The organism is Pseudarthrobacter sp. AG30, assembly GCF_003116525.1.
Taxonomy (GTDB): domain Bacteria; phylum Actinomycetota; class Actinomycetes; order Actinomycetales; family Micrococcaceae; genus Arthrobacter.
On sequence record NZ_QEHL01000003.1, the window covers coordinates 341150 to 456492 of the forward strand.

Annotated in this window: 103 protein-coding genes and 1 pseudogene (2 of these 104 running past the window's edge); 40 read left to right on the plus strand and 64 right to left on the minus strand. The window is 66.5% G+C overall.

Going from position 1 to position 115343, the window contains the following annotated elements:
* Nucleotides 1-795 carry the 5' portion of an acetyl-CoA C-acetyltransferase gene (locus tag DC347_RS04810; RefSeq protein ID WP_018761316.1) on the minus strand. Its footprint begins 561 nt before the window's first position, so the window shows 795 of its 1356 coding nt (coding positions 1-795); it begins with the start codon at nt 793-795; its stop codon lies beyond the left edge, outside the window.
* 61 nt (nt 796-856) lie between these two features.
* Between DC347_RS04810 and DC347_RS04815 the strand changes: the two genes are divergently transcribed.
* Together DC347_RS04815 and DC347_RS04820 are read left to right on the plus strand one after the other, a co-directional pair.
* A complete protein-coding gene (locus tag DC347_RS04815; protein WP_109044601.1) occupies nt 857-1585 on the plus strand; it encodes a TetR/AcrR family transcriptional regulator in 729 nt (242 codons plus the stop codon).
* Between the two features lies 1 nt (nt 1586).
* Nucleotides 1587-3701, plus strand: coding sequence for an acyl-CoA dehydrogenase (locus DC347_RS04820; protein ID WP_109044602.1), 2115 nt, complete (start codon nt 1587-1589; stop codon nt 3699-3701).
* A gap of 94 nt (nt 3702-3795) precedes the next feature.
* On the opposite strand, the gene glgA is transcribed toward DC347_RS04820, so the two are convergent.
* Nucleotides 3796-5001: a glycogen synthase gene (gene glgA / locus DC347_RS04825; protein WP_026264462.1), complete on the minus strand. Its 1206-nt coding sequence runs from the start codon at nt 4999-5001 to the stop codon at nt 3796-3798.
* Nucleotides 5002-5102: 101 nt separating this feature from the next.
* Here glgA and glgC point away from each other — a divergent pair, with 101 nt between their 5' ends.
* The 3 genes from glgC to DC347_RS04840 all read left to right on the plus strand — a co-directional run bounded on the left by glgC (nt 5103) and on the right by DC347_RS04840 (nt 8543).
* On the plus strand, nt 5103-6515 hold the full coding sequence (gene glgC / locus DC347_RS04830; protein WP_018761312.1) for a glucose-1-phosphate adenylyltransferase: 1413 nt from the start codon (nt 5103-5105) through the stop codon (nt 6513-6515).
* Between the two features lie 87 nt (nt 6516-6602).
* Nucleotides 6603-8054: an SDR family NAD(P)-dependent oxidoreductase gene (locus tag DC347_RS04835; RefSeq protein WP_109044603.1), complete on the plus strand. Its 1452-nt coding sequence runs from the start codon at nt 6603-6605 to the stop codon at nt 8052-8054.
* An 18-nt stretch (nt 8055-8072) separates the two neighbouring features.
* Complete coding sequence (locus DC347_RS04840) at nt 8073-8543, plus strand: pyridoxamine 5'-phosphate oxidase family protein (protein ID WP_026264461.1); 471 nt, start codon at nt 8073-8075, stop codon at nt 8541-8543.
* A gap of 47 nt (nt 8544-8590) precedes the next feature.
* Here the strand turns inward: DC347_RS04840 and DC347_RS04845 are convergent, their stop codons facing one another.
* The 3 genes from DC347_RS04845 to DC347_RS04855 are packed head-to-tail and all read right to left on the minus strand — an operon-like array spanning nt 8591 to nt 11982.
* Complete coding sequence (locus DC347_RS04845) at nt 8591-9442, minus strand: transglutaminase family protein (protein WP_109044604.1); 852 nt, start codon at nt 9440-9442, stop codon at nt 8591-8593.
* A complete protein-coding gene (locus DC347_RS04850) occupies nt 9439-10365 on the minus strand; it encodes an alpha-E domain-containing protein (RefSeq protein ID WP_018761308.1) in 927 nt (308 codons plus the stop codon). Before DC347_RS04850 ends, DC347_RS04845 begins: the two co-directional genes overlap by 4 nt.
* A 60-nt stretch (nt 10366-10425) precedes the next feature.
* Complete coding sequence (locus tag DC347_RS04855) at nt 10426-11982, minus strand: circularly permuted type 2 ATP-grasp protein (RefSeq protein WP_109044605.1); 1557 nt, start codon at nt 11980-11982, stop codon at nt 10426-10428.
* A gap of 179 nt (nt 11983-12161) precedes the next feature.
* On the opposite strand from DC347_RS04855, the gene DC347_RS04860 reads away from it, so the two are divergent.
* Together DC347_RS04860 and pepN are read left to right on the plus strand one after the other, a co-directional pair.
* Complete coding sequence (locus DC347_RS04860; protein WP_109044606.1) at nt 12162-13154, plus strand: YeiH family protein; 993 nt, start codon at nt 12162-12164, stop codon at nt 13152-13154.
* Nucleotides 13155-13187: 33 nt separating this feature from the next.
* A complete protein-coding gene (gene pepN, locus DC347_RS04865; RefSeq protein WP_109044607.1) occupies nt 13188-15824 on the plus strand; it encodes an aminopeptidase N in 2637 nt (878 codons plus the stop codon).
* An 11-nt stretch (nt 15825-15835) separates the two neighbouring features.
* On the opposite strand, the gene DC347_RS04870 is transcribed toward pepN, so the two are convergent.
* The 5 genes from DC347_RS04870 to DC347_RS04890 all read right to left on the minus strand — a co-directional run bounded on the left by DC347_RS04870 (nt 15836) and on the right by DC347_RS04890 (nt 19858).
* The gene (locus tag DC347_RS04870; protein WP_206073883.1) at nt 15836-16930 is read right to left on the minus strand and encodes a biotin/lipoate A/B protein ligase family protein; all 1095 of its coding nucleotides are present in this window, start codon (nt 16928-16930) and stop codon (nt 15836-15838) included.
* 97 nt (nt 16931-17027) lie between these two features.
* Nucleotides 17028-17285, minus strand: coding sequence for a type B 50S ribosomal protein L31 (locus DC347_RS04875; protein ID WP_018761303.1), 258 nt, complete (start codon nt 17283-17285; stop codon nt 17028-17030).
* Between the two features lie 164 nt (nt 17286-17449).
* Complete coding sequence (locus tag DC347_RS04880) at nt 17450-18259, minus strand: RNA methyltransferase (protein WP_018761302.1); 810 nt, start codon at nt 18257-18259, stop codon at nt 17450-17452.
* 7 nt (nt 18260-18266) lie between these two features.
* Nucleotides 18267-19052: a sulfite exporter TauE/SafE family protein gene (locus DC347_RS04885; RefSeq protein ID WP_109044609.1), complete on the minus strand. Its 786-nt coding sequence runs from the start codon at nt 19050-19052 to the stop codon at nt 18267-18269.
* 20 nt (nt 19053-19072) lie between these two features.
* Nucleotides 19073-19858: an ABC transporter ATP-binding protein gene (locus tag DC347_RS04890; RefSeq protein WP_018761300.1), complete on the minus strand. Its 786-nt coding sequence runs from the start codon at nt 19856-19858 to the stop codon at nt 19073-19075.
* A gap of 124 nt (nt 19859-19982) precedes the next feature.
* Between DC347_RS04890 and serB the strand changes: the two genes are divergently transcribed.
* Complete coding sequence (gene serB, locus DC347_RS04895) at nt 19983-20876, plus strand: phosphoserine phosphatase SerB (protein ID WP_109044702.1); 894 nt, start codon at nt 19983-19985, stop codon at nt 20874-20876.
* A 72-nt stretch (nt 20877-20948) separates the two neighbouring features.
* Here the strand turns inward: serB and DC347_RS04900 are convergent, their stop codons facing one another.
* Together DC347_RS04900 and DC347_RS04905 are read right to left on the minus strand one after the other, a co-directional pair.
* Entirely contained in the window at nt 20949-21701 is a 753-nt protein-coding gene (locus DC347_RS04900) for an SDR family oxidoreductase (protein WP_109044610.1), read from the minus strand.
* Between the two features lie 140 nt (nt 21702-21841).
* Nucleotides 21842-22567, minus strand: a complete 726-nt coding sequence (locus DC347_RS04905; protein WP_109044611.1) for a beta-ketoacyl-ACP reductase — start codon at nt 22565-22567, stop codon at nt 21842-21844.
* Nucleotides 22568-22719: 152 nt separating this feature from the next.
* On the opposite strand from DC347_RS04905, the gene DC347_RS04910 reads away from it, so the two are divergent.
* The 4 genes and pseudogenes from DC347_RS04910 to DC347_RS04925 all read left to right on the plus strand — a co-directional run bounded on the left by DC347_RS04910 (nt 22720) and on the right by DC347_RS04925 (nt 24759).
* Nucleotides 22720-23148, plus strand: coding sequence for a DUF3099 domain-containing protein (locus tag DC347_RS04910; RefSeq protein ID WP_018761296.1), 429 nt, complete (start codon nt 22720-22722; stop codon nt 23146-23148).
* Nucleotides 23145-23405 carry a hypothetical protein gene (locus DC347_RS04915; RefSeq protein ID WP_109044612.1) on the plus strand — a complete coding sequence of 87 codons (261 nt, stop codon included), beginning with the start codon at nt 23145-23147 and terminating at the stop codon, nt 23403-23405. Before DC347_RS04910 ends, DC347_RS04915 begins: the two co-directional genes overlap by 4 nt.
* Nucleotides 23406-24281: an SURF1 family protein gene (locus tag DC347_RS04920; RefSeq protein ID WP_018761294.1), complete on the plus strand. Its 876-nt coding sequence runs from the start codon at nt 23406-23408 to the stop codon at nt 24279-24281.
* A gap of 2 nt (nt 24282-24283) precedes the next feature.
* Nucleotides 24284-24759 (plus strand): annotated as a pseudogene (locus DC347_RS04925) (YbaK/EbsC family protein).
* On the opposite strand, the gene DC347_RS04930 reads toward DC347_RS04925, so the two are convergent.
* Nucleotides 24756-26354, minus strand: a complete 1599-nt coding sequence (locus tag DC347_RS04930; RefSeq protein WP_018761292.1) for an ABC-F family ATP-binding cassette domain-containing protein — start codon at nt 26352-26354, stop codon at nt 24756-24758. The pseudogene DC347_RS04925 and the gene DC347_RS04930 sit on opposite strands and share 4 nt — an antisense overlap.
* A 209-nt stretch (nt 26355-26563) precedes the next feature.
* Between DC347_RS04930 and DC347_RS04935 the strand changes: the two genes are divergently transcribed.
* Nucleotides 26564-27628, plus strand: a complete 1065-nt coding sequence (locus tag DC347_RS04935; RefSeq protein WP_109044613.1) for a spore photoproduct lyase family protein — start codon at nt 26564-26566, stop codon at nt 27626-27628.
* Nucleotides 27629-27654: 26 nt separating this feature from the next.
* Here DC347_RS04935 and DC347_RS04940 read toward each other — a convergent pair whose 3' ends face one another.
* Nucleotides 27655-28659, minus strand: a complete 1005-nt coding sequence (locus DC347_RS04940) for a DUF808 domain-containing protein (protein ID WP_018761290.1) — start codon at nt 28657-28659, stop codon at nt 27655-27657.
* Between the two features lie 97 nt (nt 28660-28756).
* Nucleotides 28757-29194 carry a VOC family protein gene (locus DC347_RS04945; RefSeq protein WP_018761289.1) on the minus strand — a complete coding sequence of 146 codons (438 nt, stop codon included), beginning with the start codon at nt 29192-29194 and terminating at the stop codon, nt 28757-28759.
* Between the two features lie 307 nt (nt 29195-29501).
* On the opposite strand from DC347_RS04945, the gene DC347_RS04950 reads away from it, so the two are divergent.
* Complete coding sequence (locus DC347_RS04950) at nt 29502-29906, plus strand: VOC family protein (protein WP_109044614.1); 405 nt, start codon at nt 29502-29504, stop codon at nt 29904-29906.
* Between the two features lie 110 nt (nt 29907-30016).
* Here the strand turns inward: DC347_RS04950 and DC347_RS04955 are convergent, their stop codons facing one another.
* Both DC347_RS04955 and DC347_RS04960 read right to left on the minus strand, forming a co-directional pair.
* Complete coding sequence (locus tag DC347_RS04955) at nt 30017-30583, minus strand: dihydrofolate reductase family protein (RefSeq protein WP_109044615.1); 567 nt, start codon at nt 30581-30583, stop codon at nt 30017-30019.
* A 148-nt stretch (nt 30584-30731) separates the two neighbouring features.
* The gene (locus tag DC347_RS04960) at nt 30732-31664 is read right to left on the minus strand and encodes an NADP-dependent oxidoreductase (protein WP_109044616.1); all 933 of its coding nucleotides are present in this window, start codon (nt 31662-31664) and stop codon (nt 30732-30734) included.
* Between the two features lie 90 nt (nt 31665-31754).
* Here DC347_RS04960 and DC347_RS04965 point away from each other — a divergent pair, with 90 nt between their 5' ends.
* The 4 genes from DC347_RS04965 (at nt 31755) to DC347_RS04980 (ending at nt 34400) form a co-directional block, all read left to right on the plus strand.
* Nucleotides 31755-32255, plus strand: a complete 501-nt coding sequence (locus DC347_RS04965) for a MarR family winged helix-turn-helix transcriptional regulator (RefSeq protein WP_109044617.1) — start codon at nt 31755-31757, stop codon at nt 32253-32255.
* 131 nt (nt 32256-32386) lie between these two features.
* Nucleotides 32387-33031, plus strand: a complete 645-nt coding sequence (locus DC347_RS04970) for a biotin transporter BioY (protein WP_109044618.1) — start codon at nt 32387-32389, stop codon at nt 33029-33031.
* A gap of 11 nt (nt 33032-33042) precedes the next feature.
* On the plus strand, nt 33043-33780 hold the full coding sequence (locus tag DC347_RS04975) for an energy-coupling factor ABC transporter ATP-binding protein (protein WP_109044619.1): 738 nt from the start codon (nt 33043-33045) through the stop codon (nt 33778-33780).
* Nucleotides 33777-34400, plus strand: a complete 624-nt coding sequence (locus DC347_RS04980; protein ID WP_018761282.1) for an energy-coupling factor transporter transmembrane protein EcfT — start codon at nt 33777-33779, stop codon at nt 34398-34400. Before DC347_RS04975 ends, DC347_RS04980 begins: the two co-directional genes overlap by 4 nt.
* A gap of 21 nt (nt 34401-34421) precedes the next feature.
* Here DC347_RS04980 and DC347_RS04985 read toward each other — a convergent pair whose 3' ends face one another.
* Both DC347_RS04985 and DC347_RS04990 read right to left on the minus strand, forming a co-directional pair.
* Nucleotides 34422-35606: a thiolase family protein gene (locus DC347_RS04985; protein ID WP_109044620.1), complete on the minus strand. Its 1185-nt coding sequence runs from the start codon at nt 35604-35606 to the stop codon at nt 34422-34424.
* On the minus strand, nt 35596-37002 hold the full coding sequence (locus DC347_RS04990; RefSeq protein ID WP_109044621.1) for a class I adenylate-forming enzyme family protein: 1407 nt from the start codon (nt 37000-37002) through the stop codon (nt 35596-35598). The genes DC347_RS04985 and DC347_RS04990 overlap by 11 nt, the downstream gene beginning before the upstream one ends.
* Before the next feature lie 58 nt (nt 37003-37060).
* Here DC347_RS04990 and DC347_RS04995 point away from each other — a divergent pair, with 58 nt between their 5' ends.
* The gene (locus DC347_RS04995) at nt 37061-37942 is read left to right on the plus strand and encodes a neutral zinc metallopeptidase (protein ID WP_109044622.1); all 882 of its coding nucleotides are present in this window, start codon (nt 37061-37063) and stop codon (nt 37940-37942) included.
* Between the two features lie 108 nt (nt 37943-38050).
* On the opposite strand, the gene DC347_RS05000 is transcribed toward DC347_RS04995, so the two are convergent.
* From DC347_RS05000 to DC347_RS05025, 6 genes are read right to left on the minus strand one after another with little or no spacing between them, the layout of a single operon-like run.
* Nucleotides 38051-38383: a metal-sulfur cluster assembly factor gene (locus DC347_RS05000; protein ID WP_018761278.1), complete on the minus strand. Its 333-nt coding sequence runs from the start codon at nt 38381-38383 to the stop codon at nt 38051-38053.
* 12 nt (nt 38384-38395) lie between these two features.
* Nucleotides 38396-39190, minus strand: coding sequence for a Fe-S cluster assembly ATPase SufC (gene sufC / locus DC347_RS05005; protein ID WP_109044623.1), 795 nt, complete (start codon nt 39188-39190; stop codon nt 38396-38398).
* A 43-nt stretch (nt 39191-39233) separates the two neighbouring features.
* Nucleotides 39234-39590: a non-heme iron oxygenase ferredoxin subunit gene (locus DC347_RS05010; protein ID WP_018761276.1), complete on the minus strand. Its 357-nt coding sequence runs from the start codon at nt 39588-39590 to the stop codon at nt 39234-39236.
* Nucleotides 39591-39609: 19 nt separating this feature from the next.
* The gene (gene sufD, locus DC347_RS05015) at nt 39610-40851 is read right to left on the minus strand and encodes a Fe-S cluster assembly protein SufD (RefSeq protein ID WP_109044624.1); all 1242 of its coding nucleotides are present in this window, start codon (nt 40849-40851) and stop codon (nt 39610-39612) included.
* On the minus strand, nt 40851-42314 hold the full coding sequence (gene sufB / locus DC347_RS05020; RefSeq protein ID WP_018761274.1) for a Fe-S cluster assembly protein SufB: 1464 nt from the start codon (nt 42312-42314) through the stop codon (nt 40851-40853). Before sufB ends, sufD begins: the two co-directional genes overlap by 1 nt.
* The gene (locus tag DC347_RS05025; RefSeq protein WP_347876401.1) at nt 42314-43207 is read right to left on the minus strand and encodes a crosslink repair DNA glycosylase YcaQ family protein; all 894 of its coding nucleotides are present in this window, start codon (nt 43205-43207) and stop codon (nt 42314-42316) included. The genes sufB and DC347_RS05025 overlap by 1 nt, the downstream gene beginning before the upstream one ends.
* 78 nt (nt 43208-43285) lie before the next feature.
* On the opposite strand from DC347_RS05025, the gene DC347_RS05030 reads away from it, so the two are divergent.
* The 3 genes from DC347_RS05030 to DC347_RS05040 are packed head-to-tail and all read left to right on the plus strand — an operon-like array spanning nt 43286 to nt 45970.
* Nucleotides 43286-44254 (plus strand): ABC transporter ATP-binding protein, encoded by a 969-nt coding sequence (locus DC347_RS05030; protein ID WP_109044704.1) that lies wholly within the window; start codon nt 43286-43288, stop codon nt 44252-44254.
* Nucleotides 44251-45018: an ABC transporter permease gene (locus DC347_RS05035; RefSeq protein WP_109044625.1), complete on the plus strand. Its 768-nt coding sequence runs from the start codon at nt 44251-44253 to the stop codon at nt 45016-45018. Before DC347_RS05030 ends, DC347_RS05035 begins: the two co-directional genes overlap by 4 nt.
* A 7-nt stretch (nt 45019-45025) precedes the next feature.
* Nucleotides 45026-45970 (plus strand): heme A synthase, encoded by a 945-nt coding sequence (locus DC347_RS05040; RefSeq protein WP_109044626.1) that lies wholly within the window; start codon nt 45026-45028, stop codon nt 45968-45970.
* Between the two features lie 91 nt (nt 45971-46061).
* Here the strand turns inward: DC347_RS05040 and DC347_RS05045 are convergent, their stop codons facing one another.
* Both DC347_RS05045 and DC347_RS05050 read right to left on the minus strand, forming a co-directional pair.
* Nucleotides 46062-48329 carry a bifunctional SulP family inorganic anion transporter/carbonic anhydrase gene (locus tag DC347_RS05045; protein WP_109044627.1) on the minus strand — a complete coding sequence of 756 codons (2268 nt, stop codon included), beginning with the start codon at nt 48327-48329 and terminating at the stop codon, nt 46062-46064.
* 219 nt (nt 48330-48548) lie between these two features.
* A complete protein-coding gene (locus DC347_RS05050; RefSeq protein ID WP_018761268.1) occupies nt 48549-49508 on the minus strand; it encodes a heme o synthase in 960 nt (319 codons plus the stop codon).
* 513 nt (nt 49509-50021) lie between these two features.
* Here DC347_RS05050 and tkt point away from each other — a divergent pair.
* From tkt to pgl, 6 genes are read left to right on the plus strand one after another with little or no spacing between them, the layout of a single operon-like run.
* Nucleotides 50022-52139, plus strand: coding sequence for a transketolase (tkt, locus tag DC347_RS05055; protein ID WP_109044628.1), 2118 nt, complete (start codon nt 50022-50024; stop codon nt 52137-52139).
* Nucleotides 52140-52164: 25 nt separating this feature from the next.
* A complete protein-coding gene (tal, locus tag DC347_RS05060) occupies nt 52165-53280 on the plus strand; it encodes a transaldolase (protein ID WP_018761266.1) in 1116 nt (371 codons plus the stop codon).
* Between the two features lie 6 nt (nt 53281-53286).
* Nucleotides 53287-54918 (plus strand): glucose-6-phosphate isomerase, encoded by a 1632-nt coding sequence (locus DC347_RS05065; RefSeq protein WP_018761265.1) that lies wholly within the window; start codon nt 53287-53289, stop codon nt 54916-54918.
* 15 nt (nt 54919-54933) lie between these two features.
* Nucleotides 54934-56493 carry a glucose-6-phosphate dehydrogenase gene (gene zwf, locus DC347_RS05070; protein ID WP_026264452.1) on the plus strand — a complete coding sequence of 520 codons (1560 nt, stop codon included), beginning with the start codon at nt 54934-54936 and terminating at the stop codon, nt 56491-56493.
* Complete coding sequence (locus DC347_RS05075; protein WP_018761263.1) at nt 56490-57431, plus strand: glucose-6-phosphate dehydrogenase assembly protein OpcA; 942 nt, start codon at nt 56490-56492, stop codon at nt 57429-57431. The genes zwf and DC347_RS05075 overlap by 4 nt, the downstream gene beginning before the upstream one ends.
* Complete coding sequence (gene pgl / locus DC347_RS05080; RefSeq protein WP_109044629.1) at nt 57421-58239, plus strand: 6-phosphogluconolactonase; 819 nt, start codon at nt 57421-57423, stop codon at nt 58237-58239. Before DC347_RS05075 ends, pgl begins: the two co-directional genes overlap by 11 nt.
* Here the strand turns inward: pgl and DC347_RS05085 are convergent.
* From DC347_RS05085 to DC347_RS05165, 17 genes are all read right to left on the minus strand, one after another.
* Entirely contained in the window at nt 58192-58587 is a 396-nt protein-coding gene (locus DC347_RS05085) for an RNA polymerase-binding protein RbpA (RefSeq protein WP_018761261.1), read from the minus strand. The genes pgl and DC347_RS05085 overlap by 48 nt on opposite strands.
* 136 nt (nt 58588-58723) lie before the next feature.
* On the minus strand, nt 58724-58981 hold the full coding sequence (gene secG / locus DC347_RS05090; protein WP_018761260.1) for a preprotein translocase subunit SecG: 258 nt from the start codon (nt 58979-58981) through the stop codon (nt 58724-58726).
* Between the two features lie 48 nt (nt 58982-59029).
* Nucleotides 59030-59845 (minus strand): triose-phosphate isomerase, encoded by an 816-nt coding sequence (tpiA, locus tag DC347_RS05095; protein ID WP_109044630.1) that lies wholly within the window; start codon nt 59843-59845, stop codon nt 59030-59032.
* 102 nt (nt 59846-59947) lie between these two features.
* Nucleotides 59948-61174 (minus strand): phosphoglycerate kinase, encoded by a 1227-nt coding sequence (pgk, locus tag DC347_RS05100; protein ID WP_109044631.1) that lies wholly within the window; start codon nt 61172-61174, stop codon nt 59948-59950.
* A gap of 10 nt (nt 61175-61184) precedes the next feature.
* Nucleotides 61185-62195, minus strand: a complete 1011-nt coding sequence (gene gap, locus DC347_RS05105; RefSeq protein WP_018761257.1) for a type I glyceraldehyde-3-phosphate dehydrogenase — start codon at nt 62193-62195, stop codon at nt 61185-61187.
* 259 nt (nt 62196-62454) lie between these two features.
* Nucleotides 62455-63081 (minus strand): superoxide dismutase, encoded by a 627-nt coding sequence (locus DC347_RS05110; RefSeq protein ID WP_026264449.1) that lies wholly within the window; start codon nt 63079-63081, stop codon nt 62455-62457.
* Between the two features lie 99 nt (nt 63082-63180).
* A complete protein-coding gene (whiA, locus tag DC347_RS05115) occupies nt 63181-64161 on the minus strand; it encodes a DNA-binding protein WhiA (RefSeq protein WP_015937022.1) in 981 nt (326 codons plus the stop codon).
* Between the two features lie 9 nt (nt 64162-64170).
* Nucleotides 64171-65187, minus strand: a complete 1017-nt coding sequence (gene yvcK, locus DC347_RS05120) for a uridine diphosphate-N-acetylglucosamine-binding protein YvcK (protein WP_018761255.1) — start codon at nt 65185-65187, stop codon at nt 64171-64173.
* A complete protein-coding gene (gene rapZ / locus DC347_RS05125; protein WP_018761254.1) occupies nt 65187-66110 on the minus strand; it encodes an RNase adapter RapZ in 924 nt (307 codons plus the stop codon). The genes yvcK and rapZ overlap by 1 nt, the downstream gene beginning before the upstream one ends.
* Before the next feature lie 68 nt (nt 66111-66178).
* Entirely contained in the window at nt 66179-68179 is a 2001-nt protein-coding gene (uvrC, locus tag DC347_RS05130; RefSeq protein ID WP_018761253.1) for an excinuclease ABC subunit UvrC, read from the minus strand.
* Nucleotides 68180-68223: 44 nt separating this feature from the next.
* Complete coding sequence (locus tag DC347_RS05135; RefSeq protein WP_026264445.1) at nt 68224-68892, minus strand: 1-acyl-sn-glycerol-3-phosphate acyltransferase; 669 nt, start codon at nt 68890-68892, stop codon at nt 68224-68226.
* Nucleotides 68879-69595 carry an HAD hydrolase-like protein gene (locus DC347_RS05140; protein WP_026264444.1) on the minus strand — a complete coding sequence of 239 codons (717 nt, stop codon included), beginning with the start codon at nt 69593-69595 and terminating at the stop codon, nt 68879-68881. The genes DC347_RS05135 and DC347_RS05140 overlap by 14 nt, the downstream gene beginning before the upstream one ends.
* Before the next feature lie 82 nt (nt 69596-69677).
* Nucleotides 69678-72602, minus strand: coding sequence for an excinuclease ABC subunit UvrA (uvrA, locus tag DC347_RS05145; protein ID WP_109044632.1), 2925 nt, complete (start codon nt 72600-72602; stop codon nt 69678-69680).
* Nucleotides 72603-72649: 47 nt separating this feature from the next.
* Nucleotides 72650-73030, minus strand: a complete 381-nt coding sequence (locus DC347_RS05150; protein WP_018761249.1) for a GntR family transcriptional regulator — start codon at nt 73028-73030, stop codon at nt 72650-72652.
* Complete coding sequence (locus DC347_RS05155; RefSeq protein ID WP_109044633.1) at nt 73027-74838, minus strand: ABC transporter ATP-binding protein; 1812 nt, start codon at nt 74836-74838, stop codon at nt 73027-73029. The genes DC347_RS05150 and DC347_RS05155 overlap by 4 nt, the downstream gene beginning before the upstream one ends.
* Entirely contained in the window at nt 74835-76622 is a 1788-nt protein-coding gene (locus DC347_RS05160; RefSeq protein ID WP_165837976.1) for an ABC transporter ATP-binding protein, read from the minus strand. The genes DC347_RS05155 and DC347_RS05160 overlap by 4 nt, the downstream gene beginning before the upstream one ends.
* Before the next feature lie 137 nt (nt 76623-76759).
* A complete protein-coding gene (locus tag DC347_RS05165) occupies nt 76760-77539 on the minus strand; it encodes a trans-aconitate 2-methyltransferase (RefSeq protein WP_109044705.1) in 780 nt (259 codons plus the stop codon).
* A 96-nt stretch (nt 77540-77635) separates the two neighbouring features.
* Here DC347_RS05165 and DC347_RS05170 point away from each other — a divergent pair, with 96 nt between their 5' ends.
* From DC347_RS05170 to DC347_RS05180, 3 genes are all read left to right on the plus strand, one after another.
* Nucleotides 77636-80179: an RNA helicase gene (locus DC347_RS05170; protein WP_109044635.1), complete on the plus strand. Its 2544-nt coding sequence runs from the start codon at nt 77636-77638 to the stop codon at nt 80177-80179.
* Between the two features lie 26 nt (nt 80180-80205).
* A complete protein-coding gene (locus tag DC347_RS05175; protein ID WP_018761244.1) occupies nt 80206-80721 on the plus strand; it encodes a GNAT family N-acetyltransferase in 516 nt (171 codons plus the stop codon).
* A gap of 61 nt (nt 80722-80782) precedes the next feature.
* Nucleotides 80783-82066 (plus strand): alpha/beta fold hydrolase, encoded by a 1284-nt coding sequence (locus DC347_RS05180; protein ID WP_109044636.1) that lies wholly within the window; start codon nt 80783-80785, stop codon nt 82064-82066.
* On the opposite strand, the gene DC347_RS05185 is transcribed toward DC347_RS05180, so the two are convergent.
* Both DC347_RS05185 and DC347_RS05190 read right to left on the minus strand, forming a co-directional pair.
* A complete protein-coding gene (locus tag DC347_RS05185) occupies nt 82052-83395 on the minus strand; it encodes an MFS transporter (protein ID WP_109044637.1) in 1344 nt (447 codons plus the stop codon). The genes DC347_RS05180 and DC347_RS05185 overlap by 15 nt on opposite strands.
* A 97-nt stretch (nt 83396-83492) precedes the next feature.
* Nucleotides 83493-84521: a TerC family protein gene (locus DC347_RS05190; RefSeq protein WP_109044638.1), complete on the minus strand. Its 1029-nt coding sequence runs from the start codon at nt 84519-84521 to the stop codon at nt 83493-83495.
* Nucleotides 84522-84815: 294 nt separating this feature from the next.
* Between DC347_RS05190 and DC347_RS05195 the strand changes: the two genes are divergently transcribed.
* Nucleotides 84816-86135 (plus strand): ABC transporter substrate-binding protein, encoded by a 1320-nt coding sequence (locus DC347_RS05195; protein ID WP_240617693.1) that lies wholly within the window; start codon nt 84816-84818, stop codon nt 86133-86135.
* A 107-nt stretch (nt 86136-86242) separates the two neighbouring features.
* Here DC347_RS05195 and uvrB read toward each other — a convergent pair whose 3' ends face one another.
* Nucleotides 86243-88342 carry an excinuclease ABC subunit UvrB gene (gene uvrB / locus DC347_RS05200; protein WP_109044640.1) on the minus strand — a complete coding sequence of 700 codons (2100 nt, stop codon included), beginning with the start codon at nt 88340-88342 and terminating at the stop codon, nt 86243-86245.
* Nucleotides 88343-88422: 80 nt separating this feature from the next.
* Nucleotides 88423-89637: a dephospho-CoA kinase gene (gene coaE / locus DC347_RS05205; protein ID WP_109044641.1), complete on the minus strand. Its 1215-nt coding sequence runs from the start codon at nt 89635-89637 to the stop codon at nt 88423-88425.
* A 104-nt stretch (nt 89638-89741) separates the two neighbouring features.
* On the opposite strand from coaE, the gene DC347_RS05210 reads away from it, so the two are divergent.
* Both DC347_RS05210 and DC347_RS05215 read left to right on the plus strand, forming a co-directional pair.
* The gene (locus DC347_RS05210) at nt 89742-90431 is read left to right on the plus strand and encodes a YigZ family protein (protein WP_026264436.1); all 690 of its coding nucleotides are present in this window, start codon (nt 89742-89744) and stop codon (nt 90429-90431) included.
* Nucleotides 90415-90915: a GNAT family N-acetyltransferase gene (locus tag DC347_RS05215; protein ID WP_018761236.1), complete on the plus strand. Its 501-nt coding sequence runs from the start codon at nt 90415-90417 to the stop codon at nt 90913-90915. The genes DC347_RS05210 and DC347_RS05215 overlap by 17 nt, the downstream gene beginning before the upstream one ends.
* A gap of 120 nt (nt 90916-91035) precedes the next feature.
* Here the strand turns inward: DC347_RS05215 and rpsA are convergent, their stop codons facing one another.
* The 3 genes from rpsA to polA all read right to left on the minus strand — a co-directional run bounded on the left by rpsA (nt 91036) and on the right by polA (nt 96959).
* Nucleotides 91036-92511: a 30S ribosomal protein S1 gene (rpsA, locus tag DC347_RS05220; RefSeq protein ID WP_018761235.1), complete on the minus strand. Its 1476-nt coding sequence runs from the start codon at nt 92509-92511 to the stop codon at nt 91036-91038.
* A 232-nt stretch (nt 92512-92743) separates the two neighbouring features.
* Nucleotides 92744-94042 carry a GNAT family N-acetyltransferase gene (locus tag DC347_RS05225; protein ID WP_109044642.1) on the minus strand — a complete coding sequence of 433 codons (1299 nt, stop codon included), beginning with the start codon at nt 94040-94042 and terminating at the stop codon, nt 92744-92746.
* Between the two features lie 76 nt (nt 94043-94118).
* A complete protein-coding gene (gene polA, locus DC347_RS05230; protein WP_109044643.1) occupies nt 94119-96959 on the minus strand; it encodes a DNA polymerase I in 2841 nt (946 codons plus the stop codon).
* Between the two features lie 19 nt (nt 96960-96978).
* Here polA and DC347_RS05235 point away from each other — a divergent pair, with 19 nt between their 5' ends.
* The gene (locus DC347_RS05235) at nt 96979-97443 is read left to right on the plus strand and encodes a hotdog fold thioesterase (protein ID WP_018761232.1); all 465 of its coding nucleotides are present in this window, start codon (nt 96979-96981) and stop codon (nt 97441-97443) included.
* Nucleotide 97444: 1 nt separating this feature from the next.
* Here DC347_RS05235 and DC347_RS05240 read toward each other — a convergent pair whose 3' ends face one another.
* The 5 genes from DC347_RS05240 to DC347_RS05260 form a co-directional block, all read right to left on the minus strand.
* On the minus strand, nt 97445-98011 hold the full coding sequence (locus tag DC347_RS05240; RefSeq protein ID WP_018761231.1) for a dihydrofolate reductase family protein: 567 nt from the start codon (nt 98009-98011) through the stop codon (nt 97445-97447).
* 61 nt (nt 98012-98072) lie between these two features.
* Complete coding sequence (locus DC347_RS05245; protein ID WP_018761230.1) at nt 98073-98294, minus strand: hypothetical protein; 222 nt, start codon at nt 98292-98294, stop codon at nt 98073-98075.
* Nucleotides 98291-99556, minus strand: coding sequence for an inorganic phosphate transporter (locus DC347_RS05250; RefSeq protein WP_018761229.1), 1266 nt, complete (start codon nt 99554-99556; stop codon nt 98291-98293). Before DC347_RS05250 ends, DC347_RS05245 begins: the two co-directional genes overlap by 4 nt.
* Nucleotides 99557-99812: 256 nt before the next feature.
* Nucleotides 99813-100487 carry a hypothetical protein gene (locus DC347_RS05255; RefSeq protein ID WP_018761228.1) on the minus strand — a complete coding sequence of 225 codons (675 nt, stop codon included), beginning with the start codon at nt 100485-100487 and terminating at the stop codon, nt 99813-99815.
* A 133-nt stretch (nt 100488-100620) separates the two neighbouring features.
* Nucleotides 100621-101052 carry a VOC family protein gene (locus DC347_RS05260; RefSeq protein ID WP_018761227.1) on the minus strand — a complete coding sequence of 144 codons (432 nt, stop codon included), beginning with the start codon at nt 101050-101052 and terminating at the stop codon, nt 100621-100623.
* 174 nt (nt 101053-101226) lie between these two features.
* Between DC347_RS05260 and DC347_RS05265 the strand changes: the two genes are divergently transcribed.
* Nucleotides 101227-101847: an L-threonylcarbamoyladenylate synthase gene (locus DC347_RS05265; RefSeq protein WP_109044644.1), complete on the plus strand. Its 621-nt coding sequence runs from the start codon at nt 101227-101229 to the stop codon at nt 101845-101847.
* Between the two features lie 107 nt (nt 101848-101954).
* Here the strand turns inward: DC347_RS05265 and ligD are convergent, their stop codons facing one another.
* Nucleotides 101955-102992, minus strand: a complete 1038-nt coding sequence (ligD, locus tag DC347_RS05270) for a non-homologous end-joining DNA ligase (protein WP_026264433.1) — start codon at nt 102990-102992, stop codon at nt 101955-101957.
* 68 nt (nt 102993-103060) lie between these two features.
* On the opposite strand from ligD, the gene DC347_RS05275 reads away from it, so the two are divergent.
* Nucleotides 103061-103738, plus strand: coding sequence for an alpha/beta family hydrolase (locus DC347_RS05275; RefSeq protein ID WP_018761224.1), 678 nt, complete (start codon nt 103061-103063; stop codon nt 103736-103738).
* 77 nt (nt 103739-103815) lie between these two features.
* On the opposite strand, the gene hrpB is transcribed toward DC347_RS05275, so the two are convergent.
* From hrpB to ribA, 6 genes are all read right to left on the minus strand, one after another.
* Nucleotides 103816-106419: an ATP-dependent helicase HrpB gene (gene hrpB, locus DC347_RS05280; RefSeq protein WP_109044645.1), complete on the minus strand. Its 2604-nt coding sequence runs from the start codon at nt 106417-106419 to the stop codon at nt 103816-103818.
* A gap of 43 nt (nt 106420-106462) precedes the next feature.
* Nucleotides 106463-107005, minus strand: coding sequence for a hypothetical protein (locus DC347_RS05285; protein ID WP_240617694.1), 543 nt, complete (start codon nt 107003-107005; stop codon nt 106463-106465).
* 28 nt (nt 107006-107033) lie between these two features.
* Nucleotides 107034-107336 carry a hypothetical protein gene (locus DC347_RS05290; protein WP_109044647.1) on the minus strand — a complete coding sequence of 101 codons (303 nt, stop codon included), beginning with the start codon at nt 107334-107336 and terminating at the stop codon, nt 107034-107036.
* Between the two features lie 130 nt (nt 107337-107466).
* A complete protein-coding gene (locus DC347_RS05295; protein ID WP_109044648.1) occupies nt 107467-107982 on the minus strand; it encodes a flavin reductase family protein in 516 nt (171 codons plus the stop codon).
* Nucleotides 107983-108192: 210 nt separating this feature from the next.
* Complete coding sequence (locus tag DC347_RS05300) at nt 108193-109131, minus strand: 5'-3' exonuclease (RefSeq protein WP_206073884.1); 939 nt, start codon at nt 109129-109131, stop codon at nt 108193-108195.
* 60 nt (nt 109132-109191) lie between these two features.
* Nucleotides 109192-111048, minus strand: a complete 1857-nt coding sequence (gene ribA, locus DC347_RS05305) for a GTP cyclohydrolase II RibA (protein ID WP_109044649.1) — start codon at nt 111046-111048, stop codon at nt 109192-109194.
* Between the two features lie 265 nt (nt 111049-111313).
* On the opposite strand from ribA, the gene DC347_RS05310 reads away from it, so the two are divergent.
* Both DC347_RS05310 and DC347_RS05315 read left to right on the plus strand, forming a co-directional pair.
* Nucleotides 111314-112606 carry a BNR-4 repeat-containing protein gene (locus DC347_RS05310; RefSeq protein ID WP_109044650.1) on the plus strand — a complete coding sequence of 431 codons (1293 nt, stop codon included), beginning with the start codon at nt 111314-111316 and terminating at the stop codon, nt 112604-112606.
* 129 nt (nt 112607-112735) lie between these two features.
* Nucleotides 112736-113626: a sugar phosphate isomerase/epimerase gene (locus tag DC347_RS05315; protein WP_109044651.1), complete on the plus strand. Its 891-nt coding sequence runs from the start codon at nt 112736-112738 to the stop codon at nt 113624-113626.
* 118 nt (nt 113627-113744) lie between these two features.
* Here DC347_RS05315 and DC347_RS05320 read toward each other — a convergent pair whose 3' ends face one another.
* Nucleotides 113745-113978, minus strand: a complete 234-nt coding sequence (locus DC347_RS05320) for a hypothetical protein (protein WP_109044652.1) — start codon at nt 113976-113978, stop codon at nt 113745-113747.
* A gap of 164 nt (nt 113979-114142) precedes the next feature.
* On the opposite strand from DC347_RS05320, the gene fdh reads away from it, so the two are divergent.
* Nucleotides 114143-115343: the 5' portion of a formate dehydrogenase gene (gene fdh / locus DC347_RS05325; protein WP_206073885.1), read on the plus strand. The gene runs 2042 nt beyond the window's last position; 1201 of the gene's 3243 nt are visible here — the first part of the coding sequence; its start codon is at nt 114143-114145; its stop codon lies beyond the right edge, outside the window.

Consider the following 115343-nt stretch of genomic DNA (forward strand, 5'->3'; position numbering starts at 1 on the left):
GCCGAACACCGGCTTCAGCGATGCCAGTTTTTCCAAGGAAGTATCAGCGCGGAGGTTGGCGTCCCGCGTCAGTCCCCGGTAGGGAGTCAGCAGGTCGTCGAAGAAGCCTGAATCATAGGCGGCTGCGAGGTTACGGTGGCTGTTCAGTGCCAGTTCGTCCTGCGCTTCGCGGGAAATCTGCCACTGCGCCGTGGTCAGCGCCTGGTGCTCCCCCATGGACAGACCGGTGCGCGGTTCCGCGGTACCGGGCGCCAGCGGCGCCAGGTCCTTTGGCCGGAGGCGGCTCAGGATCTGGAGCCGCTGTGGAAGCGACTTGGCGCGGTTGAGGTCAAGGATGATGTCGCGGAGCCCCTCGCTGACCACCACGGGGGCATCAGAGGCTGAGTCCACGCCGCCGGCGATGGCGGAATCGATCTGTCCAAGCTTGATCTTGTTGGCCAGCCCCACCACGGTTTCGAGACCGGTGGCGCATGCCTGCTGGAGGTCGTACACCGGGGTTTCGGCGGACAGTGCAGACCCCAGGACGGCTTCCCGGGTGAGGTTGAAGTCCCTGGAGTGCTTCAGGACGGCTCCTGCGGCAACCTGTCCGATCCGTTCGTCCTGGAGGCCGAACCGTGCGATCAGGCCGTCAAGGGCTGCGGTCAGCATGTCCTGGTTGGAGGACTTTGCGTAGGCGCCGCCGGCGCGCGCGAAGGGAATCCTGTTGCCGCCAACAATCACCGCCCTGCGCGGCGCAGAAACTGCTGGTCGAACTGATTCGTCAGGTGCTGGCGTGGACTGTCCGTCGATGGACATGGGTGGCTCCTCTGCTCACATGCGGTTACCGATACCCAGCGTACCTGATACGCTGAGTATCGTGAACTTCCACACTTCCATCCTTCCGCTTACCGTCGAGCTCCCGCCTGCCGCCAGTTCAGACGGCCGCTCGGCACGCTGGCAGAGTCACCGCGAGGAACGCCGCCGGGAGCTGATCAAGCAGGCCCGCAGAGCGGTCCATGCCCTCGGAAGCGATGCGTCCATGGAGGAGATCGCCACCGCGGCAGGAACCTCCAAGTCTGTTTTCTACCGCTACTTCGGGGACAAAGCCGGCCTGCAACAGGCGGTGGGGGAAGTGGTCCTGAGCCAGATGCAGAACCGCATCAAGGAAGCCGCGCAGAGTGCCGTGACGCCGCGGGAAGGCTTGCTCGCGATGGTCTCGGCCTACCTGCAGATGGCGGACACCAGCCCCAGCGTCTATGCATTCGTCACCAGCTACACCCCCGCCGAACCCACGGAACCCACATCTCCCGCGACGTCGGCCGGCGCCCTGGGCCACTTCTTCGATGCCATTGCGGACATGATCGCTGCGCCCATGCGCTCCCATCTGGGTGATGTGGGGGAAACGGTCATCGGGTTCTGGCCCCGGGCCGCGATCGGCCTGGTACGGAACGCTGGAGAGCAATGGCTCAACACTCCGGACTCCCCCACCAAGCCCAGCCAGGAAGCCATGGCCCGCCACATTACGGCGTGGCTGTGTGTTGGCATAGCACCCGAACTCACCCCCGCCCCACCGACCACCAAGTTATCCGCCAAAGAAGGACTGTGACATGACTGACGTAGTGGACCGCACCGCCCGAAAAGGGCTCCGCTCCCCGGCAACCCCGGCAGCCAACCCCGTAGCCGACTCCCCTGCACCCGCCGTCGACGTCGCGGCCCTGGGCCGGCAGCTCCTGGGAAAGTGGGCCGATGTCCGGCTCCAAGCCCGGGACCTGGCTGCACGGCCGGAACTGCACAAGGTCGAAGGCCTGACACATACGGACCATCGCCAGCGGGTATTCGGCCAGCTGCAATACCTCGTGGACAACAACGCCGTCCACCGCGCATTCCCGGCGGAACTGGGCGGCTCCGACGACCACGGCGGAAACATCGCCGGGTTCGAGGAACTCGTGGTGGCGGATCCTTCACTGCAGATCAAGGCCGGGGTCCAGTGGGGGCTGTTCGGGTCGGCCGTCATGCACCTGGGCACGGCCGAACACCACGCCAAGTGGCTGCCGGGCATCATGAGCCTGGCCATCCCCGGTTGCTTCGCCATGACGGAAACAGGGCACGGCTCGGATGTTGCCAGCATCGCCACCACGGCCACCTATGACCCGGATACCGAGGAATTCATCATCCACACCCCGTTCCGTGCAGCGTGGAAGGACTATATCGGCAACGCTGCCACGGACGGACTGGGAGCAGTGGTGTTCGCCCAGCTTGTCACCAGGGGAGTCAACCACGGCGTCCACGCACTCTATGTTGACCTCCGGGACCCGGACACCAAGGAGTTCCTGCCCGGCATCGGCGGCGAGGATGATGGCATCAAGGGCGGCCTGAACGGGATCGACAACGGCCGCCTGCACTTCACGAACGTCCGCGTCCCGCGCACCAACCTCCTGAACCGGTACGGCAACGTGGACGCCGATGGCGCCTACACGTCCCCCATTGCGAGTCCCGGCCGCCGCTTCTTCACGATGCTGGGAACGCTGGTCCAAGGCCGCGTGTCCCTGGACGGCGCTGCCGTTGCCGCGTCCAAGCTGGCGTTGAAGGCGGCCATCCAGTACGCCACCGAACGCCGCCAGTTCAACGCTTCGTCCCACACCGACGAGGAAGTCCTGCTGGACTACCAGCGGCACCAGCGGAGGCTTTTCACCCGCCTCGCCACCACCTATGCTGCCGGCTTTGCCCATGAACAGCTGCTGCAGAAGTTCGACGACGTCTTCTCCGGCGCGCACGACACCGACGCGGACCGCCAGGACCTCGAAACCCTGGCGGCGGCGCTCAAGCCGCTGAGCACCTGGCACGCGCTGGATACCCTGCAGGAGTGCCGGGAGGCATGCGGCGGTGCCGGATTCCTGATCGAGAACCGGTTCGCCTCGCTCCGGGCCGACCTTGACGTCTATGCCACGTTCGAGGGCGACAACACCGTGCTGCTGCAGCTTGTGGCCAAGCGCCTGCTCGCCGACTACGCCAAGGAGTTCCGGAACGTGGACTTCGGCGTGCTGGCGCGCTACGTGGTAAACCAGGCGGCCGGCGCCGCGGTCCACCGCACCGGCCTGCGCCAGGTGGCGCAGTTCGTGGCGGACACCGGGTCGGTCCAGAAGGCTGCAATCGCCCTCCGCGACGAGGAAGGCCAGCGCGCGCTCCTGACCGACAGGGTGCAGACCATGGTGGCTGAGGCGGGTGCCGCACTCAAGGGCAGCAAGCGCCTCTCGCTGGACAAGGGCGCAGCCTTGTTCAACAGGCACCAGAACGAGCTTATCGACGCTGCCCAGGCACACGCCGAGCTGCTGCAGTGGGAGGCCTTTACCGAGGCGCTCCAGCAGGTGGCCGACCCGGGCACCAGGAAGGTCCTGACCTGGCTGCGGGACCTCTTTGGCCTGTCCCTGATCGAGAAGAATCTGTCCTGGTACCTCATGAACGGCCGCCTCTCCATGCAGCGGGCACGGACAGTGGGCGGCTACATCAACCGGCTGCTGGAGAAGATCCGTCCCCACGCCGTGGACCTGGTGGACGCTTTCGGCTACGGGGAGGACCATGTCCGCGCCGCCATCGCCACGGGTGCCGAAAAGGTGCGCCAGGACGAGGCCCGTGCGCACTTCCGGAATGAGCGTGCCAGTGGCCAGGCTCCGGTGGACGAGAAGGTCCTGATCGCTAAGACCGCGGCCGGCCGCAACGGCTGAGACACACCGGCCGCCCCCTCGGGTGGCATAACGACGACGGCGCCGCTCCCCTTCCACGGGGGGGCGGCGCCGGCGTCGTTTCTGCGTGGAACGCTCAGCTGGTGGCGGGCAGCACCGAACGGTAGACCTCAAGGGTGGTCTCGGTGATGGATTCCCAGGAGAAGTGTTTTTCGGCACGTTCCCGGCCGGCCTGTCCCATGGCACGGGCACGCTCGGGATCTGACACCACTTCGGTGAGCGCTGCTGCGAACTCCTTGACGAACTTCTCCGGATCCAGCGGCGTTCCGGTACCGTCGGTCACCTGCTCCAGGTCCACCAGGAGCCCGGTCGTGCCGTGCTCCACCACTTCGGGGATGCCGCCGGTGGCGCTGGCGACCACGGCTGCCCCGCAGGCCATCGCCTCGAGGTTGACGATTCCGAGGGGTTCGTAGATGGAGGGGCACGCGAACGCTGTGGCGTGGCTGAGCACCTGGATCAGCTCATGGCGCGGCAGCATCCGCTCGATGAGGACAACGCCCGTGCGCTGCTTCTGCAGGTCCTCGATCAGTGCGGCGGTTTCCGCTGCCAGCTCGGGGGTGTCGGCCGCGCCCAGGCACAGGACCAGCTGAACGTCGGCGGGAAGCTTCGCGGCGGCCCGCAGGAGGTAGGGGACGCCCTTTTGCCGCGTGTTTCTTCCCACAAAAACGACGCTTGGTTTGGCTGGATCGATGCCCAGGGCGCGGACGGCGTCGTCATTCTCGTCACGCTGCCACAGCGCAACATCGATGCCGTTGTGGACCACCCGGACCTTCTCCGGGTCCACGTTGGGGTAGCTGCGCAGGATGTCCTGCCGCATGCCCTCCGAAACGGCGATGATGGCGGCCGCAGCTTCGTACGCCGTCTTCTCCACCCAGGACGAAAGGGCGTAGCCACCGCCGAGCTGCTCAGCCTTCCAAGGACGCAGCGGCTCGAGGCTGTGGGCACTGAGAACGTGCGGAATTCCGTGAAGCAGCGACGCCAGATGCCCCGCCATGTTGGCGTACCAGGTGTGCGAATGGACCACGTCGGCGCCTTGGACATCCGGCACGATGCGGAGGTCCACGCCCAGGGTCTGGACCGCGGCATTGGCCCCGCCGAGGTCCTCCGGCACCTGGTAGGACGTCACCGTCGCCCCGTGGTAGTCAGCGTCCCGCGGCGCCCCGAAAGCACGAACCTGCAGGTCAACATGCTTACTAAGCACCCTGCTCAATTCGGCGACGTGCACCCCGGCGCCACCGTAGATCTCCGGCGGAAACTCTTTAGTCACAATGTCTATACGCACAAGACCCAAGGTAGTCCTTCACGCATAACTGTTCTAGTGTGAAGGAGTCCGGGTGCACCGGACTGTCTTGGGAGTTACGAAGGCGTACAGGAGCGACCACCATGCCGTTAAATAAGAAAGTCCTGGCCATTGTCCTCGCAGGCGGCGAGGGAAACAGGCTGATGCCACTGACGGCAGACCGGGCCAAACCCGCCGTGCCCTTTGCCGGCAGCTACCGCCTTATCGATTTCGCGTTATCCAACCTTGTGAATTCCCGCTACCTGCAGATCGTCGTCCTGACCCAGTACAAGTCGCACAGCCTTGACCGCCACATCTCCGAGACCTGGCGCATGTCCACCCAGTTGGGCAACTACATCGCTTCCGTTCCCGCCCAGCAGCGCGTGGGCAAGAGCTGGTTCCTTGGCAGCGCCAACGCCATCTACCAATCCCTGAACCTCATCCATGACGCCAACCCCGACATCGTCGTCGTGGTCGGCGCGGACCACGTCTACCGCATGGACTTCGCCCAGATGGTGGCCCAGCACGTCCACAGCGGCGCCAAGGCCACGGTCGCGGCCGTACGGCAGCCGCTGCACATGGCCGATCAGTTCGGCGTCATCGAAGTGGACCAGAACGACTCCCAGAAGATCGCCGCGTTCGTCGAAAAGCCGGCCAGCACGCCGGGCCTGGCCGCGGACCCTTCCCAGTTCCTGGCTTCCATGGGCAACTACGTATTCGACGCTGACGCCCTGGTGGCAGCCCTGCATGTAGATGCCGAGCGGCTGGACACCAAACACGACATGGGCGGCGACATCATCCCCTACTTCGTCAACCGTGGTGAAGCCGGTGTCTACGACTTCACGCTCAACGACATTCCCGGCTCCACCGACCGTGACCGCACCTACTGGCGCGACGTGGGCACCATCGACTCCTTCTACGACGCCCATATGGACCTCATCTCCCCGATGCCGGTGTTCAACCTCTACAACTCCGAGTGGCCCATCTACACCCGGCAAAGCATCTCGCCGCCCGCGAAGTTCGTCCGGGGCGACAACAACACGGTGGGAACGGCCCTGGACTCGATCGTGGCCAGCGGCGTGGTCATCTCCGGCGGCATCGTTGAAGGCTCCGTCCTTTCCAACGACGTCTACGTGGCCACGAGCGCCAGGATCACGGACTCGGTCCTGATGGACAAGGTTCAGGTTGGAGCGGGCGCCGTGATCAACCGGGCCATCCTGGACAAGAATGTCAAGGTGCCGGCAGGGGCTGCCATCGGCCTGGACCCGGACCTGGACCGGGCGCGTGGTTTCAAGGTCACCGAATCCGGCATCACCGTCCTGGCCAAAGGCCAGCAGGTACCGGAACCCGGCGACGACGAACGGCAGCTGGCCGCCCAACACCTGGGGCTCATGCCAAACGCCGTCAAGGCTGCGGCTGACCGGTACCCCGAGGTCCGCGAGACCGTGGGCAAGGTGGCCGGAACGCACGCGGCCGCCGCGGCGCAGGCCTCACCGGACGGCGCCAGGGTCTCCTGACCTAGTACTGACGGCAAGAGCATACGGCGCGGCCCGGAGCACCTGGACGGTCCTCCGGCCCGCGCCGTACGCTGTAAAATTTGGCTAATGAGCTCCCCCGATCTGACCCCTGAGGAAATCCAGGCCTGCCTCAAGGTCCTGAATACGATCCACGCGTACGACGAGGAGCACCCCGACTACGTTTCGGTGCGCCGCGCCACCGGCAAGATGTTCAAGGCCGTCAAGCGCCACCGCAGGGTCACCAAGCGCGATTCCATTGCCGAAGCCGACCGGGCAGTCATCGCCCAGACCGCCACCGCTGCCCCGGACCGGATCGACGACGAAACCCGCGGCAACAAACTGGCTCCGTCCGCCACCGGAAACATCGCCGGCCACCTCATCCGGTCACGCCCGTGCTACATCTGCAAGCAGCATTACACCCAGGTGGATGCCTTTTACCATCAGCTCTGCCCCGAATGCGCGGCCTTCAGCCACAGCAAGCGCGACGCACGCGTTGACCTCACCGGCCGGCGTGCGCTGCTCACCGGCGGCCGCGCCAAGATCGGGATGTACATTGCCCTCCGGCTGCTCCGGGACGGTGCCCATACCACCATCACCACCCGCTTCCCCAAGGACGCCGCCCGCCGGTTCGCCGCCATGGAGGACAGCGCCGACTGGCTGCACCGGCTCCGGATCGTCGGCATCGATCTCCGTGATCCGGCCCAGGTGATGGCATTGACCGATTCGCTGGACGAGGCCGGGCCGCTGGACATCATCATTAACAACGCGGCGCAGACCGTCCGCCGGTCAGGCAACGCCTACAAGCCGCTGGTGGATGCCGAGGATGAGCCGTTGCCCCCAGCCCTGGAACACGCCAACGGTGGTCCCGAGTTGCTGACCTTCGGCCACGCCCATGACAAGCACCCCCTGGCCCTGGCCGGCAGCGTGACCGAACACCCGGTCCTGGCCGGCGATGCGATCACGTCGCTCGCCCTGTCCACCGGCTCGGCGTCACTGGAACGGATTGCGTCCGGGACGGCCATCGACGCCGGGGGGCTGGTCCCGGACCTGGCCACCATCAACAGCTGGACCCAGGTGGTGGACGAAGTGGATCCGCTGGAAATGCTCGAAGTCCAGCTCTGCAACGTCACGGCCCCGTTCCTGCTGGTCAGCCGCCTTCGCGGGGCCATGAAACGGTCCACGGCGCGACGAAAGTACATCGTGAACGTCTCCGCCATGGAAGGCCAGTTCTCCCGGGCCTACAAGGGGCCGGGACACCCGCACACCAACATGGCCAAGGCAGCGCTGAACATGATGACCCGCACCAGCGCCCAGGAGATGCTGGACACCGACGGCATCCTGATGACGGCCGTGGACACCGGGTGGATCACCGACGAACGGCCCCACTTCACCAAGGTCCGGCTCATGGAGGAAGGCTTCCACGCTCCCCTGGACCTGGTGGACGGCGCGGCCCGCGTCTATGATCCGATCGTCATGGGCGAAAACGGTGAGGACCAGTACGGTGTCTTCCTCAAGGACTACAAGCCCAGCCCCTGGTGATGGGCGTATGCTCACGGCATGAGCAACGAGTCATCAACCCAAGTGGAGAACCTGGAACACCACGATTGCTGGGCATTGCTGCGGACCGTCTCCGTGGGCAGGCTCGCGGTACTGGTGGACGGGCGGCCGGACATTTTTCCGGTCAACTACACAGTGGACGGGGGCACCCTGGTGTTCCGCACCGGCCAGGGCACCAAGCTCTCCGCCGCAACCGGTGAGGACGCCGCCGTCGCCGTGGAGGCAGACGGCGTGGACCCGGCCACTGGCCTGGCGTGGAGCGTGGTGATCAAGGGGACCGCCGCACTGGTCACCAGCACCGAGGAGGTCCTCGATACCTCCCGCCTCTACCTGTTCCCCTGGCAGGCAGGACGCAAGGATGCGTTCGTGCGCGTCACCCCGGAGTCCATGACCGGGCGCCGCTTCAAAGTCACCGATCCGATGACCTGGTGGACGCAGATCAGCAGTTCTGCCAGGTCAGCACCGGAATAGGACGACGCCGCCACCTCCCCCGGCCGCGAGGGCCGAGGGCGCCGTGGTCAGGCGAGCTGGGTGATCTCGACGCTTACGTTGAGGGCGGACCCGCCACCGCCGGACAGGATGCCCTTCAGCGGAGGCACGTCGCGGTAGTCCCGGCCACGCGCCACCGTGACGTGGAAGTCCCCGGCCGGTTTGTGGTTGGTGGGGTCCCAGCTGCGCCAGTCCCCGTCCCACCATTCCAGCCAGGCGTGCGACTGCCCGGCCACGGTTTCGCCGATCCCGGCACTGGACCGCGGGTGCAGGTAGCCGGAAACATACCGGGCCGGAATGCCGCAGCTCCGCAGTGCACCGATGGCAAGGTGGGCCAAGTCCTGGCAGACACCCTGGCGCTGGCCCCAAGCCTCTTCCGCATTGGTGGTGACGGCGGTGGAGCCGGACATATACGTCATCTCGCCCCGCATCCAGGCAAAGACCGCCATGGCCGCCTCGTGCGGGTTCTTGCCGGCCACCACGCCGGGAACGATGCCCAGGACTTCCTCACCGGGGCCGCTCAGCCGGGACTGCGGCAGCCAGTCGCTGAACGTGTTCAGGGTGTCCGGCGACGCCAGGACGTCCCAGCCCACGATATCCGCCTCGGTGGGGATCTTTTCCGCCCGGTGCACCTCCACGGTGATGTTGGAGACCACTTCGAGGTGGTCGTGCGGCATCTGCATGTCAAAGGCCGTCACCCGGGTGCCCCAGTAGTCACGGTAGGTGCTGACGGCTGCCTGGGACGGGGACACCTTGACCACGGATTCCAGCACTACCTGCTGGGAGTCCGTCAGCGGCGTCATCCGGGCTTCGTTGTAGGACAGCGTCACCCGCTTGTTGTATTTGTAGGCCGTCCTGTGGACGATGCTCAACCGGGTCATGACACTTCTCCCACCCAGGCAAGTTCGTCCGCCTGATTGAAGTACTTACGGGAAATGGCATCCGAGGCCTGGGACACCGCCTTCTGCACCCGCTCCATGTGCTCTGGCAGTTCGGACATGAGGTCATCCGTCCGGTGGAACTCGAGGAAGGTCCGGGCCTGGCCAACGATGCGGCGGGCGTCGTTGATGAAGCCAACCCGCTGCGCGGACGGATCCAACTTGGCAAGGCACTCGTCGGCGTCGCGCAGCGCGTAGACAATCGACCGCGGGAACAACCGGTCCAGGAGCAGGAATTCGGCCGCGTGCTGGTCGCCGAACGCTGCCCGCCGGGTCCGCAGGAACGATTCGTACGCACCGGCGCAGCGGAGCATGTTGACCCAGGACATGCCCGCAGAGAGCACGTCGCGGGTCGAGAGCATCCGGGCCGTCATGTCGGCGCGTTCCAGGGATCGGCCCAGGACCAGGAAGAGCCAGCTTTCGTCGTGGCTGACCGTGGTGTCGGCCAGGCCGCTGACCATGGCCGTCCGCTCCAGGGTCCAGTTGCAGAAGCGGTAGGTGCCCACCACATCCTTGCGGTGCTGGCTGAGCCCGTAGTATGTGGTGTTCAGGCTCTCCCACAAACCGGACGAGACGGTTTCCCTTGCACGGCGGGCGTTTTCCCGGGCTGCCCCGAGGGACCCGGCGATGGACGTGGCGCTCGTCTTGTCGTAGGCCAGGGCGTGCAGCAGTTCGGGCAGGCCAAAGTCTTCGCTTTGCGGCCGGGCTCCCATTACCGCCAGGAGTTCCTGGGCAACGCTTCGGCGTTCCTCCATCGGGAGGTGGTTCAGGCGCTCCAGGTGCACGTCGAGGATGCGGGCGGTGCCGTCCGCCCGCTCCACATAGCGGCCGATCCAAAACAAGGACTCGGCAATACGGCTAAGCATTCGCGGCTACCTCCTGCGCGTCCGGAACGTTGAAAGAAAAATGCCCGACGGCGGCGCGGCTCACTGCTGCTGCTCCGACTGGCGGTCCCGCCAGTTGCTTTCCACGGGCCACACGGAGACCCGCTCGCGGACCGTGACCGACTGGCGGGGAACAGTTTCCACCGGCATCTGGGGTGAATCGGCGAGGACCCAGGTGTCCTTGGATCCGCCGCCCTGGCTGGAATTGACGATCAGGGACCCTTCCTTCAGCGCCACCCGGGTGAGCCCGCCGGGGAGCACCCAGACATTCTCGCCGTCGTTCACGGCAAAGGGCCTCAGGTCCACGTGCCGGGGACCGAATTTGTCCCCGCCGAGGGTGGGAACGGTGGATAGCTGCAGCACGGGCTGGGCGATCCAGCCGCGCGGATCTGCGATGATCCGCTGGCGGAGGGCGTCCAGTTCATCTATGGAAGCGTCCGGGCCGATGACCAGTCCTTTGCCGCCGGACCCGTCCACCGGCTTGACCACCAGTTCGGCAAGGTTGTCCAGGGTGTACTCCCTGGCCTCCTTCTCCTCGAGGCGGAAGGTGTCCACGTTCGCGATGATGGGTTCCTCGCTGAGGTAGTAGCGGATCAGGTCAGGGACGTAACTGTAAACCAGTTTGTCGTCCGCCACGCCATTGCCCACGGCATTGGCGATGGTGACACCGCCGGCGCGGGCGGCGTTGACCAGGCCGGGGCAGCCGAGCATGGAATCGGAGCGGAATTGCAGCGGGTCCAGGAAGTCGTCGTCGATCCGCTTGTAGATGACGTCCACGCGCTGTTCGCCCGCGGTGGTGCGCATGTAGACACGGTTGCCGCGGCAGATGAGGTCGCGGCCTTCCACCAGTTCCACGCCCATGAGCCCGGCCAGGAGCGTGTGTTCGAAGTAGGCGCTGTTGAACACGCCGGGGGTGAGGACGACGACGGTGGGGTCGTCGACGCCGGCCGGCGCGGTCTTGCGCAGGGCCGAGAGCAGCCGGCGGGGATACTCCTCGACCGGCCTGATGAGCTGCTGGCCGAAGGCTTCGGGCAGGCCCTTGGCCATCGCGCGCCGGTTCTCCAGCACATAGCTCACGCCGGAGGGAACACGCACGTTGTCCTCCAGGACGCGGAACGTGCCGGCGGCGTCGCGGACGACGTCGATGCCGGAAATGTGGACCCGGACCCCGCCGGCCGGTTCAAAGCCGTGGACCTGGCGGTGGAAGTGTGCACTGGTGGTCACGAGCTGGCGCGGGATGACGCCGTCGGAGACCACCGTCATCTTGTCGTAGACGTCGTTCAGGAAAGCCTCGAGGGCGCGCACACGCTGGGCGACGCCGCGTTCCAGGACGCTCCACTCGGCGGCCGGGATGACGCGGGGAACGATGTCCAGCGGAAAGGGCCGTTCCTCGCCCGCGTAGTCGAACGTGACACCGCGGTCCAGGAAGGTGCGGGCCATCGAGTCCGCGCGCGCACTCACGTCCGCCAGCGAGAGCTTCCGGAGGGCGTCCGCCACCTGCCCGTACGAGTCCCTGGCCTGCTGGCCGGGGGCGAACATCTCGTCGTAGGCCCCGGTGCGGCCCGCGGCCTCGGAGTAATCCTGGAATAGGTCTGACATGTCCAATAGCCAACCATCTTTTTGTTTCGAATTCATTACTGCCATCCATTCTGGCGTGTTGGCACCGATGGCCCGGTTCGTACTTTACGGGCCTCTTCGGGCACAGTAGGTGAGTGCCAGACAGCAGAAGCCTCCCAGCGCCGGGCCACGGCGGTTCCCGTCGCCCGCTGGTCCGGCTCATGGCAGGCATACTGACCGCGGCAGCCGCCGTTGCCGCCGCGTTTCTCGTGCACGGACTGGTTCCTGCCCTGCCGGCCATGACCGTTGCCGTGGTCCTGGGCGTCCTCGCCGCCAACCTGCCGGGATCGGGAGCGTGGACGGCCGGCCGTGCCAGGCCGGGGCTGGATTTCGCCGGCAAGCACCTGATGCGCGGCGGGATCGTGGTCCTGGGCCTGAAGGTCAGCGTCATGGACGTCCTGGGCCTGGGCTGGCCGGCGCTGGTCCTGATCGTGGGCGTCGTGGCTGCCAGCTTCGGCGGGACCTACGCGATCTGCCGCCTGTTCCGCCTGCCGCCGGTGACATCGCTGCTGGTGGCCACCGGGTTCTCCATCTGCGGCGCCTCGGCAATCGGCGCCATGGCCGCCGTCCGCCGCATCCGGCACGCGGATACGGTCCTGCCGGTGGCCCTGGTGACCCTCTGCGGAACCCTGGCCATTGGTGTCCTTCCCCTGCTTTCCCATCCGCTGGGGCTTTCCGCGGCCGTCTTCGGCGCCTGGACGGGTGCCTCGGTGCACGACGTCGGCCAGGTGGTGGCCACGGCGCAAACCGCCGGCACCGCGGCGCTGGCGATCGCCGTCGTCGTCAAGCTCACCCGGGTCCTGCTGCTGGCCCCGGTTGCCGCGCTGGCGGGGGCGCACCACCGCAGCGGCGCCCGGCCCCCGGCCGGGCCGGACGGTTCCACCGCGAAAAGGCCGCCGCTGGTGCCGTTGTTTGTCCTGGGGTTCGTTGCCATGGTGGCGCTCCGGTCAACGGGTTGGCTGGGTCCCGGCTGGCTCGAGGCCGGTGCCACCCTGCAGGACATCCTCCTGGGCGCAGCCTTGTTCGGGCTGGGCTCCGCGGTGCGGATCCGCACCCTGCTGCACACGGGCGGGCCGGCGCTCCTCGCGGCCCTCGCCTCCTGGCTCCTGATTGCCGTGCTGGGCCTCGCAGCCGCCTTCGTGATCGCGGGCTGAGTCAATCAAACGGCACCATGATTAGATAGCCGGGTGTCACATGAGAATCTGCAGCGCCGCGAAGCCGCTGAACGTTCAGTCCTGATCAGCACCACCAGTTACGACATCTCGCTGGATGTGCGGCAAGCGGCGGATCCGGCCGTCGCAGGGTACACGAGCCGCAGCGTCATCAACTTCACGGCTTCAGAGCCCGGCGCCAGCACGTTCCTGGATTTCATCGGCGGCGAAGTGCACAGCGTGTTCCTCAACGGCAAGGGCCTGCCGGTGGCGGAGGTGGTGGATGGCGCCCGGATCCGGCTGGACAACCTGCGGGCCGAGAACCAGGTGACCGTTACCGGCACGGCGTTGTACAGCCGCTCGGGCGAAGGCATGCACCGCTTCGTGGATCCGGCCGACGGCCAGTGCTACCTCTACACCCAGTACGAGCCGGCCGACGCCCGCCGGGTCTTCGCCAACTTCGAGCAGCCGGACCTCAAAGCCGCCTACACCTTCCATGTGACGGCGCCGGCCCACTGGCAGGTGGCATCCAACGGGGCAGAGGTGAACCGCACCCTGCTCACCAGCGATCCGGCTACCGCCCGGTGGGACTTCGCCACCACGCTGCCCCTGTCCACGTACATCACCACGGTCCTCGCCGGCCCCTACTTCAAGGCAGAAGACCGCTGGGAGGCAACGCTCGACGACGGCACCCGGCTGGACGTGCCGCTCGCCCTCTACTGCCGGGCGTCCATGGCGGCGTCCTTTGACCCGGAGGCGCTGTTCGGGCTCACCAAGGCAGGCCTGGACTTCTTCAACCGCCTCTTCGACTTCCCCTACCCTTGGGGGAAGTACGACCAGGCATTCGTGCCCGAGTACAACCTGGGCGCCATGGAAAATCCCGGCCTGGTCACCTTCACGGAAAGCTACGTCTTCACGTCCCGCGCCACGGATGCGCAGTACCAGGCCCGGGCCAACACCCTGATGCACGAGATGGCGCACATGTGGTTCGGCGACCTGGTGACCATGCAGTGGTGGGACGATCTTTGGCTCAAGGAGTCGTTCGCCGACTACATGGGCACCCTGGGCGTGGACCAGGCCACCGGCTGGGGCACCGCCTGGGTCAACTTCGCCAACAAGCGCAAGGCCTGGGCCTATGTGCAGGACCAGCTCCCCACTACCCACCCGATCGTGGCGGACATCCCCGACCTCGAAGCCGCCAAGCAGAACTTCGACGGCATTACCTACGCCAAGGGCGCCTCGGTGCTGAAGCAGCTGGTGGCCTACGTCGGCTTTGACGCCTTCATCGCCGGATCGCGGGAGTATTTCCGCAACCACGCCTATGGAAACACCACGCTGGCCGATCTCCTCGAGGCCCTGCAGGCCGCTTCCGGCCGGGATTTGACCGGTTGGGCCCGCCAGTGGCTGCAGACCTCCGGGATCTCCACCTTGTCCCTTGAGGTAGGCGCCGGCGGTTCCGACGACGGCCTGCCGGCAGGGGTGGCCATCGTCCAGGAAGCAGTGGACCCGGCCACCGGACGCGAAGAGCTGCGGCCGCACCGCCTCCGGGTCGGCTCCTACGATTTCGACGGCGAGGGCGCGCTGGTCCGTACCAAGAGCTTTGAGACCGACGTGGCGGGCGCCAGGACGGAACTCCCCCAGCTTGCCGCACAGCCACGGCCCGCCCTCATCCTGGTCAACGATGACGACCTGACGTACGCCAAGGTACGGCTGGACCCGGACTCCCTGGCGACTGTCCGCGCCGCCCTGGACCGGATCACCGACCCCATGGCCCGCGCCCTCTGCTGGACGGCCTTGTGGAACTCTGCCCGCGACGCGCAAAGCCCTGCCACGCTCTACGTGGACGCCGTAGCCGCGTTTGCCCCCGCCGAGACCGGAATCGGCGTCCTGTTGAACATCCTCGACAACGCGGCCACCGCCGTCGAACACTATGTCCCGCCGGCAGCCAGGGACTCGGTCCGCGCGTCCTTCCTCGCCACCGCGGCAACCGAACTGGACCGGGCCACACCGGGTTCGGACCAGCAACTGGCCTGGGCGCGGACCTTGGCGGGCTTCAGCAGGCACGATCCCGCCCTGCTCCCGCGGCTCCGCGGCCTGCTGGACGGCTCAGCTCCCGTGCCAGGCCTGGCCGTCGACGCTGAACTGCGCTGGCAACTGTGGCACGCGCTGGCCGCCAACGGACAGGCCACCGCCACCGAACTCGATGCCGAACTCGCCCGGGACACCACGGCCTCCGGCCGCGCCGGCCACGCAACGGCGATGGCGGCCCGTCCCGAAGCCCACGTGAAAGCGGCAGCCTGGGACGCCGCCGTGAAGAAAGACGAGCTTTCCAACCAGCTGCTGTCAGCCACCATCAATGGTTTCAGCACGGCACCGGCACAGTTGCTTGACCCGTACGTCGGCCCGTACTTCGATTGCCTGCGGACCGTTTGGGCTGAGCGGAGCATCGAAATCGCCAGCCGGATCGTGCGCGGGCTCTACCCGTCATCGCAGGACTTGGCGCAGGGCGCGGCTCCTGAACAGCATGCAGTGGTCCGGCGGACGGATGACTGGCTGGCGGCCAACGGGGATGCACCGCGAGCCCTGCGCCGGATCATCATCGAACAGCGAAGCCACCTGGTGCGGGCGCTCACGGCGCAGGCCGCCGGCGTTTCGTCATCGGTCGGCGGGTAACCGCCGTGAGGCTACGGAACGCGGTAGAGCCACTCCTCGGTGCCGAATTTCGCAGCCACGCGTTCCTCGGCGGCTGCGAGCTCGTGCCCGGCCAGCTGTGACGGGGCGGCCCCGTAGCGCTCGCTGAACACCTCGATCATGGCTTCGATGATCGCCATCCGGGCAAGGCCCGTCTGCCGGCGGAGCGGATCGACGCGCTTCTTTGCGCTGCGGGTGCCCTTGTCAGAGAGTTTTTCCTTGCCGATCCGCAGCACCTCGACCATCTTGTCGGCGTCGATGTCATAGCTCATGGTCACGTGGTGCAGCATTCCCCCGTTGGCCAGGCGTTTTTGCGCGGCGCCGCCGATCTTTCCCTGATCCGTGGCGATGTCGTTGAGGGGGACGTAGAAGGCGTTGATACCGAGCTTCTCCAGTGCCGCCATGACCCAGGCGTCCAGGAACGGGTAGGAGTCGGCGAAGCTCAGCCCGTCCACCAGCGTCTGTGGCAGGTAGAGCGAGTACGTGATGCAGTTGCCGGCTTCCATGAACATCGCGCCGCCGCCGCTGATCCGCCGGACCACGTTGATGCCGTGCTTGGCCACGCCGTCGGGATCCACCTCGTTCTGGACGGACTGGAAGCTGCCGATCACCACGGACGGTTCCTGCCAGTCCCAGAACCGGAGGGTGGGAGTCCGCTTCCCCGCTCCGACGGCCTCGGTGAGAACCTCGTCCAGGGCAACGTTGATTTCCGTGGGGAGCACCGTGGGCGCAATGACGTTCCAGTGGTGGTCCGTCCAGGAGGTCGCCTTGGCAAGCGCGCGGCGGACCGTCACGGCCACGGCGTCGGCCGAAAAGCCGAACAGGACGGCCCCGGCCGGGAGGGCGGCCGTGACGGCAGCAGCAAGGTCCGCGGCCGTCGTCGTCTCCGGCAGTCCGGTCAATGCCCGGTTGATGTCTTCCAGGGCTTCGTCGGGTTCGAGGAAGAAGTCGCCGCTGACGGAGACCTCCGCCAGAGCCCCGTCCTCGACGGAAAGGTCGACCACGACGAGTTTGCCGCCGGGGACCTTGTATTCGCCGTGCAGTCGCGGGGTGCCGGCAGGATCAGTGGCAGGAAAGGGCTGGCTCATGCTTCCCATCCTGCCCCAAAAAACGGGTGCACGGTTAAAGCAGAACGCCCGCACCGTTTCCGGTGCGGGCGTCCAGCAACAAGCTTGGGCGAAGGAATTACTTCTTGCCGCCGAAGCCCTTGAAGCGAGCGTTGAAGCGCTCGACGCGGCCTGCGGAGTCCATGATGCGCTGCTTGCCCGTGTAGAACGGGTGGGACTCGGACGAGATTTCGACGTCGATGACCGGGTAAGTGTTGCCGTCTTCCCACTCGATGGTCTTGGAGGAAGACACGGTGGAGCGGGTCAGGAACTTCGTGCCGGAGGCCAGGTCGTTGAAGACAACAGCTTCGTACTTCGGGTGGGTATCAGACTTCATAATTGGACCTTTGTTCGCGCAACTGGATTTTGCCAGTTGCCAGGTATGAATGGGATGGCTGGGATCTGTCGGATCAGCCGAAGCTGAAAAAGCAGGACAACCAGCTATCCATCATAGACCAAGCCGAGGGGGCTGACGAACCGGCGCCCCTGCGAAGGTGCAGGTCACCCCCGTGCGCGCAACTCCCAGAACGCCACGGCTGAGGCCGCGGCCACGTTGAGGGAATCCACGCCGTTGCGCATCGGGATTTTGACGGCGAGGTCGACGGCGGCCAGGGTGCCGGCGCTCATGCCAGCACCTTCGGTGCCGAGCACCAGGGCGAGCTTGTCCGGATTGCGGGCTGCCACGGCGTCGACGTCCTCGGCGTCCGGCGTCAGCTCCAGCGCGGCGACCGTGAATCCGTGGTCCTTGAGTACCTGCAGGTCCCCGGGCCAGTCCTGCAGGCGCGCCCAGGGCACCTGGAAGACGGTGCCCATACTGACCCGGACGCTCCGGCGGTAGAGCGGATCGCCGCACCTCGGCGAGACGAGCACCGCGTCAATATCCAAGGCTGCGGCAGAGCGGAAGATCGCGCCCACGTTGGTGTGGTCCACGATGTCCTCCAGCACGGCCACGCGGCGTGCACCGGCGAGGAGCTCCGGCAGGGGCACCGGGGCCGGGCGCTGCATCGCCGCCATCGCGCCGCGGTGGAGGTGGAAGCCGGTGATTTCCTCCAGCAAGGCGGCCGAGCCAATGTACGCGGGAACGTCAGGGTAGGCCTGGAAGACGTCGTCGAGGTCCGCCATCCACTTCTCTGCCAGGAAGAATGAGCGCGGCGCATGGCCTGCCGCCAGCGCGCGGCGGAGCACCCGCGACGATTCGGCGATATACATCCCCTCGGCAGGCTCGCGGAGCTTGCGCAAGTGGACATCGGTCAGCGTGGTGTAGTCGCTTACGCGCGGGTCATCGGCGGATTCGAGGTAGTGGAAGGTCACCGGGTGATTATTTCAGCAGGTTGGCGATCATAACGCCCAGGGCCACGATGCCCAGGCTGAAGATGACCGCCCGGAGGACGCGCGGCGAGAGCTTCCGGCCCACCTTGGATCCCATCAGGCCGCCGATGGTGGAACTGACGGCGATCAGCAGCACCACCAGCCAGTTGATCCGGTCGAAGGCGAAGACCAGGTAGGAGATGGCGGCCACCATGTTCACGCCGAGGACCAGGATGTTCTTCATGGCGTTCGCGTTCTGGATGGTCCCGGTGAGGAACACCCCGAGGATTCCTACCAGCAGGATTCCCTGTGCCGCGACGAAATAGCCACCGTACACGCCGGCCAGGTACACGAGCACCACCAGGAGGATCCCGTGGCGCTTGTCCCGTACGGCGTGTTCGGGATTGGCCTCGCGGTTGCGGACCCAGTCCTGGAGCCTGGGCTGGAAAACCACCATCAGCAGCGCCAATACCAAGAGCACGGGAGCGACATAGTGGAAAACCTGTTCGGGCAGGTGCAGCAGCAGCCACGCCCCGGTGATCCCGCCGAGGACCGACGCCGGCAGGAGCCGGAGCACCTGGCGGCCCCGCCCTGCGAGCTCCCGGCGGTAGCCGAACGCACCGGCCGCGGTACCGGCCACGAGGCCCATGGCGTTGCTCATGGAAGCTACAACCGGGGCCACCCCCAGGGCGATGAGGACCGGGAAGGTGACCAGGGTCCCGGAGCCAACTACTGCATTGATGGTGCCGGCCCACAGGCCGGCGACGAACACAATGGTGCTGCTGAAAAATTCCACAACGGTTCGGCAGGCGTGGCTTAGCGGCGTGCTGTAGCTGTGTAACGGCCCGCGTTTTCGGACACATCCAAGGGAAGGCCGAAAGTAGTGCTCAGGTGTTCTTCGGTGAGGACCTCGGTGATGGGGCCGGCGGCCACCACGCCTCCGTCCCGGAGCAACATGGCGTGCGTGAAGCCGGGGGGCACTTCTTCGAGGTGGTGCGTGACCAGGACCATGGCCGGAGCGGCCTCGTCGCGGGCGAGCTCGCCAAGCTTGTGCACCAGTTCTTCACGTCCCCCAAGATCCAGGCCTGCGCCCGGCTCATCCAGCAGCAGCAGCTCGGGATCGGTCATCAGGGCGCGGGCGATCTGGACGCGCTTCCGCTCCCCCTCGGACAGGGTGGCGAAGGTCCGGTTGAGCAGCGGTCCCATGCCCCAGTCGTTCAAAAGCCGGAAGGCGCGCCGTTCGTCGTCGCGCTCGTACCCTTCCCGCCAGCGTCCGGTGACACCGTACGCCGCGGTGACCACCACGTTGAGGACATTCTCATGCTCAGGGATCTGGGTGGCCAAGGCCGCCGATGACAGGCCAATGCGTGGCCGGAGCTCGAAGACGTCCACCCGGCCAAGGACTTCGTCAAGGATGCCGGCCGTGCCGCTGCTGGGGTGGAGCCGTGCTGCGGCAATCTGGAGGAGGGTGGTTTTGCCGGCACCGTTCGGGCCAAGGATGACCCACCGCTCGCCCTCGTTGACCTGCCAGTCGACCTTGTCCAGCAGGGTCTTCTTACCACGGACAACGCTGACGGAGTCCAGTTCCAGAACATCACTCATAGGAATAGACACTAGGACAAAAAAGATGATGACTGATAACCGGCGTGAAGGTCCCCGGGAACCCCCGAAGGCGGGTGCGCAACGAATGCAGGGGACCTTGTTGCCGCTCGATAAGATTGCAGGCATGACTTCGAACGTTACTGCGGTCAGCTATGGCCAAAATTTGACCCCCGACGGGCTGGAGCAGCTGCGTTCCGTCCTTGCTGCACAGGGCGCCGAGGTGCTGTCCGAGACCGGCCTGGGCGATGACCGCTACCAGGTGTCCCTGGCCGAACTCGCCTTTCCCGACAACACGGCGGCCGGGCTCGCGTCCCTGCGGCGGGCCGTGGCAGAGGCCGCGATCGAGGGTTTTGACACCGCCCTGGTGCCGGCCGGGCTGCGCGCCGCCGAACGGAAGCTGCTGATCATGGACGTCGATTCCACCCTGATCCAGCAGGAGGTTATCGAACTCCTGGCCGCGTACGCCGGCAAGCGGGAAGAAGTGGCCGCCGTGACCGAGGCCGCCATGCGCGGCGAACTGGATTTCGCGCAGTCCCTCCACGCCCGGGTGGCTGTCCTCGCGGGGCTGCCGGCCGACGTCGTCAATTCCGTCCGCCACGAAGTCCAACTCAGCGAAGGGGCCGCCGAACTGGTTGCCGCGTTCAAGGCCGCAGGCCACGTGGTGGCTGTGGTCTCCGGTGGCTTCAACCAGATCCTCGCACCGATCGCCGCGGACCTTGGCCTGGACTACTGGCAGGCCAACGAACTGGAAATCGTGGACGGTGCGCTGACCGGCAAGGTGCTCGGCGCGGTGGTGGACCGGGCCGCGAAGGAGAAGTACCTGCGCGAGTGGGCCGCGGCGGAGGGCATTGCCCTGGAACACACCGTGGCCGTAGGCGATGGCGCCAACGACCTGGACATGCTCGGCGCCGCCGGCATCGGGGTGGCGTTCAACGCCAAGCCGGCCGTCAGGGCGGTAGCGGATGCCGCAGTGAACATGCCTTACCTGGACGCCGTCCGCTACATCGCTGGGGTCTGAGTCCCTGCAAACAACTGATGGGCTCCGCTTGGCGGAGCCCATCAGGGATTTAAGGTGTACAACAGCGGGCGGCTACTGGACGCCCTTGCCGAAGTAGTCTGCGCCGCCGGCATACTCGGTGTGGCCGGACTCGACGTCGGCCGTTGCCATACCGGCCACAACCTGGGCGAATTCCTCCACGGAGTACAGCTTCCCGGCTTCGGCGCGGCGTGCCTCGATGGCACCTGGCGTGGAGCGGTCCAGGAGCGTGGCGGTGACGGTGCCTTCGATCATGTCCCCGGAGACCACCACGAGGGAGATGCCCTTCTCCGCGAGGTTGGGGATCAGTTCCCGGAGGGCGTCCTCACCGGCGCGCTTGCTGCGGGCAACGGGCTCGTACGCTTCCATGGTGGGAACGGTGTTGATGAAGTGGGCCTGGTGGCTGGTGACAAACACCACGCGGGAGCCTTCCCGCATGAGGGGCACGGCGGCGTTGAGCATGTTCACCTGCGCGTCGCGGTTCAGTTTGAGCGCGTAGTCCTCCCCCATCCCCGTTTCCATGCCGCCGGAGGCGTTCAGGACCAGGATGTCCAGGGACCCGAAGTTTTCCATGGCCGCGCTGGCCAGCGCCTGCACGCCTTCCTGCGTGGTGAGGTCGGCACCGACGGCTACCGCCCGGCCGCCGTCGGCCTCGATTCCCTGTACCACTTTGTTGGCGCGGGGCGCCTTCTGGCGGTAATTGACGACGACGGCGGCGCCTTCCGAGGCGAGGATCTTGGCTACGTCCGCGCCGATGCCCCGCGATGATCCGGTGACGATGGCCGTCTTGTTGTCCAGCAGTCCCATACGAGCTTCCTTTGTTCGAAACATCCAAATCGTTGTGGCCTGCAGTCCATCATGCCAGCGGCTGTTCCCAATGCCTTTGTCCGACCTCGACAAATAAGGGCCACCGGCCTAGTGCACTGCAGGGCCGTGGGCGGGGCTGGTCAGTGCCCCATGCCCAGGCCGCCGTCCACCGGGATGACGGCCCCGGAGATGTAGGCGGCTTCGTCGCTGGCGATCCAGCGGACCACATTGGCAACCTCTGACGCTTCGGCGAAGCGGCCGGCCGGAATGCTGGCCAGGTAGTCCTTCTGGGTTGCTTCGGGGAGTTCGGCGGTCATGTCGGTATTGATGAAACCGGGGGCCACCACGTTGGCGGTGATGCCGCGTGAACCAAGTTCGCGGGTGAGGGACCGGGCGATGCCCACCAGTCCGGCCTTGGACGCGGAGTAGTTGATCTGGCCCGGAGCGCCATACAGGCCGGACACCGAGGAGATCAGGACGACGCGGCCCTTGCGCAGCCGGATCATCCCTTTGGACGCACGCTTGATGACGCGGAACGCGCCGGTGAGGTTGGTGTCGATCACGGAGGTGAAGTCGTCCTCGCTCATGCGCAGCAGCAGCGTGTCCTTGGTGATGCCGGCATTGGCCACCAGGACTTCGACGGGGCCGTGGGCGGCTTCCACTTCCTTGAAGGCTGCGTCCACGGAGGCCTCGTCGGTCACGTCGGCCTTGACCCCGAGGATTCCCTCCGGCAGCTGCGATTCACTGCGGTAGGTCACGGCCACTTTGTCGCCGTTGGCCAGGAATGCCTGTGCGATTGCCAGGCCGATACCGCGGTTTCCGCCGGTGATCAGGACGCTGCGGGCTGCGGAAACTGCTTCAGTCATAGAGGGCTCCGGTTTTCTGCGGCAGGCTGGGCCGCGGTTGCAGTGAGTGGTTTGGGCTGCCTCTGATCTTAGCGGCAGCCCCGGTACGGGTTTGGGCAGCACTGCCGATGGTGCGAGAATTGAGGGAAGCCTTTGGAGCGTGATTATTCACCGTGACCCTTGAAAACCATGCGGGACATTCCGCGCCCGGAGAACCGGGCCGGTTCTCCGGCGATACCGAGGTACACAGCATTACCGAAGCTGCTGGAGCGCACTCGGAGGACATGCGACAGCGGATGATCAAGTACGCCCTGGCAATGGGCATCCGCATGGTTTGCCTGGTCATGATTTTCGTGGTGGACGGCTGGTTCAAGATCATTGCGGTGGCCGGCGCGGTGTTCCTTCCCTGGGTGGCCGTGGTCATAGCCAACGGCAACGACAAGGCCGAAGGGCACAGCGACCTGCTGATCGATTCCGCGCCCCTGGCGGAGCTCGAAAGCCCGGCTCCCCCGGCCGAGGACGAAGAAGCAGGGAGCGCGGTGCTCCAGGGCGAACTGGTAGCAGACGACGAGGAACAGGGAGAGGAGCGGCAGGCGCCATGAGCCTTTTCGATTTCGCAGCAGGATCGGACATGCCATCGGAGTCAGCGGCTCTCTGCTCGCGGAAGGCCTGCAGGTCCGAAGCGTCCTGGCAACTCCTCTGGAACAATCCCAAGATCCACGCTCCCGAGCGGCGGAAGACCTGGCTGGCCTGCGCGGAGCACCGGGTATGGCTTGAGGACTATCTGCAAACGCGGGGACTCTGGAAGGAGACCCTTCCCCTGCAGTCGGACGCGGTCCCCCTGGAGCAGGACATCTGAATGTACCGCTTCCTCTTCTCCAGCAAGTGGCTGGGCTATCTCCTGCTGGCCGCCATCTTTGCCACGGCCTGCGTCTTCCTGGGCCGCTGGCAGATGGACCGCCGCGCCGAAACCCTTGCCGAAATCAACAGGGTCGTCAACAACTATTCGGCAACCCCCATCCCTTTCTCCCAGGCGAAGGACCAGTTCGCGCAGCTGGACCCGGCCAAGGAATGGACCCAGGTTGAGCTCAAGGGAACCTACGATGCTGCCGGCCAGCGCGTGGTGAGGAACCGGCCCCTCAACGGCCAGCCGGGGTACGAGGTTGTTGTCCCGTTCCGGCTGGACAGCGGCGAAACCGTGGTGATCGACCGGGGTTGGCTGCCCATCGGAAACAAGAATCCCGGCAGTCCGGATTCGGTGCCGGCGCCCCCGGCCGGTGAGGTGACCGCCGTCGTGCGCTTGAAGCACAGCGAGCCCGAGCTGCAGCGCGGGGCACCCACGGGACAATTGGCGTCCATCGACCTGCAAACTTATGCGGCGCAACTGGGCTATCCGGTGTTCACGGGCGCGTACGGCCAGCTGGCCTCGGAAACGCCCGCTGTTGCCGACATGCCCGTGGCGTTCCCCAAGCCGTCCACGGACGAGGGGACGCACCTGTCCTACTCCCTGCAGTGGTTCGCGTTCGGCGTGCTCATGTTCGTCGGCTTTGGCTATGCGGCGCGGCAGCAGGCGCGCAACGCCGCGATTGACGCCGAGGATGAGGAGACGCCCGCCGACGGGGCCGTCCACTCCGCCGTCCCGGCCGCCCGCCGTCGGCCGGCACCAGCGCGGAAGCGCACCAAAGCGACGGCCGAGGAAGAAGAAGACGCCCTCCTGGACGCGCAGGGGTTCTAAGAATGAGCGGGTACGACGCCGGCCCGGTCGCCTTGGTGCGCTCGGCACTGCTCGAAGCAGGGTTACCGGATACGGTGCGGAATTTTGCTGCCGGCGTCCCCACCGCCCTGGCAGCGGCGGAAGCGCTGGGGTGCGACGTTGCGGCCATTACCAACAGCCTGGTTTTTGAGCTGGACGGCCGGCCGCTGCTGATCCTCGCCAGCGGCGCGGCGCGGGTGGACACGAAGCTGGTGTCCGGGCAGCTGGGCCACGGCAGGATCCGCCGGGCCTCCCCAGACTTTGTCCTGGAACACACGGGCCAGCAGGTGGGCGGCGTGGCACCGGTGGGCCACCCAGGCCCATCAGGAGCCTCCTGGATACCAGCCTGCGGGAACACGAAGTGCTCTGGGCCGGAGCAGGCGACCATAACTCCATGTTCAGCATCACCTACCAGCAGCTGCTCCGCATGACCGCGGCCCGGGAGCTGACCGTCCGCTAGGCCAGGGTGATCAGGTCCAGGTAGTCCTCGTTCCAGAGGTCCTCCACACCGTCCGGGAGCATGACGACGCGTTCGGGGTTGAGGGCCTCCACCGCGCCCTCGTCGTGGCTGACCAGGACGACGGCGCCGGTGTAGTTCCGCAGGGCGCCCAGGATTTCGGCGCGGCTGGCGGGGTCCAGGTTGTTGGTAGGTTCATCGAGGAGCAGGACGTTGGCGCTGGAAGCCACGATGGTGGCCAGGGCCAGGCGGGTCTTCTCTCCGCCGGAGAGGACGCCGGCGGGCTTGTCGACGTCGTCGCCGGAGAACAGGAACGAGCCCAGGATGCCGCGGACCTCGGCGTCCTTCATGTCCGGCGCGGAGGAGCGCATGTTCTCCAGCACGGTGCGGTCGTGGTCCAAGGTTTCGTGTTCCTGGGCGTAGTAGCCCACCTTGAGCCCGTGGCCTGGGATGACCTCGCCGGTGTCCGGTGCGTCCACGCCGGCGAGCATGCGCAGCAGGGTGGTCTTGCCGGCGCCGTTGAGCCCCAGGATGACCACCTTGGAACCGCGGTCGATCGCCAGGTCCACGTCGGTGAAGATTTCCAGCGAACCGTAGGATTTGCTGAGCCCGTCCGCGGTGAGCGGGGTCTTGCCGCAGGGCGACGGATCGGGGAAACGAAGCGCTGCCACGCGGTCCTGCTCGCGGACCGCTTCCAGGCCGCTGAGCAGCCGTTCGGCACGCTTGGCCATGTTCTGCGCGGCGACGGCCTTGGTGGCCTTGGCCCGCATCTTGTTGGCCTGGTCCATGAGGACCTGTGCCTTCTTTTCGGCATTGGCGCGTTCACGCTTGCGGGCGCGCTCATCCGTCTCGCGCTGCTGGAGGTAGCGCTTCCAGTCCATGTTGTAGAAGTCGATCTGGGCACGGTTGGCGTCCAGCAGGAACACCTTGTTGACGGTGGCTTCCAGCAGGTCCGTGTCGTGGCTGATGACGATCAGGCCGCCCTGATGGTTCTTCAGGAAGTCACGCAGCCAGGCGATGGAGTCGGCGTCGAGGTGGTTGGTGGGCTCGTCCAGCAGCATCGTCTCGGCATCGGAGTACAGGATGCGGGCCAGCTCCACGCGGCGCCGCTGCCCGCCGGAGAGCGTCTTCAGCGGCTGGTTCAGCAGGCGGTCGGGGAGGGCGAGGTTGGAACAGATCGACGCCGCTTCAGCCTCGGCCGCGTAGCCGCCCGCGGCCAGGAACTCCGATTCCAGCCGGTCGTAGCGGTTCATGGCCTTCCGCTGGACCTCGGGGTCCTCGCTGGCCATCTCATCGTGCGCCTTGCGGAGTTTGCCGACGACGATATCGAGGCCACGGGCAGAGAGGATCCGGTCCCGGGCCAGCTGTTCCATGTCAGGGGTCCGCGGATCCTGGGGAAGGTAGCCGATTTCGCCGCTGCGGGTGACCTTGCCGGCAGCCGGAAGCCCCTCCCCTGCAAGGACGCGGGTCAGCGTGGTCTTGCCGGCCCCGTTCCGGCCCACCAGGCCGATCTTGTCCCCTTTGTCGATGCGGAAGCTCACCTGGTCCATGAGGAGCCGGGCGCCGGCACGCAGTTCAAGATCCTGGACAGTAATCACAGCAGGTAAGGCCTTTCACAAACAGGGATAAGCCGCGGCCCGGAGCGTCTGTGGTTGGGCGGGGCGGTAAACGGCCGGCGAACGGCACAGTCCAGTCTACCGTCCAGCGGGCCACCGCAATTTCAACGTCCGGGCCAGTGGATTATCGGTGCCGGCACCGGCCGTGGCGTGCGGATGCCGGCTTCCTGCACCCATGGAGAATGGGGTGCATGGAATTTGACCGTCTCCTCCAGGTCCGCCGCATCTATGCCCAGCCTGAAGCTTTGGAGCTGCCCCGTGGCCAGGAGATCGTGGCACGCTGGCCGGATGCCGACGTTGTGCTGGTGGAGAACCATTGGAACATTCCGGACGTCCACGGTGACGAAACGAACGTCCCGCGGTGGTCACGGATCAAGACGGAGGCGCTGGTCCTCGGCGTGAAGAAGTCGCTGGCCGTCAAGCCCAACGGGCGTTCGGCGGACTTCATCGCACCCTCGACCGCCAACGGGTGTGCCATGGCGTGCGCCTACTGCTATGTTCCCCGCCACAAGGGCTACAGCAACCCGGTCACCGTGTTCGCCAACATCGGCCAGATCGCCGGAGCCATCGAACGGCATGCCGCCCGCCAGGGGATCAAGCTGGAGCCCAACCAGTGCGACGCTGAGCTCTGGGTCTATGACATCGGAGAAAACAGCGACTGCTCCGTAGACGCCCTGATCAGCGACAACGTGGAAGAGCTGGTCGCGTTGTTCCGCGAACTGCCCAACGCCAAGCTGTCCTTCGCCACGAAGTTCGTCAACCCCGCGATGCTGGAATGGGACCATGGCGGCCACACCAGGATCCGCTTTTCATTGATGCCCGCGGACCTGGCAAAGTCCATCGATGTCCGCACATCGCCGGTTGCCGACAGGATGGCCGCCATCAACGATTTTGTTGCAGCCGGCTACGAAGTGCACGTGAATTTCTCCCCGGTCATCATCACGGATACCTGGCTTGCGGACTGGGAACAACTGCTGCGCCAACTCGACGCAACCCTGACCTCCGAAGCCAAAGCCCAACTGGCGGCGGAGGTCATCTTCCTCACCCATAATGAGCAGCTGCACAACGTCAACCTTGGCTGGCACCCACAGGCAGAGGAGGTGCTGTGGCGTCCCGGCCTGCAGGAAGCCAAGGTCTCGTCGAACGGCTTCAGCAACGTCAGGTACCGCGCCCGGGCGAAGGCCGGTTACGTGCGGCAGCTCTCCACACTCGTCGCCGACATAGCGCCGTACTGCCGGATCCGCTACGCGTTCTAGCGGAGGCTGTTGTTCGCCGCGCGGCGTCAGCCCTGGTGATTCTCCGACTGCCGGCGGGCGGCCGCGTCATGACCGTCCTTGGCTTCTTTGGCCTTGCCAAACGGCAGCACTTTCATCAGCGGGCCCACGACGGCCAGGACCACCAGGCCCCAGGCAAGTCCCAGTACCGCCGAGCACAAAGTGTTGACGAGCCACGCGAGGAGGCCGCCGACGGCTGGAACGGATTCCACCGGGTGCTCCAGGGCGTGGACGAGGTCGTAGGGTGCGTGCCAGCCGAGATCGTGGGCCCCCTGCAGCATGATGTGGCCGCCAACCCACAGCATGGCAATCGTGCCGACGAACGTGATGGCCGCCAGGACGGCCGGCATCCCCCTGACGAGCAGTTCACCGATGCGCTTTGAACGTGACGAGTCCTTGTCCATCAGGTGCAGCCCGATATCGTCCATTTTGACGATGAGGGCCACCGCACCGTAAACCAGCACCGTGATGGCAAACGCCACCAGCACCAGAATGAACGCCCGGACCCAAATGGATTCCGTTGCCACCTCATTCATGGAGATGACCATGATTTCGCAGGACAGGATGAAGTCGGTGGTGATGGCGCCCTTGACCACTTTTGCCTCGGCATCGTGCCCGCGCTCCACGGCCGGAGCCTCCCCGGCGTCATGATGGCCGCCACGGAACTTGTGCCAGACCTTCTCCGCTCCTTCATAGCAGAGGTAGGTACCGCCGAGCATGAGGATGAAGGGGATGATCCCGGGAACGAACGCACTGATGAGCAGCAGGGCCGGGAGGATGATCAAGAGCTTGTTGCGAATCGAGCCCCAGAAGATCTTCTTGATCATTGGCAGTTCCCGGGCCGGGTCCGCACCTGAGACGTACTGCGGGGTGACGGCGGCGTCGTCGATGACCACGCCCGCGGCCTTGGCTCCGGCCTTTGCGGCGCCGGCCGCGACGTCGTCCACCGAGGCGGCCGCGATCCGGGCCAGCGCTGCCACGTCATCGAGCAGGGCGACGAGACCGCCGCTCACAGCCGGCCTCCGCGCAGTGTGCTATTGCGGCGGTGGGGATTTGGGGCAGGGTGCGTGATGGGCATGTTCGGAGTATATTGCAGGGCGCCGGGCGTCCTCAGCCCTTCTGCAGTTCCTCGGCGAACATCACAATGATTCCGCTTGGGCCGCGCACATAGGAGAGTTTGTAGACGTCGCCATACGTTGCGACGCCGCGCAGCGGGTGGCAGCCGTGCCTGGCAGCAATGCCAAGGGCATCCTCGATGCTGTCAACGGAGAAGGCCACTCGATGCATGCCGATTTCGTTGGGCAGGGTGGGCTCTGTGGGGATTGCATCGGGGTGGATGTATTCGAACAGTTCGAGGCGGCCGTTGCCGTCCGGGGTCTGGAGGAGGGCAATTTTGGCGTGGTTGCCGTCCAGGCCCACAGCCGTGTCTGCCCAGTCGCCGCTGACCGTGTCCCGGCCCAGGACGGTGAGGCCGAGGTCGGTGAAGAACGCGATTGTTGCTTCCAGATCGCTGACGGCGATGCCGACGTTTTCAAGTTTGATGGGCATACGGCACAGGGTACCAAGCAGGCGCTTCCCGCAAACCCCTGTTTTGGTGCGCAGTCTGCTGCCTGAGTCCCGCTCATGGCGGCAGACAGATGTGCCGACATGTCGTGTGACAGTCCTTAAACCGGCGTAACCAGTATTCGGCTGGGTTGGGGACGTCCAGTGATCGAGCGATTGTCCGGCTGGAAGTCAGTGGCGAAGCCACAGCGGACCCGGGCGGGACGCCTCGGCAACGCGGCGGCGCCCAGCCCAGTTGCGGACCGCCGCTGGGATCTTGACCTCATACTTGCATCTTGCAACTATGAGCCGCATGAGCCTCTTCATCACCTGCCCGGTTGACAGCGTTGAACGCGCCACCGCTTTCTACACAGCACTGGGCTGGACTCTCCAACCGGAAATGTCCAATCAGAACGTGTCATGTTTCGCGATCGCACCAGAGCAGTTCGTCATGCTCGGCAGCCGCGGGATGTATGCGAGCGTCGGCGGCGCCGAGGAGCTGGTAGGCGGACCCGATACGCCGTCAAAGGTCACTGTCTCGTTTGATGTCGGGAGCCGTGAGGCGGTCGATGAGCTCGTCGAGCGCGCCGGTGCCGCCGGCGGGCGGATCGGTGATACCGACGACTACCCCTTCATGTACCAGCGCCAGTTCGACGATCCTGACGGTTACCACTACTCGCCGTTTTGGATGAAACCGGACGCCGATCCGGCCGAGTGAGTGATCCGCCGCGGCCCGGCGTTGCGCGGGATCTTCCCTGCAGGCGAACTGACACTGATGAGCATCCATCTGATCTCAGCTTCAGCTAATACTGGTCCCGTTCAGACCATCTACGAACCCGTGGGCCCTGGCAGCACGGTCGGGACGTATTCGACCAGCTGGATGCGTCCATCGAAGGTCCGGCTGCCGATCATGTCGAGGGCGACGTCGGGGTACCCGTCGTAGATCCTCTCTCGGCCGGTGCTCCCGGTGATGACGGGGAAGATGACCACGCGGAAGCGGTCCACGAGACCTGCCTTCAGTAGCGACCGGCACAGCGTGAGGCTGCCTATCGTGCGCATTGACGTCGTCCCGGCTGCCTTCATCTCTCGCACGGCCTCAACGGCGTCCCGCGCGACGAGTTGAGCGTTCGCCCACGCGAGGGGTTCGCGCAATGTCTTCGAGAACACGATCGTCGACAGACCGGCCAGAGGTTCGGTACCGGGTTCGCCGGCAGCGGAGAGGCCTGACATGACGCGGTACGTCGTTGCCCCCATCAGCACGGTGTAGTCGACTTCGGGGGTATCTCCGAGCCATGCCAGGTATTCGGGCCCTTCAAGTCCCCACCAGCCCGGCCAGCCGTCCGCAGCCGCGTAGCCGTCGAGCGAGGTGATGAAGTCGATGAGGAGTTCGGGCATCGTCGGGTCCTTGTCCGAGAATTTCAGCTGGTGCGTTCATCCTCTCTCCGATGTAAGGCGGCTACAACGCCTGCTTGCCTGCCCACCAATGCAAAGCCAGAATGCCGGAAGCGTTCGCCATCCCCGAAACCGACGTTCGGGCAGCAGGTCAGCCCGCCAGGACAATGACCTTGCCGGGCACGCGGCCAACGCTCGCCTCCGCGTGGAGGGCAGGCAGTTCCGCGAGCGTAATGCGTCGGGTGACTTCGACGGTGAGTTGCCCGGCGTCGACCAGGGATACCAACTCTGAGAGGCGTTCGCGGTTGGGACGGACGTAGACGGTGGCAGCACGCACACCACGCGTCTCGTCGCCCGGCGTCTGCATGAATGCCGTGGTGCTGACCACCGCGCCGCCATCGCGCACCAGGGCCACCAGCGCGGCAAATCGCTCCGGCTCGATCGGAGCCAGGTTGAGCAGCACATCCACCTGCCCGTCGACGGCGCCGAGCAGGTCGACGGCCGTATGGTCGATGACCTCATCCGCGCCTGCCGCGCGGACAGCGTCGATACTGCGTGGACTTGCGGTTGCCACCACGTGCACGCCGGCGCGCTTCGCGAGTTGGATGGCGTATTTGCCCACCACACCGCCCGCCCCGACAATGAGCAGCCGCTGCCCCGCCTCCAGCTGCCCCTCGTCAACGAGGGCTTGCCAGGCCGTCAATGCCACTGAAGGCAGCGCCGCTGCATCAGCCAGTGGAATGGTCGCCGGGGCGGCCACGACCGCATCGGCGGGGGCAATGACGTAGTCCGCGGCGCCGCCGTCCTGTTCCATGGGCAGGAACCCGATGACCGGATCGCCTGCCGAAATACCCTCGACGCCTTTGCCTACCGCATCGACGATGCCGGATACGTCATAGCCGGGAACGTGCGGCAGCACCACCGGGATCGGCAGGAATCCCGCCCGCATTCCGTTATCGGCCGCATTGAAGGCGGACGCGGCTACACGCAGCCGGACCTCTCCTGCGGCCGGCACCGGCTGCTCGATCTCCGTGAGCTGAAGCACCTCGGGGCCGCCTACCTCGTGAAACTGCACTGCCTTCATGATTGTCCCTTTCAGTTGATGCTTCGAATTTGAAGCAATGGAATGAAGGTAGCATTGCTTCGAACTCGAATCAACCCCTAGGATGGAACCATGGACGAAGCACCCTCGAACCTGACCCCCACCCAGCTCGGGGCGTATTTCGCGTTCACGGAGGTCAGCAGCCTGCTCCGCCACGCAGTGGAGAAACAGCTCCGCGATGCCGGTGACCTCAGCTACGTCCAGTTCCAGCTCCTGGCCCGCCTCGGAGACGCCCCGGACGGGCAGCTGCGCATGACGGACCTCGCCGACGGCGTTGTCTACAGCCGCAGCGGGCTGACCTACCAGGCGCAATCGCTCGAACAGCGCGGCCTCGTCTCCCGCTCCCCCTCCCCCGAGGACGAACGCAGCACCGTCCTGACACTCACCGACGCCGGCCGCACCGTACTCGGGGCCGTGTTCCCCGGCCATATCAACGCCGTGCGGAGCTTGCTGTTCGCGGCCCTGTCAGACAGCGACGTTGACGACCTCGCGCGCATCCTCGGCCGGGCATCCGCGCACCTCCGCGCAGCTCCGCCGCGCTCAGCCGCACCCCGCCGTCGGAAGGCAACCTAGGAGCCAATTTGTGCCCAGCCCAACGCAGCCCGCACCCGGCGTAGTAGACCCCCTACAAAATAGGCACCGTTCCACCCCGGTAACGTCGGCGGTACATTAGATTCCGCTTGTACAACCCCGACAGGACCGCCATGAGCAACACCCGCACCACTACACCGAACAGCCAACCGACAGGACGCCGCCGCTGGAACGGCACCGACCTGGGGCTTATTGCCGTCTTCGCCGCCCTCGTCGCCGGCGCAGCACTCGTGCCGGGGTTGGCCCTGAACGGTTTTGGCGTCCCCATTACCTTCCAGACCCTCGCCGTGATGCTCACCGGCCTGGTGCTCGGTCCTGCCCGCGGACTTGCCGCCGTCGGGCTCTACACCCTCCTGGGGCTCGCCGGCCTGCCCATCTTCAGCCAGGGCCGCAGCGGCCTGGGCATCCTTGCCGGCCCCTCAGCCGGCTACATCATCGCTTTCCCCATCGCGGCGGGAGTGGTGGGCTGGCTGGCCACCATCATCATCAAACGCACCAGCAAGGCCCGCGCGCTTTGGTTCTTCCTCGCCGCCACGGCCACCAGCGTTGTGGTGGTCCACACCCTGGGCATTTTGGGCATCGCCCTGAACTCGAAGGCAACCCTGGAACAGGCCTTCGTGGGCGACCTTGTCTTCTACCCCGGCGACGTCATCAAGAACATCCTTGCGGCGGCCATCGCCGTCGCGCTGCACCGCGCCTTCCCCGATGTCCTGGTCCGCCGGGTACGGCGGCAGGCCGCCACCCCTGCAACGGCGTAGGACTGCAAGCCATGCCCACCGTGACATTCGACAAGGTAACGGTTGCGGTCCAACAAGAGGATTCCCCGCAGCCCAAGGTCCTCCTTGATGACGTCAACCTCCGGCTGGACGAACCACGGGTGGGCGTCATCGGCGCCAACGGCTCCGGCAAGTCCACGCTGCTGCGGCTGGTCAACGGGCTGGTCCAGCCCACCACGGGCACGGTGGCGGTCGACGGCGACGACACAGAACGTGCCGTGCGGAAAGTCAGGCGGAACGTCGGTTTCGTCTTCACCGACCCTCTCTCCCAGCTGGTGATGCCCACCGGCCGGGAGGACGTGGAGCTGTCACTGCGCCGCTCGGTGAAGAACGGAGCCGAGCGGCGCAGCCGGGCCGAGGCTGCCCTGGCGCGGCTCGGCCTCCTGACGCTGGCAGACCAAAGCATCTACGAACTCTCCGGCGGCGAACGGCAGCTGATGGCCCTCGCCGCCGTCCTGGCCATTGACCCCAAGGTCCTGGTCCTGGACGAACCGTCAACACTGCTGGACCTGCGCAACCGCGAGCTGCTCCGGAGGACCCTGGCGGGCCTGGACCAGCAGATCATCATGTCCACCCACGACCTGGACCTTGCCCTGGAAATGGACCGGGTGCTGGTTATCGAACAGGGGCGCGTGGCCTTCGATGGCGCCCCGGCCGACGCCGTGGCGGCCTACCGTTCCTGGTGCATGGACGGGCTCAACAGGATCAACACCGCAACGGACACGCCATGAGGGGCCACGGATTCCTCCTGGCCAATTACGTGCCGGGGACGTCGTTCCTCCACCGGTCACCGCTGGCGCTGAAGTTCCTTCTCGTGGTTGGGTGCGGCCTGGCATCCTTCGTCATCGTGGACTGGGGCGTCTCTGCTGCGGTCCTGGCAGTTCTTGGCGGACTCTTCCTGGGGGCAGGCGCCGGAGGGAAGAGGCTTTGGGGGGCTGTCCGGCCGCTGGTCCCCGTGCTCCTGGTGGTGGGACTCTTCCAGGCGTGGCAGCTGGGCGCACCCACCGGCGCAAGGATTGTGCTGAACATCCTGGTGTGCGTCGTTGCTGCGTCCCTGCTCACCGCCACCACTCCGGTGCAGCAGCTGCTTGACGGCGTCGTCCGGCTGGCACGCCCCTTCGAAAGGTTCGGTGCCGACCCTGAGCGTTTCGCGCTGACCATCGGCATCATGCTCCGCAGCATTCCGTACATCGCGGGAACATTCGCTGACGTACGGGACTCCGCGCGGGCAAGGGGCCTGGAACGCAATCCGCGGGCCCTGGTCCTGCCGGTGTTCATCACCTCCGTGGCCTACGCACGGCAAACCGGGGAAGCCCTCGCCGCCCGCGGCCTGGGCGAGGCCGAGGACTGACGGGGCACGCTAAAACCCGGCTCAGCAGCCCAGGCGCCGGTACTCCAGGAGCGCGGCCGTTCCCATGCCGCCCGCCATGCTGATCATCGCCATCGCCAAGGTGCCATCGACGCCCGATTTCCGTGCCTGTGCGAACAGCCGGGTCACCAGGACGGCCCCAGAGGCCCCGTAGGCGTGCCCCAGGGCCAAAGCACCGCCATCCAGGTTCACCCCCGCCGGATCGATCCCCAGCTCATCGAGGCATGCGAGCGTTTGCGAGGCGAACGCTTCGTTGAATTCCACGAGGTCCAGGTCCCCGGCCGCGACACCGGCCCCGGCCAGCACCTGCCGGGCCGCGCTCGCGGCACCGATCCCCAGCACCCCCGGAGCAACCCCGGCGGTGTGGGTACCGCGCACCAGCAGCGCGTCCCGGGCGCCCAGTTCGCGTGCACGTTGCAGCGAGGTCATGACGACGGCGGACGCTGCGTCCGCGTCGAAGCACGAGTTCCCGGCGGTGACCGTGCCCCCGGCGACGAAGGCGGCAGGGAACCGCGCCATGATTGCCGGGGTGAGGCCGGCCCGCGGTCCGTCATCGGTGGCGACGGTGCCTCCCGGGGTGGGCAGGGCCACGATTTCGCCCTCAAAGGTCCCGTCCCGCCCTGCTGCAAGGGCTTTCCGGTGGCTGGCCAGCGCAAACGCATCCTGCCGGTCGCGGCCGACACCATATTCCTGCGCCACCGTCTCGGCGGCCACGCCCATGTCCGGATCGCCGAAGCTGTGCGGCACAAACTGGGCGCGATGGTAGAACTCCGGACCGCCGTCGTCGTTCCGGTGCGCCCGCAACGGCGCCGTGCTGGTGCTTTCCACTCCGCCGGCAAGGTACACCTGGTTGCCGCCGCCGGCCACCAGCCGTGCGGCGAGGACGATGGCGTCCAGGCCGGATCCGCACTGCCGGTCCACGGTGAGCCCCGGAACGGTGACCGGCAGCCCGGCTTCCAGGAGGGCAAGACGGGCCACGTTTCCGCCGCCCCCCACAGCATTGCCGATGACGACGTCGTCAACGGCGGACGGCTCCAGGGCGGCCTGGCCGACCAGCTCCCGCAAGACCGGGGCCAGGAGTTCATGGGAGCGCAGGGCCCGCAAAGGTCCGTTGATCCGGCAGACCGGTGTCCGGAGGGCGGCGATGATGACCGGCTGCCGCTCCGCCGGGAGATCCTCAGCCACCAAGGCTGCGCACCCGCGGGTCCCTGGCGTTGATCCATTCCAGCAGCAGGCTGCGGCTGACCTTGCCGCGGTCCGTGGTGGGGAGTTCGGGCAGGACGTAGTACTGCAGCGGCCGTTTGTCCCTGGCCAGGATCTCCTCCAGCCCGGCCCGCAGCTGGGTGGCGGTGATTCCGCCCTGGGACGGGACCACGCCGGCCACCACACGCTGCCCGCGCAGGTCGTCCGGCATGCCGGCAGCCACCGCTGCGGCCACCCCTGGAACGGCGGCCAACGCCAGTTCAACCTCATGCGGGTAGACATTCCGCCCGGCGGTAAGGATCATGTCCGCACGCCGGCCCAGGATGTGCAGCTCCCCGTCCGCCAGATAGCCCTGGTCCCCCACCGTGAACCAGCTCCCGAACGAGCGCAGGGCCTCGCCGTCGTCCCCCCACAAATAGCCGTTGCTGACCATGCCGCTGCGCACGCAGATATTGCCGTAACTGCCCTCCGGCACCCCGGCGCCGGCGTCATCCCGGATGCTGACCTCGACGCCGGGAAAAGGCCGGCCAATGCCGGTCCCACCCGGCGTGCCGGCCTGACCGGCCGCCAGTCCGAGTCCGGAGACGAAGCTGAGCTCGGACGCACCGTAGTACTCGTAGATCGTCGCGTTGGGCGCCCAGCGCCGCGCGGCTTCAAGGGTCCTGGCATCGAGTTTGGAACCGGCACAGATGATGGTCCGGATCCCCGATGCGTCAACGCATCCGGTCATGCCGCGTTCACTGAGCATCCGCAGCATGGTGGGCACCAGCACCAGCCGGGTTACCCGGTCGTGCGTAATAGCCGCATGGACGTCGCCGACGTCGAACGACTCCAGCGTTTGGAACTCGGAGCCGGCATAAAGGCATTCGGCCAGGGCATACAGGTTCAGGCTGGCCGCCAGCGGGCCGGGCGCGAGGGTCACATCATCCTGGCGCAAGCCGAAGAACTCGATGGACGCGTCAAAAGACTGCTGCCACGAGTGCCGGGAGCGGGTAAAAGCCTTGGGCACCGAAGTGGTTCCCGAGGTAAGGCCAATGAGGAATCCGGTGTCCGGCGGCCCGTCGGCCAGGGCGTCGTCCGGGTCCACCTGGGCAGGAACCGCGCACGCCTCAACCCGGCGGACAATGTCCTCCTGCAGGGAGGCGGGCCAGGAGGGGTCGAGGACCGCGCACTGCCGGGTGCCGGCGACCGCCGCAGCGAACCTCACCGCGAAATCCACCGAATTGGCCTCGCAGAGGGTGGTCACCGACTTTGTCTCCGCCACCAGCTCTGCGGCAGCGTCCCGCAGCTCCGCCCAGTCCAGCCGGCGCCCGGCGACCACGACGGCGGTGTGGTGCGGCCGCTGCTCCGCCCAGCGCTGGATCTTGTTCAGGAAAGGCACGGACCAACTTTACCGGCAGGCACGGATTGAGCCTCCGGGCCGCGGGTATTGTGACGTTATGAGTTTCAACGACAACGCGCAGCTGGATCCGTCCCAGGTCCAGGACCGGCGGGGCATGGGCACCGGGGTCAAGGTTGGGGGCGGGATTGGCGGCGGATTGGTGCTGCTCATTGCGCTGCTCTTGGGCATCAACCCCAACCTCCTTGGCGGGTTGACCGACGGCGGGACTGCCGGACAATCCCAGGGCACCGCACCGTCCTGCACCACCGGTGCGGACGCGGATGCCCGCCTCGACTGCCGGATCACCGGTACGGTCAACAGCCTCAACGCCTTTTGGCCCGGCTACCTTAAGAAGTACAACGTGCAGTATCCCCGCCCCGAAGCAGTGATCTTCAGCGGCGGCACCAATACCGCCTGCGGGGCCGCCACCTCGGAGGTGGGTCCGTTCTACTGCCCCACCGATACCACCGCGTACTTCGACCCAGGGTTCTTCCAGGAACTCGTGGACCGGTTTGGCTCCTCCGGCGGCCCGCTGGCGCAGGAATATGTGGTGGCCCACGAGTTTGGCCACCACATCCAAAACCTGCTGGGCGACCTGGGGCGGGCCCAGCAGGACCCCCAGGGACCCGAATCCGGTTCCGTGCGGACCGAGCTTCAGGCTGACTGCTACGCAGGATTGTGGGCCAAGTATGCCTCCAGCACTCCGGACCCGGCCACCGGCCAGCCCTACCTGGAACCGCTCACCCAGCAGGATGTCAACGATGCCCTCTCGGCGGCCGCGTCCGTGGGTGACGACCGGATCCAGAAGGCGGCCACGGGGCGCGTCTCCCCGGAGGGCTGGACGCACGGGTCCAGCGAGGAACGCCAGCGCTGGTTTGCCCGCGGCTACCAGTCCGGGGACATCAAGCAGTGCGACACCTTCAGCGCCGCCACCCTTTAACCGGGCCCACGCCTGGCCCTACGCTACCGAGGGGCGTAGAGGGCCGGTGGGGACGACGACGGCGGGCCACCTTCCCAGGGGAAGGTGGCCCGCCGTCGTCGTACTTATTCAGATGTTGAAGCCGAGGGCCCGCATCTGGTCCTTGCCGTCGTCGGTGATCCGCTCGGGACCCCAGGGCGGCATCCATACCCAGTTCAGGCGCCAGTCGTCCACAACGCCGTCCAGGGCCTGTCCCACCTGCTCCTCGAGAACATCGGTGAGCGGGCAGGCAGCAGTAGTGAGCGTCATGTCGATCAGCAGGGCGCCGTCGTCGTCGGAGTACTTGAGGCCGTACAGCAGACCCAGGTCCACCACGTTGACGCCAAGCTCAGGGTCGATGACGTCCTTGAGCGCCTCTTCGACGTCCTCCAGGGCCGTTCGGCCCGGCTTGATTTCGGTCATGACAAGTCCTTACTAGGCCTGTGCTGCGGCAGCAGCCGCGATGGTGGCTGCACCGGCGCCCGTGGCGTAACGGTCGTAGCCCTCTTCCTCGAGGCGGTCGGCCAGTTCGGGGCCGCCTTCCTCGACGACCTGGCCGTCCACGAACACGTGGACGAAGTCAGGCTTGATGTAGCGCAGGATGCGCGTGTAGTGAGTGATCAGCAGGGTGCCCATGTTGCCTTCGGCGTGGGCGCGGTTGACGCCCTCCGAGACGATCTTGAGGGCATCGACGTCCAGGCCGGAGTCAGTCTCGTCGAGGACGGCGAACTTGGGTTTGAAGAGCTCGAGCTGCAGGATCTCCACGCGCTTCTTCTCGCCGCCGGAGAAGCCTTCGTTGACGTTGCGCTGGGCGAAGTCGGCGTCGATCCGCAGCTTCTCCATCGCGGCCTTGACGTCCTTGGTCCAGGTGCGCAGGGCCGGCGCCTGGCCGTCAATGGCGGTCTTGGCGGTGCGGAGGAAGTTGGTCATGGTGACACCGGGAACCTCGACCGGGTACTGCATGGCCAGGAAGACACCGGCGCGGGCGCGCTCGTCGACGCTCATGGCCAGGACGTCTTCGCCATCCAGCGTGATGGTGCCGCTGGTCACGGTGTAGCGGGGGTGGCCGGCGATGGTGGATGCCAGCGTGGACTTGCCGGAGCCGTTGGGGCCCATGATGGCGTGCGTTTCGCCGGTCCTGATGGTCAGGCTGACGCCTTTCAGGATCTCCTTGGTGCCCTGCTCCGTGTCAATGCTGACGTGCAGGTCCTTGATCTCAAGAGTTGACATGCTCTTCTTTCTTCTTCGTTCGTAAGTCCGGTGCTGCGGGCGCTCAGTAGTTGTTTACTGCCGCGCCGTTCAAAACGTTGGTGACGTCCACGTAGACGTCGTCGCCATCGAGTTCGACGGCAAAGACGGGCACGGGATCGTAGGCGGGGAGCTGGAGGGGCTGGCCGCTGCGCAGGTCGAACTGGGAGCCGTGCCCCCAGCACTCGATGGCGCAGCCTTCCACGTCGCCCTCGGACAGTGAGATGTCCGCGTGCGAGCAGGTGTCGCCGATGGCGTGGATGTCGCCCATCGAGTCCCTGACGACTGCCACAGGATAGCCGTCCACCAGGATGCGCAGCGCCTGCTTGACCTTGATGTCATTGGCGCTGCACACCAGCTCGCCCTTGGGAGTCCCGTTCATGCGTTCGTGCCCGTCCGTCCTAGTAGTCGATTGCGGTGAGTTCGCGTTCCACAGCCTCGGTCAGGCGCTCTTCGAGGGCCGGAACCTTGATCTGCTGGATGATCTCGTTCAGGAAGCCGCGCACCACCAGCCGGCGGGCAACATCCTCGGGGATGCCGCGCGCCATCAGGTAGAACAAGTGCTCGTCGTCGAAGCGGCCGGTGGCACTTGCGTGGCCGGCGCCTTCGATCAGGCCGGTTTCGATCTCGAGGTTCGGAACGGAGTCCGCGCGGCAGCCCTCGGTCAGGACCAGGTTCTGGTTCTTTTCGTAGGAGTCGGTGCCTTCGGCCTGCTTCTGGATGAGGACGTCGCCAACCCAGACCGTGTGCGCACCCTTGCCCTGCAGCGCGCCCTTGTACAGGACGTTGGACTTGCAGTTGGCCACGTTGTGGTCCACGAAGGAGCGGTGCTCGAGGTGCTGGCCCGCGTCGGCGAAGTAGAGGCCCAGGAGCTCGGCCTCGGCGCCTTCACCGGCGAAGCGGACGTTGGAGTTCATCCGCACGATCTTGCCGCCGAGGGAGACGGCAATGTGCTTGTAGACCGCATCCTTGGCGACCTCGGCGTCGTGCTGGGCCAGGTGCTTGGCGTCGTCGCCCCACAGCTGCAGTGAAACGACAGTGAGGTGGGCGCCTTCGCGGACCAGGATCTCCACGTTGCCGTTGTGGTCGGCCGAGCCGTCGTGTTCGATGATCACCACCGCACGGCTGTTCACCCCGGCTTCGATCACATGGTGGGAGTTGGTGCGCAGTCCCGCCCCGTTGCCGGTCAGGACGAGCCGGACCGGGGCGTCCAGTTCGGTGTTGGCCGGGATCGAGATGAACTGGGCCTCTTCCGAGTTGGCGGAGCCGACGACGGCGGCCCGGTCGGCCGGGACCAGGGTGGCACCGCGGGGGGCCTCACCGGCCCGCAGGGTTCCCTGGCGGACAGCCTCGGGCGCTTCGACGGAGACGCCCAGGGCGCCGGCTTCCGCGGCCGTGTCGGAAAGCAGGTTCGCCAGTTCGCGCACCGGAGTGAAGCGCCACTCCTCTTCGCGGCCGTTCGGCAGCGCGAAATCGGCCACTTTGTGGCTGGTGAGGCGCTCGGCGCGGGAGGCCATGACCTGTACGCCATGGCTGTGGTGGCGGTCCACCTTGGAGGCAACCAGGTGTTCGCCCTCCTCGGTGAAACCGGCGATCGACGGTGCGCCGATGCGCGCCTTTTCAGTAGTAGCTTCGGCAGTCATTAACCGACGGATCCTTCCATCTGGAGTTCGATGAGGCGGTTCAGCTCAAGGGCGTATTCCATGGGCAGTTCACGGGCGATCGGCTCAATGAAGCCGCGCACGATCATGGCCATGGCCTCGTCCTCGGGCATGCCGCGGGACATGAGGTAGAACAGCTGCTCCTCGCTGACGCGGGAGACTGTGGCCTCGTGTCCCAGCTGGACATCGTCCTCGCGGATGTCGATGTACGGGTAGGTGTCAGACCGGGAGATGGTGTCCACCAGGAGCGCGTCGCAGCGCACGGTGTTGGCCGAGTGCTTGGCGCCTTCCCGGACCTGTACCAGGCCGCGGTAGGCGGCGCGGCCGCCGCCACGGGCAACGGACTTGGAGATGATGGAGCTCTTGGTGTTCGGCGCGATGTGGACCATCTTCGAACCGGTGTCCTGGTGCTGGCCTTCGCCCGCAAACGCGATGGACAGGGTTTCGCCCTTGGCGTGTTCGCCCACCAGGTAGACGGCCGGGTACTTCATGGTGACCTTGGAGCCGATGTTGCCATCGATCCATTCCATGGTGGCGCCGGCTTCGCAGATGGCGCGCTTGGTCACCAGGTTGTAGACGTTGTTCGACCAGTTCTGGATGGTGGTGTAGCGGACGCGGGCGCCCTTCTTGACGATGATTTCCACCACGGCGGAGTGCAGCGAGTCCGAGGTGTAGATCGGCGCGGTGCAGCCTTCGATGTAGTGGACGTAGGAGTCCTCGTCGGCAATGATCAGCGTGCGCTCGAACTGGCCCATGTTTTCCGTGTTGATGCGGAAGTAGGCCTGCAGCGGGATCTCCACGTGGACGCCCTTGGGCACGTACACGAAGGAGCCGCCGGACCAGACGGCGGTGTTCAGCGAGGCGAACTTGTTGTCGCCCACCGGGATAACCGTGCCGAAGTACTCCTGGAAGATCTCCGGGTGCTCTTTCAGGGCAGTATCGGTGTCCAGGAAGATGACACCCTGCCGTTCAAGGTCCTCACGCAGCTGGTGGTAGACAACCTCGGACTCGTACTGGGCGGCGACACCGGAAACAAGGCGCTGCTTTTCGGCCTCGGGGATGCCCAGCTTGTCGTAGGTGTTCTTGATGTCTTCGGGCAGGTCATCCCAGGTGGCAGCCTGCTTCTCGGTGGACCGTACGAAGTACTTGATGTTGTCGAAGTCGATGCCGGACAGGTCCGCGCCCCAGGTGGGCATGGGCTTGCGGTCGAAGTACTTCAGGCCCTTGAGGCGCAGGTCAAGCATCCATTCCGGCTCGCTCTTCTTAGCCGAAATGTCCCGGACAACCTCTTCGTTGAGCCCACGGCGCGCATTGGCGCCGACATCGTTCTTGTCAGCCCAGCCGTACTCGTAGTTGCCGATGCCGTGCAGCTCGGGATTCTTTTCCAGAATCTCCGAGATCACAGTGTTTTCGGCTACTGCTTTCTCTGATAGTTGGTCCGTCATCACGGCCTTTCTTGCTGATGGTTGATTACTTCGTCCAGGCCGGCGGGGGCTGCGGCCGGCACGGTGGCCGGTTTGGCAGGCAGCCTGCCTGTAGGAATGTGGGTGGTGCAGACGTGGCCGCCGCGGGCCAGGGTGGACAGGCGGCGGACGTCCACTCCGACCAGTCGTGAGAACACTTCGGTTTCGACGTCGCAGAAGACGGGGAAGCGGGCGGCGAGCTGCTGGATGGGGCAGTGCCCCTGGCAGAGCTGCACGCTGGACAGCGCGGCGGGCAGCGGCGCCTTCGCTTCGATGGCGGCGGCGGAAGCCACGAAGTTGTCCCGGCTCAGAGCGGCCGAAAGTGCCGTGGCGCGGTCCCGGATGTCCGGGCCTGCTTCCTCGATTTCGGGTGCGTAGCGCCGCTCCATGTCCGCGAATCGTTCTTCCGCGAAGGCGCGCACCGCGTCCGGGCCGGCAACCTTCTGCAGCTGCTGGAGGGCCAGGGCGGCAATGTCCAGGTAGTCATTGCCCAGGCTCGATTGGCCCTGTGAACTCAGGACGTAGCGGCGGGCGGGACGGCCTGCACCCGCACCGGGCTTCGCCACCCTTTTGACCTCGATGACGCCTGCACGGGAGAGGTGGTCCAGGTGCCGGCGGACAGCCGCCGGGGTGAATCCCAGCATGTCTCCGAGCTCGGCCGCGCTGACGGGTCCGTGTTCCAGGACGGCAGCGAGCACCCGGTCACGGGTACGCTCGTCGGCATCAGCCACGGGAGCCGGCCCCGCCAAGGGCACAGCAGCAGCATTGGTCATGGAATACACAACACAATCATGTCGTAATTTAGTCCACGACTCCAGTAAGGGCAGGCTGACCTTGGGTCCTGCCGGAATGTGACCGCGCGCTTCCCGTGCCACCCGGGAGTGCCGCCCGGCGCCGGACGCGGGAGCCGCAGCAAGGACGGCACTGAATACTACATCCCGTAGAATACTGTGGTGCGATCCCCCAAGTCCCCTGTCCTGTCCATTAATGGGCTCATCAAGGACGTAGGCCCCCTGTCCAACCTGGACGGAAAGATGCTTCGGGTGGTGAGCGGCGTTTCACTCATCGCCGAGCGGGGGGAAGTGACCGCGTTGCTGGGCGCCAACGGTGCCGGCAAGACAACCACCCTCGAATGCGCCCAAGGCCTGCAGAAACGCAGCGGCGGCAGCATCTCGCTGCTGGGCCAGGACCCGGCCGCGGCCGGGTCCGGCCTCCGCGCCCGCGTTGGCGTCATGCTCCAGGATGGCGGGCTCCCGCCGTCGGCAAGGCCACTGCCGCTGCTGCGGCACATCGCCGGCCTCTACGCCGACCCCTGGCCCCTTGAAGACCTGGTGGGCAGGCTGGGCATCGATACCTTCAGCCGGACCAGCGTCCGCAGGCTGTCCGGCGGCCAAAAGCAGCGCCTTGCCCTGGCCGCCGCCCTGATTGGCCGTCCCGAAGTACTGTTCCTCGACGAGCCAAGCGCCGGCCTGGATCCCCAGTCCCGCCAGCTGGTGTTCGAGCTGATTGCCGAACTTCGCGACGGCGGCATGGGCATCATCCTCACGACACACCTGATGGACGATGCCCAGCGCCTTGCCGATTACGTCTACATCATCGACGGCGGCCGCAACGTGGCAGAGGGAACGGTCCAGGAACTGCTGCAGCGCAGCCCGGTGGCGGACCCGGGCGCCGAACACGTTCGGACCCTGGTCTTCGAGGCACCGGCCGGCCTGGACGTGGCCGCCGTGCTGCCCGCCGGCGTCGACGTCTCCGAAGTACGCGCCGGGAGCTACACGGTGACCGGCACCCTGACACCGCGCCATCTGGCCGCCCTGGCGCAGTGGTGGGAAGCGAAGGGCATCATGCCGGCCTCGATGAGCCTTCAGGCGCGTAGCCTTGAAGACGTCTTTTTGGATATCTCGGGAAAGGACATCCGATGAGTGCCGCAGCACTGCAGGAGCACCAGCAGCCCGCTCCCCTGCTTCGCCGTGTGCTGCTGCAGGGCAAGTACGAGGCACTGACGATGCTCCGGAACGGAGAACAGCTGATCCTTGCAGTGGTGCTTCCGCTCCTTGCCCTGGTTGGCCTGACGGTGACCCCGTTCCTGGACGGCATGGGCTCCAGCCGCGTGAACGTGGCGGTCCCCGGCATCCTGGCCCTCTGCGCGATGTCAACCGCCTTCACCGGCCAGGGCATCGCCACCGGGTTTGACCGCCGGTACGGCGTTCTGCGGTTCCTTTCCACCACGCCGCTCGGCCGTGGCGGCCTGATCGCCGGCAAGGTCCTTTCCGTCCTGGCCGTCCTCTGCCTGCAGGTGGTTGTGGTGGGCCTCGTGGCGCTGGCCCTGGGCTGGCAGCCGACGGCGGCCGGCTGGCTTCCCGGCCTGGGACTGCTGGCGCTTGGCGCCGCCGCCTTCACGTCGCTGGGGCTGCTGGTGGCCGGAACGGTGCGGCCGGAAGCGACCCTGGCCGTCACCAACCTGCTGTGGATCCTCCTGGGCGCCATGGGCGGCATCGTCATCCCTGCCGAACGGCTGCCCGCCGCAGCCCAGGCCGTCATCCACTTCCTGCCCTCCGGCGCGCTCGGCGAATCCATGCGCGCCGCTTTCCTGGGCGGGGCCGTCAATGGCGGCGCCGCCCTCATCCTGCTGCTCTGGACCGTCATCGCCGGGGCCGCAGCCATCCGTTGGTTCAAGTGGAATTGAGAAAATCGTGACCACGGCTTCCCGCCTCCCCCAGCTCGCCAGCCGCCTGGCGTCCCGGCTGCCCCGCACCGTGGACTTCCGCGTCCGCCGCCTCGCTGTCGCGTCGCTGATTGGCCAGACACTCCTGGTGGTCACCGGCGGCGCCGTCCGGCTGACGGCGTCCGGACTTGGCTGCCCCACGTGGCCGCGCTGCACTTCCGATTCGCTGGTGAACACCCCGGAAATGGGCATTCACGGTTTCATCGAATTCGGGAACAGGCTCCTGACGTTTGTCCTGGCCGCGATTGCCGTGCTGTTGCTGGTGTACCTGTGGAACCTGCGGAAGGAACGCAAGGACCTCTTCCTGCTGGCCCTGGGCCTGCTGGCCAGCATCCCGGCGCAGGCCGTGATCGGCGGCATCACCGTGCTGACCAACCTCAACCCATGGGTGGTGGGCCTGCACTTCCTGGTGTCCATGGCCCTGGTGGTGTTCTCCACCTTGCTGGTGAACCGCGCTTTCGGCCGGACCGGCCGTTTCCTGGCGGCCCGGCCGGCTGTGCTCCCCGCGGTCCTGCGCCCGGTGACGGCCGCCGTCGCCCTCTTCTCTGCCGTGGCCGTCATGCTTGGCGTGGTGGTGACCGGGGCCGGGCCGCACGCCGGTGACGCCGATGCGCCCCGCAACAACCTCGACTGGGACCTTGTGTCGCACATCCATGCCGTACCCGCCTACCTGGTGACTGCCGGCACGGTGGTGGCCCTCGTCCTGGTGGTGCGCCGGCGGATCACCGGCCCGTTCCGGACCGCCGTGCTGGCCCTCCTCGGAGTCACGGTCCTGCAGGCTGTCATCGGGTTCACGCAGTACTACAACGGCATTCCCGCATTGCTGGTGGCGGCCCATATGCTCGGTGCCGCGTTGCTGATGGCCGCATCGACGAACGCCTGGGATCTCGCCCGCTCGAGCACAGCCACGTAGGTTCAGGCACCGCCACGAAGAAGGCGCCCCGGTCCGTCTATGGACCGGGGCGCCTTTCCTCTATTCGCAGGCCGTGCCGCAGGTGCCCGGACTAACCGGACGCCAAGGCGCCGTCCTGCAGCCTGGACCCGAGCGCCGGGTCGAGGTCCGCTATGCCGTCCGGCGTCACTTCGAGGACCCGCGCGGTGGCAATGTCGTAGAACAGGCCGGTTGCCTGGACCTGCCCGCCGGCCAGGGCCGGCCCCGCGTGCGGATGGTTGTGGAGCTTGCCCAGCTGCACGGCGACGTTGACCATCGCCAACTGGTCCACCGTGCTGTACCCGGCGGCGGCGGCCTGCCTCCCCACCGGGTGGCCCGCCAGCAGTTCGGCATGGCTTTGCCGGGCGTGCCCCAGCCAACGCCCGAACGCCGGGCCCAGGGAAGCGTGGTCCGCGCCGTCCGCCTCGGCGATCAGCGCCTTCATGGCGCCACAGTTTGAATGCCCGCAGATTACCAGCGACTTCACGCCCAGGCCCGTGACGGCGAAGGACAGGGCCGAGTCGATCGAGGAATCCTGGCCGTGGTTGCACACAACGTTGCCGATGTTCCGCAGGGTGAGCAGATCGCCCGGACCACTGCTGGTGATCAGGTTGGGGTTGACGCGCGAGTCAACGCAGGCCACGAACAGGCTGTCCGGGTTCTGCACTTCGGCCAGGTCGTGCACCAGGGGACGCACCTGGTCCGCGAACCGGCGGTGATACTTGTTGATTCCCTGCAGCAGGGATTCCTTCCGGGGTGGCAGCGGCAGCTCGCTGGCTTCTCCGCGGCGGGGCGATTGGTGGGCCGCGTCCCGGAACAGGGTGTTCCCGTGCTCTTCGAGGTTCACGGTGCCGCCTGTGGCCTGGTGCTGGACCTGCCAGGCCAGCAGGGCTTCGCGGAACGAATGGTCTACGTAGTCCCCATTCAGCTCCACCACGACGTCCACGGCGGCGGGGATTGACTGCAGCGTCCCGTTCAGCCGCGGCAGGGCGAAGAAGCTGCAGGATCCGGCAACGGTCACCCGCCAGGGCGACGACGCGGCGGCGGGCGGGTGGGCCTGGATCGGGGCGCGCAGGACCCGCCACAGCACGCACGCGGCGGCCAGGGCGAGCCCGATCATGACGCCCTCCAACAGGTTCAGGAAGACGACGCAGCCAAGGGTCACGGCGTAGATCAGGAGGTCACCGGTCCGCAGGCTGGTGCGGATATCGGCCACCTTGATCAGGCGTGCACCGATGACCACCAGCAGGCCGGCGAGGACGGCCAGGGGGATGAGCTGGATCAGTCCGGCGAAGAGCGCCGAGAAGGCGAGGACCCAGATGCCATGCAGCACGGCGGACGTGCGGGTGGCCGCGCCGGCTTCCACGTTGGTGGCGCTGCGGACGATCACACCCGTGACGGGAAGGCCGCCCAGTGATCCGGAGACGATGTTTGCGGCGCCTTGGCCGACGAGTTCCTTGTTGAGGTTGGTTCGCGGTCCGGTGTGCATTTTGTCCACTGCAACCGCGGAAAGGAGGGATTCGATGCTCGCGATCAGGGCCATGGTCAGGACTGCGAAAGCGAACGCCCGCCAGTTTCCGTCGGGAAGCTGCGGCAGGGCGATCGCGTCGAAGATCGAACCGTCGAGGGAGATGCGTTCCACCCCCGGGGCAAAGGCGACCGCCAACGCGGTACCGGCGGCAACTGCTGCCAGCGGGCCGGGCACCCGGCGGACAATGGCGGGAAGGAACCGCCAACACAGCAGGATCACGATGACCGCCAGGCCCAGCAGGGCGGCATGCAGTTCCAGGTTGATAATGGCGGCGGGCAGTCCTGCGAGGTTCTCAAGCGCAGAGCCTGCGGGCCGCGATCCCAGCAGCACGTGCAGCTGCTGCAGGATGATGGTGACGCCGATGCCGGCGAGCATGGCTTTGACCACCACGGGGGAAACGGCCAGGGCTGCCCGGCCGACACGGCTGATGCCCAGCAGCAGCTGCACGACGCCGGCGGCAACGGTGATGGCGCACGTCACCTGCCAGCCGAACTCCTGCACCAGGCCGGCCACGACGACGGTCAGCCCGGCGGCGGGACCACTCACCTGAAGCGGCGAGCCGCCAAGGCTGCCGGCCACGATGCCGCCGATGGCGGCGGCGATCAATCCCGCCATGATCGGGGCACCGGATGCGGCCGCAATGCCAAGCGAGAGCGGGAGCGCGACGAGGAACACCACCAGTGAAGCGGGAATGTCGGCACCGAGATGGGAGGCAAACCCGGGGATGCCGGGTTTTTTCCGGAGCGGATTCCAGTTTCCACCCGGTGGGCTGTGGCTGGGAGCGGGGACGGCTGTGGGACGGGCTTCCATGGGCTCTTTCCTTTGCTTGCGGGAAGGGTCCGGTCCACCGTAAGCAGCTGGTCATGTTCAATGACAGTTAACGTGACAGATATGACAAAGATGTCATATTGTTCGCCAAGGCAACGAATCAGTGGCTTACCCCACGCTTGCCGCCCAACAAGGCTCAACAACAAAAAGCGGCCCCCACCGTGAGGTGGGGGCCGCCGACAGGTTGGTGCGGCGTTTCAGCTAGCCGCCTGCCACCGCCCGGCCAATGAAGGGATCGACGGCGAGGGCGATAAAGAGCAGGGTCAGGTAGCTGATGGAGCCGTGGAACACCTTCATGGCCCGCTTGTCGGGGATGTCCTCCCGCTGCGCACGCGCATACAGGGCATGGGATTCATAAAGGAACCATGCGCCCGCCAGGACGGCGGTGGCCGTGTAGACCCAACCGGCACCGCCTGCGGGAATCATCAGCAGCGAGCAGGCGACCATGGCCCAGGCATAGAGGACAACCTGGACGGAAACCACCTTGGCGCCGGCGATGGCGCCGAGCATCGGGACATTGGCGTTGCGGTAGTCCTCGCCGTAGCGCATGGACAGCGGCCAGTAGTGCGGCGGTGTCCACAGGAAGATCACCATGAAGAGGATGACCGCCGGCCACTCCACCGAATTGGTCACCGCAGCCCAGGCAATCAGGACCGGGAAGCACCCTGCCGCGCCGCCCCACACAATGTTCTGTGCGGTACGGCGCTTCAGGATCATGGTGTAGACCACCACGTAGAAGAAGATGGCGCCCAGGCCGAGCCAGGCTGACAGCGGGTTGGCACCAAACCAGAGGATCACGATCGCCGCCGCGCCCAGCAGCCACGAGAAGACCAGCGCTTCGCGGGGCGTGACTTCGCCCGTCACAAGCGGCCGGTTTTCGGTGCGGTGCATCAGCTTGTCGATATCCCGGTCGATGTAGCAGTTGAATGCCCCGGCACTTCCGGCGGCGAAGGCGCCCCCCACCAGGGTGGCAAGGATCAGGCCGATGGGCGGAAAGCCCCGCTCGGCGTAGATCATGGTGGGCAGGGTGCTCACCAGGAGCAGTTCGATCACGCGGGGCTTGGTGAGGGCGAGATACGCCTTTGCCTTGCGGGCATACCCGGCGCCGGAGGCCCGGGATGCGTTTAGCGGCGTATCTGTTGTGCTCACGGTGGCAGTCACCCGTTCTGTGTGGCAGTTGAGGCTGGCTGTGCAGCTCCGGTCGTGCGGCCCCGCCCCGGGCATGGCACGACGAAAAGAAATTGCCATGTGCCTGCATCTGTCGGGAGACTCCGGCTGCAGTGGTGCCCACCGGTGTTGGCCTCCGAATATCATACCGTGCCGGCACCCCCGCCCGGGGCCTGCCATATGCGTAGTTGATCGCTCGCAGGCCCATTCGAGCAGATTAACTCAGCCTTCCGCCGGAGCCTTTCACAAAAGGGGAAATTGCGTCCAAAACGTGAGATTCGGGCCGCCCGGACTATGGATAAGAGCTAAGCTGTCACCAGATCAGCACGCAGCAAGTAAGCGGTGGAAAACGCATTCCCACTTGCTGTTCGTGACTGAATGCAAAGATCAACGTTTCGATGGTGAACGGCTGGTACACACCAAAGCGGCGCCACAGAGCGCGCCCTTAGCCGGATCCGGTGTACCACTGCCACCAGCACAGAGAGGGGCCCGGTTTTCGTGCCACATTTGGAAGAGCAAGAACTGTCATGGACCAGCCTGGACCAGCGCGCCGTGGATACCATCCGCGTGCTGGCAGCGGATGCCGTAGAAAAGGTGGGCAACGGCCACCCGGGTACGGCGATGAGCCTTGCCCCGGCCGCGTACCTTCTTTTCCAGAAGCTGATGCGCCACGATCCGCGTGATCCGCACTGGCTGGGCCGCGACCGCTTCATCCTGTCCCCCGGCCACACCTCCCTCACGCTCTACATCCAGCTGTTCCTTTCCGGCTATGGGCTGGAACTGAAGGACCTGGAAGCGCTCCGCACATGGGGTTCACTCACCCCGGGCCACCCTGAGTACAAGCACACGGCCGGCGTGGAAATCACTACCGGCCCGCTGGGCCAGGGTTTGGCGTCCTCCGTGGGCTTTGCTTACTCGCAGCGCCGCCAGCGCGGTCTTTTTGACGCCGACGCTCCCGCGGGCGAATCGCCGTTCGACCACACCATCTGGGTTATCGCCTCCGACGGCGACCTCCAGGAAGGCGTGACCTCCGAGGCATCCTCGCTTGCCGGCCACCAGGAGCTTGGCAACCTCGTGGTGATCTACGACGAGAACCACATTTCCATCGAGGACGACACCGACATCGCGTTCACCGAGGATGTCCTGAAGCGCTACGAGGCCTACGGCTGGCACACCCAGCGCGTGGACTGGACCCGCACGGGCGAATACAAGGAAGACGTCCAGGAGCTCTACTCGGCCCTGCTCGCCGCGAAGGCCGAAACCTCCAAGCCGTCAATCATCTCGCTGCGCACCGTCATCGGCTACCCGGCACCCAAGAAGCAGAACACCGGCAAGATCCACGGCTCGGCCCTGGGCGCCGAGGAAGTCGCCGCGCTGAAGGAAGTCCTGGGCTTCGACCCCGCCAAGTCCTTCGACGTGGACCAGGAAGTGCTCGAACACGCCCGTGCGGTGGTTGAACGCGGCGCTGCCGAACACAAAGAGTGGGAAGAGTCGTTCAACGCCTGGCAGGCAGCCAACCCGGAAGGGGCAGCACTGCTGCAGCGCATCGAAGCCCGCGAACTTCCCGAGGGCATCGACGACGCCCTGCCGGTGTTCCCCGCAGGCAAGGACGTTTCCACCCGCGCGGCGTCCGGCAAGGTCCTCAATGCGCTGGGCCCGGTCATGCCCGAACTCTGGGGCGGCTCCGCCGACCTCGCCGAGTCCAACAACACCACCATCGAGGGCTCGCCGTCCTTCGTGCCGGCCTCCAAGCAGACCGACGCGTGGTCCGGCAACCCGTACGGCCGGGTGCTGCACTTCGGCATCCGCGAGCACGCTGCCGCGTCGATCGTCAACGGCATCAGCCTGGCAGGAAACACCCGGGCGTTCTCGGGCACCTTCCTGATCTTCAGCGACTACCAGCGGCCCGCCATCCGCCTCGGCGCACTGATGGGTGTGCCGTCCCTGTACGTCTGGACGCACGACTCCATCGGCCTGGGCGAGGACGGCCCCACCCACCAGCCGGTGGAACAGCTGGCCTCACTGCGCGCCATCGTGGGACTGGACGTGGTCCGCCCCGGCGACGCCAACGAGGTTGCTGCCGCCTGGAAAACCATGCTGGAAAACCATGCCAACCCCGCAGGCATCGTCCTGACCCGCCAGAACATCCCCACGTGGGAACGCGGTGCGGGCGACGCCGACGGCGACACCTTCGGTTCCACCGCCGGGGTTGCGAAGGGCGGCTACGTCCTGGCCGAGGCTTCGAAAGACGGCGCCACGGTACCTGCCGACGTGATCCTCATTGCCACCGGTTCCGAGGTCCAGTTGGCCGTCCAGGCACGCGAAGCGCTGCAGGCCGACGGTATCGCCGCCCGCGTCGTCTCCATGCCGTGCGTCGAGTGGTTCAAGAAGCAGGATGCCGCCTACCGCGAATCCGTCCTGCCGGCCGCCGTCAAGGCACGCGTCTCGGTTGAAGCCGGACTGGCCTTGGGCTGGCGGGAATTCGTCGGCGACGCCGGCCGTTCCATCAGCCTCGAGCACTACGGCGCTTCCGCCGACTACAAGCGCCTTTTCCAGGAATTCGGCATCACGGCAGAAGCAGTTGCTGCCGCCGCCAAGGACTCCCTCTCCAGCCTCCAGGGCTAAACCTCATCTTTTAGGAGATACAGAAATGACTACTCCCACCCAGCAGCTCTCCGACGCCGGAGTCTCCATCTGGCTCGACGACCTCTCCCGCGGACGCCTGGAAACCGGCACCCTCCGCAAGCTCATTGAAGAGAAGAACGTGGTTGGCGTGACCACCAACCCGTCCATCTTCCACGCAGCCATCACCTCCGGCACGGACTACGACGCCATCATTGCCGGCAAGGCAGCAGAGGGCGCCAGCGTGGAAGACACGATCTTCGAGATCACCACCACCGACGTCGCCGACGCCTGCGACCTCTTCGCCCCGGTGGCCGCAGCCACCAAGGGCGTCGACGGCCGCGTGTCCATCGAAGTCGACCCCCGCCTGGCCTGGGACACCGCAGGCACCATCGCCGAGGCCAAGCACCTCTACCAGCGGGTCAACAAGGACAACGTCCACATCAAGATCCCGGCAACCCTGGAAGGCCTCGAGGCCATCACCGCCACCCTGGCCGAGGGCATCAGCGTCAACGTAACGCTGATCTTCTCCCTGGAGCGTTACCGCGCGGTCATCAACGCCTTCCAGTCCGGCCTGGAGCAGGCCAAGGAGAACGGCCACGACCTCGCGAAGATCCACTCCGTGGCCTCGTTCTTTGTCTCCCGGGTGGACACCGAGATCGACAAGCGCCTGGACAAGATCGGCACCGACGAAGCCAAGGCACTGAAGGGGAAGGCCGGCGTTGCCAACGCCCGCCTTGCCTACCAGGTCTACGAGGAACTCTTCTCGACTGAGCGGTGGGCACTGCTCGCCGGGGCCGGGGCACTCCCCCAGCGTCCGCTGTGGGCCTCCACCGGCGTGAAGGACCCGGCGTACCCCGACACCCTCTACGTCACCGAACTTGTCGCTCCCGGCGTCGTCAACACCATGCCGGAGAAGACCCTGGACGCCACCTTCGACCACGGCGTGGTCACCGGTGATACGGTCACCGGCACGTACGCCGAGGCGAACGCCACCCTCGACGCCCTGGAAAAGCTCGGCATCTCCTACAACGATGTCGTCGCCCTGCTCGAAACCGAAGGCCTGGACAAGTTCGTGGCCAGCTGGAAAGAACTGCTGGCCGACGTCGAAGGTGCCCTCGCCTCTGCACGGAAGGCCTCCTAACACACAATGAGCACACTCAGCTTCGACGCCACCGGCGCTGCCCAGCAAGCCCTGGACCAGCACCTTCCCGCCCTGGTAAATGACCGGATCGCCACCCGGATCTTCGCGAAGGACCACACCCTGTGGGGTCCTGATGCGGAGTCGGAGTCGGCCATCCGCCTCGGCTGGGTGGAGGCGGCCACCGTTTCACAATCCTTGGTCAAGGACATCCTGGAACTCCGCGACGCCCTGCGCGCCGAAGGCGTCACCCGGATCGTGCTTTGCGGCATGGGCGGATCCTCGCTGGCCCCCGAGGTTATCGCAGGCACGGCCGGCGTCGAGCTGACGGTGCTGGACAGCACGGACCCCGACCAGGTCCGTGCTGCCCTTGAAGACCGGCTGGCCGAGACCGCAATCGTGGTCTCCTCCAAGTCCGGTTCCACCCTGGAAACCGACTCACAGCGCCGCATCTTCGAGCAGGCCTTCACCGAGGCCGGCCTGGACGCCAAGAGCCGGATCATCATCGTGACCGATCCCGGTTCCCCGCTGGACAAGTCGTCCCGCGAAACCGGCTACCGCGCGGTGTTCAACGCCGATCCGAACGTCGGCGGACGCTACTCGGCGCTGACGGCGTTCGGACTGGTGCCCTCAGGCCTGGCCGGGGTTGATATCCAGGCCTTCCTGGATGAGGCCGAGGAAGCCGCCGAGGTCCTCAATGACGACGCCCCCGAAAACATCGGCCTCGCCCTGGGCGCCGCCCTCGGCGGTACCAGCCCGCTGCGGAACAAGATCGTCATTGCCGAGGACGGCTCCGGCATCGTAGGCTTCGCCGACTGGGCCGAGCAGCTCATCGCTGAATCGACGGGCAAGCTGGGGACGGGCATCCTGCCTGTCGTGGCGGGTCCCAACGCGCCCGAGGTGACCTCCGGCGCGCCGGACGTCCTGGTGGTGCGGCTGGTAGCCGCGGATGCCGACGTCGAACTCGGAGACAACCAGGTGGCCATCGCAGGAGGCCTCGCCACCCAGATGATGGTGTGGGAGTTCGCCACCGCCGTTGCGGGCCGGCTGCTGGGCATCAACCCCTTCGACCAGCCTGACGTGGAAGCCGCCAAGGTGGCTGCCCGGGGGCTGCTGGATGCCCAGCCGGAGCCGACCCCTGCCGCTTTCGTGGACGGTGCCATCGAGGTCCGGGGCGGCGACTGGCTCGGCGGCGCCACCACCGCCGCCGAAGCCGTCAAAGCACTCCTTGGCACGCTCGCTGCCGACAGCTACCTGAGCGTCCAGGCGTACTTCGACCGCCTGGCCTTTTCAGGCCTTGAAGGAATCCGTGACGAGCTCGCCGCGGCTTCCGGCCGGCCGGTGACGTTCGGCTGGGGCCCGCGCTTCCTGCACTCCACCGGGCAGTTCCACAAGGGCGGCCCCGCGATCGGCGTCTTCCTGCAGGTCACCGCTGCTGCGGCCGAGGACCTCGCGATCCCGGACCGGCCGTTCAGCTTCGGCGAGCTCATTGCCGCCCAGGCTGCAGGCGACGCCCAGGTCCTGGGCCAGCACGGCCGGCCCGTGCTGCGCCTCCACCTCACCGACCGTGCCGCCGGTGTGGCGCAGCTGCAGGACCTTGTCGCAGCGCTGTCCACCCGCGCATCCGCAACCGAGAGCTAAGGCGCAGAAGCAACCATGCCAGAAACTGAATACGGCAGGAAGGGCGCGGGCCGCGGGCGTAATCCGTTGCGCGACCCGCGTGACCGCCGTTTGAACCGGATTGCCGGTCCTTCGTCGCTTGTCCTCTTCGGGGTGACAGGCGACCTTGCCCGGAAGAAGCTCATGCCGGCGGTGTATGACCTCGCCAACCGCGGGTTGTTGCCTCCCAGCTTTGCGCTGGTGGGATTCGCCCGCCGTGAGTGGGACAAGGAGGACTTCGCCGCCGAGGTGAAGGCCTCCGTGCAGGAGCACGCGCGCACACCGTTCGATGAGGCGGTCTGGAACCAGCTGTCCGAGGGCATCCGGTTTGTCCAGGGCGAGTTCGACGACGACGCCGCGTTCGAGCGCCTCGGCGAGACGATCAAGGAGCTCGACGACGTCCGCGGCACCCGCGGGAACCACGCGTTCTACCTGTCGATCCCGCCCAAGGCGTTCGAGCAGGTGTGCCGGCAGCTCTCCAAGCACGGCCTGGCGCAGGCTGACGGGGACAAGTGGCGGCGGGTGGTGATCGAGAAACCGTTCGGCCATGACCTGGAATCGGCGCGGCAGCTTAACGACATTGTCGAGTCCGTCTTCCCGCCGGACGCCGTGTTCCGGATCGATCACTACCTGGGCAAGGAGACAGTCCAGAACATCCTGGCACTGCGTTTCGCGAACCAGCTGTTCGAACCGCTGTGGAACGCCAACTACGTGGACCATGTCCAGATCACCATGGCCGAGGACATCGGCACCGGTGGCCGGGCCGGGTATTACGACGGCGTGGGTGCGGCCCGCGACGTCATCCAGAACCACCTCCTCCAGTTGCTGGCACTGACGGCTATGGAGGAACCGATCTCCTTCAACGCCGATGACCTGCGGGCGGAGAAGGAAAAGGTCCTCGCCGCGGTCAAGCTCCCGGACGATCTCTCCACGCACTCCGCGCGCGGCCAGTTCACCGGTGGATGGCAGGGCGGCGAGCAGGTCCAGGGCTATCTGGAAGAGGAAGGCATCCCCGCCGACTCCACCACGGAGACCTATGCGGCGATCCGGGTGGACATCCACACCCGCCGCTGGTCCGGGGTTCCGTTCTACCTGCGTGCGGGCAAGCGCCTGGGCCGCCGCGTCACCGAGATTGCCGTGGTCTTCAAACGAGCCCCGAATTTGCTCTTCCGCGACCATGGCGAGGACGACTTCGGGCAGAACGCCGTGGTGATCCGGGTCCAGCCCGACGAGGGCGTAACCATCCGGTTCGGTTCCAAGGTCCCCGGCACCCAGATGGAAGTCCGTGACGTGACCATGGACTTCGGCTACGGGCACTCGTTCACCGAATCGAGCCCCGAAGCGTACGAGCGGCTGATCCTGGACGTTCTGCTTGGTGAGCCGCCGTTGTTCCCGCGCCATCAGGAAGTGGAGCTGTCCTGGAAGATCCTGGACCCGTTCGAGGAATACTGGGCCACCCTGGCCGAACAGCCCGAACCCTATGCCCCCGGCTCCTGGGGCCCGGCCAGCGCCGATGAGCTGCTGGCCCGCGACGGACGAACCTGGAGAAGGCCATGATCGTAAACCTGCCCGATACCACCACCTCGAAGGTATCCAAGAAGCTCATGTCCCTGCGCGAGCAGGGCGGGGTGATCGCCCTGGGTCGGGTCCTCACCCTCGTGGTGGTGACCAAGTCCGGGCTTGAGGAAGAAGCCATTGAGGCCGCAAATGACGCCAGCCGGGAACACCCCTGCCGGATCATCGTCCTGGCCGACGCCGGAAAGGACGCCGAGGACCGGCTCGACGCGCAGATCCGCGTGGGCGGGGATGCCGGCGCATCCGAGGTCATCGTGCTCCGCGGCTATGGCCAGCTCGCGCACGAGTCCGAATCCCTGGTGGCCGCCCTGCTGCTCCCGGACGCCCCGATCGTGGCCTGGTGGCCGCACGGGGCACCCGAGAACGCGTGCGAGACTTCCATCGGCGCGATCGCGCACCGCAGGATCACAGACTCTGCCAACGAACCGGACCCGCAGGCGGCACTGGAACGGATCCACCACACCTACAAAGCCGGTGACACCGACCTCGCCTGGACCCGGCTGACCAACTGGCGGATCCAGCTGGCCGCGGCACTGGACGAAGTCGATTCCTCCCCCGTCACCGCGGTCGCGGTCGAAGGCGCCTCGGACTCACCGTCCACCATCCTGCTCGCGGCGTGGCTCACGCTGACCCTGGACGCACCCGTGACCATCGTCGCGGACCCGGCCGGGACAGGGATCCGCCGCGTCCGCCTCAGCCGGCCCGGCGGCGACGTGCAGCTCTTCCGCCCCGGACTCTCGGTCGCAGAACTCACCCAGCCCGGCCAACCCGCCCAACGGATCACCCTCCCCCGACGCAGCCTCCGCGACTGCCTGGCCGAGGAGCTCCGCCGGCTTGACCCGGACGAAGTGTTTGGCGAAGTGATTACTATTGGACTGCCACGTACCAATCTAAGGAGCGTCCGACCCAGTGAGCGTTGACCCCAGAGTAAGCATCCATCCTGATTCGTCCGTCCTCATGGCCGCCATCGCGGCCCGCCTGATCACCAAGCTCGTTGATGTCCAGGACAAGTACGGCGAAGCCACAGTGGTGCTCACCGGGGGGACCGTGGGGATCGGTACGCTGAAGGCAGTGGCCGATTCCCCGGCGGCTCCCGCCGTCGATTGGTCCAAGGTCAACTTTTGGTGGGGTGACGAACGTTTCGTTGGTACCGCGGACCCGGACCGGAACACCAAGCAGGCGTTCGATGCCCTGCTCTCACACATTCCCGTGGACCCGGAACGGGTCCACTCCCCGGGCTCCGCGGACGACTTCGGTACCGCAGAGGAGGCGGCCGAAGACTATGCGCGGCAACTCCGGGAAGCGGCAGCAGCCGAACATGCAGCGGACATGTCCGATGACCGCCCGGATGAGCCGTCAGCGTTGCCGCGCCTTGACGTGGTACTCCTGGGCGTCGGCCCCGACGCCCACATCGCGTCCTTGTTTCCTGAGCAAGCCGGCATCAGGGAAAAGAACCTCACAGTGGTGGGCGTCCGCAACTCGCCCAAGCCCCCGCCGCTGCGCATTTCACTGACTCTGCCAGCCATTAATACGGCGTCAGAAGTCTGGATGGTGGTGGCCGGAGAGGACAAGGCCGGGGCGGTAGGGCTTGCCCTTGCCGGCGCCAACCCGGTCCAGGTACCTGCCGCCGGACCGCGCGGTACGTCCCGTACCCTGTGGCTGATCGACGAGAACGCCGCCTCACGTGTCCCGCAGCAACTCGTCCGAAAAGACGCCGCGGGCGCGTAGCTTTTCCAGCGCTCCGGCCAGGACGTCTTCCGCGTCCCGGTCGGAGCGCCGCTCTTTAACGTATTCCAGGTGGCTTTTGTATCCGTCGTCGAACGGATCAGCCAAGGCGGCCGCCTGGCCGTCACGGGAGGCGGGACCCCCGCAGCGGCGGCAGTCCCAGGTCACGGGAATCTGGTCCTCGGGGAGCTTAAGGAAGACTGGCTGGGTCTCGTGTCCCTTCGCGCACCAGTAGGACACCCGGATGCGAGGGAGGGGCTGGGCGGAAGAATCGGTGGACTGCAGGCTCGATCCGGACCCTGCCGTCACCCCGGCGCGGGTCCCCCGAAAGCCCGATGCTGGATGGACCATGACATCTCCTGCCTCGAAGCGGATGGCCGGTTTCGGCAGCTTAAACGCAACTGTGGCCGCCGGTAAACCGACAGCCACAGTTTAGATGCCCGATCCGGGCAGCGGGAGGGCCTCTGGACCCTAGTCAGCGGGACCCTTAGGAGTCGCCACCGCCGCTGAACCGCATAATCAGGCCGAGGGCAATGATTACCACGCCCCACGTAACGCCCAAGACGATGGTGAAACGGTTGAGGTTTCGTTCGGCTACCCCGGAGGAGCTAAGGCCCGAGCTCATGCCGCCGCCGAACATATCGGAAAGCCCGCCGCCGCGACCCTTGTGCAAGAGGATCAGCAGCGTCAGCAGGAGGCTGGTGATGCCCAGGAGGATCTGCAGGATGACATGAAGAACGTCCACGACGGCCTTTCGGAAGTTGGGATGGCGGGAGTTTGTACTGGCGCCGGACTAGTCCGTGACCAGGTGGCTCTCGAACCTGACAATATTAGCAAACTCGGCAGGATCAAGGCTGGCACCGCCCACCAGGACCCCGTCCACGTCGCGCTCCTGCAGGATGGCGGCGGCGTTGTTGGCCTTGACCGAACCGCCGTACAGCAGGCGGGTCTTGGCGGCAACGTCCGCACCGAAGAGGTTGCCGAGCTCCGCCCGGATCGCAGCGCACATTTCCTGCGCATCCTCGGGGCCCGCGACCTCGCCGGTGCCAATCGCCCAGACGGGCTCGTAGGCGACCACCAGTTCGGCGGCCTGGTTGTTGGTGAGCCCTGCAACTCCGGCGCGGAGCTGCTGGAGCGTGTGTTCCACATGGGTTCCCGCCTGGCGGATTTCCAGGCCCTCCCCGACGCACAGGACCGGAGTGACCCCATGCTTGAAAGCCGCCTTGACCTTGGCGTTCAGGACGTCGTCGGACTCGTTGTGGATGGTACGGCGTTCGCTGTGGCCCACCAGGACGTAGGTGCAGCCAAGCTTGGCGAGGAATTGGCCGGAGATGTCGCCGGTGTAGGCTCCGGAGTCGAACTGGGAAAGGTCCTGGCCGCCGTAGGCCACCTGCAGGTCATCGCCCTGGACCAGAGTCTGGACGCCGCGGAGGTCCGTGAACGGCGGGAAAACGGCAACCTCGACCCGGCTGTAGTCGTGCTTGGCATCGGAGAGGGTCCAGGCCAGCTTCTGCAGGAGGGTGATGCCCTGCACGTGGTCCATGTTCATTTTCCAGTTGCCCGCGATGAAGGGCTTGCGGTCGAAGGCGCCGTTCGTTGACGTAGTCACGTGATCTCCATAAAAGTCTTGATATGTGTGCGGCCGGCAGGCTGCCGCGGGCAACCTGCCGGCCGGAGGACTGTTCAGTCCGATACTGCTGTGGCAGTTGTGCTACCGGTCCAGGACGCTGAGGCCGGGAAGCTCCTTGCCTTCAAGGTATTCCAGGCTTGCACCGCCGCCAGTGGAAATATGGCCGAACTCGTCGTCTGCGAATCCCAGCGTACGCACCGCAGCCGCGGAGTCGCCGCCGCCCACGACGGTGAAACCCCCGGTTTCCGTCAGCGCCTGCGCGATGGCGCGGGTGCCGGCGGAGAACGCCTCGAATTCGAAGACGCCCATGGGACCGTTCCAGAAGACCGTGCGGGCTCCCTTGATGCGCTCCGCGAACGCGGCAGCGGTGTTGGGGCCGATATCCAGGCCGATGCCGTTGGCACCGAAGCTGCTGCCTTCGATGGCCTCCGCCGGCACCGTTTCGTGCGCGGCGTCGGCAGCAAACTTCTCTGCCACCACGACGTCCGTGGGCACGACAAACTCGGTACCCGCATCCGCGGCCCGCTTGAGGTAGTCCTGGACCACGGGGATCTGGTCTTCCTCCAGGAGGCTGGAGCCCACCTTGTGACCGGACGCTGCCAGGAAGGTGAACAGCATGCCGCCGCCCACCAGGATGGTGTCGGCTTTGCCAAGCAGGTTGTCAATGACCGCAAGCTTGTCGGAGACCTTGGAACCGCCGAGCACCACGACGTAGGGACGCTGGGTGTCGGTGGTCAGCTTCCGAAGGACTTCCACCTCCGTACGGACCAGGTCGCCCTGGTATGACGGCAACCGGGTGGCGACGTCATAGACGCTGGCGTGCTTGCGGTGGACGGCGCCGAAGGCATCGTCCACGTAAGCGCCGTTGTCTCCGGTGAGTGCCACGAGTTCGTCGGCGAAGGCGCCGCGTTCGGCGTCGTCCTTGCTGGTCTCCCGGGAGTCGAAGCGGACGTTCTCCAGGACCAGCACTTCGCCGTCCTGCAGGGCGGCAGCAGCCTCCTTGGCGGCACCACCCACGGTGTCAGCTGCCAGGGTGACCTTGAAGTCCGCCAGCTCGGCGAGGCGGTCCACGGCGGGGCGAAGGGAATACTTGTCCTCCGGGGCGCCCTTGGGGCGTCCGAGGTGGGCTGTTACCAGCACGCGGGCACCGGCGTCCGTGAGCTTTGACAGCACTGGAAATGAGGCCTTGATGCGGCCGTCGTCAGTGACTGTAGAGCCGTCGAGCGGCACATTCAGGTCACTTCGAACCAGAATGTACCGCCCGCGGACACCTTCAGCGATCAGTTCGTTGAGGGTGTGAGATGTCATGTGTCTAACCCTAGCCCAGCTTGGATGCCACGAGCTCCGTGAGGTCGACGAGGCGGTTGGAGTAGCCCCATTCGTTGTCGTACCAGGAAACAACCTTGACCTGGTTGCCGATGACCTTGGTCAGGCCGGCGTCGAAGATCGAGGACGCGGGGTCGCCAACGATGTCGGAGGAGACGATGGGCTCGTCCGTGTAGGTCAGGAAGCCCTGCAGTTCCTCGGACTCCGAGGCGCGCTTGAGGGCGGCGTTGACTTCCTCCACGGTGGTCTCGCGGGAGACGGTGACGGTGAGGTCGGTGGCGGAGCCGGTGGGCACGGGGACGCGGATGGCGTAACCGTCCAGCTTGCCCTTGAGCTCGGGGAGGACAAGGCCGATTGCCTTGGCGGCGCCGGTGGAGGTGGGGACCATGTTGATGGCCGCAGCACGCGCACGGCGCAGGTCCTTGTGCGGGCCGTCCTGCAGGTTCTGGTCCGCGGTGTAGGCGTGCACGGTGGTCATGAGTCCACGCTCAATGCCGAATTCGTCGTTGACCACCTTGGCCAGCGGGCCGAGGCAGTTGGTGGTGCAGGAGGCGTTGGAGATGATGTTGTGCGTGGCGTTGTCGTAGAGCTTGTCGTTGACGCCCATCACAATGGTGATGTCTTCGTCCGAGGCCGGAGCTGAGATCAGGACCTTCTTGGCGCCTGCATCGATGTGCTTCTGGGCGTCTGCTGCCTTGGTGAAGAACCCGGTGGATTCGATCACGATGTCCACGCCCAGTTCGCCCCAGGGGAGCTTGGCGGGATCGCGTTCGGCCAGGACCTTGACGACGTTGCCGTTGACGACGATGTTGCCGTCCTTGACCTCGATGGTCTCCTTCAGGCGTCCGCCGACGGAGTCGTACTTGAACAGGTGGGCCAGGGCTTCGGGGCTGGTGAGGTCGTTGACGGCAACGATCTCCAGGTCCGCGCCTTGTGCAAGTGCTGCGCGGAAGTAGTTGCGGCCAATGCGGCCGAAGCCGTTGATACCAATACGGGTCGTCACTTTTACAGTCTCCTTGGTGCTTTGAGAAGCACTACTAGTTGAGCGGGCGTTCAAGCCAACTAACAGATCCCGCACGCCATTGGGCAGAGATGATTAACACGGAGGGCGACCAGCCTCATTGCTGAAGGCTAACCGCCTTCCGTGACCCATCTTACGTTTAACTGGGTCCGCCCCCGCAAGTGCGGGGGCGGACCATCCACATCCCGGCCGGTTTAAGTCAGAATGTGAAGTTTGTTACGTCGATGTATAACGCAGCTCACTACGGGAGGGTGATGAGTCCCGTGGCGTTGGCGCGTGCAGCCTCGAAGCGCTGGGCGACGTCGGCCCAGTTGACGATGTTCCAGAATGCCTTGACGTAGTCGGCCTTGACGTTGACGTAGTCCAGGTAGAAGGCGTGCTCCCACATGTCCAGCATCAGCAGCGGCGTGGTGCCCAAGGCAACGTTCCCCTGCTGGTCGTACAGCTGCTCGATGACCAGGTTTCCACCGATGGGTTCGTAGGCCAGGAAGCCCCAGCCCGAGCCCTGCAGGCCCAGTGCCGCGGCGCTGAACTGGGCGCGGAACGCATCGAAGGAACCGAACGCGTCGTCGATGGCAGCTGCCAGCTCGCCTTCGGGCTTGTCGCCGCCGTCCGGGGACAGGTTGTTCCAGAAGACCGAGTGGTTGATGTGGCCGCCGGTGTGGAACGCGAGGTCCTTGGAGAGACGGTTGATGTTGGCGAAGTCGCCCTTTTCCCGTGCTTCGGCAAGCTGAGCCAGTGCGTTGTTGGCGCCGGTGACATAGGCTGCGTGGTGCTTGCTGTGGTGCAGCTCCATGATCCGCGCAGAGATGTGCGGCTCAAGGGCGGCGTAGTCGTACTTGAGTTCGGGCAATACGTACTCAGTCACAAAATCCTCCAATATCGTGGACACGCGGTCCGGTTGGTGACTCTCGGATTGTGCATCCGGGCGTCTGGCGCCCGGAATCTTTTTGATTCTATGGGGCGCTTACTCGTCCAGCATTTCCGGCGTCACATTGGCGTCGGTTCCGGGAATGCCCAGGTCAAGGGCGCGTTTGTCCGCCATGGCCAGGAGCCGGCGGATCCGGCCGGCAATCGCGTCCTTGGTCATCACGGGGTCGGCCAGCCGGCCCAGTTCGTCCAGGCTGGCCTGTTTGTGCGCCACGCGCAGTTCCCCGGCGTATTTCAGGTGGTCCGGAACGTCGTCGCCGAGGATCTCCAGGGCCCGGTCCACCCGGGCGCCTGCGGCCACCGCGGCCTGCGCGGAACGGCGCAGGTTGGCGTCGTCGAAGTTGGCGAGCCGGTTGGCCGTGGCACGGACTTCCTTGCGCATGCGGCGTTCTTCCCAGACCATCAACGCGTCGTGGGCGCCCATCCTGGTCAGCAGCGCCGCGATGGTGTCGCCGTCGCGGATGACCACGCGGTCCACTCCCCTGACCTCACGCGCCTTGGCCTGGATGTCCAGGCGGCGGGCCGCCCCGACCAGGGCGAGGGCCGATTCGGGCCCCGGGCAGGTGACCTCCAGCGAGGACGACCGTCCCGGTTCCGTCAGTGAGCCGTGGGCCAGGAACGCCCCGCGCCATACGGCTTCGGCATCGGCCGCCGAGCCGTTGACGACGGCGGACGGCAGCCCCCGCACCGGGCGGCCCCGGCCGTCCAGCAGGCCGGTCTGCCGGGCCAGTGCTTCGCCGTCGCGGACCACACGGACCACGTAGCGGCTGGCGCGGCGCAGTCCACCGGCCGAGACCACGATGATTTCGCTCTGGTGTCCGTAGACTTCGGCGATGGCGGCGCGGAGCCGGCGGGCCGTGGACGCCAGGTCCACTTCCGCTTCGATGACGATCCGGCCGGAGATGATGTGCAGTCCCCCGGCGAACCGGAGCATGGCGGAGACTTCCGCCTTGCGCACTGATGACTTCTTGATGTCCAGACGGGACAGTTCTTCTTTGACTGATGCTGTCAGTGCCATGGCACCTTCCTAACTGTTCCCAAAAATGTCCTGGTACGCCGTGGCCAGCCGCAGTGGCTCGTGGACTGGGCGGCGTCCCGACGCCCCTACTTTACCCAAGACCACCTCCGCTCCAATCATGGCGGCGGCCTTCTCGAACTCCTGCCGGTCGGGTACTGAAGCGGGATCGGCGAGGACCACGTCCACGCTGAACTCCGGAGCGTAGCGCCGGAGGACGTGGAGATGGTCGGCGGCGCTCATGCCCGACGTTTCTTTGGTATCGGTGGCAAGGTTCATGGTCAGGCAGCGCTTGGCCGGCGTGCTGCACAGTGCCTGGCGCATCTCGGGCAGCAGCAGGTGCGGCAGGACCGAGGTGTACCAGGACCCCGGGCCCAGGACCACCCAGTCCGCCAGCTCGATCGCCGTCAGGGCCTCCGTGCAGGCCGGCGCCGATTTCGGCAGGAGCCGCACTTCTTCGAGCGACCCGGCGACGGCGCAGCGCGCTTGCCCGTGGATGGTCTCCAGCCCCGTTCCGCCGCCGGGGGTGGTGACGCGGACGTCGCCTTCGATCGTGAGCGGGACGGTGGACATGGGCAGCACCTGGCCACGGGCGCCCAGCAGCGCACCGGCCCACTTAAGTCCGGCGACGGCGTCGCCCAGCAGTTCCCACAGGGTGACGATCAGCAGGTTGCCCATGGCGTGTTCATCGAGGGAACCGCCCGGGCCTTTGCCGGCGCGGAACCGGTGCTGCATGACGTCGCGCCAGGTGCGGCCCCAGTCGGTGTCGTCGCACAGGGCGGACAGGGCCATGCGGAGGTCGCCGGGCGGGAGCACGCCGTACTCCTCGCGCAGGCGCCCGGACGAGCCGCCGTCGTCCGCCACGGTGACAATTGCGGTGAGCTCGGAGGTGAGCAGGCGCAGGGCCGACAGGGAGGCCGCGAGGCCGTGTCCGCCGCCCAGTGCTACAACGTTGGGGCCCTTGTCCTGGCCGGGCGACGTACCGCCGGCCGGTGGCACCAGGGGCAGGGCGCCGGTGAAAAGGGCCATTATTCGCGGCCCAGATCCCGGTGCGCGGTGGTCACGGTGACGCGCGGGTACTGGGCGAGCTTCTTGGAAAGCTCGACGGCGACCGCGACGGAGCGGTGCTTGCCGCCGGTGCAGCCAACGGCAATCGTGGCGTAGTGCTTGTTTTCCCGCCGGTATCCCTCCAACACGGGCTCCAGCGCGAGGACGTAGCGGTCCACGAAGTTCTTGACCCCTTCTGCCTCAAGCACGTAGTCACTGACGTCCTTGTCCAGGCCGGTCAGGGGGCGCAGCTGGGGCACCCAGTGCGGGTTGGGAATGAACCGCACGTCGGCCACGTAGTTGGCGTCCACCGGGAGGCCGTACTTGAAGCCGAAGCTCATGACGTTCAGGCGCAGGGCCACGGGACCGGTTTCGCTGAACAGCTCCGTAATGGCCGTGGCGAGTCCGTGGACGTTGTAATTGGAGGTATCGAGCACGACGTCGGAGCTGTCGCGCAGCTCCTGCAGCAGCTCGCGTTCCGCGGCGATGCCGTCAAGGATACGGCCCCCGCCCTGGAGCGGGTGGGGGCGGCGGCCCTGTTCGAAGCGCCGGACCAGGACGTTGTCGCTGGCGTCCAGGAACAGCACCCGGAAGGTGACCCCGCTGGCGGCGAGTGCGCCCAGTGCGGACCGGATGTCGGCGAAGAGTCCCTTGCTGCGGACATCGATGACCACCGCGAGCCGGGGAATGGACTGGGGAGCGTGCGAGACGAGTTCGGCCAGGGTGCCGAGCATCTGCGGCGGCAGGTTCTCCACGACATACCAGCCGTGGTCCTCCAACGCGTCGGCGGCGGTGCTCCGCCCGGCGCCGGACATTCCGGTGACCACCAGCAGCTCCGCTTCGAGCGGCTTGACTGTCTCCAGCCCGTCCTGCCCGTCCTCGGATCCCGCCGTCGTGTCTGCCATGAAGTCCGCCCCGTTTCGTTGTTGTGCCAGGGGCCGCCGCAGTGGCGCCGCCCCGTCACTTACCCTAGCTAAGTTTCAATGATTTCGCCGGTGGCCATGTTAATTGCCGGGACGGACACGGCGTCGTCCGTGCCGGTGGCAAAGTGGTTCACGATGGCGCCGGCCAAGGCAGGTCCGATCCCCTTGGCTTCGGAGAGCTCTTCCACGGTGGCGGCCTTGACGCCCTTGACCGAACCGAAATGCGCCAGCAGGGCCTTCCGTTTGGACGCGCCCAGGCCCGGGACGGCGTCAAGCGCGGAGACGGTCATGGCCTTGCCGCGCTTTTGCCGGTGAAAGGTGATGGCAAAGCGGTGGGCCTCGTCACGGATCCGCTGCAGCAAGTACAGGCCTTGGGAAGTTCGGGGCAGGATCACCGGAAAATCGCTGTCCGGCAGCCATACTTCCTCCAGCCGCTTGGCCAGGCCCACCACGTAGACGTCATCGATGCCCAGCTCGGCCAGGGCGCGCGCTGCCGCGTTTACCTGCGGCTGGCCGCCGTCCACCACCACAAGGTTCGGCGGGTAGGCGAATTTGGCCTTGGGCGCCGGCGTGGTGGTGTCCAGCACTGCGTCCCCGGCCACAGGGTCTTTCCCATCCGCGGCAAGGAGGGATTCATCCACCTGTGCGGACTTGTCCTGCAGGTAATGGCGGAAACGCCGGGTCAGGACGTCATGCATGGCCGCCGTGTCGTCGGAGGCGGCAGGCCCGGTGATGGAGAACTTGCGGTAATCGGACTTCTTGGGCAGGCCGTCCTCCACCACCACCATGGAGGCCACCACGTTGGTCCCCTGGACGTGCGAAACGTCGAAGCATTCGATCCGGAGCAGCGGAACGGGCAGGTCAAGGGCTTCCTGCAGTTCCTGGAGTGCCTGCGACCTGACGGTGATGTCACCGGCACGCCGGGTTTTGTGGAGCTTGAGCGCGTGCTCGGCATTTTCTCGCACAGTGGACATCAGCGCCGCCTTGTCTCCGCGCTGCGGGACGCGGATGTCCACTTTGGCCCCGCGGATGCCGCCAAGCCAGGTGGCGAGGTCCTCCGCGTTGCTGGGTGCGACAGGGACCAGGACCTCGCGCGGCAGCCTGCCGTGGGTCTCGCCGTCTTCGCCGTAGACCTGCTGGAGCAGGTGCTCCACGAGGTCCGGGGTGGTGAAGTCCTCCACCTTTTCCACCACCCAGCCGCGTTGCCCGCGGATCCGGCCGCCCCGGACGTGGAACACCTGGACTGCGGCTTCGAGCTCGTCCTCGTGCAGGGCGAAGACGTCGGCGTCGGTGTCTTCGGACAGCACCACGGCGTTGCGTTCGAAGACTTTGCGCAGGGCGGCGATGTCGTCGCGCAGCCGCGCGGCGTGTTCGTAGTCCAGTTTCGCCACGGCGTCGGCCATCTGCTTTTCCAACTTGTTGATGAACCGTTTGGCTTCGCCGCCCATGAAGGCGCAGAAGTCGTCGGCCAGCGCCCTGTGGTCGTCCGGCGAGATCCGGCCCACGCAAGGTGCGGAACATTTGTCGATGTAGCCCAGCAGGCACGGGCGGCCGCTGGCTTCGGCCCGTTTGAAGACGCCGGCACTGCAGCTGCGCACAGGGAAGACGCGCAGCAGGGTGTCCATCGTTTCGCGAATGGCACCGGCGGTGTAGGGGCCGAAGTAGCGGGTACCCTTCCGCTTGTCCCCGCGCATGACCTGGACCCTGGGGTATTTTTCGCCCATGGTGACGGCGAGGTAGGGGTAGGTCTTGTCGTCCCGGAACACGACATTGAACCGGGGCTTGAATTCCTTGATCCAGGTGTACTCAAGCTGCAGCGATTCCAGTTCGCTGCCCACCACGGTCCACTCGACGCTGCTGGCCGCGTGGACCATGGCGTAGGTTTTCGGCAACAGGCCCGCCGGGTTGGCAAAGTATGAGTTCAGGCGGGACCGGAGGCTCTTCGCCTTTCCCACGTAAATCACCCGCCCATGCGGGTCACGGAACCGGTAGACGCCCGGGTTGGTGGGGATTTCACCGGTTTTGGGCCGGTAACTTGCTGGATTTGCCACCTATCAAGTCTACTAAGGCGCGCCGGGCATCTGCGCCAGCACGGCTACTCGGCGGACTTGCTCTGGTTGTAGCTGGTGGAGCGCTCCTGGCCGGTCAGGGCAGCGATCGCGTCCATGATCCGGTCCGTGACCTCACGGCGCGCGGGCAGCGAGTGGTCCGGGCCGGTCTTATCGAAGTACAGCGGCTCCCCCACCTTCATGGTGAAATGCTGTGGCCTGACACCCTTTTCGCCGGCCCGCTGGAGTTTTTCGGTCCCGATCAGGCCCACCGGAATGACCGGTGCCCCGGTGGTCAGCGCGAGCCAGCCGACGCCGGTGCGTCCGCGGTACAGGATGCCGTCGCGGGACCGGGTGCCCTCAGGGTAGATGCCGATGCCGCGGCCGGACTCAAGGATGTCCAGGAGTGTCTTGAGCGCCTGGACGCTGGCTGCCTGTTCGCCGCGCTCCACGGGGATGGAACCCACTGATTCGAAGAAGGCCTTCATGACCTTGCCTTTGACGCCTCCGGTGGTGAAGTACTCGGCCTTGGCGAAGAACGCGACCGGGCGGGGCATCAGCGCCTGGACGATCACACTGTCAAAGAAGGACAGGTGGTTGGGGGCCACGATGAAAGGGCCGTCGGAGGGGACATTGTCCAGGCCGACGACGGTGGGGCGGCAGGTGCCGGAGATGAGGTTCCGCGTCGTCCAGCGGACGGCATCAAACATTTCCATTGTTGCTCACCCCGCTCATGGCCGCGGTGTGGACGGCTTGCAGCCGTTCGATGACTGTGACCAGTTCCTCACCAGTGCTGACGACGGCGACCGACCCGGCCTCTTCAAGTTCGCCGTCTGGCGCGAATCCCCAGGCCACGCCAATACAGTCCAGGCCGTTGGCAATCGCTCCGGAAACGTCCTGTGCCCGGTCCCCCACCATGATGGCGTGTTCGGTATCCAGGTCCCGCAGGGCTGCGGCAATGATCTGGGTCTTGCCCAGCGGAACGCCGTCCACGGCAGCCTCGTCGTCGGCGGACCCGTGGATGCCGTGGAAGAAGCCGTCGATGCCGTGGTGTGCCAGTACGGTGTGCGCAAGGCGCTGCGGCTTCTGGGTGGCCACGGCAACGGGCCGTCCGGCCGCTGCGAAGGATTCGAGGATTTCCTGGATTCCGGGGTACAGCCTGCTCTGGGCGATTCCGGTGGAGACGTAGTGTTCCCGGTAGCGGCGGACCACCTCTTCAAGGCGGTCCGCCGGCACCTTCGCTACGTTGAGCAGTGAGTCGCTCAATTTGGGGCCGATCATCGCATCCAGCAGGTCCTGGGCGGGAACCGGCAGCCCCAGCCCGCGGAGGGCCGATGCAATGCCTTCTGTTATTCCACCGGCCGGGTCGACAAGAGTGCCGTCCAGGTCAAAGATCACGGGCACTGTTGTTGAAGTCACCGGGTTAGTTTCTCACGACAGCGCGAGTGCCTGAAACTCGCATTCCCGTACAGGAATATTTCCGGACAGATTCCTCTGCTGGTCAGCCCAGTATTTCTGCCAGGAACTTCCCCGTATGGCTGGTGCTGGACTTGGCGACCTGCTCCGGCGTTCCCGCCGCGACGATCTGGCCGCCACCCGAACCGCCGTCGGGCCCGAGGTCCACGAGCCAGTCCGCACTCTTGATGACGTCCAGGTTGTGCTCGATGGTGATCACCGTGTTGCCCTTGTCCACCAGCCCTTGGAGGACCATGAGGAGCTTGCGGATGTCCTCAAAGTGCAGCCCCGTGGTGGGCTCGTCCAGGACGTAGATGCTGCGCCCGTTGGACCGCTTCTGCAGCTCGGCCGCGAGTTTGACGCGCTGCGCTTCACCGCCGGACAACGTGGTGGCGGGCTGGCCCAGCCGCACATAGCCCAGTCCGACATCCACCAGGGTGTTCAGGTGGCGGGCGATGGGCGAGAATGCCGCGAAGAACTCGGCGCCCTCCTCGATGGGCATGTTGAGGACGTCAGCGATGGTCTTGCCCTTGTAGTGGACTTCCAGCGTTTCGCGGTTGTAACGGGCACCGTGGCAGACCTCGCAGGGGACGTACACGTCAGGCAGGAAGTTCATTTCGATTTTCAGCGTGCCGTCACCGGAGCATGCTTCGCAGCGGCCGCCCTTGACGTTGAAGGAGAACCGGCCCGGCAGGTAGCCGCGAACCTTGGCTTCGGTGGTCTCCGCGAAGAGCTTGCGGATGTTGTCGAACACTCCTGTGTACGTGGCCGGGTTGGATCGGGGGGTGCGGCCGATGGGGCTCTGGTCCACGTGGACCACTTTGTCCAGGTGCTCGAGGCCCTGGACGGTCTTGTGCCGGCCAGCCACCTGCTTGGCGCCGTTGAGCTTGTTGGCGAGCACCTTGTAGAGGATTTCGTTGACGAGCGTGGACTTACCGGAACCGCTCACGCCGGTCACCGCAGTAAAGAGTCCCAGCGGGAAGGCGGCGTCGACGTTGACGAGATTGTTCTCCCGGGCGCCCACCACTTTGATTTCGCGCTTTTTGTCGTACTTCCGGCGCTTTTTGGGCACGGCGATGGCCTTGCGGCCGGACAGGTAGTCGCCGGTCAGCGATTGCTTGTTTTCCAGCAGCTCCTTGTAGGTTCCGGAGTGCACCACCTGGCCGCCGTGTTCTCCTGCGCCCGGTCCGATGTCCACGATCCAGTCAGCCACGTGGATGGTGTCCTCGTCATGCTCAACCACGATGAGGGTGTTGCCCATGTCGCGGAGCCGGGTGAGGGTTTCGATGAGCCGGCGGTTGTCGCGCTGGTGCAGGCCGATGGAGGGCTCGTCCAGGACGTACAGCACGCCCACCAGGCCGGACCCGATCTGGGTGGCGAGCCTGATGCGCTGTGCTTCGCCGCCGGAGAGGGTGGCTGAGGGGCGCTCGAGGTTAAGGTATTCGAGGCCCACATCCAGCAGGAAGGTAAGCCGCGCCTGGATCTCCTTGAGGACCTGGTGCGCGATCTGCGCTTCACGTCCGGTCAGGACCAGGGTGTTCAGGAACTCCGCACAGTCCCGCATGGGCAGTGCCGCTACTTCGGCGATGGACTTGCCGTTGATGAGGACCGAGAGCGAGGCCGGGTTGAGCCGGGCACCGTTGCAGGAAGGGCATGGGACCTGGCGCATGTATTCTTCGTAGCGGTCGCGGGCCCAGTCGGAATCGGTCTCGCCATGCTTGCGGTGGACGTACTGGATGGCACCCTCGAAGCCGGTGCTGTATTTGCGTTCCCGGCCGAACCGGTTCCGGTACTGCACCACCACCTTGTGGTCCTTGCCGTGCAGGATGGTCTGGCGGACGTCCTTGCCGAGCTTCTCCCACGGCGTGGCCATGGAGAAGCCCACTTCCTTGGCGAGGCCTTCCAGGAGACGGTTCCAGTATTCGGTGGTGGCGGTTCCCAGGGACCATGGCGCGATGGCGCCTTCGGAGAGCGAGAGTTCCGGGTTGGGAACGATCAGTTCCTCGTCCACCTCCAGCCGGGTACCGATGCCGCTGCAGGCCGCGCAGGCACCGAAGGGGTTGTTGAAGGAGAACGAGCGGGGCTCGATCTCGTCGATGGCCAGCGGGTGCTCGTTGGGGCAGGCGAGGTTCTCGGAGAAAGCCCGGATCCGTCCGGGATCGTCGGCGTCAAGATCCACGAACTCGGCCAGGACGCGGCCTTCCGCCAGCCCCAGGGCCGTCTCGATGGAGTCGGTGAGCCGCTGGCTGATGCCTTCCTTGACCACGAGGCGGTCCACCACTACCTCGATGGTGTGCTTGAACTGCTTGCCCAGCTTGGGCGGATCGCTCAACTGGACCAGGTTGCCGTCCACCCGCGCACGGGAGTAGCCCTTGGCGCTGAGCTCTTTGAAAAGGTCAACGAACTCGCCCTTGCGGCCGCGCACCACCGGCGCCAGGACCTGGAATCGGGTTCCGTCTGCGAGTTCCAGGAGCTGGTCCACAATCTGCTGCGGCGTCTGCTTGGATACCGGCTCACCGCATACGGGGCAGTGCGGCCTGCCGACACGTGCCCACAACAGGCGCATGTAGTCGTAGATTTCGGTGATGGTGCCCACGGTGGACCGCGGGTTCTTGCTGGTGGACTTCTGGTCGATGGAGACCGCCGGAGACAGCCCTTCGATGAAGTCGACATCGGGTTTGTCCACCTGGCCCAGGAACTGGCGCGCGTAGGCGGAGAGCGATTCGACGTAGCGGCGCTGGCCTTCGGCAAAGATGGTGTCGAACGCCAGGGACGACTTTCCGGATCCGGAGAGGCCTGTGAAGACAATCATGGCGTCACGGGGCAGGTCCAGGTCCACGTTGCGCAGGTTGTGCTCCCGCGCGCCCTTCACGACGAGCCTGGAGAGGTCCGGGCGCTGCGGGACGGCAGCGGGGGCGGCGGTGAAGGAGGAGGCGGGGGCAGAGGTTTCTTCAGCTACGGCTTTAGGCACCCCATAATGCTAATCGAAAACTTCTTCGAACATGCGCGGTTCCGCCCTCAGGGAACATCGTAGGCGGCCGCCAGCAGCTTGACGGCCTCCGCGAAGCTGGCCCCCTGCGCCTTGGCCACGTCCGCGTACGCCGCCGCGGCGGCGGCCAAGCCGCCGAGCCTCTCATCCCGCGCCGAAACCACCGTGCCATTCCGCCCGCGGGTGGCTACAATCCCCGCGGCTTCGAGCTCCTTGTAAGCCCTGGCCACGGTGTGCGGGGCGACGTCGAGCTTTTCCGCCAGGGCACGCACGGCCGGGAGCCTGGTGCCCGGGGCAAGCGCGCCGTTGTCAGCAAGGTGGATGACCTGCAGCCGCAGTTGCTCGAACAGCGCCACGGTGCTGGCGGGATTCGGCCGCCAGGCGCCGGGGAAGTCCGCCGGGGCGCTCACAGGCCACCCTCCAGGACACCGGCGCGGCCGTCACGGGCGGCGAACTGTGCGTTGTAGAGCGCGGCGTAGTAGCTGTTGGCGGCCAGGAGGCTCTCGTGCGTTCCCTGCTCAACGATGCGTCCATGGTCCATGACCAGAATTAGATCAGCGTTCCGGACCGTGGACAAACGGTGGGCGATGATGAAACTGGTCCGGCCGTTCCGGAGCCGTTGCATCGCCTGGCGGATCAGGAGCTCGGTCCTGGAATCCACCGAGCTGGTGGCCTCGTCCAGGACCAGCACCGAGCGTCCGGCCAGCTGCGCCCTGGCTATCGTGATGAGCTGCCGCTGTCCTTGGCTGAGGGGCTCGCCGCCGTTTTCCAGTACGGTGCCGTAGCCGTGGGGCAGGGACCGGATGAAACGGTCGGCATGGGTGGCCTCCGCGGCGGCGACGACGGCGTGGTCCGAAGCCTCCGGAAGGCCATAGGCGATATTTTCCCGGATGGTCCCGGCGAACAGCCAGGCATCCTGCGGAACCACGCCGAACCGGGAGCGCAGCTGGTCGCGGGGAACGGAGGAGATGTCCTGCCCGCCAATGGAGATCCGGCCCGAGGAAGGCTCGAGGAAACGCATCAGCAGGTTCACCACGGTGCTCTTGCCGGCACCGGTGTGTCCCACGATGGCCACCGCCTGCCCCGGATCAACCGTGAAGGTGAGGTCGCGGACCGCGGGAACCGAACCAGGATAGCGGTACGTGACATCATCGAAAACGATGCGGCCGGCAACCGGCCCGGCCGGTGCCGTGCCGGCCGGTTCCGGGGCGTCCTCCACCGCGTCCAGGAGTGCGAAGACTCTTCCAGCCGACGCCGCACAGGACTGCATGACGCTGAGCAGGCCGCCAATCTGCCCCACGGGCTGGGTGAACAGCCGGCTGAACTGGATGAACGCCTGGACCCCGCCAATGGTCATGGACCCGGACAGGATCTGCAGGGCTCCCACGACCGCCACCGCAATGTAGTTGAGGTTGGACATCAGGACCATCAGCGGCTGGACCACGCCCGCGGAAAACTGGGCCTTGCGGCCGGCCCGGGCCAGCCGTGCGTTGCTCTGGCCGAACACTCCCGCGGCCTGCTCCTGCCAGCCAAAGGCCTTGACCACCTCGTGGCCGCTGATGAATTCCTCCACGTGCGCGTTGAGCTCGCCGGTCTCCTTCCATTGGCTGGCGAAATGCTCCTGCGAGCGGCGCGCCACTAGCACGGTGATCCACGTCGAGACCGGGACGGTGGCAACGGCAATGGCGGCGAGCAGCGGCGAGATCCACAGCATCATGGCCAGCGAGCCGCACAGCATGAGGACGGAGACGATCAGTTGCGTCAAGACCTGGTTCAGGGCCTGGGCAATGTTGTCGATGTCGTTCGTGGCGCGGCTGAGGACGTCGCCCCGGGACCGCTCCCGGAAGTATGTGGACGGCAGGCGGTGCAGCTTGTCCTCCACCGAGGCGCGGAGCCTGAACATCAGGCCCTGGACGGCACGGGCCGTCAGCGCCCCCTGGATCCAGTTGAACAGTGAGGCGAGCACGTACATGCCGGCTACAACAGCGAGCAGGGTGCCGAGGCGCTGGTCCAGGCTGCCTTGGGCGACGCCGTCCACCACCAGGTCCGTGGCGTCACCAAGATACTTGGGAGCGGCAACGTTGAGGCCGGCGAAGGCGCACGTGGCGCCGACGGCGCCCAGGACCCGCAGCCGGAAAGGGCGGAGGAGGCCAAGGAGCCTCGCCGCGGTGGGCCGGAAGGAGTGGGCAGCAGCCACGGCTTCGCCGGCCGCCGTCACAGGGGGCCGTCCAGCGCGAGCTGGGACTCGGCGATTTCCCGGTAGGTGGCCGAGTCCTGCAACAGCTCCGTGTGCGTTCCCTGGGCGGCGAGCCGGCCGTCGTCGAGCACCAGGATGAGGTCCGCGTCCTCGACGGCGGACAGGCGTTCAGCAACCACGACCACCGTGGCGGCCGCCAAAACCTGGTCCAGTGCCAGCCTTAGCAAGGTGTCGGTGCGGTAGTCGAGGGCGGAGAAGCTGTCGTCGAAAAGGTAGAGGGGCGCCTGGCGCAACAGTGCCCGGGCAATGCACAGCCTCTGGCGCTGCCCGCCCGACAGGCTTGCGCCGCCCTGCCCCACCGGCGTGGCAAGACCCAACGGGAGGTCGCGCATGAACCGCATGGTCTGCGCCGTCTCCAGGGCCGCCCACAGTTCCTCGTCGGTGGCCTCCGGCGCACCCAGCCGCAGGTTATCCGCAATGGTTCCGGTGAAGAGGTGGGAGTGCTGCGGCACGATCCCCATGGCTCCGCGCAAAAGGTCCAGGGGCATGTCCCGGACGTCGCGGCCGCCCACGGTGATGTGGCCTTCCGTGGGGTCGAGGAACCGCGGAATCAGGTTCAGCAGCGTCGACTTCCCGCTTCCCGTTGAGCCGACGATCGCCAAGGTGGTACCCGGTGCTGCGGTAAAGCTGATGTCTGCGAGCACCGGCGCTTCAGCTCCCGGGTAGCAGAAGCCAACCCCATGGAACTGGAGGAGGCCCGGCCCGGGTGCCGGTGCGCCCGCGTCCGTACTCCGGCCGCCCGGCCTGGCTGGTCCATTACCGGCGCCGGGAATCCGGGCCGCCGCGTCGCGGACCGACGGCTCGGTGTCCAGGACAGCCTGGATGCGTTCGGCGCAGGCAGCCGCGCGCGGCGCCGTCATGAGGACGTACATGGCCATCATGATGGCCAGCAGGATCTGCATGATGTAGGCGATGAAGGCGGTGAGGGCGCCGAGGTTCATCAGGCCGTCCTGGATGCGGTGCCCGCCGAACCAGACCACGGCGACCGAACTGATGTTGACCACCAGCATGATCATCGGCAGCATCCCCGCCACCAGCAGCGCAGACTGCAGGTTGTTCGCGGTCAGTCCGGCGTTGGCCCGGGCAAACCGCCGTGCTTCGTAATCCTGGCGGACGAAGGCGCGGATAACATCCACGCCGATGATTTGTTCGCGCAGGATTCCGCCCGAGCGGTCCAGCAGGTCCTGGCCCTCCCGGTAGAGCGGAATCAGGCGGCGCACGATCAGGTACATGATCAGCAGGAGCAGCGGAACGATGACGATCACCACCACGGACAGCGCCACGTCCTGCTGCACGGCCAGGACGATTCCCCCGACGCCCATGGCGGGTCCGGCAAAGAGCATGGTGAAAACCAGGACGGCGAATGCCTGGATTTGCTGGGTGTCGTTGGTGGCACGCGTGGTCAGGCTTTGGGTTCCGAACAGAGCCACGTCCTGTGACGACAACGACTGGATCCGGGCAAAGACTTCCGCCCGCAGCCGGCGCCCGATCCGCATGGCCACCACGGCTCCCAGGTAGCCTGCCCCGATGGCTGACGCCGCCTGTACCACGGCGATGACGGCCATCGCCGCGCCCAGCCTGGATATGGCGGCCGTATCCCCGGCCACAATGCCATCGTCAATGATCGCCGCGTTCACTGTTGGCAGGAGCAGGTTGGCCGCTGCCTGGACCAACTGGAGCAGCACGATGGCCCACACCTGGGCTTGCTGTCCGGCGAGTTGCCGCCTGATAAGACCGACCAGCAAAATACCCCCCGTAGATGCACCCGGTCGAAGCGGGCCGGCGACTCGACCCTAAACCACAGACCACATTGTAAGCCAGATCACTTTTCGCCGCTGTCACGCCTTGTGACCAATGCATCAAACAAGAGTCGTGGCCCGTTTCAGCCGTCCCTGCGTCCGACGGCGAAGATCCTGCGGAACGGAAAGACGGTGCCGTGGGGTCCCCGCGGATAGGCGTCACGCAGCGCTGCGGCGTATTCGGCTTCGAAGCGCTTGGCGTCATCCTCCGCCAACGCGGCCAGGACGGGACGCAGCCCCGTGCCCCGAACCCACTCAAGGACCGGGTCCGGGCCGGGAAGGACCTGCTGGTAGCTGGTTTCCCACACGTCCGCGGCGTACCCGGCGTCGAGCATGATCCCAAGGTAGTCCCCCGGCTCCCCCACGGACTCCCCGCCCCGCAACACCCCGCCAAGCTTGTCGGCCCACGGGGCTGAGGACGCGAGTTCCCGCATCAGTGCGTGCGAGGGAGCGTCGAAATTTCCGGGAACCTGCAGGGCGAACCACGCACCCGGGCCGAGCGCCGCGAGCCATCCCCGCAGCATGTCCTGATGGCCGGGGACCCACTGCAGGGCGGCGTTGCTGACCACGACGTCCGTGTCCGGCGAGGGCGTCCAGTCGGCGATGTCGGCCTGTTCGAACCGCAACGACGGGTGCTCCTGGGCGAGGCGTGCAGCCTTGGCCAGCATTTCCGCGGAGGAGTCCACGCCCACCACGTCGGCCCCGGGCCAGCGGTCGCTGAGCGTCGCCGTCAGGTTGCCCGGCCCGCAGCCCAGGTCAACCACCTTGGCAGGGTGTCCGGCAAGGATCCGGGCGGTGAGGTCGAAGAAGGGCCGGTTCCGGTAATCGCCGAATTGGACGTACTTGACGGGGTCCCATTTCATGAGGTTCTCCAGGTTCTGCTGCGCACACGGCCAGGCCGAGCCTAACCCGGCCATGGGCGGGAGCACGGACACGACGTGGCACTAAGGTGGAAGTCAATGAAACTCCTTGACCAGCTGACCGATCTGTCCGTCCCCAACCAGGCCTCCGCCGTCGACCCGGACGCCCTCTACACCCGGTTCGCGGAGTGGACGGAGAGCCGGGGGCTCGCGCTCTACCCGGCGCAGGATGAGGCAATCATGGAGCTGGCCACCGGGGCGAACGTCATCCTGGCCACGCCCACCGGATCCGGCAAGTCCCTGGTGGCCATCGCAGCGCACTTCCAGGCGATGGCCCAGGGCAGGCGCAGCTATTACACGGCGCCCATCAAGGCCCTCGTATCGGAAAAGTTCTTTGCGCTCTGCGACATCTTCGGCGCGGAGAACGTGGGGATGATTACCGGCGACTCCGGCGTGAACCAGGACGCCCCCATCATTTGCTGCACGGCCGAGATCCTCGCCAACATCGCCCTGCGCGAGGGCTCCGCGGCAGAACTGGGCGCCGTGATCATGGATGAATTCCACTTCTACTCGGACCCGCAGCGCGGCTGGGCCTGGCAGGTGCCGCTGCTGGAGCTTCCGCAGGCACAGTTCCTGCTGATGTCAGCAACGCTGGGGGACGTGACCCGCTTCGAGGAAGGCCTGACGTCCTTGACGGGCCGGCCCACCACCACCGTAAGCTCGGCGGAGCGGCCCATCCCGTTGCACTACTACTACCACCAGAGCCCGGTCCACGAAACGCTGGAAGAGTTGCTGTCCACCAAACAGGCGCCGGTCTATGTGGTGCACTTCAGCCAGCTCGAAGCGATCGACCGCGCCCAGAACCTTATGAGCATCAACGTGTGCACCCGGGAGGAAAAGGACAAGATCGCCGAGCTGATTGCCAACTTCCGGTTCGCCGCCGGGTTCGGGAAGACACTGAACAGGCTGGTGCGCCACGGAATCGGCGTGCACCACGCCGGCATGCTGCCCAAGTACCGCCGGCTGGTGGAGCAGCTGGCTCAAGCGGGGCTGCTGAAGGTTATCTGCGGCACGGACACCCTGGGCGTCGGCATCAACGTCCCCATCAGGACAGTGCTCCTCACCGCCCTCAGCAAGTACGACGGCGTCCGGACACGGCTGCTCAACTCACGCGAGTTCCACCAGATTGCCGGCCGCGCCGGACGGGCAGGCTACGACACCGCCGGGACCGTGGTGGTGCAGGCACCCGAGCACGTCATCGAGAACGTGAAGGCGATGGCGAAGGCCACCGCCAAGTTCGGCGATGACCAGAAGAAGCTGCGCCAGGTGGTGAAGAAGAAGCCGCCTGAAGGTTTCGTCTCGTGGGGCGAGCCGACGTTCAAACGGCTGGTGGAATCCGTGCCGGACCCGCTGACGTCGAGTTTCACCGTCACGCACGCCATGCTGATGAACCTGATGGAGCGGCCCGGGGACCCGTTTGCCGCGGCCAGGCGGCTGCTGACCGAAAACCACGAGCCACGGTCGTCCCAGCTGCGGCTGATGAAGAAGGCGCTGGGGATTTACCGGGAACTCCTGGCCGCCGAGGTGGTGGAACGCATCCCGCCGGAAGAACAGGGACCTGACGGCCGCACCGTGCGGCTGACCGTCCACCTGCAGCCGAACTTCGCCTTGAACCAGCCGCTCTCCCCGTTCGCCCTCGCGGCGCTGGACCTCCTCGACCCGGAGTCGCCGTCGTACGCCCTGGACGCTGTGTCCGTGATTGAGGCGACCTTGGAGAAACCGCGGCAGATCCTCGCCGCGCAGCAGAAGAAGGCCCGCGGCGAAGCGGTGGCCGCCATGAAGGCGGACGGTATCGACTATGACCAGCGGATGGCCATGCTGGACGAGGTCACCTACCCGCAACCTCTTGCGGAGATCCTGGGCGAGGCCTTCGAGGTGTACCGGAAGGCTGCACCGTGGGTGGGCGACTTTGAGCTCGCGCCGAAGTCGGTGGTCCGCGATATGTATGAGCGCGCCATGAATTTCGGCGAATTCGTGCAGTTCTACGGCCTGGCCCGTTCCGAAGGGATCGTGCTGCGCTACCTGGCCGATGCCTTCAAAGCGCTCCGCCAGACCGTGCCCCAGGACATGCTGCGGGAAGACCTTGAGGATCTGACCGCCTGGCTCGGCGAGCTGGTGCGGCAGGTGGATTCCAGCCTCCTGGACGAGTGGGAGGAACTGGCCTCCGGCGCGGCGCCCACGCCGCACGACGCGCCACCGCCTCCCCCGCCGTCGTTGACCTCCAACATCCGCGCGTTCCGGGTGATGGTGCGCAACGAGATGTTCCGCCGCGTGGAACTGTTCGCCGACGAGGACGCCGCCGCGCTGGGTGAACTCGACGCCGGATCCGGGTGGGGTGCCGAGCGCTGGGAAGACGCGCTGGACGACTACTTCGACGAACACGACGACATCGGTACGGGCCCGGACGCCCGCGGGCCGGGCCTGCTCATCATCACCGAGGAGCGCGGCACGTGGAAAGTCCGCCAGATCTTCGACGACCCGGCAGGCAACCACGACTGGGGGATCTCGGCCGAGGTGGACCTGGCCGAGTCGGACGACACCGGGACCGCCGTGGTCAGGGTGACGGACGTGAACCGGCTCTGACGCGGGACCGGCGGTAAGCTCGAGCAATGAGTGTTATCCGCCCCGCCACCCCGCACGACGTTCCCGCCATTCTCCGGATGATCCACGAACTGGCCGATTACGAGAAGGAACCGGACGCCGTCCGGAACACTCCCGAACTGCTGGAGCGGGCCTTGTTCGGCGACAACCCAAGCGTGTTCGCGGCCATGGCTGAGAACACGGCCGGTGAAGTGCAGGGTTTCGCCCTTTGGTTCCTGAACTATTCCACCTGGGAGGGCGTGCACGGGATCTACCTGGAGGACCTCTACGTCAGCCCCGGAGCGCGGGGCGAAGGACACGGCAAGGCGCTGCTGCAGCACTTGGCCGGGATTGCCGTCGAGAACGGCTACGCGCGGGTGGAATGGAGCGTGCTGGACTGGAACGAGCCGTCCATCAACTTCTACCGCCGCGTCGGCGCCGTCCCCATGGACGGATGGTCAACCTTCCGGCTCACCGGCCAGGCACTGGACCGGTTCGGCCGGGCGCAGTCCGGCACCTCCGTCCCCGCAGCCGCGCGTGGCTGAGCGGCACAGCGCGGCACTTGCCGCCAGGCATCGCGTTGGCGCCAGCCACGCCTTCCGGGGTATGCGGACCGTCGAACACTGGTTCACCGTCCCCCTGGACCACTTCGCTCCAGATGATCCTTCCGCCCCGGCGGCTGAGACCATCACCGTTTTCGCCCGCGAATACGTCTCCGCCGCGCACAGCGAGGAGGCGGCGGCCGCGCTGCCCTGGCTCCTCTTCCTTCAGGGCGGTCCTGGCGGCCGCGGCAACAGGTGGGCTTCCCTGGGCGGCTGGGGGAAGGCTGCGGCGGCAGAGTTCCGCATCCTGATGCTGGACCAGCGGGGTACGGGCCTGTCCACCCCCATCGACAGGCATACGCTGCCGGCGCGGGGGGATGCGGCCGCACAGGCTGCCTACCTGGAGCACTTCCGGGCCGATTCGATCGTGGCGGACGCGGAACTGATCCGTGCCGCCCTCGAATCAGCGCCCTGGACCATCTACGGCCAAAGCTACGGCGGCTTTTGCGCCCTGACCTATCTCTCCTTCGCGCCGGAAGGACTCCGCGAAGCACTCATCACCGGTGGCCTGGCGCCGCTCGCCGGCAGCGCCGACGAGGTCTACCGTGCCACGTTCCAGCGCGTCGCCGCCCGGAACGGGGAATACTTCGGCTGGTACCCCGAGGACCGGGAGACGGTGGAACGGATCGCCCGGCACCTGCGGTCCACGACCGAGATCATGCCCGACGGCGCGCCCCTCACCGTGGAGCGGTTCCAGATGGCCGGGTCATTCCTGGGCGGCAACACGCGGGTGGACAGCCTCCACTATCTCCTGGAAGATGCCTTCGTCGCCGCTCCCGGTGGACCCCGCCTGTCCGATGCCTTCCTGGAACAGCTCCAGGCCGTCGTCTCCCGCCGCTCCAACCCGCTGTATGCGCTCATGCACGAATCCATCTATGGCCAGGGGCAGGCGACCAACTGGTCCGCGTGGCGGATGCTGGGTGAAAACCCCTGGTTCAGGCCCGACGCCGAGCCGCTGCTCCTGACCGGCGAGATGGTGTACCCGTGGTACTTCGAGCAGGATCCCGCCTTGCAGCCGCTCCGGGACGTGGCCGAACTGCTGGCAGCCAAGCGGGACTGGAAGCCGCTGTACGATTCGCGGGCGCTGGCTGCCAATACCGTTCCCGTGGCAGCGGCCGTCTACACCGACGACATCTACGTTGACCGGGACCTCTCCCTTCAGACGGCGGCAGCGGTCCGCGGACTGCAGGTGTGGGAGACCGCCGATTTCCATCACGATGGAATCGCCGACGACGGCGAGCGGATCTTTGCCCGCCTGCTGGGGATGGCGCGTTCAGGCGGCCGCTGACCGGCGGCGTGAGGCGCGGGCGAGAATGGCCGCCGCCAGCACCGCGGCACCGATGGCGGCACCGATGAGGTTCAGGCCGAGGTAGCCGGCGGCGCCCAGGACGAGCCCCGACACCGCACCGCCTGCCGCTCCGGCAGCGCCCATCAGCATGTCCGAGACGCCCTGCACCGCGACCCGGGCGTCGCGTCCCACGCTTTCGGCCAGCAGCGTGGACCCGGAGATGGTCGCAGCCGACCAGCCAACGCCCAACAGGACAAGGCCTGCCGCAACAGCGCGGGTGGAAGACTGTCCAAGGCCTGCGACCACCACCGCCGCGACCAACACTGCGAAACCGATCACGATGGTCTCGATCCGGCCGGCCCTGTCCGTCAGCCAGCCCATGACCGGCGACAGGGCGAACATCCCGGCGATGTGCAGCGAGATGGTGAAGCCAATGATCACCAGCACGTCCCCCTCGGCGACGTGCCCTGGGTGGAACGCAGGCCCTTCCACCAGGTGCTGCAGATGCAGCGGCGTCATGGACATCACGCCCACCATCACTGCGTGGGCGGCGACGACGGCTGTCACCGCCAGGACCGCCGTCCGGGAGTCCCTGATGGCATGGAGCCCGCGGATGAGTGAACCGCCGGCACGCCCGGCCGCCACACCGTCCGGGCGTGCCGGGTCATGGTCTTGGGCGGTGTTGGCTCCCGCAGCCGCGAGCTGGCGTGCCAGCAACAGCGGGTCGGGGCGAAGCCCGGCGAACATCAGGCCGGAGGCAATCAGCAATCCCGCCGCGGCGATGACGAATGGTCCGGCCACCGGCGGCAGGCCCAGTGCCGTGCCCACCACCGTGCCGGGCTGGATGAGGTTTGGCCCCGTCACGGCGCCGACGGTCACGGCCCAGACCACCGTCGACAGCGCCCTCCCCCGGTGTTCGGGGGCTGCAAGGTCCACGGCGGCGAACCGTGCCTGCAGGGTGGCCGCAGTGCCGACGCCGATGCCTGCGGCACCCAGGACCAGGAGGATAAAGAGCCCGGACACGACGGCCAGGACCATAAGAAGCGCACCTGCCAAGGCCGCTGAAAGACCCGCCACCTGGCCCGCCCTGCGCCCTCGGTGGTCGGCCAACGACGCCAGCGGAAGTGCGGCTGCCGCGGCCCCCAGCGTCATGACCGTTGCCACGGCCCCCGCCCACGCGCTGGAACCGGACAATTCCACGGCCAGGATGGAACCGATCGACACGGTTGCCCCGGTGCCGATGCCGCCGAAGACCTGGGCTGTCCCCAGGAGCACAACGGTGCGCCGCTGCACCTGGCGCACGCGCTGGTCCGCTGCTGTGCTGGCCATGATCCGAGCATAGTCCTGCGCTGCCGCCTGATGCAGGGGCTTAAACAGGTAATCCCGGCGGGGCCGGGATTACCTGTTGCAGAGGTGCAGCGGACGCCTAGTCGACGTCGCTGTGGCTCTTCCGGGCGTCTTCCTCGAGCCGCGGATCGATCGCCGCCGCCTTGGCCTTGGAGCTCAGCAGGCTGGCCACCACGGCAACGATGATGGTGCCCACGATGACTGCCAACGACACGAAGGTCGGAATCTCGGGTGCCCACTCGATGTGGCGTCCGCCGTTGATGAAGGGCAGTTCGTTGACGTGCATGGCGTGCAGGACGAGCTTGACGCCGATGAACGCCAGGATGAAGGAGAGTGCGTGCTTGAGGTAGATCAGCCGGTTCATCAGGCCGCCGAGGAGGAAGTACAGCTGACGCAACCCCATCAGGGCGAACAGGTTGGCGGTGAAGACGATGAAGGGGCTTTGGGTGAGGCCGAAGATCGCCGGAATGGAGTCCACGGCGAACAGGAGGTCCGTGAGGCCGATGGTGATGAAGACGATCACCATGGGGGTGAACACCTTCTTGCCGTTCACCGTGGTCCGCAGCTTGCCGCCGTCGAACTTCTCCGACATGGGGATGACTTTGCGGATCCTGGCGATCAGGGGGTTCTCGCGGTCTTCTTCCTCTTCGCCTTCGTCCTGGGCCTGCTTCCAGGCCGTCCACAGCAGGAATGCGCCGAAGATGTAGAACACCCAGCTGAACTGTTCAATGACAATGGCGCCGAGCAGGATGAAGATGCCGCGCAGGATGAGCGCGATGATGATCCCCACCATCAGCACTTCCTGCTGGTATTTCCGCGGTACGGAGAACCTGGCCATGATGATGATGAAGACGAACAGGTTGTCGATGCTGAGGCTGTATTCCGTGACCCAGCCCGCGACGAACTGGCTGCCGAACTCGGGGCCGGTAAAGGCGAACATCGCTCCGGCGAAGGCCATGGCCAGTGCGACATAGAAGGCAACCCACAGGCCGGCTTCCTTCATGGAGGGTTCATGGGGCCTGCGGACCACCAGGAGGAGGTCGGTCAGGAGGATCAGGCCAAGGATGACAAATGAGCCAACCTCGAACCATACGGGCAAGTCGAGCACAGGGACAGCCTTTCGCAGGGTACACAAAATGGTGTAAGTCTCTCCGGCCTGCCAGTGCACTTGGTGCTGAAGCGGCGGCCCGCTACGCCCGGCGGGGCAACCATGCCCTGCGTGTTGACGATCGTAGCGCTTTGGGATACTCCCCTACGTGCCTTCAACTCTACCCCAGCAACGCCGTTGGATAACGGTTTCCCGGAACCATTGACCCCCGGCAGACGCTGCTGTCATAATCACATCCAGCGAGAAAGCGGTTTCTCGCCCCATCTGTTAGACCCCTCCAGAAAGTCACGGTCAATGAAGACTTCGCTTCGCACCAGCACGATGGTCAAGTCGCTCGCAGCTGCGGCCACCCTCGCCTTGCTTGCCACCGGCTGTTCTCCCTCCTCGGCCGGCGACAGCGGCGGGAACGTCACGGTCCGCTTCACGTGGTGGGGCAACGACCTCCGCAACAAAGAAACCCAACAGGTGATCGACGCGTTCCAGGCCTCCCACCCCAACATCAAGATCCAGGCCGAGCCCGGAGTGTGGAGCAGCTACTGGGACAAACTGGCCACAACCACCGCCGCCAATGATTCCCCCGACGTGATCCAGATGGACCAGGCCTATATCGCTGAGTATGGCGGCCGGGGCGCCCTCCTGGACCTGTCCAAGCAAAGCAATATCGACACCTCCAAGATCGACCAGGACGCCCTTGACTCGGGCCAGGTCAGCGGTAAGCAGTTTGGCCTCAGCACCGGGCAGAACGCCAAGGCCGTCATGATCAACGCCAAGATGTTCCAGGACTACGGTGTGCCCATCCCGGACGACAAGACCTGGACGTGGGCTGACTACACCAAGACCGCCGCCCAGATCGCAAAGGCCGCTGCCAAGGCGGGCCAAACTAACTACGGCAGCTCCTACTCGCTGACGGACTCCGACCTGAACACGTGGGCGATGCAGCACGGCGAATCGCTCTACTCGGCGGACGGCGGCCTCGGCTTCAAGGAAAGCACCGCCACGTCCTTCTTCCAGAACCTCGTGGACCTGCGCAACGCCGGAGCTGCCCCGCCGGCCAACATTGCCACCGAGGACATCAGCGCCCCGGTGGAACAGACCCTCTTCGCCACCGGCAAGACTGCGATGTCGTGGTGGTGGACCAACCAGGTCAATGCGCTTCAGTCGGCGCTGAAGACCGACGTCAAGATCCTGCGCGCGCCCAGTTCCACAGGCAGCGCGAAGGACAACGGAATGTCCTACAAACCATCCATGTTCTGGTCCGTGTCTTCGCGCAGCAAGCATCCCAAGGAAGCTGCTGAGGTGGTCAACTACATGCTCAACAACCTGGACTCAGCCAAGACCATCCTGACCGAGCGCGGCTTCCCCACGAACTCAGAAGTCCAGGCGGCAATCGACCCACTGCTGACCCCGGCGGACAAGTCCGCGGCGGCATTCCTGAAGGACATCAAGCCTGACCTGCAGAGCGGCCCGCCGGTGCCCCCAACCGGCTCCTCCGGGGTTCAGGCGCTGATCCAGCGGTACTGCACGGACGTCTTGTTCGACCGGAAGTCCCCCGCTGACGCAGCCAAGGGCCTGATGGACGAAGCAAAGGGAATGATCGACTCGGCCAGGAAGTGAAACCCCGGCACCACATGAGTTAACGACGGCGGGCACCTCCCCACGGAGGTGCCCGCCGTTCCATGGGCAGCCCATCCCGTCCTCCGGGCAGGCCTGGAACGAGCCGCCTAGGCGTGGCCGGCGGCCTGCATCTGGCGCAGTTCTTTCTTCAGTTCGCTGACCTCGTCGCGGATCCGCGCCGCCACTTCGAACTGCAGTTCGGCGGCGGCTCCGTGCATCTGTTCGGTAAGCTGCTCGATCAGTCCCACCAGGTCCTCGGCCGGAGCTGCCGCCAAACCATCCGCACGGACCTGGGCCGCACCCTTGGCTCCGGACTTGGCCCGCTTGGCGCCCTTGGCGAGCCGGTTGTTCTTGAGCAGTTCCTCGGTGTCGGCATCTTCCTTGGCCAACTGGTCCGTGATGTCGGCGATCTTCTTGCGCAACGGCTGGGGATCGACGCCATGGTCTTTGTTGTAGGCGACCTGGATGGCGCGGCGGCGGTTGGTTTCGTCGATGGCGAGGGCCATGGAGTCGGTGATCCGGTCCGCGTACATGTGCACCTGGCCCGAGACGTTGCGGGCTGCACGGCCGATGGTCTGGATCAGCGACGTGGACGAACGCAGGAACCCTTCCTTGTCCGCATCCAGGATGCTGACCAGGGACACCTCTGGCAGGTCAAGGCCCTCACGGAGGAGGTTGATGCCCACCAGGACATCGAAGGAGCCCATCCGCAGCTCGCGCAGGAGTTCCACTCGGCGCAGGGTATCGACATCCGAGTGCAGGTACTCCACTTTCACGCCGTGACCCAGCAGGTAGTCTGTGAGGTCCTCCGCCATACGTTTGGTCAGCGTGGTCACCAGGACGCGTTCGTCCTTCTCTACCCGGGTCTTGATCTCACCGAGGAGGTCATCGATCTGTCCCTTGGTGGGCTTGACCACCACTTCGGGATCCACCAGCCCGGTGGGACGGATGATCTGCTGGACGAATCCGTCCGCCTTGCCAAGTTCGTACTTGCCCGGGGTGGCCGAAAGGTAGACGGTCTGGCCCACCCGCTGGAGGAACTCGTCCCATTTCAGCGGCCGGTTGTCCATGGCGGACGGAAGGCGGAAGCCAAAGTCCACGAGGTTCCGCTTACGGGACATGTCGCCCTCGTACATGGCGCCGATCTGCGGAATGGTTACATGGGACTCGTCCACCACCAGCAGGAAGTCGTCCGGGAAGTAGTCCAGGAGGCAGTGCGGGGCGGTCCCCGGTTCCCGGCCGTCGATATGGGCGGAGTAGTTTTCGATGCCGTTGCAGAAGCCCATCTGCTGCATCATTTCGAGGTCGTACGTGGTCCGCATCCGCAGCCGCTGGGCTTCGACGAGCTTGTTTTGGCTTTCCAGCGCCTTCAGCCGGTCCGCGAGTTCATCCTCGATCCGCTTGATGGCCCGCGCCATCCGCTCCGGTCCAGCCACATAGTGCGATGCCGGGAAGACGTACATCTCTTCCTCGTCGCGGATGACCTCACCGGTCAGCGGGTGGAGGGTGTGGATGTTCTCGATTTCGTCGCCGAAGAACTCGATCCGGATGGCCAGTTCCTCATACATCGGAATGATTTCCACGGTGTCCCCGCGGACCCGGAAGGTGCCGCGGTGGAAGTCGACGTCGTTGCGCGCGTACTGCATGGAAACAAACTTGCGCAGGAGGTCGTCCCGGTTCATTTCTGCACCCTTGCGCAGGGTGACCATGCCGGAGATGTATTCCTCCGGGGTTCCCAGGCCGTAGATGCAGGACACGGTGGCCACCACGATCACGTCCCGGCGGGTCAGCAGCGCGTTGGTGGCGGAGTGCCGGAGCCGTTCCACTTCCTCGTTAATGGAGGAATCCTTCTCGATGAAGGTGTCCGTCTGCGCCACATAGGCTTCGGGCTGGTAGTAGTCGTAGTAGGAGACGAAGTACTCCACGGCGTTGTTGGGCAGCAGTTCGCGGAATTCGTTGGCGAGCTGGGCGGCAAGGGTCTTGTTCTGGACCATCACCAGGGTTGGCCGCTGGACCTGCTCAATGAGCCACGCGGTGGTGGCGCTTTTGCCGGTACCGGTGGCGCCGAGGAGCACCACGTCCTTCTCCCCGTTGTTGATGCGTTCGGTCAGCTCCGCGATGGCGGCCGGCTGGTCACCCGCGGGCTTGAATTCGCTGATGACTTCAAAGGGCGCTACAACACGGTTGATCTCCTGCGCAAGGCTCATGGATCTAATTTACAGCCGGGCACCGACAGTGAAGCGTCCAATCCGTTACGGGCGAACAAGCGCCGGGACGGGGCGGCCGTTCACGACGCGTACGACGGCGGCGCCCACCCGGCTGTCCGGGCCCATGCGGACATCGCCGGCCAGGCAACGTCGGTGAACCACGGTTCCTTCGCCTCAGCGTAGGATCCGGTTCCGGCGGAGTCGGAAAAGCGGCGGGCGAGGTCCGCCTTGTGCGCCTGGTAGAGCGCAAGCGCGGAAGGATCGTTCCGCAGCCAGTCCCGGAACATCAGCGCATATCGCCATCCGGCCGAGCCGGCCGGCCGCACATGCACGTTCACCGCCCGGCCTGGATCCGCGTTGGCGTGGAATCGCTTGAGCCATGACGCGGGATCCGGCGCACCGGGTTTCGGCGTGTCCGATTCGATCCCCCGCACCGCCGGGTATCCGGCAGCGGCCAGGAGCGGCGCGATCGCAGCTGCGGCCGCCATGTCAGGCACGGCCACCTGGAGGTCGATGACGTCCTTGGCAGCCAGGCCGGGGACGGCGGTGGAGCCTATGTGGTCCACCGCCAGGATGGCGTCAGGGGCGGCCGCCCTCAGCCGCGCCGCGATCAGCGTGGCCTGCCGGGACCAGTCCCGGCTGTGCGGGGCAAGGACCGGCCCGCCGGTACGCGGGGCCCGGGTCCCGGCGGCGAGGTTGCGGGCGTAAGGCTGCAACCGCTGTTCCCAGAGCCGGTCCACCTGGTCCAGGAGCTGCTCCACGGTGCCGGAGTTGTCCAGGACGACGTCGGCGGCTGCCAGGCGTTGCTCGCGGGTGGCCTGGGCGGCCATCCGTGAACGCGCCGCTTCCGGGGTCATCCCCCGCAGCGCCTGCATGCGCTGCAGCCGGACGTCATCGGGAGCGTCCACCACCACGACAAGGTGGAAGCTGCTCCCCTGCCCGGTCTCGACCAGCAGGGGAATGTCCTGGACCACGACGGCGTCATCCGGTGCCGCTGCCGTCAGCTCGGCCGCGCGGGCCCGCACCAGGGGGTGGACGATGGCGTTCAGGGCCGCCAGGCGCTCCGGCTGGCCGAACACCGCTTCGCCGAGGCGCGCGCGGTCAAGCCGTCCGTCGCCGTCGAGCATGTCCGCGCCGAACCCGGCAGCGATCTGTTCCAGGCCTTGGGTCCCGGGCTCCACCACTTCCCGGGCCAGTGCATCCGCATCCACCAGGATCGCGCCGTGCTCCTTCAGCCGGGCCGCCACCACCGATTTTCCTGAGGCGATTCCGCCCGTCAAGCCGATTTTCAACACCCTCCCACCCTACTGAACCGCGTGTGAAGCCGGCGTCCGTGGCGTCACGGAATGTCCACCGAACCCCGAAAGCGCCGGTTCCCGCCGCCGCTAGACTGGGCCGGGTGCAAGCGCAAGACAGCAGGACCACTACTTACACCACGTTGGCGGCCGGCCATGACGTCCGGCACGAGCTGGAGATCAAGCGGTCCAGGTTCATCACCGTCCTCCGCAGGGCCGGAACGGAGGAGGACGCCCGGGAACTGGCTGCCGGGCTTCGCCGCGAGTTCCACGATGCCCGGCACCACTGCTCCGCGTTCGTCATCGGCCCGGACCGCAGCATCCAGCGCTCCAGCGACGACGGCGAGCCCGCGGGCACCGCAGGGATCCCCATGCTCGAAGCGCTGGTGAAAAGGGAAACGGCACCCGGGGTGGCCGACCTCAGCGACGTCAGTGCCGTCGTCGTGCGCTATTTCGGCGGAGTGCTGCTGGGCGCGGGCGGCCTGGTCCGCGCCTACTCGGAATCTGTCTCCGCGGCACTGGAACAGGCACCCCTGATCCGGCGCAGCAGGCTGCGGATCTGCTGGACGGCGGTGCCGCACGCCGGGGCCGGCCGGCTGGAGAACGACCTGCGCGCCGCCGGCCTGGTAATGGCGGAAACGTCCTACCAGGACCGCCTCACGGTCCTGCGCATCGCCGTACCCGACCATGCCGATGCCATTGCGGCAGCAACTGAACGGATCCAGCAGCTCACCGCAGGCTCCGCTGCGCTGACTCCCGAAGGAACGGAGTGGGTTGATGAACGCCTTGCCTGAGGTCACCATCGTGGATGTGGACCGGGCTGTCGCGGACCAGCTGCTCGAACTGGCCAAACGTGATGCCTCCCCTGACGAAGTGGCTCCCCCGCTCGGCGGCCCCGGCTGGAACCTTGAGCGCACCGCCTGGTTCTTCAGCTACCACCACGCGGCAGCCGCCGGCCTTGACGGCCCCGCGGCGGAGAAATCCTGGGCCGTGTTCAGTGGCGGTGACATAGCCGGTTCCGTCCGGCTCAAACGGGAAGCCCACACCGATGTGCTTTCGGCCGAAACCGGCATCTGGCTGGGACGGAGCTTTCGCTCCCGCGGGGTCGCCCGCGCCGCCCTGGGGCTGGTCCTTGAGGAGGCCCGCATGGCGGGCCTGCACCGCGTCACTGCCCGCACTTTGGCCGGTAACCTCAAAGCCCAGCGGCTCCTCGAGGCGGCCGGCGCCGTTCTGACGCCCGACGACGATGGAACGGTCCACGCCGTCGTCCACCTGTGAGGGCGGGAGGCGCTGTCGCCGCAGCAGCGCCCGGGACCCGCAGCAACGAGAACAGGCCCCCTGCCAGAGGCAGGGGGCCTGTTCGCGTTGGTGCCGGGATGAACCCGGCACCGGTGGCAACTAGTTGCCGGTCAGCTTCTCGCGGAGAGCAGCAAGTGCCTCGTCCGAGGCCAGGGTGCCGGCACCGGTGTCGGTGGCAGCAGGCTCGGAGGAGTAGCTGGTAGCGCCGGAATCGCTGTCACCGGACGTTGCAGCTGCAGCGTCGTCGGCAGCGTGCTGGGCAACCTGCTTCTTGTGTGCTTCCCAGCGGGTCTGGGCGTCAGCGTACTGCTGTTCCCAGGCGGCGCGCTGGTTCTCGTAGCCCTCGAGCCATTCGTTGGACTCGGGGTCGAAGCCCTCGGGGTACTTGTAGTTGCCCTCTTCGTCGTACTCTGCGGCCATGCCGTACAGGGCGGGATCGAATTCGGTGCTGTCGGCGTCGACGCCCTCATTGGCCTGCTTGAGGGACAGCGAGATGCGGCGGCGCTCGAGGTCGATGTCGATGACCTTGACGAACAGTTCGTCGCCAACGGAGACAACCTGCTCGGCCAGCTCAACGTGGCGCACGGCGAGCTCGGAGATGTGGACCAGGCCTTCGATGCCGTCTTCGACGCGGACGAACGCACCGAACGGAACCAGCTTGGTGACCTTACCCGGGACAACCTGGCCCAGGGCGTGGGTACGGGCGAAGGTCTGCCACGGATCTTCCTGCGTAGCCTTGAGCGACAGGGAGACACGCTCGCGGTCCAGGTCCACCTCGAGAACCTCGACGGTGACTTCCTGGCCAACCTCGACAACCTCGGACGGGTGGTCGATGTGCTTCCAGGACAGCTCGGAAACGTGAACCAGGCCGTCGACGCCGCCCAGGTCCACGAAGGCACCGAAGTTGACGATGGAGGACACGACGCCGGGACGGACCTGGCCCTTTTCGAGCTTGTTGAGGAAGGTGGAGCGGACCTCGGACTGGGTCTGCTCGAGCCATGCACGGCGGGACAGCACAACGTTGTTGCGGTTCTTGTCCAGCTCGATGATCTTGGCTTCGATCTGCTGACCGATGTACGGAGCCAGGTCGCGCACGCGGCGCATTTCGACCAGGGATGCGGGCAGGAAGCCGCGCAGGCCGATGTCGAGGATAAGACCACCCTTGACGACCTCGATGACGGTACCGGTGACGACGCCGTCTTCTTCCTTGACCTTCTCGATGTCGCCCCAGGCACGCTCGTACTGAGCGCGCTTCTTGGAGAGGATCAGGCGGCCTTCTTTGTCTTCCTTGGTGAGCACCAGGGCTTCGACCTGATCGCCAACGGAGACGACGTCTCCGGGATCAACGTCGTGCTTGATGGACAGCTCGCGGGAGGGGATGACACCTTCGGTCTTGTAACCGATGTCGAGCAGGACTTCATCGCGGTCGACCTTGACGACGGTACCTTCGACGAGGTCTCCGTCGTTGAAGTACTTGATGGTGGCGTCGACTGCTGCGAGGAAGTCCTCAGCGGTACCGATGTCGTTAATTGCGACTACGGGGGTACCGGGCTTCTCGGTGGAGGTGATGGTCATGTAGTAGGGGCTCCGTTGTGGATAGTTAGTCGGTCAGGCAAACCGGCGCGCCCGCGTTATGGAACGCAGGCGCGATTCACGGTGAATCCGACGGATCCTCCGGGTCATCCTGATTTTGTGGATTACTTTCAATGCGGCCTGGGACCGCAAGGACGTGCACGTGGTACACGCCCGTTTATTCTAGTCGGTGCCGGCAACGCGGGTCAAAGCGGCCGGGACCGGGGACGGGGACTCAGAAGTGGGTCAGGCAGTGCGTCGCCCGTTCCACCGCAAACATCTGCCGGGCCTCGAGGGCGGCGCCCGGCCGTGGCTCGCCGATGGCGCCGGCAGCCTTCAGGGTCACCGGGCACACAGCACCGAGGAAGATCGAGGACAGCGCGGAGACGCCCAGTTCGAGGTCGGCGGCGGTGCCTTCGGGCAGGCGTTCAACGCCGGCCTGGCCGCCCTCCACGGTCAGCGCAAAAATCCCCGGCGTGAGGCCGAGCGGATCATCGACTTTGAGGACCAGCCGGCCATCGGCCGGGTAGTGGCGCGCAGCGAGGGCTTGTGGAACGTCGAGGATCCTGAGCCAGAGCATGTCGCGGCTGTCCGAGGCGTCGATGCAGCGCGGGTCAGCCAGGGCCCAGGCAAGGGGATCATCCACCGGCGCCTCGTTCCAGGTGACCCGCTCCACGAGGTCGATGGCGGCCAGGTACTGCCAGAGTTCGAGGTAGGCATGGTCGGTGGCGGCGACAAGGTCCACCACTTCCACCGTGTAGGGGGTGGTGTCCCAGCCAAGGAACTTGTAGGAGACATAGCCGTCAATGGTTGCGTCCGGGCCGTAGTGCAGCGCCACCTTGATGGCGGGATCTTCCTTGCCGTCGCGTCCCAGCGACCCGGAGGCCAGGTGCCGGTACCATTCCTGCCGGCCGAGGGACCCTGGCGTGTGCCGGTGGACGCGTTCGAACACGGCGGGGGCCACGTCCAACAGGGTTTTGGGGTCCGCCACTTCCACGGCGCCCGTGGCCGCGTGCCGCAGGGCAAACCGGGCCGTGGTGTCCACTTTCACGGTGCGCTCAAGGCTTGCCACGCCGTAGCCGAACCTGCCGTAGATACTGCCCTCCGAGGCCGTCAGCGCTGCCATGGCGATGCCGTCGTCCTTGGCGGCCTGGAGGTCTTCGGTCATCATGCGGCGCAGGAGGCCGCGCCGGCGGTGCGATGTACGGACGGTCACGGCCGTAACCATCTGCGTTTCCAGCATGCGGCCGAAGCCAATGTTCAGGGTTTTGCGGAAGGTCCCGAAGGTGGCAACGGGTACCTCGGCAGGCAGCGAGGAGGGGGCCACGGGACCGGTCTGGTAAACCCCGGTGAAGATCCGGCCGTCGACCTCATAGGTGGCAAGGGACCGCTCCCGGTGCTCGGGGGTGCGGGTGGAGTCGTGGAAACCGAACCCGACGGCCTTGGCCCAGGTTTCGGCCTCCGCGTACCCTTCGTTGCCTTTGGACACGGCGGGAAAGCGCCGGATTTCATAGTTTCCGCTCAGATCACCCATTTACCCGAGCCTAGCCAATGAATCCGGCGCTTGACCAGCACAAACACGCCGGCCGTCTGATGGGCCGGCAGGAAGCCTAGTGGCCGGCGTCGTACCAGCTGGGGCCGACGCCGATCTGCACTTCCAGGGGCACGCTGAGGTCGGCGGCGGCTGCCATCTGCTCGGTGACCAGCTTTTCCACGGCGGCCCGCTCCCCCGCCGCCACCTCGAGGACAAGTTCGTCATGGACTTGGAGCAGCATCCTGGACTTCAGCCCCTGGGCCTTGAGCTCGTCATGAACACCGAGCATGGCGCGCTTGATGATGTCCGCAGCGGAGCCTTGGATGGGGCTGTTCAGGGCAATGCGTTCGGCGTTTTCGCGCAGCTGGCGATCCGTGCTGGTGAGATCGGGGAGGTAGCGGCGGCGGCCTTCGATGGTGGCCGTGTAACCATCCACCCGGGCCTGGTCCACCACGCCCCGCAGGTAGTCGCGGACGGCGCCGAAGCGGTCGAAGTAGTCCTTCATCAGGGTACGGGCCTCGTCCACGGAGATCTCCAGCTGCTTGGACAGGCCGAAGGAGGTCAGCCCGTAGGCCAGCCCGTAGGACATGGCCTTGACCTTGGAGCGCATGGCGCTGGTGACCTGGTCCGTGGGCACGTGGAAGATGTTCGAGCCGACGAAGCGGTGCAGGTCCTCGCCGTCCTTGTAAGCCTGGATCAGCCCTTCGTCGCCGGACAGGTGCGCCATGATGCGCATTTCGATCTGCGAGTAGTCCGCGGACAGCAGGCATTCGTAGCCGTCGCTGACCACGAAGATGCCGCGCACGCGGCGGCCTTCCTCGCTGCGGATGGGGATGTTCTGCAGGTTGGGGTTGTTCGAGGAGATGCGGCCGGTTGCCGCGACGTTCTGGGCGTAGGTGGTGTGGATGCGGCCGTCCTCTGCCACCGATTTCTTCAGCGACTCGAGCATTTGGCGCAGCTTGGCGGCCTCGCGGTGGGCCATGAGCTGGACCAGGAACTCGTGCCCGGTTTTTTCCAGGAGGTTCTTCAGCGATGCCGCGTCCGTGGTGTAACCGGACTTGATCTTCTTGGTCTTGGGCAGCTGCAGTTCGTCGAACAGTACCGTCTGGAGTTGCTTGGGCGAGCCCAGGTTGACCTCGTGCCCGATGGCGGCAAACGCCTGTTCCTGGGCCTGGTCGATCACCCGCGCCAAATCGGCGAGCTGTTCGTCCATTTTGTCCATGTCGATCGCGATGCCGGCGAGTTCCATGTCCGCGAGGACGCGGCCCACCGGCAGCTCAAGGGTGGACAGCAGGTCTTCGGCCTTGCGCTCCTTGAGTTCATCCTCGAAGAAGCGGCTGAGGGCGAGGACGACGGCGCCGGCCTGGACCAGGGCATCGGCGGCGGCGGTGTCCTCGCCGTCGAACGACAGCTCCAATTGCCCGGCCTTGGCCGTGGCAGCGGGGATTCCCACGTTGAGGTGGTGCTGGGCCAGTTCGGCGAGCTCGTAGGTGCGCCGGTCCGGCTCGATCAGGTAGCCGGAAATGGAGGTGTCGTCCACCACGCCCTCCAGCTTGAGGCCACGGGCGGAGAGTGCCTTCAGCGCGGCTTTGAAGCCGTGTATCACCTTGGCCGCCTCCCGGTCCCGGAGCCACCCGGCCAGGACATTCTCTGTCTCCGCGTCCTGGCCGGCGAGGTCGATGTAGACGGCGGCGTCACCACGGACGATCGCCAGCGCCGCGGCGTCCTCGCCGATCCGTCCGGGCACGAGGTCGACGGCGAGGGCGGAGCGGTGGCCCGCTCCCGCAGCCAGGAAGGCGGCAAGTTCAGAGGCATCCGCGGGAGTGCTGTACTCCGGGGTGTCGATGCTGTCCCGTTCCGCTGCCGGGGTGTCGGCGTCGCCGTAGAGGGCGAAGAGGCGGCCGCGGATGGCCTTGAATTCGAGCTGGTCGAAAAGGTCCTCAAGGACGGCCTGGTCGGGCCGCGGCTGGTAGAGGTCGTCGAGCGTGACCGGCAGGTCGAGGTCGGTGTGGAGCTGGTTCAGCCTGCGGTTGCGCTTGACGGCGTCCACATTCCCGCGCAGGGCGTCACCTACCTTGCCGCCGATGGAGTCGATGTTTTCCAGCACCCCTTCGAGGCCGCCGTAAAGGTTGATCCACTTGGCTGCCGTCTTGGGCCCGACACCGGGCACGCCGGGCAGGTTATCCGCCGTCTCGCCCACCAGGGCGGCGAGGTCGGAGTAGCGGGACGGGCTCACGAAGTACTTGGCCTCGATGGCCGCGGCGTCCATCCGGGGAATGTCGCTGACGCCCTTCTTGGGATAGAGGACGAAGACGTTGTCCGTGATCAGCTGGAAGGCGTCTCGGTCGCCGGAAACGAGGAGGACCTCGAAGCCGGCCTTTTCGCCCATGGCGGCAAGGGTTGCGAGGATGTCGTCGGCCTCGTAACCGGGCATCTTGATGGTCTTAATCCCCCAGGCTTCCATCACCTGCCCGATGAGGTCGATCTGCCCGCTCATCTCGCGGGGTGTCTCGTTGCGGCCGCCCTTGTACTCGCTGTACTCGGCCTTGCGGTGCGTGGATTCGTCCGAGACGTCGAAAGCAACGGCGATGTGCGTGGGCTGCTGTTCCTTGATCAGGTTGATCAGCATGGACGTAAACCCGTGGATGGCGTTGGTGTGCTGGCCGTTGGCGGTGGAGAACTTGTCCGCCGGAAGGGCGAAGAACGCCCGGAAAGCCATGGAGTGCCCGTCAAGCACCAGGAGGCGCGGCTGGCCGGTGATGGGGACAACGGGGGCAACGGTAGCGGAAACCGACCCGCCGGCAGCAGGGGAAGCGTCACTGGCTCCCGGGTCCTGGGGGGTGGAAGCAGGCTGCGCCGAGGGCTCTTCCTCCAGGACCTGGGACGGGAAAGGGGCCGGTTTGGTTGTTTCACTCACAGGTGCCAGCCTAGTTGCCATGACAGACAATTTCACGCCGGGCCCCTTCGCCGAAGAGCTGGCAGCGGCCGGAATCCCCGACCATATGCACGGCTGGCTGGGCGCGTTTGGCGTCGGCGCACTCGTGGTCAAAATGGGGATCCATTTCCTGGAGATGAGCCCGGAACGGACAGTCGCCACCATGCCGGTGGAGGGCAACACGCAGGTCGCGGGAATCCTCCACGGCGGCGCCCACGTGGTGCTGGCGGAAACCCTCGGTTCGTTCGCCGCCGGAATGCACGCGGGTCCGGGAAGGCACGCCGTCGGCATCGAGGTCAACGCCACCCATCACCGTTCGATTGCGCAGGGGCTGGTTACGGGTACGTGCACCGCGATCCATTTGGGCCGCACGCTCACCACCCATGAGGTGGTCATGACCGACGCCCGGGGGCGGCGGCTGTCATCTGCCCGGATCACGAACATGCTCCGGGACAACGCCGGCTGAATCAGGCAGCGCCGGGCGGTGTTGTTTGCGCGGCCAGCAGGTAGCGCAATTCAACGATCCCCCTGCCGAGGGTGCGGGAGGCGGCCAGTTCGAGCGGGGCCGTCGGCCCCTTCAGCGGCAGCAGCCGCTTTCCCTCCCCCAGCACCACGGGAATCAGGGAGAGGATGATCTCATCCAGCAGCCCGGCGTCGGCAAACTGGGCGGCCAGGTTGCCGCCGCCCACCACCCAGATGTTCCGGCCCTGCGCGGATTTCCGGAAGTCAGTTATGAATTCGGCCACGTCGCCGCGGACGAAGGTGACGTCGGCCCCTTCGGCGACCGCGTACTCATGGTGCGTGAAGACGTACGTCGGAGTGCCCGCGTAGGGCCAGGTGCCGGCGTCGTGCTCCTGCAGCCAGGCGTACGTCTCCCCGCCCATGACGATGCACCCCACCCCGGCCATGAACGCGTCGTAGCTTTCCGCCCCGCCCTCGAATCCGTCGAACTGCAGGAGCCAGCCGAGGTCGTCCGTTGAGGTGGCGATGAATCCGTCCAGGGAGGCGGCTACGAAGTACTGGATGCGCGGCATGGGCCCAGCCTAGCCAACCCCGGCCGTGCTGCCCATGGTCGGGTCCAGCCGGAGGAACCCGCTACTTGGTGAAGTACGGGATGATCAGGTACAGCCCGAAGAGCACGGCCACGCCACACAGGGAGAAGCACAGGTAGGCCACCGAGCGCTTGATCCCCGGGGAGGGTTGCTGGGCGTCGGCGGCGATTGCCGTAAACCTGACGCCGAGCGAGTAGAGCGTAACCACCAGTGCGGCGGAAATGAGCGTGGTGCCTGCGACGGTCAGGAGTTCCAACCACTTCATCGCTGATTCTCCTTAGGGGTGTTGGCAGCAGCGCCATTGTCAGCTTTGGCCTGTTCCTTGGCCTGTTCCTTCGCTTTGGCCCGGGCGCGGGCCATGGCCTTTTTCTTGGCGAAGCGGACCGCTTGGCCGGCCTCCTCGACCTCGACCGCATTTTGGTGGCCCACAGAAGACTTGCGCGAGTAGAAGAACATGAACAGCACAGCGCCGCTGCCGGCCACGGCAGCAATCAGCACGCCCACCGCGCCGGTCTTGACCAGCAGGGCAGTCAGGGCACCGACAATTCCCGCTGCCGGCAAGGTGAAGAGCCAGCCGAGTGCGATCTTGCCCACCATGTTCCAGCGGACGGTGGTACCGCGGCGTCCCATTCCGGAGCCGATGACCGAGCCGGACGCCACCTGGGTGGTGGAGAGGGCGAAGCCAAGATGGGAGGAGGCGAGGATCGCGGAGGCGGTGCTGGTCTCGGCCGCGAAGCCCTGCGCGGGCTTGACCTCCGTCAGGCCGGAGCCCATGGTGCGGATAATGCGCCAGCCGCCGGCGTAGGTACCGATCGCAATGGCCAGGGCGCAAGCTGTGATCACCCAGAGTTGCGGGCCCGAACCGGGAGCCTGGCTGCCCGCGGCGATCAACACCAGGGTGATGATGCCCATGGTTTTCTGGGCATCATTGGTGCCGTGGGCGAGGGCTACCAGGCTGGAGGTGAAAATCTGGCCGGTGCGGAAACCGCCGCGCTTCTGGGTGAGCTTGCTGCCGGTCTCGGGATCGTGGCGGGCGGTGAGCGCATAAGCAAGCCGGGTGCAGACGTAGGCCGCGAGCCCGGCGATAACCGGGGCGAAGACAGCGGGAAGGATGACCTTCTGGAGCAGGCTCTCGAAGTTGACGGAACTGAACCCTGCACCGACAACGGCGGCACCAATCAGGCCGCCGAAGAGTGCGTGCGATGAGCTGGATGGCAGCCCCTTGAGCCAGGTGACCATGTTCCACAGGACGGCCCCCATCAGGCCGGCGAAGATAATCTCCGGGGTAATCTGCACGCCACCGGATCCTTCGCGGATGATTCCACCCGACACCGTCTTGGCCACTTCGGTGGACAGGAAAGCGCCCACAAGGTTCAGGACGGCCGCCAGGGCCACCGCTGTCCGCGGCTTGATGGCGCCCGTTGCGATGGGTGTGGCCATGGCGTTCGCGGTGTCGTGGAACCCGTTCGTGAAGTCGAAAAATAGTGCCAGTGCGATGACCAGCGCCACCATGAAGGTGATATCCACCTGTTGCCCAATCTGCAGAGTCGACGTTCAGCAGTTTCTCCTACCAGGCTGCCTTGCACAGCATAGTTCACCAGCTGTTTGCGTGGAATGACTTGCGGTGGGGGCCGGGACCGGCGGGAAACCTTATCGATCGTACGCGTCCCCGGCATGAGGACAAAACAGTGGCGGGCGCCGCCAACGGGTGTCCGCCGGCGTTGGTCCGCCTCGTTTCCACGCCATCGCGGCGGGGACCGGGGCTGTCTCCTGTCGCGCGGCTTCAGCCCTGGTGGAACTGCGCGGAACGGGGCGGCGCATCCAGTTCCGGCGCGATCTTCTCTTCGATCGCGGCGACGGTTACATCGGGCAGGACAATCAGGCCGTCCAGTTCGCGGCGGGCCCGTTTGTAAGCGGCCTGGCGTTCAGCGGGCGTGGCGGCCTGGTTTTCCGCGATCATCAGAAGTTTCCGTGCCGTGGCAAGCCGTTCGCGCTCGGGACCGCTGAACCTGCTGTCCCTGATCCGCTTTGCTTCTCGTTCCGCGACGTCGAGCGCCACCGCAAAGTTGTTGACTGCCTGCCGGTACGACTCAAGTCCGGTCACGGAAGTCAGGTCCGCGGCAGATGCCGGCCGCTTGCCGTCTGCTTCCCGTTTGGCTCGCAGGAAGGCGACCGTGAGCGGCTCACGGACGTCGGTCATCAGCGGAAAGTCGATGAGCTTGCCGACATCGAGTTCGTACTCGAGCCACCGTTTGTTGGTGGTGTCATGGGCATCCATCAGCGCCTGCACCTCTGCCAGGGAGGCGCTCTCGACTTCACGTGCCTGGTTCTTCAGGTTGTACAGTTCAACCCGGCGCCGGTGGCGCCGTTCGGCGGCACGCCGCCAGCCGCCGGCCCAGCGGCCGGCGAAAGCCATCAGCGGGAAAACCAGCCACCATTTGTCGGAAAGAAATTCCATGAGGGGACTCACCCCTCCATCCTCGCAGCACGGCGGGCCCGCCTCAAGGAGTGGGCAGGGTGGATTCGTCCGGGTCGCGGCAGGAACTGCAGTGGCCGGCCGTCCCCGCCACGTAGGCCCGGGCAGGTTGCGGTCAGGGAGCCTGCGTGGCTTGCGCGCCGTTGACGTTGACCAGCCAGGACACTCCGAAACGGTCCACGCACATGCCGAAAACGTCGCCCCACGGCGCTTTTTCCATGGGGACCGTGACCGCACCGCCCTCACCGCTGAGCTTCTCGAAGTAGCCCCGGAGCTCCCCTTCGTCGTCCCCGCTCAGGGACACCGAGATCGATGAACCCGGGTGGTATTCCATACTGTTCGGGGTGTCGGCACCCATGAGCACCAGGCCTTGGGTGGTGGTGAGCATGCCGTGCATGATCTTCTCGGCTTCGGCAGGATCGTCGCTGGCCTGGAAGTCGGCGAACGTGCTCAGTGTCAGTTCGCCGCCAAAGACAGACTGGTAGAAGTTCATTGCCTCCCGGGCGTTGTCCCGGAAGCTCAGGTAGGGGTTGAGGATGGTGGGCATAGCGGGGTCTCCTTAACATGGCCGGAACGGGTGCAGAAACCATCCTGCCCGATCCGGCGCCGGCCCGGTAGGGGATGCCTCCCCTGTTCATCCCGTGTTTGAGCGATCGAAAGGGCAGCCTCAACGTGCCCCGGGTGATGGTGCGGTGCGGCCCAGGGAACGTAGGCTCGGGTGATGGCCAGATTCTTTGATGTTCATCCGCACGACCCCCAGCCGCGCGCCATTGCGCAGGCAGTCAAAATGATTCGCGACGGCGGACTGATCGCCTACCCCACGGACTCCTGCTATGCCTTGGGAGCCCAGATGGGCAACAAGGATGCCTTGGACCGGATCCGAAGCATCCGCCACCTGGATGACAAGCACCATTTCACCCTCGTGTGCCGGGATTTCGCCCAGCTGGGCCAGTTCGTGAACATTGGGAACGATGTCTTCCGCAGCATCAAGGCCGTCACTCCGGGCAGCTACACGTTCATCCTTCCTGCCACCAAGGAGGTTCCGAAGCGGCTGCTCCACCCGAAGAAGAAAACGGTGGGGGTGCGCATTCCGGACAACCGGGTGGTTCAGGCATTGCTCGCCGAACTTGGTGAGCCCCTGCTCTCGAGCACGCTCCTGCTGCCGGATGAGGACGAACCGCTGACCGTCGGCTGGGAAATCAAGGAGCGGCTGGACCACCAGGTGGATGCGGTGATCGACGCCGGAGACTGCGGCGCCGAGCCCACCACTGTGGTCGACTTCTCCAGCGGGGTGGCCGAGGTGGTCCGGCTCGGCATGGGCGACCCGTCCCGCTTCGAATAGCCTCGCCGCACCTGCGGTGGCGTGGCCCTGTGGCGGCGCCGCCGTCGTACTGTCCGACGACGACGGCGCCGCCACAGGGCCAACGTGCCCGTCGTGTCGGGCCCGGGTCAGTCGTTGTTGGCGTCGGCCGGCTTTCTTGCCCGGCTGGGCTGCACCCTGGGCGGTTCGCCCGGCATCTTGGGGTAGTCCGGCGGGAAGGGCATCTCCCCGAGTCCGTCCTTGCAGTCCCGGTCCCACCATTCCAGGAGCGTGTCGATGGTGCCGGGCTTGGCGCTGAAGTCAGCCCAGGGATCTCCCACCGTCTTCAAGCGTTCCGGCACCGTCAGGATGGTGAAGTTCTTTGGATCCGCTTTTTCCAGTTCCGCCCAGGTGAGGGGGCAGGACACGGGGGCGTGCGGGAGGGCCCGCGGGCTGTAGGCGCCGGCGATGGTACGGTCCCGGTTGGCCTGGTTGTAGTCGAGGAACACCCGGCGGCCGCGTTCTTCCTTCCACCAGGCCGTGGTCACCTTGTCCGGGATCCGGCGCTCCACCTCCCGGGCGGCGGCGATGACGGCGTGCCGGACATCAAGGAACTCGCGGTTTGGCTCGATGGGAGCGTAGACGTGCAGGCCGCGGTTTCCGGAGGTCTTGACGAAGCCGGTGAGCCCTGCCTCCGCAAGGACGTCCTTGAGCACCAGGGCAGCGGGGACGGCGTCGCCGAAATCTGTCCCGGGCTGCGGGTCGAGGTCGATGCGGAGTTGGTCCGGATTGTCGGTGTTTTCCGCCCGGGACGGCCAGGGGTGGAAGACCACGGTGTTCATCTGGACGGCCCAGACGGCAGCTGCCGGTTCGTCAAGGACCAGTTGGGGATGGGACCTGGCGCTGGGGTACACCACCTTGACGGACCTGACGAAGTCCGGCGTGCCCTTTGGCGGGTTCTTTGAGAAGAACATCTCGCCTTCGATGTTGTCCGAGTACCGCTGGAGGGACACGGGCCGGTCCCCGTTGGCGGCAATGAAGGCCTCCCCCACGTCGCAGATATACCTGGCGAGGTCCAACTTGGTCAGGCCCAGGTCCGGCCAGAGGACGCGGCTGGGGCTGGAGATGCGCATTTCGCGCTCGCCGTTGGGACCTTGGACGGTGATGGTGGTCTGTTCGCTCGCCATGGGGACAACGTACACCCGGCCGCCGGCAGACACCGGCATATGCGGCCGCCCTCGGGCATGATGGATCCATGCCCCACCCCGACCATCAGCTCGTCATCGCTGCAGGTGACGCCACGTTTTCGGCCATCTACGCGCGCCCGCACCAACCCACCGCAACAGTGGTGGTGGCGCACGGCGCAGGAGCCGGGATGGACCACCCGTTCCTGCGCGGATTCACGGACGCCCTTAACGGCCTGGGCCTGGCCACCCTGCGCTTCAATTTTCCGTACCGGGAGGCAGGGCGGAAGTTCCCCGACCGCCCTCCGGCTGCCATCGCCGCCTGGCGGGCCGCTATGGACACAGCCCGCGCCCAGGCGAAGGCCAACGGCGACAGCGGCCCCGTCTGGGCGGCGGGCAAGTCATTCGGCGGCAGGATGGCATCCATGGCCGTTGCCGACGGCATGGCCGCCCAGGGCCTGGTGTACCTGGGCTACCCGCTGCATGCCCCCGGCAAACCGGAGAAACTCCGGGACGGGCACCTGTACGGGATCACGGTGCCGATGCTGTTCCTGCAGGGAACGCGCGACACGTTTGCCACCCCCCACATTTTGACGGACGTCGTGGCCCGGATCGGCTCCAATGCGGTCCTGGAGTGGGTGGAGGGCGGTGACCACTCCTTTGCCGTGGCGGGAAACAAGCGCCCCACCGACGAGGTGGGTGCGTCGCTGGCGCTTCCAGTGGCCCGGTTCATCGCCGCGCACGCTTAGGGCGCCTGGCAGCGTCGCCCGTTCATCTGATACCTCACGGGCAGGCCGCGGGTGCTGCCCGCCGCCCCTTAACGGCCCTATGTGCGTGGCTTGGCGCGTGCGCTCGCCGGGGCTGACCACGGATCCTCCGGCCAGGGGTGCTTGGGGTAGCGGCCGCGCATTTCGGTACGCACCTGGGCATATGGGCCGGACCAGAAAGAGGTCAGGTCGTCCGTGACGGCCAGGGGGCGGCGTGCCGGGGACAGCAGGTGGAAGAGCACCGGAACCCGTCCGCCGGCAAGCCGGGGTGATTCAGCCAGCCCGAAGCATTCCTGGAGTTTCACCGCCACCACGGGCGCCGCGCCGTCGTCGCCAGGCTCCGGGTACTCGATCCGGACCCGCGAACCGCTGGGCACTTCAAGCCATTCCGGAGCGAGCTCGTCGAGCCTGGCGGCCTCGGGCCACGGGAGCAGCCCGCGCAGCGCCCCGGCCAGGTCGAGGGAATCCAGCGGCGCCCCCGCGGCGAGGGCTTCCAACCCGGTTCCCAGCCACTCTTCCAGCCGGGCCAGCAGGGCCGTATCCGAGACATCGGGCCACGGCTCCCCTGCCTGGCGGTGCAGGAAAGCGAGCCGGCTCCGGAAGGAGGCCGCCGCCGTCGGCCAGGAAAGGGCTGCCAGCCCGCCCGCCTGGAAAGCGGCTGCCACCGCGGCCCTGCCTTGGGAGGCCGTGGGACGCACCGGTGTCGAGGCAAGTACGACCGCCCCCAGCCGCTTGGTCCTGCGGGCCGTCAGCCGCCCTCCGCTGAAGCGCGTGTCCACGGTTTCAGCCAGCAGGTGCGCGGCCGCAGTTTCGGCCATGGTGGCGGACAAGGGTGCCGCGGCGCGGATCACGGCACCGGTTCCGGCCGCGTCCCGGCCACCGGCCCGCGAAACGTCGGCCACGGCCAGCCATTCGTGGCCTGAGAGGGTACTGCCGCCGGGGAGGCCCGCCCGGGTGCCCGACGTGAACAAGTACTGCCCCGACCCCTCGCTGCCGGAGACGCGGCGTGCCACGCGGTCGGGATAGGCGAGGGCGACGACGGCGCCCACAGCTTCGCCCCGGCCCGGGGGCAACGCCGCGGGAACCGGGGCATGGCGGTCCGGCTGCCGGCGGGCCAGGGACGCCAGGCGTTTGGCTTCCTCGGCCCAACGCCGGCCGGCAGGCCCGGGATCTGCCCGCAGCTGGGCCAAGAGCCGGGGCAGGTCCGCCCCGGGCGCGCGGTGGTCCCCGGAGAGCGCAGCCACCACCTCAGCGGCCAGCCGGGTCCCGGCGGATGCAGCACCTTCAAGCAACGCCCGGGCGAGCCGGGGGTCGGCGGGTATGGCCGCGAGCAGCCGGCCTTCGGCCGTCACGTGGCCGTCGTCGGTTACGGCGCCGAGCTCCCGCAGGACCTCGACGGCGTCATCCATGGCCTGGCGGGGCGGCGCGTCCGGCAGGGGCAAGCCCTTCCCGCCGGGCGAGCCCCAGCAGGCCAGGGTCAACGCCGCGCTGGTCAGGTCCGCCACGTTGATCTCCGGCGTGACGTGCGCCGGCGCGGCACCGTAGGCCTGCTGGCTGTAACAGCGGACTACGGTGCCCGGGCCTTGCCGGGCCGCGCGTCCTGCGCGTTGCTCAGCGGATGCCCGGGAACAGGAAACGGTGACAAGCCCGCTCATTCCGCGGCCCGCATCGCGCCTGGGCTCCCGGGCCAGGCCGGAATCGATGACCAACCGCACGCCGGGCACGGTCAGGGACGACTCGGCAAGGTCCGTGGAGACGACGATCCGTGGGCCGTCCCCGGGGTGCCGTCCGGACACGGCCCTGTCCTGTTCGGCCGCACGTATCCGGCCGTGCAGTTCCAGGACATCCACGCTGTTGCCCAGCCTGCCGCGCAGGGCCGCGGCCACGTGCGAGACCTCCCGGGCTCCCGGAACGAAGACCAGGGCGTCCACGGAGCTGTCTGCCGCAGCGTGGGCCTCCGCAGCCGTGGCGGCCACTTCGTCAAGGAAGGCGCGGGTCACTCCCCCGGCGTCAAGGCGCGGCGCTTGTGCCGGGAGCCACTGCACCTCGAGCGGGTAATGCACCGCCGGGCAGTCCACCACGGGGACCGGGCGGCCGGATGTGCCCAGCAGCGCAGCGAACCTGGGTGCGTCGAGGGTGGCTGACATGGCGACGACGGCAAGGTCACCGCGCAGCGCGCGGATTTCGGCGAGCATCCCGACCAGGAGGTCGGTTTCGAGGCCGCGTTCGTGCACCTCGTCCAGGACGACGGCGGCCGTCCCGTCCAGGCCCGGGTCCGCCAGGAGCCGGCGCAGGAGGATGCCGGGGGTGACGAACTCAATCCGGGTGTCCGGGCCTGCCCGGCGTTCGCCGCGGACCGTGTAGCCCACCCGCCCGGCAGCCGGGCTGCCAACAAGTTCCGAGAGCCGCCGGGCTGCTGCGCGGGCTGCGACGCGCCGCGGCTGGGTGACGACGACGCGGCCCGAGGTGCCCACAAGGTTGGCCAGCAGGGGCGGGACGAGGGTGGTCTTTCCGGTTCCCGGCGGGGCCTGCACCACGGCGGCGGCCCCGGGGCCGGTTTCCAGTGCCTGCCGCAGCCGGGGAACGGAGGCTGCGAAGGCAAGGCCGGCGCCAATGGCGCGGAGGTCAAAGCCGTCGTCGGCTTGGCCTGCAGGAGGAATCATCCATCTATTCTCCCCTGACCGGGACGAGTTCTTTGGCGCCCTGTCAGGGCTTGCCTTGGCCTTTGGCCTTGCCCTTGGCTTCCTTCGCCGCATTCGAACGCCCCGCGCCCGGCGGATCGGCGGCGGGCACCGGTTCAGGCGCCACGGCCGCCACGGCCGGTTCGGCCGGTTCGGCCGGAACGCTTCCAGCCTCACCCGGTGCTGCGGACAGCTCGCCGCCGGCCGGAGCAGCCTGTGGTGCCTCGGGGGGCGCAACTGCCGCGACCTTTGCTGCGATGTCGGCCCGGACGGAGGCCAGTGCGCTGTGGATGCCGTTGTACCGCTCGGGTGAAAGCCGCCCGTCCGCCGCCGCCTCGCCGAGGTCTTTCTCCAGTGCCTCAAGGGCTGACAAAGCGCCGTCCATCCTGTTTTCGGCCGCCGCCTGGCTGATGCCCAGCACCCGGACCTGGAAGCCTCGCAGCACGCCCTGGTCGGTGCGCCCGGGACCGATGCCCGCAGCGCCGGCAACCAGTATGGCCGCGACGGCAACGCACACGAGGATCAGGGCACGCGTTCCGCGGCGCCGCCGGCTGCCGGGCTCTGTCACGCGGTCATTGTCCGTGTCGCGTCCGGCTTCAGGCCGCATGCCGGCCACGGAGCGGGACGACGGAGGGTGCGCGCTGGGGCAGGGCGGTAACGGTGGCGGGGTCCGCGTGCTCCTGGGCTGCCGGCGTCCTCCGCGAACCGATAGTCGACCGCGCCAGGAAGTGGCGGACCGCGGTGCGGATCCAGGTGGTGAGGAACAAGCCGATCCCCATCCCGAGGAGCACGTGTCCGGCAACGTAATGTTGCCCGGCTCCCGGGCCCCCTTCGGCTGCCATCGCCACGCCGCCGGCGGTCAACATCACTGACAGGGCCGTTCCTGAGATAACGCCCATGGCTCCTGCTCCATCCCATTTAGTCAGCACGCTTACTGGTATTGCTCAGCAAGCTTACTACTTGGCGGGGCTGATTCAAGAGCCGCGGGTTGACGCCGGGACGGTGGGCCGGCCGACAAACCGGCCCCGGTCAGCCTGCAGCTTCGAGCAGGCGTTCGACCGGCGAGATCCCTGCATAGCGTCCCTTGAAAAACAACAGCGGCTCAGCGTCCACCCGGGCATCCAGGTGCCGTACCGCGGCCACCACGATGGTGTGGTCACCGCCGTCGTATTCCGCGTGCAGTTCGCAGTCGAGCCAAGCCAGGGCGTCATCCAAGACGGGATTGCCCAAGGGCGACGACGTGTGGCTGACTCCGGCGAACTTGTCCGACCCGGAGCGGGCGAACTGACCTGCGAGGTGCTGGTGTTCAGCCGGGAGGATGTTGATGGCGAAGGTGCCCGCACTGCGGAGCACAGGCCAGGTGGTGGACGTACGCGCCGGGCTGAACGTGACGAGCGCCGGGTCAAGGGACAGGGACGCGAACGACTGGCACGTAAAGCCTGCCGGGCCTTGTGGCGTGGAGCTTGTGATTACCGTCAATCCGCTGGCAAAAGTTCCAAAGATATCCCGAAGCCGGCGTGGAGCGAGATCTGATGTGGCGGTCATAATGTGGCCTCTCGTTTGGATCGTTACCTCACCAAACCATCAGCGGATTGCACGTTCAAACCGCCTGAAATGAGCCGACGCCCGCCGCAACGAAACGTCACGGCCGTACACCCGGCGTCATCCAAACCTGGCTCCGGGACGTCCAGCATGTCCCGGTTTTACGCAATAAACAGTCATCCCGGACCCGGCTGGCAGCACCGGCGTCGTCCGTCAGGCCCGCTGGTCCAGTGCGGCCAGCAGCCGGCGGACCGACCCGCCGAGGTTCCAGTCGGCGGCCACCTGCTCAAGCTCAGCCCGCCGGCCGCCGGTCACGGGCCGCAGCCGCGCACCCGCCTCGTCCAGGGAGGGCAGCTCCAGGTCGCGGACCAGGCGCACGACGGCGGGGGCGGCTTCCAGGTATTCGGCGGCGGCTTCCAGCCTGGCCCGGACCGGGCCGGATACCCCGCCGCCGGGCTCATCGGCTGCTGCCAGCAATCGTTCCAGGGTGCCGTACTTCAGGAGCAGTGACGACGCCGTCTTCTCACCGATCCCGGCAACGCCCGGCAGTCCGTCCGAGGCGTCCCCGCGCAGGGTGGCGTAATCGGCATACTGCTGCGGCAGGACCTTGTATTTGGCCACCACGGTTTCCTCCGTGACCACCTCGAGGTTCTTCATGCCGCGCGCGGTGTAGATCACCCGGACGCCGCGTTCGTCGTCGCAAACCTGGAACAAGTCCCGATCTCCTGTGACCACGTCCACCGGGAAGGCGGCGTGGCTGGCATAGGTGCCCACGACGTCGTCGGCCTCATGGTCTGCGGCCCCCACGATGGCAATGCCGGCGAGCTCAAGGGTCCGGCGGACCATGGGCAATTGGGCCTCAAGGCCCCCGGGGACCACCTCGATGTCGGTCCCGCCCGGTACCGCCTTCGCCACGCGGTGTGCCTTGTACGTGGGGATCAGGTCAACCCGCCACTGGGGCCGCCAGTCGTTGTCCCAGCACGCCACCAGATGGGTGGCCTGGTAGTCGGTGGTGAGCCGCGCGATCATGTCCAGCAGGCCGCGGACAGCGTTTACCGGCGTACCGTCCGGCCGCCGGATGCTGTCCGGAAGGCCGTAGAAGGCACGGAAGTACAGGCAAGCAGTGTCAAGCAGCATCAGGCGCTGGGGCATACCTGATCCTGACACGGATTTCCCGCCTGCGGCTGCACCGGGCAACCGACGCCGTGCTGCCTAGAAGGACGGCATGGTGAATTCCATGCCCAGCAGGCCGCGGCCCGCCTGCTCCAGGATGGGGTCGAGGCCCAGGGTGGGGTGGCTCAGGAGCACGCCGACGTCGCGCTGGATCCGCTGCAGCGGATGGGACAGGCGGTGGGCACCGGCGCCCGATCCGGCGACGGCGAGCCGGACCGCCTCCTGGGCGGCCTCCGCGCTTAGGGCCAGCGACAGCCGGAACGAGGCCCGCTCCCGTGCGGCAGGCCCACTGGCCGCCGGCCCGTCCCCCGGCAGCAGGGACAGTGCCGCCTGCCAGTGCAGTTGGGCGGTGGCCACCAGCCCGGACGCCTTGGCGTAGCGGGTTTGCGCCGGGACGTAGTCTGCCTGCCGGGTGATGGTGCCGTTCCTTTCCTTCCGGCGCAGCAGCTGGTCCCGGAACAGCTCCAGGGCATACTCTGCGGAGCCAAGTGCCGCCGCCGGGGCCACCAGGTTGAGCAAGGTGGACATCGGCGCAGAGATCAGTGGTTCGGAGTGGAGCTCTGCGCCGGGATTGTCGGGGCCGCTGAGCACGGCCCAGTCCATGACCCGGTCCGCCGGAACGAAGAGCGAGTCCGCGCGGAGGTCGTTGCTGCCGGTTCCCCTGAGCCCGTCCGTATGCCACGCGTCCACCAGTTCCAGGTCGGTGAGCGGAACCAGCGCCTGCAACCGGATGCCGTCGTGCTGCACCGCCAACAGGGCCCATTGCGAGTGCATGATGCCCGAGGCGAAGCTCCAGTGGCCCGAAACCGCATATCCGCCCGGCACCTTCCGCGCCGAACCAACCGGGGCACTGGTTGCGGCGGCGAGCGGCATCACGCCGCCGGCAAAAACGTCGTCCTGCACCTTCCGGGGCCAGCGTGCCAGCATCCAGGCGTGCTCCGCCAGGTGCCCGGCGGTCCAGGCCGTGGAGGCGCAACCCCGTGCGAGGCCCCTGATGGCTTCCCCGTACGTCTGTGCGCCCAGGCCATACCCGCCGACACCCGCGGGCGCCAGGAGACGGAAGATGCCGGCGGCCCCCAGGTCCCGCATCGTCCCCTCCGGGAGCCGGCGCAGCTGCTCGGCCTCCTCCGCCCTGGCGCGCAGGGCGGGGATCAGGGCTTCCACGCGGCCCAGCATGTCCGCGTGACCGGGGGCGCGGCCCGAGCCTTCCGGGGCGGCGCGGACGACGGCGGCCTGGCCGAACTCCAGCGTATGTCCGGTCCGGTCCCGCTTGGCGGCGAGGTAGCGGGAGTTGGCCTCGGAGAGGTGGACACCGGTGGGGATCTTTTCGGCGGTGGTGATGCCGAGTGCGGCCAGCTGCGAAGCTTTGTCGGGATTGTTGCTCAACAGCCTCACCGACGTGGCGCCCAGGGCATTGAGCATCTGGGCTGCCGCCGTATAGTCGCGTTCATCCTCGCTATGGCCGAGGGCAAGGTTGGCGTCATAGGTGTCAAGGCCCTGGTCCTGCAGGGCGTACGCGTCGAGTTTGGGGTAAAGGCCAATGCCGCGGCCTTCCTGGCGGAGGTAGAGCAGGAAGCCTCCGGCGGCAGCAATGCGTTCCACGGCTTCCCGGAGCTGCGGTCCGCAGTCGCAGCGCTCGCTGCCAAAGACGTCCCCTGTCATGCATTCGCTGTGCAGCCGGACCAGGGGCGCCGTTGCGCCGCCGAGGAGGGCCTGCTCCCAGTTACCCAGGGCCAGCAGCAGGTGTTCGCGGCCGTCCACCAAGCCATGGAACGTCATGACGACGGCGGTGGTGGCGTAGCCGTCGACGAACCGGAGCGGGACGCTGACCTGGCTGCGGACGGTGGCCGCGGGCAGGGCGGACGAATGCGGTGCGGAATGGGCAATTGCTGTCATTGCGGGCCTCGGCGATCATCATAAATGGTTGAAGATTAAAGTAAGGGTATCCCGCATTAGTTCAAGCTTCAAGCATTGTGTCCGGACAAGTCGGGGCTGCCTGAACGTTCGAATCCGACCGGTTTCGGCCACACCCTTGACCACCGCACCCGGGCCCGCCGATACTTCCATATGGTCCAACCACACAGCCCATGACGGCTCCGTGGCCGACGCCAGGCGGCGCACCCACGGGTGGAACCCACCCCACAACGAGAGCAGGATTCTGATGCCCGGCATGCAGACCACCATCAATGACAACGGCGCATGGTGCTGGTTCCAGGACGAGCGCGCCCTGGTGGACCCGGCCAACAACACGCTGCTGGTGGGCTCCGTGGCAGCCTCCGGGGGCGCCGGGGGCGACAGCCGGGGCGGAAACATCGAGGTTGCCGTCCTTGACCTTGCTACCGGTGACAGCCAGGTCCACGTTGTCCACACAAGGCTGGAGCCGGACGACCACAACGCCCCGGCGCTCCTGATCAGGCCCGATGGCCGCTACCTGGCGATGTACGCCAAACACAAGACCGACAACTACTCCCGCTGGCGGATCTCCACCCGGCCACATGACGCCTCCGAATGGGGCCCGGAGGAACACTTCGACTGGACGGAGCTGGCCGGCGGCCGCGGCGCGACCTACTCGAACCTGCACCGGCTCGCTGCCGAGTCCCGGGTGTACAACTTTGTCCGTGCCATCAACGACGACCCCAGCCTTCTGGTGTCAGAAGATGACGGCACCACATGGCGGTTCGGCGGAAAACTCTTCACCCGCCCCAAGATCGGCTACGTCAACGGCTACACCCGCTACTGCGGAAACGGGACGGACCGCATTGACCTCATCACCACCGACCACCACCCGCGGGACTTCAACAACAGCATCTACCACGGCTACATCCGCGACGACGCACTGCACGACGCCCGGGGCCAGGTGGTCAGCAAGCCGCTGATCGGCTCGCCGGGGATCAACCAGGCTACACTGACCACAGTGTTCGCGGCGGGAACGGACATTGACGGTGACATCCTTACCCACGGCTGGACCGTGGACCTGCGCCGCCAGGGGCAGGACCTGGCCGCCATCATCAGCTGCCGCGCCAACGACGTCAACGGCCCGCTGCGGCGGGAGCAGCCGCTCGACGTCGATGATCACCGGCTGCTGTACGCCCGGTTCGACGGGAGGCAGTGGAACCTGCATCCGCTGGCGGCCGCCGGCCCGGCCCTGCTGCCGCACGAGCAGGACTATACGGGCCTGGGCGCGGTGGACCCGCATGACCTCAACCAGGTGTACATCTCCACTCCCATCGACCCGCGGACCGGGCAGGCCACCGGCCACTACGAGATCTACCGGGGCAGGACGCGGGACGGCGGCGCCACCTTTGGCTGGGAAGCGGTCACAGAAGGCTCCGCAGTGGACAATCTCCGGCCTATGGTGCCGCCCGGGGATCCCTCCACCCACGCTGTCTGCTGGTTCCGCGGCAGCATGACCTCGTCCCAGGTCTATGCGACAGACGTGGTGGTCCTGCATTGATGCCGGGCGCCCGGACCATCCGGGCCCGGTGACCGAGTGTGATCGAACCGGCGCCGGCCGTTGACCCCGCCGCACCCCGTGCGCCAGTGTTGAAACGTTATTAGCGACGGCGAACGGCCAGGACGACGAATGCACCACCCAGCGGAGCTCGAACCAACACTGACGGTGTCAACACTGGGGGCGCCCGGCGAAAGCCTGGACACGGTCCTGTCCTGGTTGGTGGCGCACGGTGCACAGGGAGTGGAGCTGCGGCTTGGCCGCGGCGAAATCGCCGCCCCGGCCATGACCCGGCGCGAACGCTCCGAACTCCGGTCCCGGATCGAGGGGGCAGGCCTGGCGGTCACCGGAGTGGCCAGCTACATCAGGATCGCTGAACCGGCTGACGATGTGCTGGTGGTGGGAGCACTCGAAGCGGCATTGATCCTCGCCCATGATCTCGGCGCACCGGCCGTCAGGGTATTCCCGGGAGCCCCTGCCCGCCCCTGCGGATACGACAGTGTTCCCGAAACCATCCAAGCCAGGCAGGAAGCCAACGCCCTGGCAGCCGGCCGGCTGACCGCCGTCGCGCGCTTGGCCCGGGACCTGGGAACGTACCCGGCGCTTGAAACGCACGATTCGCACCCCCGCGGCAGCGACATCGCCGCCATCCTGGACATGGTGGATGGGCCCGCAGGCGCCGTCTGGGACCTCATGCATCCGTGGCGGGTGGGTGAGACCCTCGGCGAAACGTGGCGGGCCCTGCAGCCCTGGCTCACCGGCGGAGCGGGCAGCGTCCAGGTCAAGGACGCCCGGTTGCCCGCCAGCCGGACCCCGGCCCTCGTCGGCACAGGCACCCTCCCGGTCGATGCCTTTGCCGGGCTGCTCCGGGACGCCGGCTACGCCGGTCCCGTCTGCCTGGAGTGGGAGAAGGCGTGGCACGCCGACGCACCGCCACTGGACGAGGCACTCGGTTCCGCGGTGCGGTGGTTCCGGCGCCACTGGCCTGCGCGGCCAGGAGCCGACACCGCCGCACCTTTTTAGCCCCAGCCCTTCCCTGGAGACATCATGATGGAGCCGTGACCTGAACTCACCCTTGGAACTTCCGGGGACAACAGCACCGCCAACGCCTTCACCGCGCGGCGGCTGCCCACCTCTGGATTCAGCCTGTCGTGGGCTCTTCGCCGTTGGCGACAGCTTCGATCCAATCCACGGCCCCATCAGTAAGCTGGGGACCGTCAGCTGATTCTCCAGCCCACCATTCAGGATCGGTCGAGCCGCCGGTGACGGCCATGATGTCCGTGATGACAAGGGGCGCCAAGGGCTCGCCGTTGTGCTCAATGAGCCACGTGCGTGTTTCGTCGCCTACCAGCGGCCACCAGGCGGATATCTTCATGAACGCAGTATCGCACCGACGCTGGCCCGTGCCTACGCTCATCTGCGGGCGCGATTTCGCTTCCACAAGCCGGTGCAGAAATGCTAAGCCCCTGTTAGCATTTTCCCCACGTGCATGTGACCCGTGCCACAGGCATGTCGATTCGACGACCAAAGGGGTGCCCCATGGTGAATCCGCTGCAATGGCCAGTGCTGCGCCAACTGCTCGAGAACGATCCCACGGGCAGGCATCATGCCGTGAAATCATCCGCCACCGAAAACCTCACGCCCCGGATCGCCACCGCAGACCACGTGGTCCCTTCGGTGTGCCCCTACTGCGCTGTGGGATGCGCCCAACGGGTCTACGTCAAAGACGGGACGGTCATCCAGATCGAGGGCGACCCGGACTCCCCGATCAGCCGGGGACGGTTGTGCCCCAAAGGCTCGGCCTCGCTGCAGCTGACCACCGGTGAGTCCCGCGAAAAGTACGTTCTCTACCGCCGGCCCCACGGTACTGACTGGGAGCGGCTCGACCTTGAAACAGCCATGGACATGGTGGCCCAACGCGTGGTGGACACCCGCCGGAAGACCTGGGAATGGGAATCCGGGGGCCTCCGCACCCGCCGCAGCATGGGAATCGCCAGCTTGGGCGGCGCCACCCTGGACAACGAAGAAAACTACCTGATCAAGAAGCTGTTCACCTCCCTGGGGATCGTCCAGGTGGAGAACCAGGCGCGGGTCTGCCACAGCTCCACGGTGGCCGGCCTTGGCACGAGCTTCGGCCGGGGCGGCTCCACCACCTATCTCCAGGACCTCCAACGCGCCGACTGCATCCTGATCCAGGGATCAAACTTCGCCGAAGCACACCCCGTCGGATTCCAATGGGTCATGGAAGCGAAGGAACGAGGGGCAAAAATCATCCACGTGGATCCCCGGTTCTCCCGCACCAGCGCCATGGCCGATACGTTTGTTCCAATCCGTGCCGGGACGGACATCGCCTTCCTGGGCGGCCTGGTCAACTGGGTCATTGGCCACGATGCGTACTTCCACGACTACGTCGTCAACTACACCAACGCCGCTACCATCCTCGGCAAGGATTTTCGCGATACCGAAGACCTCGACGGCCTCTTCTCCGGATTCAACCCGGACGATTCCTCCTATGAAACCGAAAGCTGGCAGTACCAGGGAGGCTTCGCGGCTGCGTCCTCCGGTGAACGGGACGCGGACGAGCAGGAAGGCAGCAGGCTGGGTGAATCCTCGCATGCCCAGTCCCATGGTTCCGGCGGGCCCGGCGTGGCCGGGAAGTGGCACCGCGACGAGACCTTGCAGGATCCGCGCTGCGTGTTCCAGGTCCTGCGCCGGCACTACTCGAGGTACACCCCGGAGA

Bases quoted from the DNA above. Each gene is read 5' to 3' on its own strand.
- DC347_RS05295 (WP_109044648.1), bottom strand. From the start codon at position 107,982: ATGACCGCCACATCAGATCTCGCTCCACGCCGGCTTCGGGATATCTTT.
- uvrB (WP_109044640.1), bottom strand. From the start codon at position 88,342: ATGAGCCTTGCGCAGGAGATCAACCGTGTTGTAGCGCCCTTTGAAGTC.
- DC347_RS05225 (WP_109044642.1), bottom strand. From the start codon at position 94,042: ATGGGTGATCTGAGCGGAAACTATGAAATCCGGCGCTTTCCCGCCGTG.
- DC347_RS05135 (WP_026264445.1), bottom strand. From the start codon at position 68,892: ATGGAAATGTTTGATGCCGTCCGCTGGACGACGCGGAACCTCATCTCC.
- DC347_RS04870 (WP_206073883.1), bottom strand. From the start codon at position 16,930: ATGAGCCAGCCCTTTCCTGCCACTGATCCTGCCGGCACCCCGCGACTG.
- rapZ (WP_018761254.1), bottom strand. From the start codon at position 66,110: ATGGCAGACACGACGGCGGGATCCGAGGACGGGCAGGACGGGCTGGAG.
- DC347_RS04900 (WP_109044610.1), bottom strand. From the start codon at position 21,701: ATGGGACTGCTGGACAACAAGACGGCCATCGTCACCGGATCATCGCGG.
- hrpB (WP_109044645.1), bottom strand. From the start codon at position 106,419: ATGATTCCTCCTGCAGGCCAAGCCGACGACGGCTTTGACCTCCGCGCC.
- DC347_RS04935 (WP_109044613.1), top strand. From the start codon at position 26,564: ATGGAATTTGACCGTCTCCTCCAGGTCCGCCGCATCTATGCCCAGCCT.
- DC347_RS05255 (WP_018761228.1), bottom strand. From the start codon at position 100,487: ATGGAATTTCTTTCCGACAAATGGTGGCTGGTTTTCCCGCTGATGGCT.
- DC347_RS04845 (WP_109044604.1), bottom strand. From the start codon at position 9,442: ATGACCCGGTTGAGCATCGTCCACAGGACGGCCTACAAATACAACAAG.
- glgC (WP_018761312.1), top strand. From the start codon at position 5,103: ATGCCGTTAAATAAGAAAGTCCTGGCCATTGTCCTCGCAGGCGGCGAG.
- DC347_RS05035 (WP_109044625.1), top strand. From the start codon at position 44,251: ATGAGTGCCGCAGCACTGCAGGAGCACCAGCAGCCCGCTCCCCTGCTT.
- DC347_RS04970 (WP_109044618.1), top strand. From the start codon at position 32,387: ATGAGCAACACCCGCACCACTACACCGAACAGCCAACCGACAGGACGC.
- DC347_RS05185 (WP_109044637.1), bottom strand. From the start codon at position 83,395: ATGGCCAGCACAGCAGCGGACCAGCGCGTGCGCCAGGTGCAGCGGCGC.
- DC347_RS05085 (WP_018761261.1), bottom strand. From the start codon at position 58,587: ATGGTCCATCCAGCATCGGGCTTTCGGGGGACCCGCGCCGGGGTGACG.
- rpsA (WP_018761235.1), bottom strand. From the start codon at position 92,511: ATGACCATCACCTCCACCGAGAAGCCCGGTACCCCCGTAGTCGCAATT.
- DC347_RS04890 (WP_018761300.1), bottom strand. From the start codon at position 19,858: ATGAGTGATGTTCTGGAACTGGACTCCGTCAGCGTTGTCCGTGGTAAG.
- DC347_RS04995 (WP_109044622.1), top strand. From the start codon at position 37,061: ATGAGTTTCAACGACAACGCGCAGCTGGATCCGTCCCAGGTCCAGGAC.
- DC347_RS04915 (WP_109044612.1), top strand. From the start codon at position 23,145: ATGAGCCTTTTCGATTTCGCAGCAGGATCGGACATGCCATCGGAGTCA.
- DC347_RS05275 (WP_018761224.1), top strand. From the start codon at position 103,061: ATGCCCCACCCCGACCATCAGCTCGTCATCGCTGCAGGTGACGCCACG.
- sufB (WP_018761274.1), bottom strand. From the start codon at position 42,314: ATGACGGACCAACTATCAGAGAAAGCAGTAGCCGAAAACACTGTGATC.
- DC347_RS05180 (WP_109044636.1), top strand. From the start codon at position 80,783: ATGCGGACCGTCGAACACTGGTTCACCGTCCCCCTGGACCACTTCGCT.
- DC347_RS04820 (WP_109044602.1), top strand. From the start codon at position 1,587: ATGACTGACGTAGTGGACCGCACCGCCCGAAAAGGGCTCCGCTCCCCG.
- DC347_RS05195 (WP_240617693.1), top strand. From the start codon at position 84,816: ATGAAGACTTCGCTTCGCACCAGCACGATGGTCAAGTCGCTCGCAGCT.
- DC347_RS05165 (WP_109044705.1), bottom strand. From the start codon at position 77,539: ATGAAATGGGACCCCGTCAAGTACGTCCAATTCGGCGATTACCGGAAC.
- DC347_RS04855 (WP_109044605.1), bottom strand. From the start codon at position 11,982: ATGTCAGACCTATTCCAGGATTACTCCGAGGCCGCGGGCCGCACCGGG.
- DC347_RS04955 (WP_109044615.1), bottom strand. From the start codon at position 30,583: ATGCCCGAACTCCTCATCGACTTCATCACCTCGCTCGACGGCTACGCG.
- DC347_RS04905 (WP_109044611.1), bottom strand. From the start codon at position 22,567: ATGACTGAAGCAGTTTCCGCAGCCCGCAGCGTCCTGATCACCGGCGGA.
- DC347_RS04965 (WP_109044617.1), top strand. From the start codon at position 31,755: ATGGACGAAGCACCCTCGAACCTGACCCCCACCCAGCTCGGGGCGTAT.
- DC347_RS05310 (WP_109044650.1), top strand. From the start codon at position 111,314: ATGCCCGGCATGCAGACCACCATCAATGACAACGGCGCATGGTGCTGG.
- DC347_RS05215 (WP_018761236.1), top strand. From the start codon at position 90,415: ATGAACGCCTTGCCTGAGGTCACCATCGTGGATGTGGACCGGGCTGTC.
- DC347_RS04980 (WP_018761282.1), top strand. From the start codon at position 33,777: ATGAGGGGCCACGGATTCCTCCTGGCCAATTACGTGCCGGGGACGTCG.
- ligD (WP_026264433.1), bottom strand. From the start codon at position 102,992: ATGGCGAGCGAACAGACCACCATCACCGTCCAAGGTCCCAACGGCGAG.
- DC347_RS05240 (WP_018761231.1), bottom strand. From the start codon at position 98,011: ATGCCGCGCATCCAGTACTTCGTAGCCGCCTCCCTGGACGGATTCATC.
- DC347_RS05000 (WP_018761278.1), bottom strand. From the start codon at position 38,383: ATGACCGAAATCAAGCCGGGCCGAACGGCCCTGGAGGACGTCGAAGAG.
- DC347_RS05170 (WP_109044635.1), top strand. From the start codon at position 77,636: ATGAAACTCCTTGACCAGCTGACCGATCTGTCCGTCCCCAACCAGGCC.
- DC347_RS05315 (WP_109044651.1), top strand. From the start codon at position 112,736: ATGCACCACCCAGCGGAGCTCGAACCAACACTGACGGTGTCAACACTG.
- serB (WP_109044702.1), top strand. From the start codon at position 19,983: ATGACTTCGAACGTTACTGCGGTCAGCTATGGCCAAAATTTGACCCCC.
- pgk (WP_109044631.1), bottom strand. From the start codon at position 61,174: ATGACATCTCACACCCTCAACGAACTGATCGCTGAAGGTGTCCGCGGG.
- DC347_RS04920 (WP_018761294.1), top strand. From the start codon at position 23,406: ATGTACCGCTTCCTCTTCTCCAGCAAGTGGCTGGGCTATCTCCTGCTG.
- DC347_RS04960 (WP_109044616.1), bottom strand. From the start codon at position 31,664: ATGAAGGCAGTGCAGTTTCACGAGGTAGGCGGCCCCGAGGTGCTTCAG.
- DC347_RS05065 (WP_018761265.1), top strand. From the start codon at position 53,287: ATGAGCACACTCAGCTTCGACGCCACCGGCGCTGCCCAGCAAGCCCTG.
- DC347_RS04840 (WP_026264461.1), top strand. From the start codon at position 8,073: ATGAGCAACGAGTCATCAACCCAAGTGGAGAACCTGGAACACCACGAT.
- DC347_RS05260 (WP_018761227.1), bottom strand. From the start codon at position 101,052: ATGCCCACCATCCTCAACCCCTACCTGAGCTTCCGGGACAACGCCCGG.
- ribA (WP_109044649.1), bottom strand. From the start codon at position 111,048: ATGACAGCAATTGCCCATTCCGCACCGCATTCGTCCGCCCTGCCCGCG.
- sufC (WP_109044623.1), bottom strand. From the start codon at position 39,190: ATGTCAACTCTTGAGATCAAGGACCTGCACGTCAGCATTGACACGGAG.
- DC347_RS05010 (WP_018761276.1), bottom strand. From the start codon at position 39,590: ATGAACGGGACTCCCAAGGGCGAGCTGGTGTGCAGCGCCAATGACATC.
- DC347_RS05235 (WP_018761232.1), top strand. From the start codon at position 96,979: ATGACAGACAATTTCACGCCGGGCCCCTTCGCCGAAGAGCTGGCAGCG.
- zwf (WP_026264452.1), top strand. From the start codon at position 54,934: ATGCCAGAAACTGAATACGGCAGGAAGGGCGCGGGCCGCGGGCGTAAT.
- DC347_RS05265 (WP_109044644.1), top strand. From the start codon at position 101,227: ATGGCCAGATTCTTTGATGTTCATCCGCACGACCCCCAGCCGCGCGCC.
- DC347_RS05245 (WP_018761230.1), bottom strand. From the start codon at position 98,294: ATGAAGTGGTTGGAACTCCTGACCGTCGCAGGCACCACGCTCATTTCC.
- DC347_RS05300 (WP_206073884.1), bottom strand. From the start codon at position 109,131: ATGCCCCAGCGCCTGATGCTGCTTGACACTGCTTGCCTGTACTTCCGT.
- tal (WP_018761266.1), top strand. From the start codon at position 52,165: ATGACTACTCCCACCCAGCAGCTCTCCGACGCCGGAGTCTCCATCTGG.
- DC347_RS05075 (WP_018761263.1), top strand. From the start codon at position 56,490: ATGATCGTAAACCTGCCCGATACCACCACCTCGAAGGTATCCAAGAAG.
- DC347_RS04945 (WP_018761289.1), bottom strand. From the start codon at position 29,194: ATGCCCATCAAACTTGAAAACGTCGGCATCGCCGTCAGCGATCTGGAA.
- DC347_RS05175 (WP_018761244.1), top strand. From the start codon at position 80,206: ATGAGTGTTATCCGCCCCGCCACCCCGCACGACGTTCCCGCCATTCTC.
- DC347_RS05320 (WP_109044652.1), bottom strand. From the start codon at position 113,978: ATGAAGATATCCGCCTGGTGGCCGCTGGTAGGCGACGAAACACGCACG.
- whiA (WP_015937022.1), bottom strand. From the start codon at position 64,161: ATGGCACTGACAGCATCAGTCAAAGAAGAACTGTCCCGTCTGGACATC.
- DC347_RS05290 (WP_109044647.1), bottom strand. From the start codon at position 107,336: ATGGGCGTTATCTCAGGAACGGCCCTGTCAGTGATGTTGACCGCCGGC.
- DC347_RS04975 (WP_109044619.1), top strand. From the start codon at position 33,043: ATGCCCACCGTGACATTCGACAAGGTAACGGTTGCGGTCCAACAAGAG.
- DC347_RS04860 (WP_109044606.1), top strand. From the start codon at position 12,162: ATGGCAGGCATACTGACCGCGGCAGCCGCCGTTGCCGCCGCGTTTCTC.
- DC347_RS05045 (WP_109044627.1), bottom strand. From the start codon at position 48,329: ATGGAAGCCCGTCCCACAGCCGTCCCCGCTCCCAGCCACAGCCCACCG.
- yvcK (WP_018761255.1), bottom strand. From the start codon at position 65,187: ATGGCCCTTTTCACCGGCGCCCTGCCCCTGGTGCCACCGGCCGGCGGT.
- DC347_RS04835 (WP_109044603.1), top strand. From the start codon at position 6,603: ATGAGCTCCCCCGATCTGACCCCTGAGGAAATCCAGGCCTGCCTCAAG.
- sufD (WP_109044624.1), bottom strand. From the start codon at position 40,851: ATGACTGCCGAAGCTACTACTGAAAAGGCGCGCATCGGCGCACCGTCG.
- DC347_RS04850 (WP_018761308.1), bottom strand. From the start codon at position 10,365: ATGCTTAGCCGTATTGCCGAGTCCTTGTTTTGGATCGGCCGCTATGTG.
- DC347_RS04950 (WP_109044614.1), top strand. From the start codon at position 29,502: ATGAGCCTCTTCATCACCTGCCCGGTTGACAGCGTTGAACGCGCCACC.
- DC347_RS04875 (WP_018761303.1), bottom strand. From the start codon at position 17,285: ATGAAGTCTGATACCCACCCGAAGTACGAAGCTGTTGTCTTCAACGAC.